The sequence below is a fragment of the Candidatus Ozemobacteraceae bacterium genome (genome assembly GCA_035373905.1).
GTDB lineage: Bacteria > Muiribacteriota > Ozemobacteria > Ozemobacterales > Ozemobacteraceae > MWAR01.
Genome location: DAOSOK010000021.1, coordinates 1 through 91,715 on the forward strand (window position 1 = coordinate 1; position 91,715 = coordinate 91,715).

Here is a 91,715-nt window from a genome sequence, read left to right on the forward strand (position 1 = left end):
CCCGACAGAGGTTCCCCTCAAAACCCGTACCAGAACGCTCACTGAGAATTGCTGCACGCGAGAATGTCCCCTTGACCGAGGGTCCGATCTGGTGTAAAATCGGCAGATCAACTTCCACGACGGAAGCATAAACGAACGGAGGTATTCTCAGTCATGGCCCTTGTTTCAATGAAAGCCCTGCTCGAGGCCGGCGTCCATTTCGGCCACCAGACCCGCCGCTGGAACCCGAAGATGGCGAAGTACATCTTCACCAGCCGCAACGGCATCTACATCATCGATCTCCAGAAGACGACGAAGCTGCTCGATGAGGCGTGCGAGTTCGTCAAGAGCGTCGTGCGCGAAGGCAAGTCGGTTCTCTTCGTCTCCACCAAGCGCCAGGCTCAGGATATCATCAAGGCCGAAGCGGAGCGCTGCGGGATGTTCTTCGTGAATTACCGCTGGCTCGGCGGCATGCTGACCAACCATGTCACGATCCAGAAACGCATCGCCCGCCTCAAGGAGCTCGACGAGCTGATCGACAGCGGCAAGATTGAGTCGTATCCGAAGAAGGAAGCTTCCCAGATGCGCAAGGAGCGCGAGAAGCTCGACCGCTCCCTCGGCGGCATCAAGAACCTGAAGGGCATGCCCGGCGCGATCTTCATCATCGACCCGCACAAGGAAGCCATCGCGGTCGCCGAAGCCCGCACGATGAACATTCCGATCGTTTCCGTCGTCGACACCAACTGCGATCCCGACCAGATCGACTACGTCATCCCGGGCAACGACGACGCCATCCGCGCCGTGAAGCTGGTCACCAGCCTCATCGCCGACGCCGTCATGGAAGCCCTCGAGGGCAAGCCGTTCGAGGAAGTCCAGGGCGTCGCCGCCGACGCGGCCGCCATGGCCGCCGCCGCCGGGGCCCCCGCCGCCGCCGCGACCGTCACCAAAGTCGCCGAGGAAGGCGCCGAGAAACTGGTCATCGAGTAAGTCACATCCGCGGTTCCCAATCACCGCAGTTTTCGTAGAACAAAGGGAGTAGAAGATGGAAATCAATGCCAAGATGGTATCCGAGCTGCGCGAAAAGACCGGCGCCGGCATGATGAAGTGCAAGGAAGCCCTGGTCCAGTGCAAGGGCGACGTCGAAGCCGCCGTCGATTATCTGCGCAAGAAGGGCCTCGCTTCGGCCGACGGCAAGTCCGGCCGCGCCACGTCCCAGGGCCTGGTTCACCCCCATCTCTCGGCGGACCGCCGCACGGCCGTCCTCCTCGAGATCAACTGCGAGACCGACTTCGTCGCCCGCAACGAGCTGTTCAAGGACTTCATCGCCCAGCTCGCCCAGCACGCCCTCAATACCCCCAAGATCTCCACCGTCGAAGAGCTCGACGCCTCGACCCACAACGGCCAGAAGGTCGAAGAGACCCGCAAGGGCCTCATCGCCAAGACCGGCGAGAACATCACCATGGGCCGTCTCGAGCGCATCCAGATCCCGGCCGGCAAATACGGCACGTTCGACACCTACGTGCATGGCGACGGCAACATCGGCGTCGTGGTCCAGCTGAACACCTCGAGCCAGGAAATCGCTTCGAATCCGGAGGTCATCACCCTGGCCCACGAGATCGCCCTCCAGGCCGCCGCGATGAAGCCCCGCTACACCGACCGGACCGAAGTTCCCGCTGCCGACATTCAGCGCGAGAAGGAAGTCATCCTGGGCCAGATCAAGAACGATCCGAAGAACGCCAACAAGCCCGAGAACATTCTCGCCAAGATCGTCGACGGCCGCATCGACAAGTTCTACAAGGAATACTGCCTGGTCGACCAGACCTACGTGAAGGACGACTCCAAGACGATCCAGGACCTGTGCAACGAGCTCGGCAAGAAACTCGGCGGCACGATCACCGTCGGCACCTTCCGCCGCTGGGTTCTCGGCGAGCGCCCCGCCGCCACCGAGACTCCCAAGGCCGAAGCCTGCTGCGCCTGCTGCGGCTGAGCCCGACGTGAGTCCGGATCGGATCGATCCTGACCTGCCCTGACCTTTTCAGAGACGCCCCTTCGGGGCGTCTCTGTGTATATCTGGCGATATTCATTCTCTTCATGGCATGACGAAGGAGAGCAACACGTGACAAGGACCAAACCGACGTTCAGACGCCCCCTCCTCAAGCTGAGCGGGGAAATGCTCGGCGGAAGCGCCGGGACGGGCTTCAACCGTGAGGCGATCGAGACCTACGCGGCCGCCGTCGCAGAACTGATCAAGCACGGCATCACCCCGTCCCTCGTGATCGGCGGCGGAAATTTCTTCCGCGGCGCGCGCGGCCACCTGCCGGCCCTCGAGCGACATCACGCCGACTACGTGGGCATGCTTGCCACGGTGATGAATGCGATCTGTTTCGCCGACCATCTGCGCGCGGCCGGCGTCAGGGCGAAGGTGTTCTCGGCGACGGCAATGGAGCCCCTGGCCGAGCAGTATGGCATCGACAAGGCGAAGGAGACGCTCGACAACGGCATCGTGTGCCTGTTCGGCGGCGGCACCGGGAGTCCGTATTTCAGCACCGATTCCGCGTCGGCGCTTCGCGCGATCGAGACCGGATGCGACGTGCTGATCAAAGCCACCAAGGTCGACGGCGTGTATGACTCGGATCCGATGAAGAACCCTGGCGCAAAGAAGTTCGATACGATACAATACCGTGAAGTCCTCGACCGCCAACTCGGCGTCATGGATCTCGTCGCCATCACGCTGTGCCGTGACAATCGCATGCCGCTGCTGGTGCTCTCGATGGCCGAGCCACACGCCCTGCTGAGGGCCTGCAACGGCGAACCTCTGGGCACGCGGGTCGTCGAGGGATGAACGTCTTCAACTCTATAAATCCAATCAAGGAGAGATCAGGAACATGACCACAGTCGATTCGATCATCAAGGAAAGCACCGACAAGATGGTTCAGTCGATCGAGGTGCTGAAGAAGGAATTCTCGACGATGCGCACGTCGCGCGCGACGCCGTCGCTGCTCGACCGCATCACCGTCAATCATTACGGAACCGAGACGGCCCTGCATCACGTCGCTTCGATCTCCGCCCCTGATCCCAAAACGCTCGTGATCCAGCCCTGGGAGAAAAACCTTCTGGGCGAGATCGAAAAGGCGATTCAGAAGTCGGACCTCGGCCTGAACCCGCAGAACGACGGCCACGTCATCCGCCTGCCGATTCCCGCGCTGACCGAAGAGCGCCGCAACGACCTGGTCAAGACGTGCAAGAAGAAGGCCGAGGAGTTTCGGGTCGCCATCCGAAACGTCCGGCGCGACGCGAACGACGCGGTCAAGGCCCTCGAGAAGAAGAGCACGATCACGCAGGACGAGAGTAAGAAGGCCGTCGACCGCGTGCAGAAGATCACCGACGAGCATATCGAGAAACTGAACAAGGTGCTCGAAACCAAGGAAAAGGAGATCATGGGGAAGTAAGGTCATGTATCGCATCAGCGAAGACTGCGTCGAATGCGGCTCCTGCCTCGCCGTGTGCCCGATGAAAGCCATCAGGGAAGGCGAGCCGTTCGTCATCACCAGCAAATGCAATGACTGCGGCCGCTGCGCCGAAGTCTGCCCCGTTGAAGCCATACGACCCGCCGGGGCCGACGACTGAGACCGTTCCAGCCCTGCCCGGCAACCGCCCTGTCGGCGGCTGCCGGGCGCGACGTTCCCCTCCGATTCAACACATGACACAACCAGCAGCAATCGAGCGGCAGCAACAGCTCGAAGCCCTTCTGAAACAGATCCGGTCGTCCCCCGTCCCGGTTCCGGCCCATATCGGCATCATCATGGACGGCAACGGCAGATGGGCGAAGATGCGCGGCTACAGCCGCATTCGCGGTCACCAGACCGGCGCCAGGAACGTCAAGACGATCGTCCGGTTCGCCGACAAGCGGCTCGGCGTAAGACATATCAGTCTCTATGCGTTCTCGATCGAGAACTGGGCGCGGCCCAGTTTCGAAGTCTCCGCGCTCATGCGGCTGATCCGCGCCTACATCGTGCATGAGCGAAACGAACTCCACGCAGAGAACGTCCAGTTTCGGCTCGTCGGCAGACGCGAGGGACTCGCCCCAGAGATTCTCGAGGAGGCGAGGCAGTCGACCGAACTGATGTCGCGCAACACCGGCCTCACGCTGAATCTCTGCATCAACTACGGCGGCCGGGCCGAAATCGTTGACGCCGTCCGGCGGATCGTCGCGTCCGGCATCTCGCCGGAAAAGATCGACGAGAAGCTGATTTCGGGGAATCTCTACGCCCCCGACGTTCCCGATCCCGACCTGATCGTCCGGACGAGCGGCGAGATGAGACTGAGCAATTTTTTGCTCTGGCAGAGTGCATATAGCGAACTTTATATAACGGACGTCCTCTGGCCGGACTTCGACGAACTCGAGCTCGCGAAGGCCGTCGCCGCCTATCAGGGCCGCGAGCGCCGCTTCGGCAAGACCGGGGAGCAGATCGGCGGCAAGGGTTCGAAATGATCTCGAGGCTCCCGCTCATTTTTCTCGGCATTCCCCTCGTGTACGGCATTCTCGCGGCGGGCCCGTGGCCCCGTTGCGTTCTCTTTTCGATCATCGCGGCCGCCGGCCAGTGGGAGCTGTTCGGCATGTTCGGCCCGAAGACGCCGGAACCAAAATATATTTATGAATATACATCTGGGGCCGTCCTGCTCGCCGCGACCACCCTGTGGGGCGAACGCGGACTCCTGTTCGGCACGGGTCTGATCGCCGCCGGTCACGCGATGGCGACCGTCAGCCGCGGTCTCGACGGCAGAGGGTGGCAGCGATTCGCTCTCGGCCTCGCGGGAATGATGTATCTCCCGTTCTGCCTGGGTTTCTTCCAGTTGATCGCCGGCACTTCCGGGGCGACGGCCGTTTTCGCTCTCCTGATCGTCGTCTGGGCCCTCGACATCGGCGCCTATCTGTTCGGCCTGTCGCTCCGCCGGTTCTGGGACGCCCGCCTGGCCCCCAACATCAGCCCGAACAAGACCGTCGTCGGCGCGGTCGGCGGGACTCTGGCCTGTCTCGCAGCGGTCTGGCTGCTCGACCGGCACGGCTGGTTGCCGGTTCCCGAGGAGCGGCTCTGGGCGTTCGGCCTGACCGCGGCGCTGCTCGGCCAGGCGGCCGACCTGTTCGAGTCGGTCCTGAAGCGGGAGGCGGGCGTCAAGGATTCGAGCACCCTGCTCGGCGCTCACGGCGGCATGCTCGACCGCATCGACAGCGTTCTGTTCCTGGGCCCTCTGGCCTACGTATTTCTGATCGCCTGACCGGCGGTCTCGCAAAGGTTGTCACATGATCATCTCTGCCATTCTCGTCACTCTCAAAACGATCTTTTCCATCTGCTTTGTCCTCGGAAGCATCGCCCTCGTCCATGAACTCGGCCATTACCTGACCGCGAAACTCACCGGCATCTGGGTTCTCGAGTTCGCGATCGGGTTCGGAAACCGGCTTCTGAAAATCAAGTGGGGGGAGACGATCTACTCGATCCGCCCCTTCCCTCTCGGCGGTTTCGTCCGGCTCGCCGGCATGGACACCGAGGAGGAAGAGGAAAAGAAAGAGGAAGAACAGGCCGAAGCCACGGAGGGCGCCGAACCTGCGCCGAAAGCCGATGAACCGCCGGAAGATCCCGATGATAAGCTTCCCCAGCTCGCCCCTGACGACCCGCGCGGGTATCCGAGCAAGCCCCGGTGGGCCAAAGTGCTCGTTCTCTCGGCGGGTTCGATCATGAACATGGTCTGGGCCGTCGTGCTGTTCGTCGTCATCTACGCCGTTTCGGGCGGTCCCCTCACCAACATCATGGTCATGGACGCCCTCAAGGACCAGCCGGCCTACCAGGCTGGGGTGCGGGCCGGCGATACGATCACCGCGATCGACGGCGTCGTGCTCGAGGACTGGAGCGAGGGCGTGAAGATGATCCAGGCGGCGGGCGGACGGCAACTCGTGCTCGACATCGCTCGCGACCACCCCACCCCGCGCGGCGCGTTCGGCGGCGGCGTGCTTTCAGGCGACTACGCCGTGAACCGCGGCTCGTACGAGGTTCATCGCCGCGAACTCCTGAAAGTCACCGTCGTTCCGACGGGCGTTTCGGGAAGCGGTCGCATCGGGATCAGCCTCGCCCCGAACAACTTCGATTTCCGCGTCCTCTCGTTCGGAAAGGCCTGCCAGCGCGGTTTCGACGCCGCCGTCGGCCTGACGATGCAGACGGTGAACGGCCTCTACAAGATGGTCGTTCGCGAGACCCAGGCGGACGTCGCCGGGCCGGTCAAAATCATGCAGATGATCAAAGAGCAGGCGCACAAGGGCATCTTCGAGCTTCTCTACCTGACGGCAATGCTGTCGATCAACATCGGCCTTATCAATCTGTTGCCCCTGCCGGTGCTGGACGGCGGCCGCATCGTGTTCGTTCTGCTCGAAGCCGTCTTCGCCGTGCTCCGGATGCTGACCGGCATCAATCTCGCGATCACCCCGAAGGTCGAGGAGAACATTCATTTCGTCGGACTCCTGTTCCTGCTGACCGTGCTGTTGCTGGTCACCTACCAGGATATCCGCAGCTTCTTCTGAAGCCGCCGGGGGCGCGGCATCCCCAGCCCCATCGAAGCATGAGTGACCAATCGGAAGCCTCTGGAACGATCGGCCCGTCGCCGATGTTCGTCGTCCTGCTCCGGATTCTCGTTTTTTCGTTCCTGGGGTTTGCCGCCGTCATCTCGTGGTTCATCGCGCGACAGCATCAGGACCTGAACATCTTTACCTGGACTCTGCTGTGCGTCCTGACGATCTGGTTCGGCTTCCAGGGATGGCTTCAGGGAGCGATCTCCGCCGTTCTCGGATGGTTCAGGCTCGCTGCCTCGATCGCCGCCGGATATTTCTTTGGAACTATCGCCGGCTCTGCCGCCGGTTTGAGCGGATTTGCCGCCACGGTCGGCGGTTTCTATCTCTGCGCGATCGGCGTCTACGTCGTCATCGGCCTGCTCGGCCGCCTGGCGATCGATCCGAAACGCTCCCCCGGCATGCTCGACGCCGCCGCCGGGCTCTTTCTCGGCGCCGCCGAAGGGTTCGTCCTGTTCGCTCTCGTCTCCTGGCCGCTTTCCCTGTATCAGCCCGTCTGGAACACCTCACCGGTCTCCCTGGCCGGGAACGTATCGCAGAAAGTTTCGGGTGTCGTCTCTCCCTTCGTTCCCGCGCAGGCTTCCGGCGTCGTGGAGCTGGTCGCCCTCGCCCGGGATGCAAAGTCCGGAATCGACCCTGAAAAAGTCGATCAGGAACGTCTCGCCACGCTCTTCGCCCCCGTCCGGTCGCACCCGAAAGTCCAGGCTCTCTCGAACGACGCCGAGCTCCGAACGCTCATTCAACAGAAAAACGCCGCCGCCCTGATGAAACACCCGAAAGTCCTCGATCTGCTGAACGACAAGGATGTCCAGTCACTCGCTGCGGGAATCGACCTCCACGAGGTGGCCTCGGTTCTGCGCGCAGGCCTGCGCGCAGAACCGAGGAAGTATGAAGAGTGAAGTTTGAAAAGAAAACACAACGGAAGACCGGAAGGCAGGAAAGCATGAGGAGTGAAGTGCCGGAGAGGAGTTTTGAGTTTACGCAGCGAATCGTGGCGTTGTGCTGTTCGCTGCAGAAGCGGCATGGGACTTCGAATACTCTTGCAAAGCAACTGCTGTAGGCCGGGACATCGATCGGAGCGAACATCGAAGAGGGACAATCCAGCCAGAGCGAGGTCGATTTCATCAGCACATACGCCATCGCCTGCAAGGAAACCTGAGAAACTCGCTGCTGACTCCGCCTCCTCCACGCCAGCGACCTCGCCGACTCATCAACCTTCGCCCCCCTCCTCGACGAATCAAACCAACTGATATCTATTCTTACCACTATTATCAAAAAACATCGCTCCAACTCCTCATCCTGACTCCCTTTCCTTTCCCTTTTCCCTTCTTTCTTTTCAAACTTCAAACTTCCCCAACAGCAAAAAAGCGCCGCGATCTGGAATGATCGCGGCGCTTTTTTTTGCTGTTGGGGTTAGTCCCAGCGGGTGTTCAATCCAAACGTCACCCCGAAGTCATGTCCGTATCCGAACTCGCTCTGGAGGGACATCGGGAAGCCGAGGCTCGCCTGCCAGCCCTCGTTGAACACAGACATGCCCAGGATGAGATCGATGTTCGGGCCATCGGGGCCGTTGTCCATCTCCCAGGATTCGCCATCGATTTCGCCGATCAGAGAGAAGTGCTGGTTTACGCGGTAATCGACGCCGCCGCGATACATGTATTTCGAGATGCTGTCTTCCGCGTCGTTGGCGATGCCGAGGTTCACGTGGCTCGCCCAGCGGTCGCTGATGCGGCCCGAGTATGCGCCGCCGAACTCCACCCAGCTGCCGCGCGTCGCATTGGCGGGACCGATCTTGACGCCGACGCGTGATTTGCCGGAAAGATTGATCAGAGGCTGGTGATAATTGTCGGAGGAGAACTTGCCGGCGACATGCAGCAGAACCGCATGGTTGCCTTCGTAATTTTTCCAGATCTGGTATCCGAGCTTCAATTCCGGATCATGAATGCCCGAGAGGTCGACGGTGGGGAATCCGCCGCCGGTCCGGGTGACTTCCCAGGACTGGAACGGTACGGTGACGCCGGCCATCAGTTTCCTGCCGGTATACATCAGGCTGACGGGCATGACCCACTGGCGACCGTCGATGATGTTGTCCTTGCCGTTGAGATATTTATATTTGTCGTAGCGGAATCCGAACCCGAAGTGCCAGGTCTTGTAATAGGGAATCAGGGCGCTTTCGGTTTCGATCAGGCCGTGATATCCGCGCAAATTCAGGAAATAGGGGGAGAAGTCGGTGGGCTTGAGCTCGTCCGGAATCCGGTATTTTTCTTCGCGGTAGAGCGTGGTGGCGGTGTCGGGTCCGGCCTGCGGGGCTGCCATGATGGGAGCCGGAGGAATTGCACCGGTGCTCATGTAGGGCGGCGGAGGGGGAGGCTCCATCCCCTGGGGAGTGGCCGCCACGGGGGGGGCCGGAGGCATCATCGCGGTCGGAGGAGCCGAGAACGACGGCGGCGGCGGGGCCATGGGCGGCGGTTCGTAGGCAGGAACGGCGGCCTGGCCACCCGCATCGAACGACTGGGCAGCGGCCATCTGGGCCGGTGGTTCCATTCCGGGGATGCTCAGGCTCATGCCTGCTTCGAGGCGGTTGGGATTGATCTGCGGGTTCGCCCCGGCGATTTCGCGCCAGCGCTTGCTCGAACCAAGCAGTTTCTTCGCGATCTTTCCGAGCGTGTCGCCCTTCTGGACGACGTAGGTTCCGCCGCTCTGGCCGTAATAGCTGGCATCGGCATCGAACCCGGCGGTTCTGCCAGCCGGCTTCGCCTGCGCGACGGCGGGAGCGTTGGCGGCGGCTCTCTTCGGCGTGCTCACGGGCGGTGCGACATCAGGCTCGGGCTCGACGGCTTCATACTCCTGCGCCGCCGCAGAGGCCCGCACAGGGGCGCGCACCACCGGAGCGGCCGCGACGGCGGGCCTGGCAACAGCAACCTGCGTTGGTGCAGCCGCAGCGGGTGCCATCCGGGCCGGAGCGGTACGCGAAACGTTGACGGCGCCGGCGGCGACGGGCAGAAGCAGACGCTGACCGACCACCAGGGAGTTCGGGTCGGCGATCCGGTTGAAGGCCATCAGTTCCTGCCAGCGATTGGCGTTCCCGAGGAGCTTCTGCGCAATTGCGGGAGCGGTGTCGCCCGCCTGGACCACGTATCCGCCAGCTTCATAGCCACGTGCCGTCGCGGGAGCGGCATTCTGGGCCGCACCGGCGGCAGCCGCGACGCGAACCGATGCGGCCGTGTTCTGGACGCGGCTCCTGGCCTTGTTCACCATGGCCGCGGGCGGCTCGATCGGCGCGCGCACGTCGCCGGCCTCCAGCGGCATGGCGACCACCTTCGGCGGCGCCTGGAGCAGCCCGCCCATACCGGGCAAGGCGACGCCGTCGGCCTGTCCGGCCTCGTCGCTCAACGCGACAGGGTATTCCTGCGCGGCGACGGGGACGGGCATGACTGCGGCGCCCACCGATAACAGCAGGGCGAGCAGCGGGTCCCTGGCCCGCATCGGTCTATAGAATCGCATTGATAACCTCCGTGATTCCAGAGATGGAAGGTTCAGACTTTCCAGTATTTTCGAAAGTTCGCTTTGAGCAGTTTTGCGTAGGCATACCAATCGGAATAAGAAATGATTTCTTCCTTCTTCCCCTTATCGACAGGCAGAAGCCGATTATTGATAAGCAATTGTGCGTGATTTGCGAAAGCGGTCGCCTGCGCCCTTCCGGGGGCGCCGCCTTCGAGGACGGTCACGATTTTTCCCTTGCACAGTTGTCTGGCCGTCCCGAACACTTCGCGAAACAACGCCAACAGCCCATGCTGGCTGACCAGAAGGTGTGTCCCGCCCTCCTCGGCCAGGATGTTCGTCCCCCACGGGACAATGAGGAATTCGGGCTCATACTGTTTCAGCATCGGGACGATCATTTCGCGCCAGCAGACGAGGTATTCCCGGTCGCCGTATCCGGAGGGCAGAGGAATGTTCACGTTGTAGCCGCTGGCCGGCTGCTTGCCGGTCTCGGAGTAATGTCCCGTTCCGGTTCTGCCGGGGTATTCGTGCAGGGAAACGGTCAGCACGTCGCGCCGTTCCCAGAAAATTTCCTGCGTTCCGACGCCGTGGTCGGCATCGAGATCGACGATGGCGATGCGCTTGAGGCCGAACTTCTTCGAGAGGTAGTGAGCGCCGGCCGCCGCATAGTTCAGGAGGCTTCCGAAGCCGAATTTTTTGTATCCGGCATGATGGCCTGGCATCGCGGTGAGGCACGCCGCATTCGGGATCTTGCCGTCCATGATCAGATCGATCGCATCGAGAACGCCGCCGGCCCCGAAGCGGGCGACCTCGAAGGATTTTTCCATGACCGGCGTGTCCTGGTCGAGCGAGCCGACGCCGTGGGTGCAGCGCTTGTGCAGCAGCTCGAGATACTCGGGGTCGTGGATTTCGCGAAGCCGTTTCATCGTCGCGATATCGGCTTCATGGATCTGGTCGGGCCACATGCCGGCGTTGACCAACTCCTCGATGATCAGCTGGAGCCTGGTCCCTTCCGGGCCAGTCACAAGCGGATCATGGAGCAGGAGGTCGGGGCTGTACATGATGACCCCACCCTGGCTTTCGGATTCCATCGTCAGGCGCGCGAGATGCGCTCCCCCCTTTCTCGGCGGATGCCTTCCCGCCTATACATCGGCAGAAGGGCGTCGAATATCCACCGAAACGGAGGAACGCCGACTGGGCATGACCGGTCGGCTCAGGGAACCGGGGGAAGAACGTTTCTCAGCAGCCGCGAGGCGTCAGGAACCTCAGCGGTTGCCGCTTTCGGCTTTGCGCACCGCCATCCAGGCGTCGAGGGCGGCGGTGTAGTCGCGGAGGGCATTTTCCTTGGCTGCCGAGGACGCGGCGGGGTCCTGGACGGTGCTCACATACGTTCGGTAGGCCGTTTCGTAGCGCATCCTGGCCTGCTCGGCGGGCGACGCCGCCAGGGAGGCGGCACTCACGCCCGCGGAAACGGAAGCAGGAGTGGCGGATGCCACTGCAGGCGGGGGTTGGGCGGCGAGAGCCGTGTAGGCCATCACGCCGGCTTTTTTCACGAGCCTGCTGCCGATCCATTTTCCGATCTTGCCGCCGATGATGTCGCCGCCGATCGCGCCCACGAGGGGAAGGGCGATGGGGCCGCACCCGGCGAAGAGCGCCGTGCCGACGGCAATCCCGACGGCTTTTCCGATGATGCTGCCGACCGCGTCGGAGGCGCCCTCGACGGCGAGTTTTTTCTTGTCGAGCCCCTTCCATATCTCGGAAAGGGTCGCCGGCCGGTTCGTCAGGCGGGCTTCGATATACCCGGCGGCCAGCGGCTTGACATAGGCCTTCGTCATCGACGAGGCGATTTCGGCGCCGATGAGCCCACCCACGGCTGCTCCGGCCGGCCCGCCGACCGTCAGGCCGATGACGGCCCCGAGGGCCATTCCGGCGAATCCGGTGATCCTGCCCGCGATGCCGCCGGCGGCGCTGGCCCCGATGTTGGTTTTCACCCAGACGGGGTCTTTCACCTGCTCGATCTTCTGTTCGACCTTCTGCGCCGCTTTGGCTTTCAGGCGCGAGAACAGTCCCTCGCCGGCCTCGGCAACGGCCGCGCCGCCGATCAGGGCCCCGATCAGCCACAGGCAGAGGATCGCACGCCAGGCGGTTTTCTTCGTGATATTCATCCTTGGCCACCTTATCAGCACAGAACCGAACCGTCGCATTCCGATAAAGGTATTGATTCCAGAATGCGAAAGGCCGGTTTCGCCTTCCCGTTCGTGCTGAGCCTGTCGAAGCACGAGAGGCTCCCACCTTTCAACAAGTTCAGGGTGAACGGGATGTCAGCTTTCAGCAGGTCCTATTTATTGTACTGATAAATCCCCCACCCCGCCAATCATCCGAGTCGCATCTTTCGGGACCGGGAGATGGGTCCGGGATCGATGTCTTCCCTGGGGGGGCTTGAAGCATGCGTTCAGATGGTCGTCCAGATGGCATCTCACTCGTGATACATTCATACGGACAACAGGTGAAAGGACCGTACCATGAGGAAATTGAGAGAGATTCGGAAAATCGTGAGCGGGAGCAGGCAGGAGGACGGGGCTGGCGTGAAACTCGTTCGCGTCATCGGGCATGCCGACGTGAAGGAGTTCGACCCGTTTCTGATGCTGGATGCCTTCGACTCGCGGAACCCAGACGATTACGTGCGGGGGTTCCCCTGGCATCCGCATCGCGGGATCGAGACGGTGACATATCTTATATCAGGAAATATAGAACACGGCGACAGTCTCGGCAACAAGGGGGTCATCACCGACGGGAGCTGCCAGTGGATGACGGCGGGAAGCGGCATCATCCACCAGGAGATGCCCCAGGCGTCGGAGCGGATGCTCGGGCTTCAGCTCTGGGTGAACCTGCCGCGGAAGGACAAGATGGCGGAGCCGCAGTATCGCGACATCACCGCGACCAGCATTCCGAAACTCCGCGACGGGGACGCCGCCGTCGCCGTCATGTCGGGCCGGTACGGCGACGCCGAGGGACCGACGCAGGGAGATTACGTGAAGGTGCTCGCCCTCGACGTCGATCTGAAGCCTGGCGCGTCCTGGCGCCTCGAGACGGACCCGGAATCCACCGTTTTCGTGTATCTGTTCGAAGGGTCCGGAGCTTTCGGAAACGATCCGACGACGATCGAAAGCCACCGGGCCGTTCTGTTCGGCGAGGGTGAAGAACTGGCCGTCGCCGCGGGACCGGCGGGCCTGCGCTTCATGCTGTTCGCAGGCCGACCTTTGCGCGAGCCGGTGGCCTGGGGCGGCCCGATCGTGATGAACACCCGCGAAGAACTCCGACAGGCCTTCGCCGAGATCGACAACAACACGTTCATCCGCCACCCTCGCTGATCTTGGGGTGATCCGCGTTTCCTGACGTCGAACGAATGTCACTCCCGGAGGGCGCCGGAGGTGATGCCTTCGATGATGTTGCGCTGGAAGACCAGGAACAGGAGGATCAGGGGGATGGAACTGACGGCGGAGCCGGCCATGAGGGTGCCCCAGTCGGTCGAGTAGGGCCCCTGGGTCAGCATCGCGAGACCGACGGGCAGGGTGCGCCGGGCGGCGGAGTCGGTCAGGATCAGGGGATAGAGAAACGAGTTCCAGGTGACGACGGCGGTGTTGATCACGACCACCGCGAGCGCCGGGCGGCAGAGCGGGAAGACGACGTGCCGGAGAATGCCGGCTTCCCCCGCCCCGTCGGCGCGCGCCGCGTCCTCGAGATCGGCCGGCAGGGCCGAAATATACTGGCGAAGCAGGAAGATGTTGAAACTGTCGACGCAGAAGGGCAGGATCAGCGCCCACAGGGTGTCGTGCAGGCCGAGACGGTAGACGAGATCGAGAATCGGTACCATCAGGGTCTGCTTCGGCACCATCAGGGTCACCAGCACGATCCCGAACAGCAGCTTTCTGCCCGGGAACCGATACCGGGCGAAGGCATACCCGGCCAGGACCGACGTGACGACGTTCGCGGCGACGACCGTCCCCAGGACGAAGAAACTGTTCCAGACATACTGGAGAAAACCCGCTCCCCCGAGAACCGTGCGGTAATGCTCGAAGGTGAGCCCGACGCCGGAAGCGGCCATGCCCGGCTCGAACTTCATCACGGACCTGGCAAGCATATATATCAATGGATATAAGTAGCTCAGCAGAAGCGCGCCGAGGAAAACGGTCAGCCAAGGCCCGGCCGGTTTCGGGCGGGAACGGGCCGCACTCGTTTTCGTGATGCCGTCCGGAGCGGTCGTCGCGGGGTTCATCGGTGTTTTTCCCTCAGAAGGCGCATCTGGACCAGCGACATGGCCATGATGACGGCGAACAGCACCCAGGCCATCGCCGAGGCGTATCCCATCTCGTGATACCGGAACGCCGCCTCGTAGACGCGGTGGACGAGCGTGTCGGTCGTTCCGAGGGGACCGCCGCGGGTGAGCGTGAAAATCTCAGGGAAGACCTGCCAGCCTCGTATGATGTTTATGACTATAACGAAAAGAATCATTCCGCGGATCTGCGGCAGCGTGATGTGACGGAACTGGGCCCACTCCCCCGCCCCGTCGACCTCGGCCGCCTCGTAGAGATGCGCGGGAACGGATTTCAGCGCGGCCAGAAACAATACCATATAATATCCAATGGATGACCAGACGTCCATCGCCATGATCGCCGGCATTGCCCATGCCGTCTCGACGAGCCAGGCGTGTTTCTGAAACCCGGCGAAGGCCATGACGGCGTTGAGGAAGCCGTCGGGCGCGTAGAAGGATTTGAAGATGGTCGCGATGACGACCATCGAGATGATCGAGGGCAGAAAGAACGCCGATCGAAACAGGTTCTGCAGGTTCCGGACGCGCTCGACGAGCAGGGCGAGCGCCAACGCGAGAAGCGTCGTGACGGGCGTCGTGCCGACGACGAAGAACAGCGTATTCCCGAACGCCTGTCGGAACCGGTCGTCCGAGAACAGCCTGACGACGTTGTCGAGGCCCGTCCATCGGAACGCGCCGGCGCGGAACACGTCGTAGTCGCAGAAGCTGAGCAGGAAGGAAAACGCCAGCGGATACAGCCAGAAAACGAGGAACGTCATCAGCCAGGGGGACAGGAAGAGCAGCGCGTAGAGAGGCCTGGCGACGGACGGCGAGGAGGCGTCACGCCCCGTCGCACGCATCAGGCGGCGTTTTTTTTTACCTCGCCGTAGATGAAAATCAGAAGGATCGCATTCGCGACGGTTCCCGCTGCGATCAGCACGAGCAGAACCATCGCCCAGACGGGCAGCGCGATGGTGCCGGCGACAGGGATCGAGGAGCCGGCGGACGACGGAACGGGGGCGGACGCTTTCCGGCGGTCGTCGAACTGGAGGCGGACGCGCTCGTATGCCGTCGCGGCGGCTCCCAGGACCTCGTCGACCGGGCTGCCGTACAGGACCTTTTCGACGGCGTCGTTGATGATGCTTTCGAGTTCGATCCAGAGGGGGTGAACCGGCGGATGCACGCCGGTCTCCATCTGCTTCACGAACACGCCCAGCTTCGGGTTTTTCCTGAAAAAATCGTCATCGTACGCGGCCTTGTCGGTCGGGAAGCTGACCAGGGCTTCCTTCGTGATGGGCAGGGTGTTTTCGGCCTTCGTGAGAAAGCGGAGGAACTCCGTCGCCGCCTGCGTGTCCCTGCAGTTCTTGAACAGCACGAGAATCTGGCCGCCCAGGAACGAGCAGGACCGGCCGCGCCCCTCGCCGGGAGGCGGGATCAGCGCCGTTCCGAAATCGAGGTCGGGAGCTTCCTTCGGGTATTTCGCGAAGTTCCAGGAGCCCGAGATTTCGAGGCCCAGGCGGCCCTTCTTGAACGCGTCGTCGAGAATGTCCTGCTTTTCCTTGAGGCCGAACGCCATCAGGCGCCGGTAGAACTCGAGCGCCTCGCGGGTGGCGGGGCTGTCGAAACAGAAGTTCCCCTGCCCGTCGAGGATCGAGCCGCCGTTTCCCCAGACGAAGGGCAGGAACTTTTTGTAGAGGATATGCCCTTCGCCGGCGTTCACACCGAAGCCGTAGATGCCCTTGTCGGGCTGGTGGATGGCCTTGGCGGCGATGAGCAGCTCGTCCCAGGTGCGGGGCGGGATGTCTGGATCGAGGCCGGCGGCCTTGAAGAGCGCGCGGTTGTAGAAGAGCACGCGCGTGCCGACGAGCCAGGGCATGCCGTAGATGCGGCCTTCCCAGGTTGCGGGTTCCCAGAGGTGATACCGGGGACGCAGGTCGGAAACACGCTCGGTAATATCGATGAGAACCCCTTCCGACATGAATTTGCCGGTCCAGGTCGAGCCGAGTTCGCAGATATCGGGGGCCTTGCCGTTGGCGAGAGCGACGACGATCTTGTCGAGGCCGTTCCCCCAGTTGAGCTGTTCGCTCCGGATCTTGACGCCGGGGTGTTCGGCCTCGAAGCGGGCGATCACAGGGGCGATGAACTTCTGGTCCCAGAAGTTCCAGAAGACCAGTTCGGTCTCAGCCGCCGCCGGCGCGCAAAAGATCGCCAGCATGACCATCACGGCCATCAGGCGCCCGGCGGAACCGGCAACACGAAGAACTTCTCTGAGCATGGCGCCTCTTTCTACCAGAAAACCACTCTTCCCGCAAATCAAGACACATGTCAGCCAGAAAACATCCGTGCTGTTATCCGGTATCACGTCCCCCGAATTCTATTCATTCTGGTGGCCTCGATCATCGACATTCATTATTTACGTTGTAGGGGACATCGCCGGGTGACATCGGGACGCGGCAGCGGGCGAACAGGTCGATGTAGCGGTCCATCATGGCGTCCCAGCCGGCGGTCCGGAGGATCCGCTCGCGGGCGGCGCGGCCCATGTTCAGGCGGTCGGCGGCGGGGAGGGAAACGGCCCGCAGCAGCGTCTCTCTGAGAGATGACGTGTCGCGATGCCTGAAGAAAAACCCTTCGGCGCCGTCGGCGAACATCTCGGACATGCCGCCTATAGCAGGAACGATTGCAGGAACGCCGCATGCCATGGCTTCGAGCGCCGTGTAGGCATACGTTTCATGCGAGGTCACGGCGAGAGCGAACAGGTCGAACCCCGGATGGACGGCCTCGATATCGTTTCGGAACGGGAGGATGTGAAACCGGTCGGCCGCGCCCAGCCCGGCCGCACGGTTGCGGAGATGGTCCGCGTACCCGGGCTGGTATTCGCGGCCGACGTAGGCGAGGTGGATGTCGGAGCGGCCGGCGGATGCGCCGCCGGGGCCGAACACGGCGTCGATGAGGATTTCGGAACCCTTCTCGGGGTGGATGCGCCCGGCGTTGCCGATCAGGAGGGCGTTTTCAGGCAGGCCGAGGCTCGCGCGGAGAGCCTCGCGGCGGCCTTCGTCGGGGCGATACCGGTCCGTATCGACCCCGCTTCGGATGCAGACGACCTTGTCATGAGATATGGCCCAGTATTTTATTATCTTGTTCGCGACGTGATCGGCGTTCGGGACGACCGCGGCGACATGCCTGAACAGGACACGGTGGAGCGGATCGCGGCGATGGTAATTGCCCGCCCCGATGCGGTAGAACAGAAACAGGGGGGCGTGCAGGCGCATCATCAGGCGGGCCAGATGGACCGGATACATCGCCTGGGTGCGGAACGCCACCACCGCGCGCGCGGCGGGGCCGGTCCCGCAACCTCCGAGAATATCGCAGAGGCGCTTCACCGCGGCGGGGTCGATCCGGCGCAGTTCGGGCAGGCTCCGGAACGGAAGTTCCCGGATGCGGCACTGTTCGGCGATCAGCCCGCCTTCCGGAGCGGCCACGGCGACGGGAATGCCCCGGTTCTGAAGATCGACGGCAAAACGCAGGCAGAACAATTCAAGCCCCGAAAGACTCGGGTACGGCAGCAGAAAGAGAATCGGCCCGTCGCCGCTCGGCGCCGTCGCGCGGGAGCAGGCGGCGCCGGATGCGGCCGGGGGACATGCCCCGCCGCATCCGCACCCAGCGTGCCCGTTCATGACGGTTCGATCAGGCCTTGTCGGATTTCGCCAGGGTGGTGATGCCCTCGAGGGCGAGTTTCAGCATCCGGGACTTGCCCGTCGTGACTTTTTCGCCGTGCGGATCGTAGTTGCCTTCGTTCCACTTGAGAGGGTTGCCGTCGACGGTCAGGATGCCGCCGGCACGAACGCCGCGCAGGGAGGCGATGACGAACAGGGTCGCGCATTCCATCTCGACGCCGGGCACGCCGGCCTTGCTGTAGAGCTCGAGCGAACTCGGAAGAATGCCGGGATAGAACAGGTCGCTGGCGACGACGATGCCGCGCTTATAGGGCGCCTTCTCCCGCTTGCAGGCCGCTTCGAGGGCGTCCGTGACGCCGCTGTCCGCGACGGCCGGGTAGCCGAGCGGAATGAGCAGGGACGACACGCCGTCCTCGCGCACGGCCGCCGTCGTGACGATATGGTCGCCCTGGCCGAGGCCGTCGATGAGCGCGCCGCAGGTTCCGACGCGGATGATGACCTTCGCGCCGGTCTTGATCAGCTCCTCGAAGCAAATCGCGGCGCCCGCCGAACCGACGCCGTGCGACGTGATGGTGACCTGCTGTCCGTTATACGTGCCGACGAAGGTCCTGTATTCACGGTTGTACGCAAGCTGTTTCGGATTCTCGCAGAGATTCGCGATCAGTTCGGCGCGGGCGGGATCGCCGCACACGAGGACATAGGGGGAGATACTTCCGGTTTCGAGCTTGAGATGGGGCTGCATGCATGACTCCTCGGCTGGGTTATTGGAGGGTGCCTTTCCCGAAAGGAAAGCCTGTTTCCATCGGACTCAACTATACATTCGGACCGGCCTATTGCGCAATCTTTGAGCACAGTCCTGATCTGGAAAGCATGTGCGGCCCGCGGACACCAGGAAAACTGCTTCCAATGCCATTTTTCAATGATGGCACGATAAATGCTCTATTCGAAGTGTGGCGTTCCGTCGCCCAGGTAGACATCCCGTTGTCCGGCGACGGCTCGCATCCCGCCTCAGGCGGGCGGTTCAGAAAGGAGGGAACGTCATGATGGATATCAGCATCATCTTCTGGTTCCAGCAGTGGCTCATTCGCACCCGAACAGATTTCACAGGCCGGCACCCCCGCTGATCCCGCGATCCGATTCTTACCCGCTCTTGACAAGTGGGGTTCACCGCGATAATGTAGGCACGCAACTTGAATCGTTGCGAGATCGTTGAAGAATATCTGGATGGAGGTTCATGTAATGAAGAGATTGCTCCCCGTTCTGTTGGCAGCCGCTCTGCTCGTTCCGGTTTCGTCGGCTTTTGCCGCGAAGGTTGATCCCTGTTCCGGCGACAAGGATGTGAAGAGCGTTTCTCTCGGCAAGGAAGTCGTGTACGTCAGCGCAGACATGAAGTCCGCTTCCTTCACGAAAGACGCGACCCACACCCTGAAGCACGACCTGATGTATTACAGCGCCCAGAGCAATTTCAGCCGCCGCACCCCCGGCACCGACAAGGACGGCAATGCCCTGGCACCGGCTTTCAAGCACGGCGACGTCTGGCACATCCTTTCCCGCGACGAGAACGGCAATCTGATCGTGGACGGCGCCGCCGCCCCCGAAACCGCCGTTGCTCCCTCCGCCGACAAGAAGGAAGAAGTGAAGAAGCCCGCCAAGAAAGCCAAGAAGGGCAAGAAGGCCAAAAAGGCCAAGAAGGCGAAGAAGGTCGAAGAGAAGGCCGCAGAGCCTGTCGCTCCGGCCGCCGGCAAGTAATCCGTTTTCCAAAAAGCCCGGAACTCCGGTTCCGGGCTTTTTTTCTCTGTACCGGCCATCTCAAACGGCCAAGACGAAGACACCCATGAGAACAATCCTGAAACACGCTGCGGCCATTGCCCTGCCGTCTTTGCTCCTCATCCTCGCACCGATGGGCTCCGCCGGGGAAGCGCCTGTTACGCCCGACAGGATCAGGGCCATGACGACTTCGTTCACCCGGGATTCGGTTCCCGAGCTTCTTTCGGTGCTTCATGCAAGCGATCCACGGTGTCGCGAGGAGGCGCTGATCACACTCCAGTCCCTCCCGCTCCTTCCGCCCTGGGAGGAAGCCCCGCTCGTCGAAGCGGCGATCGATTCGCTGGCCGACGCATCCGAGACCGTGCGGTTCCAGGCGGTGAAAACGCTCGCGACCAGGTTTCCCCGGAATCCGCGGGCGCGGGAAGGGATCTCCGCCGTCGCGACGTCGTCCGTGCCCGCCGACCTGCTCGTGTGGGCCAGGGACGCGATGTTCTCGGACAGCCGGGAAAGCATCGAGGCCCGCACGCGCCTGCAACGGATCGCGAGCGAAGCGGACGCACGGCTTCGGGCGTATCTTCGGGAACAGCCGCTCCTCGAGTCGGCGTCGCGCACCCGCGAATGGCTTCTGAAGGAACCGGCCGTGCAAGCTGTCGATCTGACGCGCGACGTTCTCTGGTTCTCGACGCACGACGGCCTCGAATCGGGGCTTCTGCTGGACGCCTATCGAAGCCTGGCGACGCAGAGCGCCTCCGCGTCGGCACCCGTTTTGCCCCGCAGGTCCCCCGCTTCTTCGGATTGACAAGAGCCCCGCCGGTTCCTAGAATGGGGCCGGTTTTCCCAAAAACAACATCGCTCGGCGATACTTCAAGGAGAAACAGGAATGTCAACGGTTCGCCCCTTCAAGGGCCTTCGCGCCCCCAAGGACATCGTCCCCAAGCTGGCCGCCCTGCCCTACGACGTGCTCAACTCGGAAGAGGCCCGCAAGCTTTCGGGCGGGAACCCATATTCGTTTCATCACGTGACCAAGCCCGAGATCGATCTCGACCCCACGATCGACCTGTATGACCCGAAGGTCTACGCCAAGGCGAAGGAGAACTTCGAGCTGTTCCAGAAGAACGGCTGGCTGCGCCACGACCCGACCCCGAATTTCTACATCTACAAGCAGGTCATGGACGGCCGCGCCCAGGTGGGCCTGATGTGTTGCTGCGCCGCCGACGAATACTGGAACGACACGATCAAGAAGCATGAGTTGACCCGGAAGGACAAGGAAGAAGACCGTCTGAAGCACGTCGACGTGACCAACTCGAACGCCGGCCCGGTGTTCCTCACCTACCCCGCCGTCGATTCGATCAACGCGATGATGGATGAAGCCATGAAAGCCGCGCCGGAATACGATTTCACGAGCGAAGACGGGATCCGGCACGTCCTGTGGGTCATCACCGACAAGGCCTGGCACGAGAAGATCATCGCCGAGTTCGCAAAGATCAAGACCCTCTACGTCGCCGACGGACACCATCGTTCGGCCGCCGCGGCCCGCATCGCCAAGGTGCGCCGCGAGCAGAACCCGAAACACACCGGCAACGAGGAATACAATTTTTTCCTGGCCGTTCTCTTTCCACACAACCATCTATACATCATGGATTATAATCGTGCGGTCAAAGATCTGAACGGCATGACGCAGGAGCAGTTCCTGGCCAAGGTCGGCGAGAAGTTCACCGTCGAGAAGACGACCGAGAAGAAGCCCGCGAAGGCCACCTGCTTCGGGATGTATCTGAAGGGTCAGTGGTACAGGCTGACAGCGAAGGCCGGCTCGTTCGACCCGAAGGATCCGATCGGCTGTCTCGACGTCTCGATCCTGCAGAACAATCTGCTGGCGCCGCTTCTGGGAATCGGCGATCCGCGCACCGACAAGCGCGTAGACTTCATCGGCGGCATCCGCGGCGTGAAGGAACTGGAACGAATCGTCGACGAGGGGACGTTCGCGGTCGCCTTCTCGATGTTCCCCACCTCGATCACCCAGTTGATGAACATCGCCGACGCGGGCAAGATCATGCCCCCGAAGTCGACCTGGTTCGAGCCCAAACTTCGCTCAGGCGTGGTGATCCACACCCTCGAATAAAGAACCACGATCAGCCTCCGGCATGCGTCGGGGGCTGATTTTTTTATACGATTCGAGCCTGTGGAAGAGTGAAGAGTGCTTTCGCGTCAGCGCAAGCTGGCGCGAATGTGCTCGAGAAGACGGGCCAAAACGTCGTTGGAGAGTTCGAGAAGTTCGAACGAGGCGGCCAGTTTCGCGGCCTCCTCGGCGGGGCCGAGGGCCTCGCGGGGCATGCTCATGTCGTTGGCGAGCAGCAAGGCCTGCTGTGTCAGGCATTCGGCGATGCGGGTTTTGTTATCGCGGGCGCGCCAGATTTTTTCCTCGTCGCGAAGTTTCTGCAGGGCTTTTTCGGGCTCGCGCCGGAGCCGATGGGCGTAGGCCTGGCCGGCGAGGCTGTGGGCGACCTCCTCCTGCATGCCGAGGTCGCGGCTGACCCGCTCATGCGCTTTGAGGCGATCGAGCAGAATCTGCGGGTCATCGTCGGGGCGTATGAACGAGACGCGTTGAATGAGGCGGTTCTGAATTTTCTTCCAGATGTCGTCGCACTCCGGGCCGCCGGAAGGGGAGGCGACGTTCGACTGCATGGTGTCGAGCACGGTGGCGATCTGGTCGGAAAGCGAAACCAGGCCGTGGGCGCGAGCCATGCCCCAGGCTTCCTTCATGAGGGTCACCGCTTCGCCCGTCCGGTCGAGTTTTCTGCCCATGAGCGACGCCTGCGCGGCGAGGGCTTTCGCAAGTCCTGATTTGAGCCCCATTTCACGGCAGATCGCTTCCTGCTCGCGGAAAAGCTGCATCGCGCCCTCGAGGTCGCCCTCGGCCTGGCGGATCTGCGCCTGGCGTCCGATGCAGGCCTGGAGGCCCGCCTTGATCCCGAGTTCGCGGCAGAGCGCTTCCTGCTCTTTCAGGAGTTTCATCGCCATGCGCAGGTCGCCGCGGGTCTTGTGGATGCCGGCCATGTATTCGAGGGCCCGTTGGAGCCCCGACTTGTAATCGATCAGGCGACAGATGTGCTCGACCTCGCTGAGGAGCGTCATGGCCGTGTCGAGTTCACCGCGCCGCTCGAAAATCGTCGACATGTTGCACAGCACGCGCTGAAGGCCTTCCTTGTGGCCGAGGTCGCGGCAGATCTTCTCGCCTTCCTTCAACCGGTCGAGGGCGCCGTCGACGTCGTCGCGGGCCTGCAGGATCACGGCCTGGCCGCAGAGAGAGACTTGGAGGCCTTCCTTGTAGCCGGATTCCCGGCAGATGCGCTCCTGTTCTTTGAAGAGAGCCATCGCGCCGTCGAGGTCGCCCCGATTGCGATGGATGACGGCCTGGCTTCCGATGGCGGCCTGGAGGCCCTCCCTGTAGCCGGATTCGCGGCAGACGGCTTCCTGCTGTTTGAACAGCGTCATCGCCCCGTCGAGATCGCCGCGGATCAGGAGGATGATGCCCTGGTTATACAGGGACACCTGAAGGCCGCTCCTGAGGCCGAGTTCGCGACAGATGGCCTCCTGTTCTTTCAGCAGTTCCATCGACCGCTGCCAGTCGCCGCGGGCGCGGAAGATCACCGCCTGGCCGCCGAGCGCGATCTGGAGCCGGTCGCGCAGGCCGAGCTCGCGGCAAATGCGCTCCTGTTCGCGGAACATGCTCATCGCGGCATCCACCTCGCCCCGGAAATACAGGATATGCGCCTGATGGCCGAGGGACACCTGGAGGCCGATCTTGATGCCGAGCTGACGGCAGATTTTTTCCTGCTCTTTCAGGAGCGCCAGGGCGCCGTCAAGCTCACCGCGAGCCTTGAGCACCAGGGCAAGCTGCTCGAGCACGCGCTGGAGCCCCGACCTGAGGTTGAGATCCCGGCAGATGCGCTCGCTTTCGCGAAGACGGACGATCGCCCCGTCGAGATCGCCACGGTCACGGCAGATCGACGCGGCGTTCCCGAGGATCCGGGGGAGTCCTTCGCGATACCCGATTTCGCGACAGACGCGTTCCGCCTCTTTCAACATCTCCATGGCGTCGTCGAGCCGGCCGCGGTCGCAGAGGATCACGGCGTGGCCGCAGAGAGCGATCGGCAGGCTTTCCTTGTTGTTGATCAGCCTGCAAAGGCGCTCCTGTTCCTGGAACAGGCGCACGGCCTCGTCGAGATCGCCGCGAATGCGCCTGATCGAGGCCTGGCCGCCGATGGTCACCTGGAGACCGTCGCGGTACGACGTTTCGAGGCAGATCGCTTCGGCTTCCTGATACAACTCGAGCGCGAGATCGATGCGGCCGCGGGTCCGGACGATCGAAGCCCGCTGGCACAGGGCGTCCGCGAGCCGCTCGCGATATCCGAGACGACGGCAGATCTCCTCGGACTCGCGGAGAAGGCGCAAGGCGCTGTCGAGATCGCCCCACGCCCGCAGGATCAGGGATTGCCCATGGAGCGCCCGCACAAGGCCTGACTGGCGGCCGATCGAGCGGCAGGTTTTCTCCTGTTCGGCGTAGAAGTTCATCGCGCCGCCGAGATCGCTCTGGGCGTAGAGATAGCTGGCCAGGTGGCCGAGAGCGACCTCCAGGCTGAAGGGGTCGTTCGATTCGCGGAACAGGCGCCTGCTCTCCCGACAATGCCGCACCGCCGCATCGTATTTGCCGCAGGAACCGGCGATGATCGCGCGGCGCAGGGACACGCGGGCCGCGCCGCCGCGGCCGCCCGGCACGGGGGATTCGGCCAGGGCGGCGAGAATTCCCTCGGCATGGGCGAATTCGCCCAGTGCCATATGCCATGCCGCTAGGGTCTCCCGACTGCTCCAGAGGGCCGATTCATCGTTCGCCGCCTGCAGATGTTCGATATGGCGGACCTGGAGGGCGATGGCCTTGCCCCAGAGTTCCGCCGAGGCGAGAATTGCGGCGAACGTGCCCAGATAGGGTTTCCATGCATCGGGTTCGAGCAGAATGCGGCTCGCCGCTTCGATGAGACGGAACGGAGAACAGGACTCGAGCCGTTGCCAGTATCGCAGGACCACGCCCGGTTGAATGCGTGCGATCGCGTCGAACCCGGCGGGGTTCGAGAGCAGGCGGTACAGAGATTCCCAGGCGCCGGTTTCGGCGAGATGCCAGGCCAGTTCCTCCCAGTCGTTCGCGTCCGGGCCGTGACGGAACGCGTTCTCGATGAGCCGCTGGCGGGCAGCCCGAATATGCGCGTCGCTCAGCAGGTATTTTCTGCGGACGGCTTCGGTCACGATCTCGTTCGAAAGGAGCAGCCGACCGCTCCGCTCGCAGAGGAAGGCCGCGAGCGACCGCCGAAGCGGCTGCCAGAGCGATTGGGGCAGCCGACCGCCGTCTTCGCCGGAGGCGAGCATCTCGAGCAGGCGCTCTTCGGGAATCCCGCGGGGGGACAGCGCAACCAGGGACAGCGCGTCACGAACGAGCAGGCATCGCGTATCGCGGCACTCAAGTTCTATTCTACTAAGTATTATATCAACGACGGCAAGCGGATCGGGCGTCGAAATGCACTCGTTCAGGAACCGGGCCGCCGAGCCGCTTGTCCCGAGACGGCGGGTCTCGTGAAGCAGGGTGACGGCGGTGAAGGGGAACGCGGTGCTTTCCGCCGCAAGGCTCCGTTCGCGCCATACGTGCGGTAATTCGATGCCGAGTGATTCCTCCCAGGCGTGAATCAAAGCGGCGCGGGTCTGCCGGTCAGGCTGAGGCATGGCCAGACTCGGCAGACCCCGGCGCTCGAACAGTTCGACGGGCGGGCGCCCCGGTCTCATCGCAAGCACGAACCGCAGGTCTGCCGGCCACGGGGCCAGCAGCCAGTCGATGCGGAAGACGCCTTCCGCGTCCGCCGCATGATGCAGGCCGTCGAGCACGATGACCGTCCTGCCGCGCGCCGCCGCGAGGTGCAGCCACTCGGGCCCGTCCATCCGCCACCCGGCTTCGGTTTCGGGCAGCGAAAGCGAGACGCCGATTCGGCGTTTGATGTCCCCGATGATTCGTTTCCAGATCCGGATGTCGGGCGGGTCGATGGAGGGGGTCTCGAGATGCACGGCGATGACGAGGGCACCGGGATGGTCGCGCTCGAATTCCTCGGCCCAGGCGGAGAGCAGGGCCGACGTCCCGGAACCGGGCTCGTTCAGGAACAGCAGCAGAGGCTGATCGCCTTCGGCGTGCGCCGTGAGACGGTCCATCGTTTCTCTGTGAGGGACGAAAACCTCGTGCCTCGCCCGTGACCAGGCGCGATCGTCCAAGGCGTCTCTCCCGGCAAAATCGAATGTTTCTGGCAGAAGCGCTGCGAAGGCGTGCTCGAGATCGGCATATATTTTTTCCGTTATTGTTTCCAGCTCGCCCTCGCACGATTCGACCAGGACACCCATCTCGCGGGCGACAGCCGCCAGGTCTTCCCTGCGCCTCGACGGGGCGCCGCCGTCGGCGCCCTGCCTGGCGACAAGAAAGAGACGCGGAGTAAAGACTTCAGAGCGCCGCTCCATGGCGCGGCGCAGTTCCAGTTCGGAGATCGAGGCGCCCTTGAACCTGGTGATCCAGGACTCGAACCGGAACGCCTCGGGCGGGATCTTCCTCGGGGCCGGACCGACGTCGTTTCCGACGATCGAGACGAAAAACGGGGCGCAGCGGTCGACTTCGTGAAGGGCCCATTTCAGGACAGTTTCGTCGGAATCGCCGCCAGGCGCACCGTCGCGAAGTTCGACGACGGTCAGAACGCAGCCCCGCTTTTCGGCCAGGCCGCGAAGCCAGGGCCAGACCGATGCGCGAAGAGCGGAACGCACGTCATCGAGTCCCGGGCCGAGGGCGCAGTACAGCCTGATTGAGCGGATCCCGTCTCGCATCGTCAATCCACCGGACCGAAGACACCCAGCCACGTGAAGAACAAAGCTATCGCAATATACAACGCCGCGGCGCCGGCATCCCCGAGGATGCCGCGCATGAACCGGGCCTTGTGGTGCTCCCAGAAGAAGGCCGGTTTCGTGATCGCGCCCCATGCGGTAAAGGCCGCCATCAGGACACATATCCATCTCATCATGGCAGGTTTCCCATCGATCCTCAGTCTCCGAATCGAATGGATTATACCGTACCACGGTCTGCAGAGTAAAAGCGGTTCCTTCCGCTCAGACCATTTCTTTCATGGCCAGCGAGAAGAGTTTCATGCCCTCGCGCACCGCACCTCGTCGGTATTCGCGCACCCAGGTCATCACCTTCGCCGCCTGGTCGGCGGACACGGCGATCAGGATCATGCTGTTATCACCCGGCCAGGTCTCGTCATTCAGCCGGGTTCCACCCCCTTTTCCCGAGCCCGTGACCGACGGCACGCACGTATACCCGGTCACACCGATGGTTTCGAACAGTTCGTGCAGCTCGTCCTGCACGGTGGAACTGCACACGATGATCAGGAATTCCATCACGTTTTCTCCTTTACGCCGGATGGTCCGCCGGCACGAGCCACCGACTGAACAGCGAGTACAGGATGGGCATCAGGAACAGGGTCATGAGCGTCGAGACGATCAAGCCGCCGATGACGCTCATTCCCATGGGGACCCAGATTTCCGATCCTTCTCCCGTCGAGATGGCCATCGGAATCATGCCCAGCACCGTCGTCGTCGTCGTCGACAGGATCGGCCGCAACCGGCTGATGCCTGATGTGACGAGGGCTTCCCTGAGGCCGATCTTTCGTTTGACGAGGATATTGATGTAGCTGATCAGCACGATGCCGTTGTTGACGACGATACCGATGAGAATCAGGAACGCCAGCAGAGACACGATCGAGATTCTCGACCCGACGATGACCAGGAACAGCACCGCGCCCATGAAGCCGAACGGAATGCTCAGGGCTATGATGAACGGCGCCAGCAGCGATTCGAACTGGGACGCCATGACCATATAGACGAGTATACATCCGAGTATGACCGCCTGCAGGAGCACCGAGAACGACTCGCGGCGCTGCTTTTCGTTCCCGGCGAATTTCCATGAGAATCCCGGCGGAATCGGCATCGATTCGATGATCGCCTTCGCGTCGTCGCTGACATCGCCCGAGCCGCGGCCGTAGACCTGGCCGGTGATCTGGATGTATCGCTCCTGCTCGTTGCGGGAGACGTTGGTTGGCCCGAGTTCGTTCGAGATGCGGGCGACGTTGTCGAGCCGCACCACCTGGCCGGTCGGACTGATCAGCGGAACCCGGTCGAGATCCTCGATCCGGTCGCGGTCTTCCGGCCGCAAGCGCACGACGATGTCGTATTCGTCGCCGCCCTCCTGGTATTTCACCGTGGTGTCGCCGCTGATGTAGGTTTCGACGGCGCTCCCGATGTCCGACACGTTGAATCCGAGCGTTGCGGCCTTTTCCCGGTCGATGTTCACCTGCAATTCCGGCTGGGCGAGGTCCTGGTTGATCTCGAGATCGGCGAGGCCGCGAATGGAAGACAGTCTCTCCTTGAGCCGGTTCGCCCACGCAAGGCCGGTCTTCAGGTCGTATCCATAGAGATTCAGGGTGAAACCGGCGCCGGCCGTTCCCATCATGTTGGCCATGGGATCGCCCGAGTCGAAGTTGACGGTGATGCCCGGAATCTCCTCGATCAGGGGGCGCAGATCCTGGATGACGGTCTTGACGCCGCGCCTACGCTTGTCTTTGGGAACGAGCATCACGCTAACCTGGCCGGCGTACGAAAAGTTCTTTGCGCCCGACATCGCGCCGCCCTGGCCCGCCGATTTTCCGTACCGGACCACGAACGTCTTCAGTTCGGGAACGTTCTTTTTCACGATCTCGGCGATTCGCTGCCCGAACTGGCCCGTCACCTCGAACCGGGTGCCCACCGGACACTCGTATTTGATCGTGATGCGGCCCTGGTCCTGGTCCGGCATGAAATCCACCCCGACCAGCTTCACCAGGCCCAGCGACAGCACGAAGCATGCCATCAGGCAGCCGACGGTTTTCCAGCGATGGTTCAGAAGGGTGTCAAGGGTTTTGCCGTAGATGCTCTCGATTTTCTCGAGGAACTCGAACCGTGTCTTCACGACGGCATTCCCCTGGACTTTCGCCGGCTTCAGGATCTTCGAGCACATCATCGGCGTCAGCATCAGCGCCGAGATCAGAGAGGCCGACAGCGCCATTGTGATGATCATCGCCAGCTGGCCGAACATGATGTTGATCAGGCCGGTCGTGAAGATGATCGGCAGAAAGATGACGATGGTCGTCAGCGTCGAGGCCATGACCGACGTTCCCATCTCGACGGCGCCGGAAATGGCCGCCTCGCGCGATTTGACACCCCGTTCGAGGTAGCGCTTGATATTGTCGAGGATGACGATCGAGTTGTCGACGACCATGCCGATGGCGATCGCGAGACTCGATAGCGATATCTGATTTAATGTATAATCGGCGAGATACATCAACAGAAATGTGATGATCAGCGAGGTCGGAATCGTGGTGCAGATGATCAGGCTTCCGCGGATGTCGCGCAGGAAAAACATGATGACGAAGAACACCGCGATGCCGCCCAGCAGGACCGAGTCGCTCAGGTTGTCGATCGTGTTCTGGATGAACTCGGACGTGTCCATGATCATCTCGAGTTTCACATCGGGAGGCAGTTGGGCCTGGATCTCCGGCAGGGCCTCGCGCACCGCGGCGGCGACGCTGACGGTGTTGGCGCCGGACTGTTTCTGGACCATGATGCCGATGCCGGGTTTCCCGTTGATGTAGAACGCGTTGGACTTTTCGAGGAAATCATCCCTGATCTCGGCGACGTCGCCGAGGCGCACGACGCCGGGTTTCGTCGCGACGACGACCGATTTGAGATCATCGACGCGGGTGAACTTGCCGGGGGTGCGCGCGAGATACTCGAACTGCCCCTGCTTGATGGTGCCGCCGGGGTTGTCGACGTTCTGATTCCGGAGCAGGCCGACGATCTGGCTTCCCGACAGTCCCGTGGCCTGGACGCGCTCCCGATCGAGGTTCACGAGGACGCCGCGCTTGTCGCCGCCGATCTGCAGGGCAGTGGCAACGCCGGGAATGCGTTTGAGGGCATCGACGATTTTCCGGTCGGTGATCTTCTCGAGCTTTTCCCAGCTTTCATTCGCCGAGACGGAGAGCATCACGACGGGAATCATCGAGGTGTTGAACTTAAAGATGAACGGCTTGTCGGCATTGTCGGGAAGGCGGCGCGCGACGAGATCGAGCTTGTCGCGGATGTCGTTCGTCGCCGCATCGAGGTTGATGCCCCAGTTGAACTTCACCGTGACCATGGAAATGCCTTCCATCGACTGCGACGTGATTTCGTCGACGTTCTCGACGGTCGAGACGCTTTCCTCGATCGGCTCGGTGATGCTCGACTCGATTTCCCGCGGGCCGCAGCCCGTATACGTCGTGATGATGGTGACGGCAGGGATCTCGAAATTGGGCATCAGGTCGACGCCCAGCTGGGTCCAGGAAAAGGCCCCGAGGATGATGGTGGCCAGAAACACCATCGTGGTGGTGACAGGCCATTTCACGCCATATATAGAGAGGTTCATTTATCCCCCTCCATCAGGACCGGCTTGACCCGGATGCCGGTCTTCACCAGCTCGGCGCCCTGGGTGATGATCAGGTCGCCCGGCCGCAGCCCTTCGAGGATCTGCGCGCGGGTTTCCTGGACGATGCCGACGCGAACCGGCTTGCGCACCGCCATTCCCTCGCTCGTGACGTGGATGACGGCTGTCTGGCCATTATGCGTGAGAAGCGCATCCTTGGGGACGACGACAGCATTTTTCTCGGTCTGGAGCGACAGGATGATCGTCGCATACATGCCCGAGCGCAGGACGATCTCGGGATTCTCGAGGACGACCTCGAACTGGCCCGTGCGGGTCTTCGAGGTGATGGCCGGGTAGACGCTCGTGACCATTCCCTTGAACTCGCGGTCGGCGAAGGTGTCGACCCTGACCGACGCCTCGGTTTTCCCGGCCTGGAGCTGCATCAGGTCTTTCTCGACCAGGCTGCCGACCACCTTCACGCGGTTCATCTGCTCAAGCCGGAAGATCGGCTGGGCGGGGTTGGCCATGGCACCGGCATCGAGCACGCGCATGGTGATGCGACCGTCGAAGGGGGCTTTCACGAACGCGTTCTCACGCTGCACCTCGGCGGCATGCAGGTTCGATTCGGCCTGGGCGAGCTGCGCCCTTCGGACCTTGAGGGTCACCTGGTTCGAGCGGATGGAGTCTTCCGCCTGGCGGATATTGGTTTCGGCCGAGACGTTCTGGGCATCCGCCGCATCATACTGGGTCCTGACGTCATCGAGCTGCTGCTCGGAAACCGCCCCTTCCCGGAACAGTTCTTCATACCGCTTTTTCGTCGCGGCCATGTTGACCGCCTTCGCCTTCGCGGCCGCCGCCTGGGCCTTGGCTGAGACCAGGGCCGACTCGGATGTCTTGACCAGCACTTCCTGAACCTCGACCGAGGCCCTGGCGACCGTCACGGCAGCCTGAGCCTGTTCGAGCTGGGCGTCCAGGATCCGGTGGTCGATCTCGGCAAGCACGTCGCCTGATTTCACCACCGAGCTTTCACGGACGTTGACCTTGATGACCTCACCGCCGATCTTCGGATGGATGTCGGCGCCCTGGTAGGAAAGGATCTCGCCCGAGGTGCGCAGCTGCTGACTGATGTCGGAGGAGATCACCTTCTCGACGATGACGGGCTGGAGTTTCGAATCGTCGGTCTGCGCCGAAGCGGGCGTGATGCCGGGCGTGCCCGGGAGCAGATAGAAAGGGAGAGGGAAAACGAAAGAAGAAGCCAACAGGGCCGTCGCCAGAAGCGACTTCGAGTATCCGCTCGGCGAGGCTTTCGAGAGCGCAGTCATAAATGACATATTATATATAGCTCCTTCTTATTTATTGGGTGCCCGGGCCAGGAGTTCCCGTCCGAGCTTGCCGGTTGCGAGTCTGTAGGCGGCATAGGCCTGGTGGTAACTGAAGATCGCCTGGAGATACTGGAGGCGGGTGGCGAGGTAGGCATTCTCGGCATCGAACAGCTCAACCTGGGTGAACAGGCCGTTGCGGTACCGCACGCCGGCGAGCCGAAGCGCCTCTTCCGCCTGCTTCAGCGCTTCCCGCTGCGCGCTCACCACTTCCTTCGCCGTCTCGATGTTCAAAGACGCCTGTTTGATCTCGATGTTCGCCTTCACGATGGCTTCCTGGAGGGCGTTCTCGGCGATGGCCAGTTTCGCGTGGGCTTCCTTGATCTTGCCCTTCCTCGAGCCGCCGTCGCTCAGGGTGAAGTTCGCCACGACGCCGGCTTTCCAGTAGCCCTTGCGCTCGTAATTCCCCATCGACGACTTCGACGAGGGGTCCTGCACGCCGCTCTGGCCGAACATGCTGACGATGGGCTGATTCTCGCTTCGGGCCGACGCGATCCCCTGGCTGGCGAGCTGAACCCCCAGCCGCTTCATGCGCACGTCTTCGCGCAGCTCGAGCGCTTCGGAAGCATCTTTGACCGGATCGATCTCCAGATCGACCATGAGAAGACGGTCCTTTGTAGTGAGAACCGTGTTTTCAGGAAGGTCGAGCACGTTCAGCAGGTCGAGGAACGCAAGCTCCCTCGCGTTGGTTTTCTTTCGAAGATCGCTGCATGCCTGCGCCAGGCGGACATCCGCCCGCAGCACCTCGAACTGGGACACCTGCTTCTGGCGGAATCTGGCGTTCACCAGCGCGTGGTGCGCCTCGGCGAGCTCGAGATCCTTCTGGCCCACGCGCTCCGCCTCGCCTGCGAACAGCCAGGAGAGCCACAGCATGGTAGTCTCGAGCAGGACGCTCTGCCGGGTCAGCATGAGACCGGCGCCGGCAACCGATCGGCCAAGGCGTGCCGACCTGAGGGCCGAGCGATCCTTCCCGCTGAGATACAGCGGCTGGGTCACTTCGACATAGGCTGCCTGAGAATCTTTTTTTCCAAGGTCGATCGTTTTTCCGCCCGAAATGGTCTTGGCCACGTCATCGACGTGCGACTGCTGGAAATTTCCGGTGAGCCTGGCTCCGGAGATTGCCCTGGCCTGCAGAACCTGGGCATCAGCGCTCTCGACCTGCTGAGCCGAGCCGATGATCGTGCGATTCCGCTCGAGCGCCAGGAGCAGCACCTGGGCAAGATGGATGTCCTCGATCTTCACGGGGCCGGACGACGTGTCGATGACGGGAAGATTCTTCAGACTTTCATAGAACTCGTTCATCGTCTGCTTCGGAACCACATCCTGGACGTCGCTGGAATCGGCACTTCCAGATTCGGCAGTCTGCGCCGGGGCATCGGCCAGATCGGGTGTTTCACTGGCGATCTCGCGAACATCGCCGGTCGGCGGTTCCCTCCGCTCCGTTTGTGCGATCGTCGGAGCGGTGATGCAGGTCAGCATGAAAAGGCCGCACAGGAGTGTTCGGAAAACCGGGGTTCGAATCGCGGACATGTGTTCTGCCTCCGTCACTTGTTGGGTCGTTTGCCTGACGAGAGCAGACTCAGTAGGACATCGCTGCATCTGTCGGCCGTCAGGGTGGGCACGTCGAACAACTGAAACTTCATGTTCAGGTCGAAAACCTGGTGGAAGATGATGGCCATCTGCATCGGGGAAAGGGTGTCAGAGAACTCCCCGCTTTCGATGCCTTCCTTGAAGAACACCGCAAAAAATTCAAGCCGTTCCCGCATCTTTTTCATCATGCGCTTAGCAAGGGATGAATCATGGCTCGTGGCGCGCTTGCGCAGGATGAACTGCTGGATCATCGGACCGTTGCGGGTGAACACGTCGATCTGGAGTTGGACGAGCTTTCGCAGGCGCTCGCGGATGCCGTCAGGGCCGTCGATGATCTCCCGTGCGCGCAACATCCATTTCTCGGAGCCGTCGAACATGCACTGGATGAACAGATCATCCTTGCTCTTGAAATAGAGGTACAGAGTGCCCTTGGTGATATCCGCCTGCTTCGCGACTTCGTCGAGCGTGGTTTCGATACCCGATATCGTTGAACAGCCTGAGGGCAACCTCGAGAATTTTCGTCTTTTTCTCCTTCACCTGGGAACTGGCCACGATATCTCCTTTTGAAATCCGGCATCGAACGTGAATCCTGGCACTCTACGCGATACCGAACGATATATGACTGAACGGTCAGTCATAATACAGCAACGCCGGACAATATGCAATACCCTCGCGGTCGAAGTGACATTTCCAAGCCACAACCTTGACAAACACAGGAAATTATTATTTCATACGTAAACTTTTTAGAGGCGAACTATTTATGTCGAAAGATTCCGTCGAGCTGTTCCATTCCCTGATCCAGACGACCAAGACCGTCGTGCGAAGCGTGTTCGCGGGCAGCGGTCTCGGCCCCCACACCGGCCTGACCGGGCCCCAGTTCGGATTGCTGGCCACACTCCATCGCAAAGGGCCGCTTTCCCCTTCGGAAATGTGCGAAATCATGATGGTGACCCCCGCCAACATCACGGGCATGATCTCCCGCCTGAAAAAACTCGGGCTCGTCGAGCGGCGGCGCCTGAGCAGCGACAGGCGCTGTCTGAAAATCGATCTCTCCCCGCAGGGCCGGGAAAAGATCGTAAGCCTTATCCCCATCTGGCAGAAATCGGCCGACTCGTGTTTCTCACGGTTCCCGGCCGGCCAGCGGCGCGCGCTCATCGACCTTCTCGAGACGTTCCGCGAATCCGTCATCGCATCATCCCATGCAACCGCCCACTCAGGAGGGGACGAATGACACACTCATCTCACAAACGGTCCATCCATGCGTTTTTCCTGCTTTTTCTCGCCACCGGCGCGCTCGTGCGGGCCGAAGACGCGCCCCCTGGAACTCCGAACCACCAGCATCCCGCATCGATGACCATTCCGATGGAAGCAGTCGAGACGGGGCACGGCGCATTCGTCGCGATTCCGCCCGAACTCACGCTCGAGGACTGCCTGAAGCTCGCCGCCGGGAACAACCGCACCGTTCTCGCCAGTCGCGCACGCACATCGGCGGGACGCGCGAAGGCGAACCAGGTGTTTCGCACCCAGTTGCCGAACGCCAGTGTGTCGGCCCAGGACACGAAATACCGGGAACCCACCTCCCCCACCCTCAGCGACCGACAGGATGCGCAGCGGTTGTCCCTGACCGAGACATTCCAGCCGTTCGGCCGATACCGCTCCCAGAGCAGGGCGGCGAATGCCTCGGTCGACGCGGCCGTCGCCGACGAACGACGCACCCTGGTCGATGTTTCGTTCCAGGTATCGAAGGCCTTTTACGACATGGTTCTCGCCGATGACCTGATCCGGGTCGCCTCGGATTCGGTCGACCAGCGGCAGAAGCATCGCGACCACACGCAGCGGCTCGTCGACGCGGGAACGGCGCCCCGGTTCGACCTCCTTCGGGCGGAGGTCCAGTTGTCGGCGGCCCGCCCCGCCCTGATCAAAGCAGTTCACAGCCGGTCGACGGCTCTCGCCGACCTCCTTCACCTGCTCGGCCTCGATCCGTCGGCGCAGCCCGCCGTCGTCGGTTCGTTCCCGGCCGAGTTCCCGCCGCTCCCGCTCGATGAAGACCGGGCGATCCAGCTCGCCTGTGAACAGCGGCCCGATCTCGCTGCCGCCATGGCCTCTGAAGAAGCCGCCCGCCACCAGGTCAATGTCGCCCGCCAGGCGCTCCAGCCCAGCGTCCAGCTGAACGGCACCTACGAGCGCACCCGCGGGGCGCGAGCTCCGATCGGCAGCTACCGTGACAACTGGCTGACGACCGTCGGACTCATCTACCCGGTGTTCGACTCCGGCCTGTCGCAAGCACAGCGGGATGAAGCGAAAGCAGCCTACGAACAGGCCAGGCTCAGCACCGAGAATATCCTTTCCACCCTCCGTGTCGATATCCGCAAGGCCATCGCCGGTGTGAAGGAGGCCGAAGAGGTGTTCGCCTCCCAGGAGAAGAACGTCGAGCAGGCACAGGAAGCGCTCAGCATTGCGCAGGTTGCCTACGATACCGGTGCCAAAACGGCCCTCGACGTTCTCGACTCGGAAGTCGCCCTCACCCAGGCGCGCACCCTTCGAGCTCAGGCCCTTCACCAGCGCGCCGTCGCGATGGCTCAGCTGACCCGCGCCATCGGCCTCCTGCCGGAACCACTCCGGAACGCCGCTCGTTGACCCAGGTCCACGGCGAGTTACTATATATTTAGGAATATTATGAACAGTCACACTTCCAGCAGAACCTTGATCCCTGCAGTTGCTGCTCTGATCCTGTTTCCCCTTGCATCTCCGGCGTTGCCGCCCACACCCGATCCCGGCAAGGCGGCACCAGTCACGGCGTCCGTCGCATCCGCTTCGGCGCACCATCAGGAAGCCGGTTCCCTGACGACCATGGGCGAGCTGATCGGAGAAGTCGGGCCGATGCGCAAGGTCGCCCTCGCGTTCAAGGTGAGCGGGCGGATCGAGCAGGTTCCCCTGTTCGCCGGAGACGCGGCGACGGCGGCCGCGCCGATCGCCACGCTCGAGCCGCGCGATTTCGAACTGTCGGTAGAACAGGCCGCCGCGGCTCTCGAAGCCGGCCGAGCCCGCCTCCGCCAGCTCGAGACGGGCTCCCGCCCCGAGGAAAAGCGCACGGCAGACGAGAATCTGAAGCAATCCCAGGCCAACTGGGAGAACGCGAAAGCGGACCTGGCGAGAAACGCCGACCTGTTCAAGGCCGGGGCGCTGTCGAAGCAGGCTCTCGACGCCGCCGAGGCGAAGGCCAAGGTGACCGAGGCCCAGTATCTCGCCCTGCGCGCCCAGAAATCGCTCGTCGACCAGGGGCCACGCCTCGAGGAGAAAGACGTCGCCCGCGCCACGATTCGCCAGCAGGAAGCCGCGCTCCAGCTCGCGAAACAGCAACTCGAATACGCAACGCTTCGCGCACCGTTCGCCGGCGTCGTCGCCCAGCGCCACCTCGATGAGGGCTCCTACGTCACCCCCGCCGCGCCGGTCTTCACGTTCATGCAGGTCGATCCCGTCAAACTCAACGTCGAGTGTCCCGAACGCTTCGTCCCGGCCCTGTCGGCCGGACTGCAGGCCGTTGTGACCGTCGACGCCCTTCCCGGGCGCCAGTTCACCGGCACCCTCGAGCGCACGCCCGCCGCGATCGATTCGAAGACCCGGTCCGCAAACGCCGAAATCATCGTTTCCAATCCAGAAGGCATCCTCAAGCCGGGCATGTTCGCCCGCGTGAAATTTCTGAATCCCGCTGAATCCCGGCCAGAACAAGGAGGCCGGAAGTGAACCTCGCCGCCATCTGCATCAGGAGGCCGGTCTTCACGGTCATGATGACCCTGGCGCTCGTCGTCCTGGGCATGTTCTCGTATCAGCAGCTCGGCCTCGACCTCATGCCGAAAATGGATTTCCCGATCGTCCGCGTCTCCGTCACCCTGCCGGGCGCCAGTCCCGAAGAAGTCGAGACGCAGATCGCCAAGCCAATCGAGGAGGCCGTCAACACCGTCGGCGGCATCGACGAGCTCAACACCAAATGCCTGTTCGGCCAGGCCAGCATCATCGTCAAGTTCGTCCTCGAGAAGGACATCGACGTCGCCGCCCAGGAAGTCCGCGACCGCATCGCGCGCATCACGAAGGATCTGCCGGAGGGCACCGAGGCACCGCTGGTCGAGAAGATGGACCCCGACGCGATGCCTGTCGTCACGCTCGTCATCAAGGGGCCAAAGGAGATGCCCCTGCGCGACCTGACCTACTTTGCCCGAAAACGCATCAAGGAGCAGCTCGAAGCCATCGACGGCGTCGGGGCGATCCAGATCGTCGGCGGCCGCGAGCGCGAGATCCGCATCGTCGCCGACGCGAAAAAGATGGGTGCATATAATATCTCCTCGGCGATGATGAAGGACGCGCTCAAGAGCCAGAACGTCGAGATCCCCGGCGGTGATGTGACCGAAGGCTCGAACGAGTTCATCCTGCGCACGCTCGGCCGCATCGACGAGCCGGCGAAATTCGCCGACGTGATCGTCGCGACGCAGAACGGCGTGCCGATCCGCATGAAAGACATCGCCGAGATTCTCGACGACGAAGCCGAGCCCCGCAGTCTGGCCCGTCTCGACGGAGAGCCTGCCCTTTCCCTCGTCATTCAGAAACAGTCGGGCGTCAACACGCTCGACGTGATCGACCGCATCCAGAAGCGACTCGAAGAGCTCAAGAAAAACTTCCCGGCCGGGATTTCCTACATTTCGATCCGCGACTCGTCGAAATTCATCAAGTCGTCGCTCCACGAGCTTCGGACGCATTTGGTCCTCGGCTCGCTGTGCGCCTCGTTCGTCGTCCTGCTGTTCATGGGAAATTTCGTCTCGACGATCATCTCGGCGCTCGCCATTCCCGTCTCGCTGATCTCGACCTTCCTCCTCATGCGCATGATGGGCTTTACCCTGAACAACATGTCGATGCTCGGTCTGACGCTCGCCGTCGGCATCGTCATCGACGACGCCATCGTCGTCCTGGAAAATATATTTAGGCACATTGAAGAGAAGCACTCCGACGCCGAGACCGCGGCAAACGAAGCGACGTCTGAAATCTACCTGGCGGTCATGGCGACCTCGCTGTCGCTCGCGGTCATCTTCCTGCCCGTAGCGTTCATGGAGGGCATCATCGGCCGTTTCCTGAACAACTTCGGTCTGACGATCGCGTTCGCCATCCTGATCTCGGTCCTGGTCTCGTTCACCCTGACGCCGATGCTCTGCTCGCGGCTGTTCCGGTACCGGTTCGCCCGCGGCTCCGGCCACAGCAAGAAGTCGGGCTTCTTCGGCTACGTCGACGCCGCCTACGGGCGCCTGCTGACCTACGCGCTGCGCCACAGGTGGCAGATCGTCATCGCGGCCGTCGTCTGCACCGTATTGGCGCTTCCGATCGGGAAGATGCTGTCGGTCGACTTCATGCCGAACGACGACACGAACGAGTTCAATGTGTATTTCCGCGCCGACGAGGGGAGCTCGCTCGAAGGCACGGAGCGGATCCTCCGGGAAATCGAGGGAAAAATGGCGACCCTGCGCGGCGTCAAACATGTGTTCGCGACGATCGGCGAAGGCTCGGGCGTCGGCGTCAACGAAGGCCAGGTGTTCATCCAGCTCGTCGACATCGCGGAGCGCGACTTTTCCCAGTTCGACGTCATGGATGACGCGCGCCGGATCATGAAAGCATACAAGGACCTGCGCCCCGCCGTCCAGGCGTCGAGCGGGTTCGGCGGCGGCTCTCGCATGTCCGACACGAGCTATTCGATCGCCGGTCCCGATCTGAACAGGATCAGCGAGTATGTCGACGCGATCGTGGATAAGATCCGCACCAGCGAAAAGATCGGCAATGCCGATTCCTCGTATATCAGCCGCAAGCCCGAAGTCCACGTGAAGCTCGACCGGGAACGCGCCTACCGTCTGGGCGTGCGGCTCGACGTGCTGTCGACGTCGCTGCGCACGCTCGTCGGCGGCGCAGATCAGATCACCCGTTTCAAGGAGAACGACGAGTTGTACGAGGTGCGGGTCCGCCTGCGTCCCGAGGACCGCGGCAACCCCGAGGCCATCTCCGGGCTGCTGTTGCCGACGACGCTCGGAACGCTCGTCCGGCTCGACTCGGTCGCTTCGATCACGGCGGGCTTCGGTCCCGCCCAGATCGACCGGCGCAACCGGCAGAGAAGTATAACGGTCAATATCAATCTTGGGAAGGGCGCCGCGCTGGGCGACGTGAACAAGATCGTGGAGAAAGCCGCCGCCGAACTGAAGATGCCCCCGGAATACACCGGGACGCTGATCGGCCGTTCCCGCGAAATGGCCCGGACGATGCGCGGCTTCATGATCGCATTCTTCATGAGCGCCATCTTCATGTATATGATCCTGGCCTCGCAGTTCGAGAGTTTCCTTCACCCGATCACGATCATGCTGTCGCTCCCCCTCTCGATCCCGTTCGCACTGGTTTCCCTGCTCATCGCGGGCAACTCTGTCAACATCTACTCGCTGCTGGGCATCTTCATGCTGTTCGGCATCGTGAAGAAGAACGCGATCCTGCAGATCGACTACACGAACACGCTTCGCGAGCAGGGCAAGGAACGGCGGGAAGCCGTCATCGAGGCCAACCACGCCCGCCTTCGGCCGATCCTGATGACGACGGTGACCCTCATCGCCGGCATGCTGCCCATGGCCCTCGGCAAGGGCGCCGGCGCCGCGACCCGCGCATCAATGGCGATCACGATCATCGGCGGCCAGAGTCTCTGTCTGCTCATCACCCTCCTGCTGACCCCCGTGGCCTATACCCTGTTCGACGACCTGCTGATCTGGCTCGGCAAGAAACTGCCGCATTTCAGGAAATAATTATATCTATTTCTATTTATTTCGGCGGAAGGGCCTTTCCCTTCCGCCTTTTTCGTTGAAATCCACCTCGGTTCCGTCCGCCCTGAGCCTGTCGGTGGGCGAATGGCCGCACGCGTTTCGGCAGGATCAACATGCACGGCCGTATCGGTTGTCTTTCGGCCTGCGATTTGCCAGATAGCGGAATCTCGGCATACAATCGCGCCATTCGAATCCGTGAGGTTTTTCATGCGCGAACGTGCGGTCATCGGTTCACTGCTTGGAACGGCGCTGGGCGACAGCCTGGGGCTGCCGTACGAGAACATCGGGCCGGCTCGCGCGGCGCGGATGTTTCCGCCGCCGCTGCGACACCGGTTTTTCTTCGGCAGGGGCATGGTATCGGACGACACCGAGCACGCGGCGCTGACCGCGCTCGCGCTCGCCCGCTCGCGCGGCGCCGAGGCGGCGTTCACCCGTGACCTCGCCTGGTCGCTAAGGCTCTGGATCCTGTGCGTGCCTGCCGGAATAGGCTTCGCGACCCTGCGGTCGCTGGTGAAGCTCTGGCTCGGCTGGAGTCCGGCGCGCAGCGGGGTTTTCTCAGCCGGGAACGGGCCCGCAATGCGGGCTCCCGTCATCGGGGCCTGTTTCTCGGCAGACTGCGCGAACGATGGCGCGACCCCGGAAGCCGCCGCTTCGGCAGCGCAACGCCGGGCACTGGTGCGAGCATCGACTCTCATCACCCACTCGGATCCCCGGGCCGAGCAGGGCGCCCAGCTCGCGGCCCTCGCCGCCGCCTGCGCCGCCCGGGCCGACCGCCCGGAGGACGCACCGGACCGGTTTCGCGCCCTGCTGCGTTCCTGCATTCCCGATCTCGCTCCAGAATGGATCCCCCTGCTCGAATCGGCCGCCTCCTCCGCGGCTTCGGGCGTGACGACGCAGGCGTTCGCCGCAAGCCAGGGATGGAAATCCGGCGTCTCGGGCTACATGCTTCACACCATTCCCGCGGTTCTTCACGCGTGGTACCGATCTCCGGGCGATCTCCGGTCCGCGCTCGCGGACATCATCGAAGCCGGCGGAGACACGGACACGACGGCGGCAATCCTGGGTGGCATCGTCGGCGCGGGAACCTCGCCGGATGCCTTTCCCCGGGATCTTCTGGATGGCCTCCGTGACTGGCCCTGGTCCGTCGAGTTTCTGCGCGCCTGCGGGGCCGCGGCCGCTTCCCCGGAAAAACCTGCGCCAACGGTTTTCTGGCCGCTCGTGCTGCCGCGCAACGTCGCATTTGCGGCGATCGTCATCACTCATGGCTTCCGGCGGCTGCTGCCGCCGTATTGAGGTCATTCATCTCACGAAACGCGAAAGGGCCGTTATGACATCGACACAGCAGAAGTTCGACATCTCGATCAGCTCCGAGATCGGCGCGCTCGAAGGCGTCATCCTCCACACGCCGGGCCAGGAGATTGAAAACATGACGCCGCAGAACGCCGAGCGCGCGCTATACAGCGACATTCTCAACCTGTCCGTCGCCTCGCTCGAATACGCCCAGCTGCGAGGCGTGCTCGACAAGGTCACGCGGACCTTCCAGGTCAAGTCGCTTTTGGAGCAGATGCTGAAGATTGACGAGGCTCGGCGGCACCTCATCGACAACATCTGTCTCAGCGAAGACGCCGAGGATCTCCGCGACGAACTGCTGGCCATGCCCCCCGGGGAACTCTGCCGCTGTTTCCTCGAGGGCGTGCTGATGAAAAAAGACAACTTGTCGCGCTTTCTCGACCACGAGAAATACTCGCTGCGTCCCCTGCACAACTTCTTTTTCACTCGCGACTCGGCCATCGCAATCAACGACTGGGTGCTTATATCACGCATGGCCAACAAGGTCCGGACGCGCGAATCCCTCATCATGGAAGCGATCTTCCGCTTCCATCCGATGTTCGACGTCCAGATCCTGGACCCGAACACCCCGCTCGAGGGAAAACGGGGCGTTCAGCTCGAGGGCGGCGATATCCTCGTTGCGCGGCACGACATCCTGCTGATCGGGATCGGCGCACGCACGAACCCCCACGGCGTCGACTTCCTCGTCGAGCATTTCCGAAAGCAGAAGCGGCCGCAGCATATCCTGGTGCAGGAACTGCCGTTTCAGCCGGAATCCTTCATCCATCTCGACATGGTGTTCACCTTCCTCGACACCGGTATCTGCATGGTCTACGAGCCCGTCATCATGCAGCCGAACCGGTACCGGACCGTGCGCATCAGCATCGACAACGGCGAGACCGTCCGGATAACGGAAGAAAAGAATCTCCCCGAGGCCCTCAAAGACCTGGGCATGCCGCTGGAGCTGATCAGGTGCGGCGCCAGTACGGACCCCTGGACGCAGGAGCGCGAGCAATGGCATAGCGGGGCCAATTTTTTCGCCATCGGCCCCGGCCGGATCATCGGCTACCGCCGCAACATCAACACGATCGAAGAACTCGACCGCAAAGGTTTTGCCATCATCGACGCCACCGAGGTTGCCCAGGGAAAAGTCGATCTAGGCCGCTACGGCCGGTGCGTGATCACCATCGACGGTTCCGAGCTCGCCCGCGGCGGCGGCGGCTGCCGCTGCATGACCATGCCCCTCCGCCGGCGCTGACCTTGCGCGGGTGGCATGTCCCGTTCGTCCCGAGCCTGTCGAAAGGTGAACGGCCGTTCGTGCTTCGACAGGCTCAGCACGAGCGGAGACGGTGAATCTTCTTTCGAGATACGGGACCCGGTAAAAGAATATCCCCGAATATCTTCGATGATATTCGGGGATATCGTCCGGACGAATCGTCAGCGCTTCGGTTGCGCGACCGGTCAGTCTTTGTCTACCTTGAACCCGGCGCTGATCCAGGCCATCGTGCCGCCGTCGACATTCACCAGGGCCGTCTTGTCTGCAAGACGAGGGGCCAGCTGGGCGCACGCCTGCATCGAGCGGCCGCCGCTCAGGCAGATCACGAACACCCGCTTCCTGCCTTTCAGGCGATCGGCCGAACCGGCGACTATACCAAGCGGTATATTTTCAGCGCCGGGCACATGCCCCGCCGAGAACTCGTCGGGCTCGCGCACGTCCACGACGAGCTCTTCTGCGCTCAGACCGCCGGAAAGATGTTTTTGCAGTTCCTGAACCGTGATATGTTCCACGCCTTCGACACCTCCAAAGAGTGACATGAGCAACGAAACGAGTTTCCCGAGCATCGTCAGAATTCCACCTCCCCGACCGTGAACGTTTCCTTCCGCTCGGTCAGACGCATCGTGATCGAGCGGCGCTTCTCGTTCGGGCGGCCGTAGTTGGTGAACACATCGACCTGGAGGGTGACGGCGCCCGACAGCGTCTGGGCGTTGCTGCCGAAGAAGTTCGTCTGAATCGTGTACATGCCCTTCATCGCCTTTTTCAGCAGGTATTCCTCGGGGCCGTAGCCCTGCGTGAAGTCGCACGAGACGAGGCCGCCGATGCCGGTGCGGTTGTAGCCGTAATACGCCTTCTCGCCCGACGGCTCGTTGACCCACAGATCCATGTCGGTCATGTCGGCGTCCCAGGTCATCACGATGCGCAGGTCGAGCTGCATCGGGTGGATGAACCGCGGGTCGACGCCCTTGAACTCCTTGATGCCGGCGGCTTTCGCCTTCGCAATCAGATTGTTCATCTCCTCGAGCGCCATCAGCTCGATCTCGCGGAACCGTCCGTCCCAGCGCTTCTTCGCGACGACGTCCCACAGCAGGCTCACCGCGCGCTCATACGCTCCCATCCGGCCGAGAACCAGGCCCAGGTCGCGATACGACTGGGGTTCTTCGGGCCGCATCTTCAGCACCTCCTCGAAGATGCCCGCGCTCAGTTCGAGCAGGTCGCGCTGGGCGAGGCGATGGGCCAGAATGCGCATCAGCGCCGGGTTCTCGAGCTTCAGCTCGGCTAGGTTCGACAGCACCTGCAGACCGATGGCATCCTGCTTCAGCCCGTAGAAGAAATCGGAGCAGTCGAGATAGAACGCCGGGGAAGAGCCGAACTCGGCTTTTTCCTTCTGATAGGCCGCGAATTCCGAGCCCTTTCCCGCCGCCTTGATCCGCTTCAGATACGGGGTGTCCGGGGTCCAGGCCTTCATCGCGACCCCGGGCTCGACCGGTCTCGCCGCGTTCCCGTCATCACGGGAGGCATCGGCTTTCTTGGATTCCGCCCCGGCCCCACCCGCGAAGCTGTCACTCTGCGCGGCATCGGGCTCAGCCGAGGGGGCGCTCATGGCCCGGGACGGGGCCGGCGGTGCGCCCGGCATCGGCATCGACAGTCGCTCTTCGGAGGCTTCGGACATCTCCCGACGGACACCGCCGCTTTCGAGGGAGTCGGCCCGGCCGATCGACTGCTTCATGCGAAGCTTGTCCTGGCCCGTCCAGGCGAAATCAGTTTTATACCAGTTGATACGGTTGTTCCAGAGGCTCAGCATCTCCTCGAGTTTGCCGCGCTCGGCCTCCTTCAGTTCGGAAGCGCGTCGTTCCATCACGTCGAAGTATTGCTTCCGCCATTCCGCCATGTTCGCGGGAGGCACTATTTCATGCTCTATATATTGTTCCGGGCGTTCCAGGACGATCAGCGAGGTCTGCGGCGTCACGATGCTGTATCGCTTCCCTAGCGCGATCATAGCCTTCTCGTTTTTCGCGGGAAACGCCTCGAGGTCCTCGAGCTTCTTCTGGGCCCAGAATCTCCGCAGCAGGTCGCCCTCGCCGGCATCGGCGGCCTTCACGTCGAACTCGACGGTCTTCATGACCTTGCCGACGGTGCCGAACTTCAGGATGATCTTCGCTTCGCCCCCGGTCAGGCGCCCGGCGACCTCGAACCGGCCGCGCGCCGACTTCTGGAGCTGCGGCACGAGGTCATCCGCCCCCGCTCCCTCGGCCCCGAGGAACATGTACACCGGGCGGCCGATTCCCTTCACCGCCTCTTCGGGCTTCACGCGCTGGAGGTTCACGTACTCGCCGCCGTTCTGCAGGGCGAGCTGGCCGAGAAACGCGTGGTTCGCGCCCGCATCGCCGCTGAAGACGTAGAGCGGCGCCGCGAACTTCCCAGGCTCTTCCCTGCCGAAGTTCGAGATGCCGTCGGTGAACATCAGGTAGACGTCGGGAAGCTTGTCGCCGGACGGCGGAAGCGCGCCCAGCTGGGTGCCGCCGTCGTATTCGACCGCCTCGATCGCCTTCAGAAGGCCGGCCACGTCGCCGTTCGAGACGGTCATCGTTTCGGGCTTGCCGGGCACGTTGCGGAACGGGACGAGCTCGACCTCGACCGGCGCCGATTTCCAGGCGGCGAACGCGGCGCGCAGGACTTCGAACTCGGCCTTGCGGTCGCCTTTCGCGCGCGAGCCCGAGGCATCCCACAGGATCGTCACGCGCGACGGCAGTTTCATCGCGGGCAGGTCGGCCGGCGGTTCGACGGTCTCGCTGAGGCAGAAGTGCGTGTCGCCCTCGGGGCTCTTCTCGACGAGCACCCGCTGGGCCTTCGCGTCGGGGATCGCGATGCGAAGGGTCTGGCTGAGCGCGGCCTTCTCGAGCGACGTCTCTGCCGCGAAGCCGTTTTTCCATGTTTCGAAACTGAAGTTCGAGAGGCTCCCGGCGCGGATCTCGGGTTTCACACTTCCCCGGGCGACCTCGACGCGGAGGTTGAACTTCTCGACCTGGCCGTCGAACGAGAGAGGCAGGATATAGAGCGATTCGCCGCCCGCCTCGGCGAGCGAGGAGACGTATTTCACCATGACGGTGCGGACGCCGTTCGCCTCGATCGGGTAGACGCGGGTCTGGAAGCTGTTGCCCTTGACCTTCTCGATCAGCCCCGGATCGACGCCGCGCCGCATCTCGGTCTCGAACACCTCGCGGCCCTTCTGCTTCTCGACGACGACGCCGTCGACCAGCACGCCGTTCACGTCGAGGCCGTAGCCGCTGACCGTCGCGCCTTCCGGCAGGGGGAAGGTCAGGTCGCCCGCGAGCCGGCGGCCGTTCGGGTTGAAGAAGGTCATCGTCAGCCGCGTCTCGGCCAGCATGCCCTGCACGACCACCTTCGACTCGACGGCGCGAATCACGATCGGCTTCTCGGCGCCCTCACCGACGACGAGCCGGATGGGCGGCACGTCCTGGGCCACGGTCGGCGCCACCCAGGCCGCGATCAACAACAGGGCGATCAGCAGTTTCTTCATGAGACCTCTCCTTCGTTCTTCGCCGCCTTCGGGGCCGGCGCGATTCACACGCAGTATACCAAACGCATTCTCCCCGCACCGGATTCAGGGGCGCGTCGGATGTTCCGGCCAGAGTTTTATTATACTTTCCAATATTGTCTCAGGATCCGGATGATGTCCACCGGCCCCAGGACGGGAAACGAGTCGCCGGTTCGAATGATTTTTCTGTTCCAGGTCTCCCTGATCTTTTCATGCATTTCGGGGTCATACCCCTGCAACGTCTTCGAAAGATTCTCGGCCGTGAACAATGCATCGGCCTCCCACGGTTCGGGCTCTCCATCGGCGGAAAGCCAAGCGTAATCGTCGTTGTATTTCAGCCTTCTCACCAATGCGCCACGGTTCCAATGCTCGTAATGGATGAAACCGACATTTTCCTGCTCGGCCAGATACACGACCTCGCCATGATCTTTTGAAAATGTGCTCAGATCTTTATCATCGAACTCCGGCGATTCAGGCGACAGATCCACCTCAGCGAACTGCCCCGCAGGCTCTTTTCTGCAATAGAAAACCGAATATGTCGAAGACACACCAATATACCTCCAGATATATTATAATTTCACCGTGTTCCGCATTGTCTGGACTTGGCTTCGTGCCGGTGGTTCGAGCATCACTGAAGCCGGCCTGCGGGAATTCGTCGCGGGGCATTTCGTGCTGTCCGGCGAGCCGGCTGTGATTCGTATCCACGGTGCCACGTCGGTCCGTGAGCACATCAATGCCTTGTGGCCGCACCTCGCCCGCGCGTAAACGTCTGCCAGCGGCAGCAACAAGCCGCACAACACGAACAACACCAGCCATCGACCGACAAAATCCTTCAGCCCGCCGTAATCGAACGGCTCGATCCCTTCCATGAGATCATCATCTTGGTCGCCGTCCGGCCCAATCCTATTGGAAAAGGGTCTGGATGGGCTGGTTCCGGAACTGCCGGGCCAGGTCGCCCCCGAACAGGCTGTTCCCTCTTTCGATCAGCTCCAGTACTCCCGGATGGACCGGAGAGAGGTGGAAGGCCTCCCCCAGGAACCTGACGAAATAGTCGGGAACCCCCGAAAACATGATCCCCTTTTCCTGGTCCCTCGCGAGGGATGCCTCTACAAGGCCCAAAAGGTTGGGTATGCTTCCCGGAGCACATTCCAGGGCCCTGTTGAGCCAGGACAACGCCTCGTCGAAATTGTGATCGTGGGCGAGAATTCCGGCGATCCCCCGCATCGCTTTGTCGGAACCCGCGTTGAGCTGGAGCTCCTTCTTGAAGAATTCCATCGCCTTCAGCTTGCTTGCCGCGTCACCGGGGTTGGCCAGGAACATGAGTTCGTAGGATTTTGCGATGTTGTACAAGACCTCGTGGCGATCGGGGAACCCCTGGTGGATCATCGAGAAGAGGGTCACCGCCTCATGGAACTTCCCTTCCGCCATATGCCTCAGGCCGAGCGCGAAATTCCCCGAAAAGTCCAAATGCCCCGCCTTCTGGAGGGCAAGCACCGCCCCCATGCTGGAATGGTGCATCACCATGAGCGCGAACTTTCCCTTCACCTCCTCGAACCCCTCCATGAAGCTCTGGAGGGAATCCCCGACCAGAATTCCCTGCAAGGGAATCTCGGTCTCGAGTCCGTCGTTGAAGATGCGCAGGAGCGGGCGGTCCTGGATCAGGACGTCCTCCCCCCGATGCCCCTGGACATCCTCGAGGAAGGCGATATCGATCCGGTTTCCCTTGAATTGCGACCTGATGGTGTGGATGTTCGGCGATTCGACGAACAGAACGATCGTGGGATACAGGTAGACCTGGGGTTCGAAAAAAAACGCCCCCACAGCCCATTGGCCAAGAGCCTGGACACCTTTCTCCCCGCCCAGGCTGGCGGCTTTCTGCTTGAGGGCAAAAAGGGCTTTTCCGGCTTTCTGGTAGGTCTTCATTCCCCGATCCGAAACCAGGACCGACCTGACACGTTCCTCCATGGCGATGTGGCGGACCACGTCGTGGAGCCGCTGGGTCTCGAGGTTGTAGCTCCCGGGCGAAACGGCATCCCCGCTCCGAAAGGCTGCCTTCGCCTCATTGAAAACCGCCGCCAGCGTTTCCTGGTTGAGCAGGAGGGCGTTGGCGACCTTTCCGAGGATGTTTCGCTCTTCCTCCGTGATGACCCCATCCTCCAGAGTCTTCATCAAGATTTTCTTCAAAAATTCCCTGGGAGAGAAATCTCGGTCGAGAGCGGGAATCTTGTTCAGCTTCCGTCCCTCCTGGACCTGCTCGAAAATCCGGTGGTATCGCTCGTTGGAGATATCGAGGAAATCGCGGATGTTCTTGATCGCCCATTCTTCGTCGGAAGAGATGTTGCCGTCGCCCAGGATCTCCTCCAGGAGGGAACGGTATACGAAGGGAACGGTCAGCTCGGGAGACTCCTCCGTTTCGCTCGCGCGGGGAACGTCGGGAAGCCCCCCCAGGTTGTAGGTTTGCATCCAGGCGCCGATGGTGTCGTGGAAGTCGAGATGGGAACTCTGCTTCGTCCGCTGGAACACCTTCATTACCGGATCGTCAGCCTGTGAATACAGGAAGTGGAAGGCCTTCTTCGCGCAGGGAAGAACGAGCGCGAGCCCCTGCAGGAGCGGATGGAATTCCACCGCCGTCTTGAATATGAGCATGAGAACGTCAAGAAGGTTCAAAAACGGCTTGTCCCGCCGGTTTTGGGCGAAGTGTGCCAGATGGACCATCCACCGGGAGATGCAGATGCGAATGAACTCGTCGACTCCGTCCTGTGCCCGCCAGCCCTTGAAGCCGGGAGAATTGATGAATTCCCGCAGGTTCTGAAGGTGGAACTCGTAGAAGTTGTCGAAACGGACCTCGGATCCGGTTTTCGAATCGAAGTGGATGAGCAGGAATTGCTCCCCCGCGACGAAAAGGAATTTCGGGAACTCCCGGAGCTCCTGATGTCTCGCCTGCCTGGAAAGGAATTCGGTGAAGACCGGCAGGAGCGAGGTATACATCTCGAACTGCCCGGCTACCGGGGATGCGTATGCCTCCCTGACGCACAGGAAAAGAACCTGGGCGAACCAGAGGGCGTGTTCCTTTTTTTCCGGGCTCGCGAAGGAATCGCTGGAAACGATTTTCTGAAGGCTTATCTCAACCCGCCTTTCGTTGCGGCTTTCGACGGCCCGCGCGAGGTCTTTCCAGGGGGGCTGCAACTCCGGGGGCATCAGGGAAATCTTCTGTTGAATCAGGTCGTTCCAGGCAGGTTGTTTTTCCACGTTCATTCCTTCGCCAGAACGGATGGGACACCCTTTCCGCTTCGAAATCGCGGGGGGGGTGCCTCGTATGCTAGCAGATGCCACCCCGGTATGCAACGGGCGCAACCCCGATGGACCGGCCCACGCGTTCCTGCGATCTGGGTCCGGGCATTGATTAAACCCGGACATGGAGTATAATCGGTTAGTTCACATCGGAGAAATCGACCGTGCCGACAACCCGATTCCTTCCCCCGATCCTTCCATTCGAGCCCCCTTCCGCTTCGGGGGACCCCCTCCCCTGCGGTACACCTGCGGCCGAGTGTTTCGAGGGACCCGCCCTGGGCGAACTCCGGATCGAGACACCCCGGGTGAAGGCCAGAACCGCGACCGCAAGGATCGCAGCCTCCTTTGGCCCGGTGATGATCCTGACCCTGCTTCTCATCGTCTGGGGAACCGCTTCTTGGGGACAACCCGCTTCCCCGGCCGAATCCGTCCCAATGAAGGTGGAGGTGGGGCTTTACATCATCGACATCGCCAAGCTCGATCTGAAGGAAAATCAGTTCTACGCGGATTTCTACATCTGGTACAAGTGGTCCCGGAACCCAGACCTGGATTGGAGCCCCGAAAAGGTGGAGTTCATGAACGGAACCATCGAGACGGCCACAAAACTGGCTTCCGAAACTCTCGCCAGCGGAAAGGAGTATGCCTCACAACGGATCAAGGGAACCTTTCGAGGCCGCTTCAAGCTCCATTCCTACCCTTTCGACACCCAAACCCTTCCCATCATCCTCGAGGATCAGGAATCGGGAATCCATCGCGTGGTCTTCGTTCCCGACCCGGATGTCCCGGATTCCCGGAAGTGGGTCGAAGCGGACGTCCAGGTTCCCGACTGGCAGATCCAGGGCACGAACGCTTTCACCGACGTCCATCACTACGACACGAATTTCGGGGATTCCACGAAAATCAATTCCGAACGGAATTCCCATTACTCCCGTTTCACTTTCCAGGTGAAACTCGGCCGATTTTTCATCCCGCACATGATCAAGTTCATCATCCCATTGCTGGTGATCGCCGGGATGGCCTACATGGTCTTCTTCATCAACGCAAAGGAATTCGAGGCCCAGTGCGGGATCTGCGTGACCTCCCTCCTTTCCGCGGTCGCTCTGCACATGTCCCAGGCTGACGCCCTTCCGGCGGTCGGGTATCTCGTACTCTCCGACAAGATTTTCATCCTCTTCTACGTCACGATTTTTTCGGCGCTTGTTCAGACCGTCGTCGCCAATAACTACGCGAAGACCGGGAAGGTCGATCTTGCGATGAAACTGGACTGGCTTTTCCAGATCATCTACCCCCTTGCGATCCTCGGAGGAACCATCCTCGTCGTCCTGACCACCCCTCCCTGAAGGGCACCCCGAAACGTTCGCCTGCCGGCTTCCGCCAGGATTTTTGAGGAAGTCATCGGGGCGGGGCTGTTCAAATGCCCAAATGCCTGGATGGCGACCACGGCTCCAGGCATTGAACAAGCTATTCCAACGTAGATTTCATTCGGGGGTTTCGCGGAGGAGGTCGTCGTAGATGGCGGTGGAGCCGGGGATCAGGAGGAACATGGCGGTCTTGAAACGCTTTGCGGCGGCGTCGCGGCGACCGGTATGGCAAGACCGGCGAGCCAGGCCAGCAGGAGCGCCGCCCAGGCACTTGCGCGGCAGTCCCGGGGCCGTGAATGTCGAATCGTCTCGTGTCCGTCCATGCCGTCAGTCCTTCGAAGTCAAAACGAGGTTCCGAACGTCTCCTTTTTCCTTTTCGGGGGGCGCCTGACGGCGGGAACCATATCCATATCGAATGCTTTATAAACAGTCTGGAGAGCATCGTCCAGCCGGTCCCGATCGATGACGCAGGAGACCTTGATCTCGGACGTGGAGATCAGACCGATGTTGATTCCGACCCCGGCCAGGGCTTCGAACATCCGGGCGGCAACCCCCGGATGGGAGCGCATTCCCGCCCCGATGATCGAGACCTTGGCGATCTCGGTCTCGGCGATCACCTCTCCGTAGCCTTCCTTCCGGGCGAGATCCTTGAGAATTCGCACGCCCTTTTCGAGATCCGAGCGGGGAAGGGTGAAGCTGAGGTCGGTCAGCCCGCCTCGCGTACGATTGAGCACGATGACGTCGACATTGATCTCGACAGCCGCCAGGGCGGAGAAGATGTTCCCCGCCACTCCCGGCCGGTCGGGAAGATCCAGCACCGAGACCTTGGCTTCCTTCACATCGTAGGTGATCCCGCAAACGGCAGCCTTTTCCATATACCGATCCTCCTCCTGAATCCAGGTTCCCTCTTCTTCCGAAAAACTGGTCCGGACGTGCAGACGGACCCCGTTCTTCATCGCGCACTCGACGGCCCGCGGGTGAAGCAACTTCGTCCCGAGGCTCGCGAGCTCGAGCATCTCTTCGTAGCTCAGGGCATCGAGCCTCCGGGCGGTGGGAATTTTCCGGGGGTCGGCCGTGAACACGCCGCTCTCGTCTGTGAGTTTCTCGCAGACATCTGCCTTCAGGGCGGCAGCCAGCACCACCGCCGTTATGTCGGAGCCCCCGCGGCCGAGGGTGGTGATCTCCAGCGCGTCGGTCATGCCCTGAAATCCCGCCACGATCACGATGTTTCCGGCCTCGAGGGATTTTTGAATCCGCTCCGCGTCCACCTTGAGAATGCGGGCCTTGGTATGGCTGGAATCGGTGATGATGCCCACCTGCTGGCCCGTGAAGGAAACGGCCGAGTGGCCGAGGGACTTGATCGCCATCGCCAACAGCGCGGCACTGGCCTGTTCCCCCGTCGCCACCAGCATGTCGAGCTCGCGATCGGGCGGGCGTGGCGCGATCCGCTCGGCGAGGCTGATGAGCTTGTTGGTGGTCGACCCCATGGCCGAAACGACGGCCACGACCTGGCTTCCCTGTTCCCTGACCGAAACGATCCGCCTGGCGACGCGACGGATGAGGTCCGGGGTCGCGACGGAACTTCCCCCGTATTTCTGAACGACGAGTCTGTTCATGACTGGCTCCGATAGGGGTTGAAGTCGTTGCGGAGGAGGTCGGAAAACGTCTCCCGGCGGACCAGGAGCCGGCTCCGGCCCTCCGCGAGGCCCACGACGGCGGGGCGCGGCAGGCGGTTGTAGTTCGAGCTCATGGAATAATGGTAGGCTCCGGTGCAGAACACGGCGAGCAGATCGCCCGGCTCGGGCTCCGAAAGGGCGGCCTGGTAGATGATCATGTCGCCGCTCTCACAGGCCTTCCCGGCCACGGAGTAGGCCTGAGCGGGGGGGCGGCCGGCCTTGTTGGCGAGCACGGAGGTGTAGATCGAGCCGTAGAGCGCCGTTCGGGGGTGGTCGGCCATCGAACCATCGACGGCGATATAGGTCCGGATGCCGGGAATGGGCTTGACAGCGCCAACGGTGTAGAGGGTCAGCCCGGCGGGGGCCACGATCGACCGGCCGGGCTCGATCCACAGCCGGCGCGGCATCGGCATTCCCAGTTCGCTCGTCTTTTCGCGGACGGCGGCGCAGAGCGTCCCGACGTATTCCTCGATCGAGGGAGGATAATCCTCGCTCGAATACCGGATTCCCAGCCCGCCGCCCAGGTCCAGTTCCCACTCTTCGCCCGGGAAGAGGTCGCGCAGGCGGCCGATGAAATCCAGGGTGATCCAGGCCCCGGCCCGGAAGGCCGCAAGATCGAACAATTGGGACCCGATATGGCAGTGCAACCCGACAAGCCGCACGTTCTCGAGACCCCGGGCGATGCGGATGGCCTCCTCCGCCTGGCCGTTCTCGATCCCGAACCCGAACTTGGTGTCGAGATGCCCCGTCTGGATATGGTGGTGCGTATGAGTGTTGATGCCCGGCGTGGCGCGAAAGAAGATCGGCTGCACCTTCCCCGCCCTTCCGGCGAGCTCGTCGAGAAGGCGGAGCTCGTACAGATTGTCCACCACGAATCGCGAGACCCCCAGTTCCAGGGCCAGTTCTATTTCGCCGGGGGTCTTGTTGTTGCCGTGAAAAAGAACCCGCTCCATCGGGAACCCCGCGGCGGATGCGGTATGCAGCTCCCCTCCCGAACAGACGTCCAGTCCCATGCCCTCACGATCGAGCAGGCCGCAGAAGCCGGTCGTCAGGAAGGCCTTCCCCGCATACGCCACCGTCGCCTCGACGCCGTGCGAGCGAAACGCCTGGACATACCGCCGGCATTTCTCGCGGGCGATGTCCTCGCTGAGCACCCAGAGCGGAGTGCCGTATTCCTTCGCCAGTTCGACCGTATCGACCCCGGAGAAAAAGAGTCGACCATCCCGTATGGAAAAGCCCTCGATATGCGACAGATGTGACATTTCCTCCCACTTCGCTGTACACGGAATCCGCGACTTCCGACGTGTCGCCGGTCGGAGTGGAGTATAAGGGGGAAGCCGGCAGGAAACAAGAACCGATTCGTCAATCCGGTGTTTCCCGCAGAAGGTCGTTCTGGATGGCCCATTGATGCGGGTCGGGGCACCGCGCCGTCACTCCTCAGGGGTCAGGATGCCGTAACAGCGGGCGAACCAGTAGGCCATGAGATACCCGACCGGCGCGACCCGTCCGGGGCCGTCGCTGCCGCTGACGATGCGGCGCGGGCACTCCTGCCAGATGAAGATGTGCGGGGCCCGCTTGTCGATCGGGAACACACGGTCAGCCTGGTTGCCGTAGCGCTCGAACCGGTCCGGCCACGGCAGCACCCGCAGGCCCGGCTCGGCGCCGTTGTCGACGCGCCGCTGGCGCTGATCTTCCGGATACCGTTCGAGCGTCCGTTTCGCGGCCGCCAGCAGGTCGGAGGAAAGCGAGGCCGTGCCGTGAACGTGCCGGATGTAAGTGTACAACGGGTTCGCCTCGTCGGCGATGGGAAGGAACGCACGGTCGACGCAGTCGCGCGCGGCCGGCTCGATGCCGCTCTCCCGGAGGCCTTCCATCAGCCCGAGCAGGGCGAACTGGGTGATGTTCGTGCCGACGTAGCTGCGCAGGGCATCCGACAGCTCGTCGAGATTCGACGATGCCATTTCCCGCCAGACCGCGGCGCGCGCCTCGAGCTTTTCGGCGGGCTTCGTGAAACCGAGATTTCGGGCGGCGGCGGCCCAGGCGTCAGCGTCGTCCGCAAGCCGCCCGAGCCAATCGAACCCGCGCGGGCCGCGAAGGCAGTCGAGAATACCTATGAGCATATTTCCGCGAAGATACCCGACCGCGAAGGCAACCGCACGGGCGACCGGAGATATAAAGCTTATTATATTTGAATAACCGGGCCTGAATCTCCTGCCGGCTTCGAGAGCAAGATCGGCGAGCGAGACGTGGAGCTGCGCGATCAGCCGGACGGCCACGTTTTCGTTGATACCGAGAAACAGGTCGCTCACCAGTTGGGACGTCTCGGACGCAACTCGCGGATAGGCGCGGCGGCCGCACAGCTCGTCGCGAAAAAACCTCTCGAGATCGGGGTCTTTCGTGATGCGTGCGGCGGTGCCGGTCATCAGCAGGGCCCGCAGGGCCTCCCCTCCCCTGATCGGCGGAGGCCTGAACGTCGCCAGCACCTCGGCCATCGTGGCGTTGTAGGGAACGCTCCGGCAGAAGGCGTTCACCGGGAAATCATCGACTCTCGCCCACTCCTCCGGGGTGATCCGGTCCTGGTAGCAGTAATCGGGCGAGACGCTGAACATGCTCTTCGGCGTCCCATCGATCGTGGCGACGAGGGCGAGGTCGTTACGCCGCAGGTTTCGGCCGGCCGCGAGCACGTCGGAGGCCACCCGTTCCCGCAGTCCGGCGTCGCGGATCACCGGCCAGGCCAGCATCCAGGCGAGAAAGATGCCCGTGTACTGGTCGCGGGACGTATCGGTGTTCCAGACGAGGTCCTGGTTTGGCGGCGCGCCCGGAGCGAGGTTGTTCCGCCCGGGGAACCAGCTGCGATGCCCGAAATATCGGCCGAGAAACCCGTCCCCGCCGCACAGGAGGTGAAGCCTGTGGAAGGCCTCCAGCGAGGTTTCGACCGCCGCCAGCGCCTCGGGGTCTTTCGTGGCGCGCCATCGGAACACTTCGGCGGCGATCCAGGCGCCCGTCCAGATCGTCGAATCGCCGCCTCCGGCGGGCATGAGGAAGCCGCCGTCGGGGCCGGGAACAGCATCGAACACCAGGCCGTTCGGGCAGTGCAGTTTCCGGATCGCCTCCTCGAACCGCATCGCCTTGTCGTGCAGTGGTCCCGCAAAAAGGCACGAAACGGAAAAAAACATCGGAAGAACAACCATGTATATTATATAATTTATATTTCTCACACGAAGCCTCTCGCGCTCATCTCATCGTCGCCCCGGCGCGAAGATCGGACGGCCGACGCGGGCCGTCGCGGGAAAAAGCGCCGTCGCGACAGTATACTATGGACAACCGACGGCGGGCCCGATACACTTTCCACGTGTCGAAACGAAAGAAGAACGGAACGCATCCGACAACCCCCGCCAACTCCGGCCTAAAGACCGTGGCCGCTCCTCAGCCGTCTGCTCCCTCCCAGGCCGCGTCGGCGTCGTCCCGGGCGAAGGGCGCTCCGGCACCGGAGGCAGCGCCCGACGAGACCTGTCTGATCGCTCCCTGGTCGTGGTGTTTCACCCGGTTTTCCTCGGCCTTGGCCGCCACGCTGGCCTTCTCACCCGCCCTCTGGCTCGTCCTCGTCGCGGTCCGCTCGGGCCTGTATCCCGGGGATCCCTGCTACTGGAACCACGAGATGACGCTCGTGACAGCCTTTACGGCGGCCGGTGCGATCAGCCTGTTTCTCGCGCGTCTGCTCGGGCGCCTGGTGGCGAACCTGTCGCGCATGCATCCAGACATGGCGGATTTTCTCGGTCGGCTCCGCGACCGGTTCCACGACTGGCGCTGGCTCGTTCCCGGCCCGCTCCTGCTCGGGGCCCTGGCGATCTCGATCCGGTATGTGACCGCCGGGGAGTTCACCCCCTTTGCGTCAACGCACGTCGATATCCTGTTTTCCGTCTGGCTGCTGGTCGGTTTTTTCTTCGTGCTCAACGCGACCGTCCTGTGCGGCCGGTATACCGAACTCGTCAAGCGTATCGCCCATGAAATCGCGTCGGGCAAACTCGGACGGGCCGAAACCATTCTGTTGAGCCGTTTTTACCTGAACGTCGCGGTGCTGGCGACGATCCATTTCAGCTTCTGCGTCATCATCATCTACACCATGCACCTGCTTTACACCTATAACGGCATGATGTGGCCGGCGTATGCCCTCCTGCGCTGGCGGCCGGGCCTTGGACTTGCGGGACAGATCGCCCTGCTCGTGAAAGACCCGCTGTTCATCGAAGTGGTGATCTTTTTCGGTCTGCTGGGTCTCGCATCGCTGGCCCCGTTGCTGTATTTCACCTACCCACAGTGGGAGGTCCACAAGCTGCTGGACGTGCGCCGTCGGCGGCTGCTCGATGAAGCGCAGAAGCGCCTCGACGAGATCGAGACCCGCCTGCGCCCCGACTCTCCCGAGGCCGATTTCGAAACGTTCAGCCGAAGGCGGCTCATCGCGCAGGCGATCGAGGAGATGCCGACATGGCCGTTTTCCGGCTACGGAACGGCGGGCACCCTACTGCTGATCGCCATGCCCGGCTTTCTGGTTCTTCTCAAGGAAGTCTTCCTGCAGGCGTTCGTCCAGCTGCTCTTCTCCTGACCCCGTCCGGGCCGGCTCAGTCCCCGGTTTCGTAGGGCCAGCAGACCGTGATGACGCGAGGAACGTCGCAATCCTTCACGATGATCTTGATGACGTCGCCGTTGAACCGCGCGCCCACGATGGCAAGGCGGTCGCCGCCGCGGTCCGGCCATTTTTTCATGACCCGCCCGTTCACGATCGCCTCGTGCACCTGCTTGATGTAGATGCCCCGGGCAATCATCTGCTCGTAGGCATGTCGCGTGACATGAACTGTACCGGCAGCTATTTTTTCAGCGATCTCTTTCCGTCCCATGTCTCCGTCCCATCACGGAAGATTGCGTTCTCGAACTGTACACGCGCCCCGAACTCCGCGCAAGACGGAACCGGAAAGCGCAGGTCCTTCTCAGCCCTGCTTCTGGAGCTGGGAGATGGCTTTGAACAGCAGGTCGCGCTCTTCGGGATCGGCCACTTCCGGCAGGTATTCCATCAGCCGCTGGGTGTTCCCCGGGTCGCCCTGGACCGCCATCGACCGGATCGCGTTGAAACGCACGAGCGGCGAGCCGTCGCGAAGCAGGTGCTCCAGCAGAACGGCCGCTTCCTGCCCACGGATTCCTTTCAGGACATACGTCGCGGAATCGCGCATCTCCACTCGGGGGTCTTCGATCATGCCCCGCAACTCCTCGAGCATCGTATCGGGGCCGAACGCCGACATCGCCTTGATCGCGTTGGCCTTGACGCGGTTGTCATCGTCACGGAGCAGGGTGACCAGAACCGGAATCGCCTCCCTGCACCCGTTCTCCTCGAGGGCCTCCACGGCGTTCGCACGCACCCGCGGCAACGGCGTCGCGAGAAGGTCCGAGCAGATCGGGACCAGTTCCGGCGCGTGCAACCGTCCAAGAAGCTTCGGAAGAGTTTCGAGAACCTCACGAGAAGGGGGGCGGGATATATATTCTTTCCAATATAAAATATCGCGCGGCGTCGACGCCTCGACAAGCCTCAAAATATCGGCCAACTCGGGGGCATCGGGGAGTCTCCCGATTTCCTCCCCGATCGCTCCAGCCGTTTCATCGACAGGCGCGCCTGGCACCTCCGGCGCCGCACGTTCGGGTTCTCCGACAGCGGCCGCAGCCGGGAAGGGCGGGAGACCGTCGAACAGGTCTTCGGCGCCGCCGACGGCCGTACCGCCCGCCGCCACGGTCTCCGGAGGAGGAACCGGAACACCAGCCACCGCATCGAGATCGTCGAACAATCCACCGCTCTCGATCGCGGAAGGAACGTCGGGAAGCGCGACCTCTTCGGCCTGCGTTCGTTCCGGAAGTTCCGCCGCCACGGACGTCACGGTTTCCCCGTCTCCAAAAGGTTGCTCTGCCGGCACGCCTGAAACCGGCGACTCCGGGACGAAAGCAGGCGATTCTTCTGCAGACACGTCGAATGCCGACGGCTGCGGCTCAGCGACGTCGACATTGCCCAGGGCTGAAACGGGTTCCACAGCTGGAGCGGGCAGTTCTTCAACGGGCGGAGGCTCCACGACGACCGAGGCGGGTTCCGGCACGGGCTGATCGCCTGTATCGGGTGAAGAGGACGGCATCAGGCGCGACATCGCCATGACGAACGCTTCGGTCTTCATCGTCTGGGAGCGGAGATGATCACGGGCTTTCTGCGCGTGGTAGCGAGTTCCGACGTCTTCGGACAGAACGTGGCCGTCCAGGGCTCCGGCAAGCTGACGGAAGTGCTCCTTCGAGACGAAGCGCAGGGCCAGCACCCGCTGCATGGCATCCCCCACACGCTGTCGGTCCATTCCGCCAAGAGAGGTCACGATCGGATGCAGTTCGGTTTCCGTCTGGCGCTCGGCCACGTCGAAGAGGCGCCACCATTCCCCGGCTTTCCCGTCAGCGGCGGCCGCGGCGACCAGCTGTTCGAACCGGTCGAACAGGCCCCGCATCATCAGCGCCCGCAGAAGCACATACCAGACTTCTTCAGACCCATTCTTGTGCCAGGTTTTCTCGAGAAAATCGATCGCCTCCGCCGTCAGCTCCAGAGGATCAGCCGTCCGGTAATACTCGCCGAGCACCCGCCCCATTGCCTCATCCTGGGGGAAGTGCGCCAGGTAGCGGCCCAGGACGGGCAGCACCTCGGGTGTGACCGGTCTTCCCGCCAGGACGGCCTTGCCGATCTTTTCGACCAACTCGCGGTCATCGAGGCGGCCGGCGGCGTATCGCACGATGAAGGAGAATTGATCAGGCGTCTGGGCGGGAAGCTTCAGGTAATGCCGGCCGAGCATCCCGACGGCATCGGGATCGGCCGGCCGGATCTCGAGAACCAGCTCGGCATATCGAATTCCCTTGACCGAATGCCCGGTTGCGAAGGCGCACCGCGCGAGCAGTCTGTATAACTGCAGTTTGTCATCGGTGTCGCGAGCGGCCGAAAACCGTTTTTCGAGAGATCTGAGGGCGAGGCCCGGGAACACCCTGGCGAGGACGGCGATCCACGTCCAGTAGAACCGCTCCCACCAGGCAAAAAACACGTGCATGCTCCGACCGAGCAGGAAGATGGCGGCGAGCATGAGGAGGGGAACGAACTTCCAGCCGTGACGCCACAGCCAGAGGATGCGAGCGGGCCACCTCAGGAAAGGGCTGTTCGGATCGATCGCCTGCGCCGCCGCGAGCTCCTTTTCGGCGTCGGCATACCGGGTCTGGCTCATGGCCACGCGCATCTTCACGTAGGGCGGCCAGAAGCTTTGCGGGGCCTTCTCCGCAAGACGGTCGACTTCGGCAACGAGGGTGTCGGAATCCTTCCAGCCCAGTTCGCAGTCAGCAATCAGGCCCATCTCCCAGACCCGGATGACACGCTCGGTCGAGTTGCCGAGCGCCGGGTTGCGATTCAGCAGCCGGCGCAGTTTTTCCCACTGGCGGGCGTCGAACAGGCTTTTCGCCTCGTCGAATCGTTGCGAAACAAGGAAACGGGACTCGAGCAATTCCTGCTCGAGGGCCTGAAGCCGCGCCGTATGCTCAGGCGTCGCGGCCCCGAGAGCGCCAAGTTCCCTGAGAGCCTGGCGGGCGGCCAGGATGTCGTCACGCCGGTCGGCGGCGGCGAGTTTCTCCAGGAACTCTTCCGCCAGCACGTTCCGGCGGGGGGCTTTTTCTCCGGCGGCCACGGCTGCCGTCGCGACAACGGTATCCGAGAGTTTCGCCAGCATCGATCGGGCCTGCGGATTGTTCGGATCGAGCCGCAGGATCTGGGTGCAGAGATCGCGTGCCAGAGACGGCCGCCCGTCGCGCATCGCCCGTAGCGCCGAGGCCAAGAGGTCGTCTACCCGCCTGGCCGTCTGAAGCCGTTGCCGGAAGGCAGGGAGAGCGCTCAAAGCGGGGTCGAGCCGCTCGAGGCCGTTCAGAAGAATCTGCGCCTGGGCGAGATCTCCTATGCTGAGGGACGCGTCGAGGCGGCTCAGCACATCGGGAATACGGCGGACGGCGGTTTCCCGGGCGATGAGAAGCCGTTTCGAAGCGGATGCGGCATCGGCATCGCCGCCCCGCGCGAGAAGCTCGAGGCACTGGGCTCTGAACAGCGGCATATCGTAGGTTGCGTACAGTTTTTCGAGTTGCTCGAGGACGTTTTTCCAATCGGGAGAGAGGGCGCCGGAGACGCGCGGAATGAGCGCGTCGAGCGCTCCCTGGGCTTCCGCGGCGGCGACGGATGCTTGGTCGGGCCGGGCGAGCAGGAAGTCGAGGTAGGCAAGCCATGCGTCGGGCAGTTCGGGAGCCAGCTGAACCGCGCGGCGGAACTCCGAGAGAAGCTGCATTCGGCGCTCTTTGTCCGGGTTTTCCGTCGCAGCGGCCCTGTTCGACGCGCGCCGCGCGATGGCTCCGGCAAGCTCAGCCCGGATATCCGCGGCATCGCTGGCGACGGCGAGTTTCTTCTCGAGGTCGGCCACGAGAGCATCGAGATCGACGGAAGCAGGGGGCTTCTTTTCGATGAAAACCGCCTCTGAGACCGAAGCGGGGGACACGAGGGGCGGCTGCTTCTTTTTCGACGGAGCCGCCCCCGCGGGCGCATCGCCCCAGAGAGAGACGGATAGCGACAGGAGAGCAAGGAATGCCGGTGACTTCCGTCGGAAACGCATCACGCCATCAGGCATACGATCTTCTCCCAAATCCGTCGACACTGGAAACGCGCGGGCGCGGGTGCATCGCTTTCTTTGTCCATGATACCATGTCAGGCATCCAGTATCGGGAATCGGAAGAGAGGAATCCGGATGAAAATTTCAGCCTTCGACGCGATGGATCCGGCGGCGAAACAGGCCGCCCTGATGCATATCAAAGCCGATCAGACCCGTCGGAAAGAAGACTACCTGCTCGCCCTGCACGCACTGACCGACGGCGACCAGCAGGTCCGCCTGGCCGCAAAGCTTGTCAGCCAGGCGTTCTCCGGTCAGCCTTACTTCGTCGATCTGAAGGGACTTTCCACGGACGAGATCCGGGCGAAGATCGCCGAACGCTTCCCGGAGCTGAAGGAAAGCGGGCCGACGCTGGCCGAACTGCCGCAACAGGAGCGTGACTACCAGAAGCTCGCGTCCGACCTGCAGGCGCGCGGCAGGCAGGCCGAATCGATGAACGGCGTCTGGGAAGGCCGTTTTCCGAAACAGGCGGCGCTTCTGAACACCCTCCGAACCGACACCCAGGAGCTCCTCGCCGGTCTGCTGGAGCCGGGCGAAACCTACGATCGCGCCTTCATCGGCTTCTTCACCGAGCAGCTCGGTCCTTTCCGCGAGTGCAAGCGCTCCCTCGACAGCAACGCCGCCACCACTCTGGTGCATCTCTCCCACGTCCGCGACCCGGAAGCGGTTTCACCGGTGTATGCGACCCTGTTCGGCCTCGTCGAGCGCCCAATCTATCTTCTGGTCCTGCTTACGGGGAAACGGCTGCTCCTGTTCCTGCGCGACCAGCTGAAAGCGTCTTCCGCCGCGGTCCACGCCGTTCCCTGCCAACTGATCACGTCGGTGAAGGGCCGTCGCACGCCGCTCGGATACGACATCGAGCTCGAAACCGCCCAGGACATGCTCAAACTGCCGCAACTCTTCCACCCAGACGGGGAGGAGCTCGAAAAGCTGCTGAGAGAGCGAAGCATCGAGACGATCCAGTCCTCCGAGGAGTTCATCGAACGGGACTTCGAGAAGGAGATCGCACGGCTCGACCGGCTGTTCCAGGCGAAAACCGTCTCGCCGTCGGAATACATGTTTCGCAAGAGCCGGCTCCAGAAGATGGAGCTCGAGAAGTTCTCCGACGCGAACGTCGAACGCCTTCTCGCCAAGCGGTTTTCCGACGCCGGGCTCGGGAAGAAATTCGATGAGCAGCTCCTGAAGAAGTTCACTTGCGAGCGGACCGTCATGTTCACGGATATCGTCGGCTATTCAAAGAAGGCGGCGCAGAAGGAACTGATCGACACGATGACGCTTCTGGCCGTGCATGACAAGACGCTGATGCCGATCATCGCCGAGTTTCAGGGCCGCCTGATCAAGAAGATCGGCGACGCGCTGATGGTCGCATTTGAAGACCCGCTCGCCGCCTGCCGCTGCGCGATCCGCATGCAGGGCGCCCTGATCGAACTGAACCGGTCGAGTTCCGAGAAGATTCTGATCCGCATCGGCCTCAACACCGGAACCGTGTTCGTCAAGAACGAGGACGTGTTCGGCGACGCCGTGAATGTAGCGGCGCGTATGGAATCGATGGCCCAGCCAGGCATGATCTTTCTGACCGAGGCGACGCACGCGAAGGTCGGGGGCGAGATCCCCTGCAGCGACTGCGGCGAGCGGAGCGTCAAGGGGCAGCGGCAGCCGCTGCGCGTCTACATGATCGTCGACGAGAGCCACAGCTCCGCCGAAATGCTCGAGCAGGCGAACGAGTTCCGGCGAGAGATGGGCATCGCAGAGCCACCGGAGGCGGCGTCACCGATTCCCGCGGCGGCCTCTTCCCCATCGCCGCACGGTGCCGGCGGGCCCCGTCCCGCAGCGCCGGAACTGTCCGAAGCGCCGCCCGACACGCCCGACGCGTGCGTCGATGCCGTCAGGTCCTCCGTTCTGGCGGCCGTCGAGTGGTACAAGAAAGGCGTGCATCTCGGCCGGCCGAGGAACGCGGAGGTGGAGGCCTGGTTCACGCGGTTCGTCAGGGAGCTGCAGCACCGCCTTTGAGCGCGGCGTGAGGGGCGACGTCGTTCAGCGCATCAGGAGAATGCTCGCCGCCATGACCATCATGCCGGCGACGACGCCGAAGATCGACAGGTGATGCTCGCCGTATTTCTCGGCCGTGGGCAACAGTTCGTCGAGCGAGATGAACACCATGATTCCCGCGACCGCGCCGAACAGGACGCCGAACACGGCATCGCTGAAAAACCGCAGCAACAGGAAGTATCCCGCGAGGGCGCCGATCGGCTCAGCCAGCCCCGAGAGAAAGGAGAGCTGGAAGGCGCGGCGCCGGCTTCCCGTGGCGTGGTAAATCGGCACCGAGACGGCGATGCCTTCGGGAACGTTATGGATGGCGACGGCGACGGCGATGCCGAGGCCCATCGTCGGGTCTTTCAGGGCCGCGATGAACGTGGCGAGCCCCTCGGGGAAGTTGTGAATGCCGATGGCCAGGGCGGAAAACACGCCCATGCGCAGAAGCTCGTGCTTGCGGACCGGCGCGGCCGCAGCGGCGGGCTTGTCGGAACAGTCTTCGGACGTTTCCGGGCACTCGAAATCCTCGCCAAGTTCCTCGATATTTCTGATTTCGTGCGGATTCTCGAACGACGGCACGAGCTGGTCGATCAGCGCCGAGCCGATCATGCCGGCAAAAAACGCCGCCACGGCATATATTTCCCCGTATTTTTCACCGAACCCGGAGGTCAGAGCGGTCTGGGCCTTGGGCATGATCTCGAGCATCGACACGTAGATCATGACGCCCGCCGAAAAGCCGAGCGTTCCGGAAAGGAAGCCGGTATTGGTGCGCTTCGTGAGAAACGCCAGGAGGCTGCCGATTCCCGTTGCGAGGCCCGCGAAGAGGGTCAGGGCGAAAGCGAACACCAGCGGGCTCGAGCCCATTCCGCATTTCCCTTCCTGGAAATAGTTTTCCATATGTATCGGGTTTCCCGAGAGAATCCCGTCTCGCTGTTCATCGACCGGCCCCAATGATAGTATGTTCCCACGATTTTTCAAGCGCATGCGTACAAACGAGGAAAATCTCACTCCCATGGACGATACGGCCCGGGTAAACCCACCAAGGCAAAGGATCAGCGCGTCGACGCTCGTCGTCGTCGGCCTCCTGCTGATGGGCTGCGCGGTGCGTTTCGCCGTTCACGATGAGCTGGCCAGCAGCTACGGCTTCTACTACTACCCTCCCCCGATCTCCGACATGGCCATCCATATCGGCCTGGCGAAAGAAGTCGCGGCTGGACGCTCTCCCCAGCCGGTCATGTATACGAACCCCGGCTATTACCACCTGCTCGCGCTCGTTTTCAGACTCGGCGGCGGCCAGGAATGGATGCTTCTCCTTCAGATGTTGCTCGGCGCCGGCATCGGGCCGCTTCTCTTCCTTGCCCTCCGCCGGGCCGGCCTAGGATTTGCAGCTTCGGCGGCGGCCGGGTGCCTGCTCGCCCTCAACCAGTCGCTCGTGTTCCACGAGCAGTTCCTCCTCCTCGAGCCGTTGCACACCGTCTGTTTCAGCGCGCTCATCGCCGTTCTTCTGGCCATCCCCCCGAGTCTCTTCCAAGGGGTTCTTACCGTGACGCTCGTCGGATTTCTTCATCTGCTGAGGCCGAATATCGTGGTCTTCTGGCCCGCGGTGCTCTGGTGGCTGCGAAAACGGGGCGCATCCGCAGCGACTCTCGTTCTGATGTCCGGCGGCGCGCTCTTCTTCCTGCTTCCAGTCCCCTTCCTGACATGGTCGTCGACCGGCACCCTCGTTTTCGGAACCCAGAATCTCGGCGACAATTTCTTCATCGGAAATCACTCCGATGCCAACGGCACCTTTCAGATCGGCAAGGCGTTCCAGCGCGTCAAGCAGGAAGCCGCCGCTCTGCCGGCGGAACAACGCACCGCGCACTGGCTGAAGGAAACGATTCGTTCGTGGGAGTCGCCGGCCGGCTGGCTCAGACTGACGATGCGCAAGCTCTGCCTCGTATGGGGAGCTTGGGAGCTTCCCAGCAACGTCAGTCTCAAGGCCATGGAATCCTACTCGCCTGCGCTGGCTTCTCCCCTCTTGATCCGGTTCGGCCTGCTCGGGCCGCTCGGCCTCGTCGGCATCGGCCTTCTCGCGCTTGGTCGCCCCGCCCGCCTCCGCGATCTCGGCCTCTTCCTGGCGATCAGCGCCGTCCTTCTGACGCTCATGATCGCCGCCTTTTTCGTGCTCGGACGGTATCGCCTTCCCCTGGCCGTCATCCTCTCGATTGGAGCGGGCCATGCCCTCACCCTTCTCGTCACCGACAGTCGGGTACGGTGGAGGATCCTGGCCGCCGCGCTCGTTGCCGCCTACCTGGTCAACGGCCCGCTGAACGCGTTTACCTGGCCCGAGATCGCACCGTACGGCTTTCCGCCGTCCCTGCGCTACTGACCGCAGGATACCAGGTCGAAGATTTTTCCCGGGTTCAGGATGCCGGCCGGATCGAGCGCGCGCTTGATGCCCCGCATCATCTCCATGTATGCCGGCGGGCAAACCATCGGCATGTATTCCTTGCGCTTGTGGCCGATGCCGTGCTCGCCCGACAGCGTTCCGCCCAGGCCCGCGGTGATGGTGTAGAGCTGTTTCAGGATGCGCGGCAGCCTCTCGGCCCACTCCGCGTCGGTCCAGGCGGGATTCATCACGGGGGTCGCGTGGAGGTTGCCGTCTCCGGCGTGGCCGTAGCAGGGGATCTCGATGTCCCATTCCCGGGCCAGCTTCTCGACGCCGTCGACCATCGCCGGGATCGCGGCGATCGGAACGACGATGTCTTCGAGGCTCTGGCGCGGACTGCGCACCTTGAACGCCTCGGCGATGTTGCGGCGCACCTTCCAGACGCGCTCGGACGTCGTCGCGTTGTCGGCCACGAACACCTCGATCGCCCCGGCCGCAAGGCAGCGCTCGCCGACGATCTCGTATTCCCGTTCGACCTGGGCGGGATCGGCGCCGTCGACCGTGATCAGCAGCATCGCGCCGCACGCCTCCCAGGGAAGCGACTCGTTCAGATATCGGCACGACGCTTCGATGCTGGTGCGGTCCATGAATTCTATCGCTGTGGGTATAATGCCTCCCTCGGCGACGATCTTCGGGACGACGGCGATCGCTTCCGCGGGCGTTTTGAACAGGACCAGCAGGTCGGTGCTCGCCTTCGGCAGGGGCATCAGTTTCAGCGTGATCTCGGTGAACACGGCCAGCGTCCCTTCCGAGCCGACCATCAGCGGGATCAGGTTGTAGCCGGTCACGTCCTTGACGAGTTTGCCGCCCAGCTTCACGATCTCGCCGGCCGGCGTCACGATCTCCAGGCCAAGCACGTACCGGCCGGTCACCCCGTATTTCACGGCTTTGCCGCCGCCGGCGTTCTCGGCGACGTTGCCGCCGATGCAGCAGGTTTCGAGGCTCATCGGATACCCCGCGTAGAAGAGGCCGGCGTCGCGCACCCGGGCGTTGATCTCGTTGGTGACGACGCCCGGCTGGACCGTGATCGTGAGGTTCGCGGCGTCGAACTCGACGATGCGGTTCATGCGCTCGAACGTCATCACGATCCCGCCGAACAGCGGGACGGCCCCGCCGGAAAGGCCGCTGCCGGCCCCCCTGGGCGTGACGGGAATTCGCTCCCGGCTCGCGAGTTTCATCACGGCCGCCACCTCCGCCGTCGATGCCGGTTTCACCACTGCTTCCGGCAGATGGGGCTTCGCGTCGCCGCACTCGGCCGCCTCATCGCGGGCATACGCCTCGAGCCGCTCGGGATCGCCCCAGATGACGTTCTCCGCCCCAAGCATCGTTCTCAGTTCTTCGACGTGGGCCGGGGCTAACGATATATATCTATGCGTATTCATTTCTTTTCCTCCGCCGACGCCCCCGGCAGGGCCTCGATGATGGCGGGCACGGCCTCGAACAGGTCCCCCACGATGCCGAAATCGGCGAATCGAAAGATCCAGGCATCCGGGTCGGCGTTCACGGCGACGATCGTGCCGGCCGTCTGCATGCCGGCGATATGTTGTATAGCGCCTGATACACCAAGTCCGACGTAAAGTGCGGGAGCGACCGTTTTCCCGGAAAGACCGATCTGATGGGGATACGAGAGCCAGCCTCGGTCCACGGCGTCGCGCGTGCCGCCGATCGCCGCGCCCAGCCGTTCCGCGAGACGCCTGGCGGGGGCGATGCCCTCGGCCTTCCGCACGCCGCGGCCAACGCAGACGATCCGATCGGCCTCCGCGATATCATGCGACTCCTCGCGGGGAATGAAGCCGGTTCTGCGCACCCGGGACGCCAGGGTTTCGGGCTTCGGTGTCCGGCGCTCGATCGTCCCCGTTCTGCCCGGCACCCGGGGCGCCGGCGCCGTGCTGCGCGGCCGGACCGTGGCCATCTGCGGCCGGTGCGACGGGGTTTTAATCGTGGCCATGACGTTTCCGCCGATCGCGGGCCGGGTCTGGAGCAGCAGTCCCGTCTGCGGGTCGATCTCGAGACCGGTGCAGTCGGCCGTGAGACCGGTATTGGCCTTGATCGCCAGATACGGCATGAGGGTCCGGCCCGTCGTCGTTGCGGCCGCGATGAAGATTTCCGGATCGCGCTCCCCGGCCAGTTCCATCAGGCAGGCGGTGTACCGTTCGCAGTCGAAGTGGGCCAATTCGGGCGCCTCGATCGCCACGACGAGGTCAGCCCCCCGCTCTCCAAGCTCGGCCATGTCCCCTTCGCCAACGGCGTCGCCGCACAGGACGACGGACAGCAGGGCTCCGCACGCGTCGGCGAGGGCTCGCCCGCGGGTGAGAAGTTCGTGCGTGACCGGAAGGACCCGTCCGTCGCGCTGCTCTCCGAGAACCCATACTTCACGGTTGTTTCGTGCGTTCATTTCACGTGTTCTCCGATGGTCCGGGCTCAGACGAGGTGTCTGTCGCGCAGGAAAGCGGCCAACCGGGCCGCCGCGACGCGCATCGAGGCTGCATCGGGAGCGGCGATCTTCTCGCACGTGCGCGACACGCGCGGCCTGGCGAGCGAAACCACCCGCGTCGGCGAACCCGCGAGACCGAGGCATTCCGGCGGCAGATCGAGTTCGTCGCGGCCCCAGCAGGGAATTTCGGCCGCCCGCGCGCGCTGTTTTCCCCGCAGCGTCGGAAGTCGGGGCGCGGCAATCTCCTTGACGACGGTGACGACGCCTGGAAGGCGCATCTCGAGCAGCTCGTATCCGTCCTCGGTCAGGCGCCTGAGCCGGCAGCAACCGACGCCGGCGGCGTCTCCGCCTTCGTCGATGGCCGACACGTATGTCACGACGGGCAGATCGAGCCAGGAGGCAAGCGCCGGCCCCGTCTGGCCGGTGTCCCCGTCGACCGCCCGCTCCCCGCAGAGAATCAGGGTTTGCTCGTCGAAACCGAGTCGCCGAAGGGCCGCCGCGAGCACACGGCTCGTCGCCCAGGTGTCGGCGCCGGCAAAGGCCTTGTCGCTGAGCAGAACGGCCCCGTCGGCACCCATGGCGATCGCCTCCCGGAGGGCCGTCACGGCTTTGGGCGGCCCCATGGTGAGGACGACGACCTCGCCGCCGTGCCGTTCCCTGAGCCTGAACGCCGCTTCCAGCGCATAGAGGTCGAGAGGGTTGATGATCGCCTCGACGCCGTCGCGAATCATCGTTCCGGTTTTTTCATCCATCTTCACCGAGTTCGTCTCGGGCACCTGCTTGATCGGGACGATGCAGCGCATCCGTTCCTCCCTGTCTTCGAAAATATCCAGCCATCGGGCAACCATATCATGGGCGACCGCCTCGTACAAGGCACGTGAGTTCGTCTTCGGCCGGGTCCGGCGCGCATGAAGAGGATTTCAGCCGGCGGAGGGCATCACGGTCGGAGACACGCGGGTCGCCCCGCTCGTGGACGGGGCATCACGCCCCGGTCTTCACAGCATGTAATCGTTTTCGATCTCGACCATCAGCTCCGTGCCAGCCGGGATGTCGATGTGGTGCCCCTTGACGAACGCCCCGCCGACCACGCCGATCGGGCCGAGGATGATGTAGCCGGCCGCGGACGCGCCGGCGGCGAGCCCCATCGACTGGTTCGCCTTGATGGAGCGCTCGCCGAGCACGATCGGGATCTGCGTTCCGCGGACGCTCGTGACGAACAGGTAGCGGATCTTGATGCTCCCGTTTCGGCCGAATCTCCCCGGGCCGCGCACCTTCTCGAGCTGGGCCTGGGCCTCGGCGCCCTTTTTGATCACGACTCGCTTCCCGATCTGGATGGCATCGACGACGCTGAGCTTGACCATCTCTCCGGTTTTGTTCGTACGCGTCGACAGGTTTTTTTCGAGCTTGAGCCGCACGAGGGTTCCCTTCGGGATCAGGGTGTCAGCGATGATCCGGGAAGGAAGCAGGAACAGGCACATCATGATCACCAGGCAACATACGTTCTTCATGGCAACTCCAATGTATATTTATTCATATCGTTCAACCGATTCCGTGTATGTTCGGTCCGAACCGGTGGTTCACCCGGAGCTTGCGAGGGTTTCGCGAATCTTGCCCGCGAGATCGCCAATCTCGAAAGGCTTCTGAATGAACATCGTCCCAGGCTCGAGCACGCCATGGTTGCCGATGACATCAGCCGTATATCCAGACATATACAATATCTTCAGGGGCTTTTCCAGCTCTTCACGGATGCGCTCGCCCACCTGTTTTCCGGTCATATCCGGCAATATCACATCCATCAGTACCATGTCGATCTTCCCGCCCTCCCGACGGGCGACCGCGATCGCCTCGGCACCGCTGGAGACGGCAAAGGTCCGGTATCCGAGCTCCTCGAGCATGGTGAGCGTCAGGTTCCTCACCATGTCCTGGTCCTCGACGATCAGGATCGTCTCGTTTCCGCCGACGGTTTTCGGCCTGTCTTCCGCCGCCGGATGCGCCGCTTCGGGAGACACCTGCGCGGCCGGGAAAAAGATCTCGACGACCGTTCCCTTGCCGACCTCGCTGGTAACGGCGATACAGCCGGAATGCTGCTGGACGATCCCGTGGACGATCGCCAGACCGAGACCCGTTCCCTTGCCCGAGCCGTGGCCGTGGGTCGTGAAAAACGGTTCGAACATCCGGCCGATCTCTTCCGGCGTCATCCCCACGCCGGTATCCCGGACCGTGAACACGACGTGCAGTCCGTCGGAAATGTCCGGATGCGCCTCGAGAAACACCTTGTCGGGCTTTTCGAAACGCGTCTCGAAAATGAGGTCGCCGCCGTTCGGCATCGCGTCCTGAGAGTTCAGGGCCAGGTTCAGCACGACCTGTTCGATCTGGCCGGAATCGCCCATGATGCCGGCGGCCTCGGGTGTGAACCGGCATTCGACCCGGATGTCCTCCCGCAGCGTCCGATGGAGCATCGGCATGAAATCCCGGATGACCGAGTTGAGATCGAGGTACCGGAAGCACATCACCTGTTTGCGGGCGAAGGCCAGCAACTGAGAGATCAGCGCCCGGCAGCGATTTCCCGCCGTGCTGATATGGTCGACCATCGGCCGGAGCCGGTCGGAAGCCGGAATCATCTGTTTCATGATCTGCGCGTAGCCCAGGACGGGCGTCAGCATGTTGTTGAAATCGTGAGCGACGCCCCCGGCAAGCCTTCCGACGGATTCGAGCTTCTGTGCCTGGCGGAGCTGCTCCTCGACGTGGCGAAGCTTCTCGTCGGCCTCCTTGCGCGCCGAGATGTCGCGGACCGTGGCGATAACGCAGGGCTCGCCGGACAGCACGACCCGCCGGAGGGCTACTTCCGTCCAGAACACACGACCGGTCAAGTCGCGGCTTCGCCATTCGAACACCGGCGACTCCCCCGCCAGGGCACGCTCGATCCAGCGGCGGCCGTCTTCGAGCGTGTAGGGCGGTTCACCGCTGCTGGTGATCTCGAGACTCATCTCGAGCGCCTGGCTCCTGGTGCATTGAAACATCTCGCACATCCGGTCGTTCACCCGGATGATGGCGCCATGCGAATCATGGACGAAGATGGCGTCGCTCACCCCGTTGAAAAGCACCTCGAGCATCTGCTCGTTCTCAGCGATCTGCCGAACCATCACATTCGCGCTGTCGGCGAGGTTCCGGAGTTCATCATAGCTCCCGCTCTCCACATCCTTCCACGCGTTCCCCTTGCTGATGCTGGAGATCGAGCTGATCAGCTCGTTCACGGGGCCGGCGAAACGCCTGCCACCCCATGCGCCCAGAACGGCGGCAATCAGCGCGGAAATGACGATGAACGAGGTCAGGAACAGGGTGTAATCCGCGCGCGCCGAATCAATGCCAGCCAAAACGGGCTGAAGAGCCGAAAGCGCCTCCTCGATCGGAAGCACAAGTCCGATGCTCCAGCCCGCCTGGCCGATCGGGCAGTAGGCAACGATCTTTTTTCCGCCGGGAAATTCGATCGTTTCGACCCCCGTTTTCTGCGCGACCATCTGCACGTACAGATGTCGCAGCGATACGGGACATCCGTCGGCGATGGTATCCTGGAGAGCCCGTTCGAGGCGGTCGTTCCAGGATTGGGCGCCGTACGGCCTGCAGGATTCCCTGAGAGCCTCCTTCAGCAGAGGGGTGCAGGCCAGCTCGTCGATTCCCGCTTCGGGCAGGGCCAGGGGGGCGCCGGTCGAGGAGATCATGAATGCATACCCATTCCTGCCGATATGCAATTCTCTCAGCCATTCGACAAGATTCTGGATCGTGACGTCGACGCCGAGCGTTCCGAGGAACCTGTCGCCGCAATACAACGGCGTGACGCAGCTGATCATCCAGATTTTCTTGATTTCGTCCAGATACGGCTGCATCCATCGGACTTCCCGGCTCGGATTCCTGCCGGGCGTGAACAGGGTCAGATACTCTTCATTCGTCTCATCCAGATCCGCAAGATCCGGGTTTGATGCAATTCCGGATGTATACTCGTCAGGGCAGGTGCTGACGATGCCCGTAGTCGAAACAACCCACACCAGATCGCAGGAGTCGCGGTGTTTTTCGAGAACGGCGAGCTGCCAGGGCATCAGCCTGGCCATGCAGTTCAGAATTCCCGTGGCCTCGGCCCGAAACGCGGGATCTTCCCGAACCCGCTTGGTCAGGGTTCGTCGTACCCAGAGAACGCCGTCGTATCCCAGTCCGTCCCAGTTTCCGTATGCACCGTTTTCCGGATGAACGTATCCGTAGGCCGGCAGTCCGGCGGTATCGCGTTCCCGATACGCAGACTGAACGAGCGACTCGTAGACGCCTGCGGAGCCACAACAGAATCGTTCATACCGGTTGCGCAGCATGACCACGTCCCGGTGATACTCGGCAAGGAAATCCCGCACGATCTGCGCTTTGTCCTGAACGAGCTGGGCAAGCCGGGTCTTTTCGGACTCGATCGCATTGTCTCTGCTCGAAACGACGGCCCGCTCGCCGAGCCGTTCGATGAGGTACGTGCCGGCATACCCGATCGTCAGCAACGGCAGAAGGGACGCCAGGACGAACAGGAGTGACAGCTTCGGAGCGATCCTCATCCGGTCTTTTTCATCTTCTGGTCAGGAACCTCTCACGGGGAACGTGCGCGCCGATGCATCCGCACTTGTTTCATGGTACACTTTTTCCGACGGTCAGACAAGTTGTCATTCCCTCCTCCTTCCGTGAGGAACGCATGAAAGGTGTCCGATGAACGACCAGAAGCCCCCGGCGCCCCCGCCCGACGACATCTACCGGAAACTCAACGTCTTCCGCCCCGTCAGCGACCCGAACGCCCCGAAAAAGCACCCCTGCCCGGACTGTTTTTCCTGCCAATTCTGCTCGGACGACCGATGCGCGATCTGCCTCGCCGGCCAGAAGAGGCGCTGCTGCGGCGCGTGCCCCTCCGGCGCGGCCGGAGAGCCGGCGCCGCCCGCGAAAGAAGAACCGAAATGACGTATTTCCACGCCCTGTTCGAAACGCCGCTCGGCAGATGCGCCGTCGCCTGGAGCAGTCGGGGCGTCCGGGCGCTCCAACTGCCCGACGAGACGGACGCAAAAACCCTGGCCGGACTCCGGAAGCGAGTTCCTTCGTCGACGGAGCGCCTGCCGTCGAAGGACGCGAAACGGGCCATCGAGTTCGTCTCCGGACTTCTGTCGGGCAGCACACGGTCTGTCCCGTTTCCGAGGCTCGACCTCGAAGGCCTTCCCGAATATAATATCAATGTTTATAATTCACTCCGTTCCGTGCAGGCCGGTTCGACCGTCAGTTACGGGGAACTGGCGTCGCGCACGGGAAAACCCGGTGCCGCCCGCGCGGTCGGCCGGATCGTCGGCCTCAACCCGATCCCGCTGCTGATCCCGTGCCACCGGGTCATCGGCGCCGACGGCCGCCTCCACGGTTTTTCGGCGCCGGGCGGCGTCGCCACGAAGCGACGGATTCTCGACCTCGAGGGCACGCCGCTTCCCACGACCTCCCTCGCATCCGCCAGCCAACCCCGGATCGACACCGTCGCGGCGGTCCGCTTTCTGAAATCCCGCGATCCGATCTTGAAAACGCTGATCGAACGCACCGGACCGTGCGGGCTCGCCGTCGACGGCATGAAGAGCCTCTTCGAGACGCTTCTCGAGGCGATCGTGTATCAGCAACTCACAGGCAAGGCCGCCGCCACGATCTTCGGCAGGGTGACCGAACTGTTCAGGCCGAAGAGAGTTGTCGAGCCCCTCGACATCCTTCGCGCATCCGACGAGGAACTGCGCAGCGCCGGCCTGTCGGGGCCGAAGATCGCCGCTATCCGGGATCTCGCGGACAAGACGGCCGCCGGCGAACTCCCCTCCGTCGCCGAGCTTCGAAGGCTCGACGACGAGGCGATCGTCGAACGGTTGACGCAGGTGCGCGGCATCGGACGATGGACCGTGGAGATGCTCCTCATCTTCGGTCTCGGAAGACCCGACGTTCTCTCGACGGGCGATTACGGGCTCCGCAAGGGTTACGCCGTGCTGTACAACGGAGGAACGCTCCCCTCCCCGCGCGAGCTCGCCGCCGCCGGCGAGCGCTGGAAGCCTTGGCGGAGCGTCGCGAGCTGGTATCTCTGGCGCGCGGCGGAAGGCGTCCGCCTGCCCGGCGACAAAAGCTGTTGATCGAGATCCGCCTCGAAAGCGGCGAAACCGGAATCTTGACCCGATCGATGATTGCGTGTATGTTTTGCGTGGGCACTCCGGGTGACCGGGTTCATGCACCGCATACATCGAACGGAAGAGTCACGACATGGAAAGCACCGCTCACCTCGAATTTCATTCAGAAAAAGCAACATCCGTTTCCGTCGCGGGAGATTTCAACGACTGGTGCGGTTCGTCGCGCGGCGCCTTCGATCCGTCGCTCGGGAAGATGACCCTCGCGGGGGACTACGTCTGGACGTTCCCGCTGAAAGGCGTCAGTGCCGGCTCCCATCAGTTCAAGTTCGTGATCGACGGCGAGTGGGAGTCCGGTCCGAACCGGTCTTTCTTCCTCGACGAGCACGGGCGTCTGGTCGACCCCACCGGCGGCATTCTATCCGTCGTTCTCGAGAGCCAGACGACGATCCGCGTGAGGTTCAACTACCTTACGAAGCTCCCGAAGTTTCTCGAGCAGTTGTCATTCTATATCAAACCGCATGGAACGCTTCTCAGCATCGACCGACATCCGGCACGGCACGGCGAAGGCGAGATCCTCGACCTCCACTGCCGCGACCTGGACATCACATCGAACATGCACCTCGACGTCAAGGGACTCGGCGAAAAGACCGTGACCCGGCCGATCCTTCCCGACGGGATGTTTCTGAAAACCTTCATTTCCCAGAAACCGCTCGGCGCCGTCGTCGAGGGAACCGACACGGTCTTCAGGCTGTTCGCGCCGCGGGCGAAGAGCGTCCGGCTCCACCTCGCAGGCGATCCTGCCATGCACCGGCAGATCGCCTCGCAGAAAGGCGTCAGAGACGCCGACGGCGTCTGGGAAATGCGCGTGCCCGGCACCCATTGGGGCTGTTTTTACGGGTTCCACGTCGATGGGCCGCACGGCGAGGGCGAGGGGTTCGACGCGAAAAAACTCTGGCCCGACCCGTACTGCCACGCTTCCGTCCATCACAATGGGCCGTCGATCCTCATCGAGCCCGGCGCGACCGGCGGCGGGTTCGGAGGGTGGACCGACCAGGAGTTCAAGACCCCGGCCAAATCCGACCTGGTCATCTGGGAAGCGTCGATCCGCGACTTGACGAGCCACGAGACCTCGAACGTCGAAAAGGAACTCCGGGGCAAGTATCTCGGTCTGGCGTCGACGCCAGGGCGCGGCTCCGGCATCGACCACATGAAAAAGCTCGGGGTGAATGCCGTCGAGTTCCTCCCGGTGTATGAATTCGACGACGATCCTCCCGGGAGCTACCACTGGGGATACATGCCCTCCCTGTTTTTCGCGCCCGAAACGAGCTACGCCCGCTCTCCGCACGGCTCGCAGGTTCACGAGTTCAAAGCCCTCGTCGACATGCTGCACCGGCACGGGATCGCCGTCCTGCTCGACGTGGTCTACAACCACACCGGCGCCCCCCAGGTGCTGATGGGAATCGATCGCAAGTATTTCTACCGCCACGACGGCAATCTGACTCTTCTCAATTTCAGCGGTTGCGGCAACGATTTCAAGAGCGAGAACCCCATGGCCCGCCGCATCATTCTCGACAGTCTCGAACACTGGATTCGCGAGTATCACATCGACGGCTTCCGATTTGACCTCGCCGAACTGCTCGACCATGAAACCCTCGTCGAGATCGAAAAGCGCCTCACCTCGATCAAGCCCGACGTCATCCTGATCTCCGAGCCCTGGAGTTTCAGAGGCTCGAACAAGGGCCAGCTGAAAAACACGGGATGGTCCAACTGGAACGACGATTTCCGCAACCGCGTGAAGGAAGCCGCGCACGGCCGGGGAAGCAGCGACGCGCTCTTCCAGGTGCTGCGCGGCTCGATCGACCTGTGGGCGGCATCCCCCTGGGAATCCGTGAACTACGTCGAGTCGCACGATGATTTCACCCTGACGGACCATCTCACGGAACGAAAGGACCGGGACGGCTCGCACCCCTCGGCGAATGATATAAGGCGAAATATATTTTGCGCGGCCGCCGTTCTGCTGTCTCCGGGTATTCCCATGCTGGCCCAGGGCCAGGAGATGCTCCGCAGCAAAAAGGGCAACGGCAACTCCTACAACGCGGGCGACGGCGTGAACGCCGTCGATTACGGCCTGCGCGAACGGCACCGCCAGGTCTTCGATTTCTACCGCGGTCTGATCGAGTTCAGGCGTTCGCCCGAGGGCCGGCTGCTGCGCGAAGCCGATGCAACCTCGTGCCGCGCCGTCGAGAAGGTGTACGGCTCCACGCCGCTCTCCATCGGCTTGATCTGGCGCGATGCGACGAAACCCAGGGAAACCCTTATCGTTCTGTACAACGGCGACCAGCACCTCAAAGCCAAGTTCACGCTGAAGCTCCAGGCCGGATCTTGGGTGCGGCTCGTCGGAGACGGCAAGGTGTTTTCACGCACATCGTTCGATCGCCGCGAGATGGCCGTCTCGCACGCCGACGTCGAAAACGGCGTGACGTTGGAAATCCCTGCGATCGGCGTCGAAGTCTGGTCGTTTGCCGGCCGCAAGCATTGACGGCCTGACGCACGTCCCTGGCGTTGCATTGGGCCTCCGCTCGGCTCAGGAAGTCTTTTCTTTTCTGCCGCTGGAAGAACGCTCCAGTTTTGCGTACCATTGAATCGGTTTTTTCCTCCATTTCGCTTTCCGAGGGGTCTTCGATGAATCTATGCTCCCGAACGACGATCGCCGCCGCCCTCCTCGCCGTCATGCTCGCATCTCATGGAATTGGGGAGGCGGCGCCGAGAACCGATGTCTCCCGTCAGCCGATCAACGTCGCCTTTGGCCCCTCCACGCCCGAGGCGGAAGGCCTCGATGACGCATTCATCTCGTTCGTGGACGCCGCCGAGTCGACGCTCGACATGGCCTTCTACGAAATCCGACTCGACAACATCGTCGATGCGCTGATCCGCGCTCACAAACGCGGGGTCGCCATCCGCCTCGTCGTCGACAATGACAACTACCTGTTCCGCCAGGCTCCGGTCGAGGAGGGTGACGAGGAAGCCGACCCGGCGGGAAACGAAGAACAGATTCTGCATTCCGGGTCGCGCGCGGCTGCCGTTTCCCCGAAACTGAACCCCTTCATCCAGCGCCTCGTCGACGCGGGCATCCAGGTGCATGACGACGAAAACCGCGCCGCCCTCATGCACAACAAATTCGCCGTTCGCGACGGCCGATGGGTCTGGACCGGCAGCTACAACCTGACGGATACCTGCAGCTATAGAAACGTGAACAATGCCGTCTGGATCGACTCGCCCGAATTGGCGGAAGTCTACACGGCCGAGCTCGAGGAAATGTACGAGAAGCACCAGTTCGGCATCTCCTCGCCGAGGCTCGCCTCACGACGCGAGATCAAGGTCGGAACGGCTCGTCTCGAGCCTCTCTTCGCCCCCGAAGACAACCCGAACGCGAGGATCATCGAACTGCTCTCGGCCGCCCGCAAGGAGATCTATTTCATGCAGTTCGCCTTCACGGCGGACGATCTCGGCGACGTCCTCGTCACGAAGCACAAGGAGAAGCTCCGGATCAGCGGCATCTTCGACCGGATTCTCTATCGCAGCACGGGCCCGTTCGGCGAGTTCGCACGTCTGACCGAGGCGGGAATTCCGGTCGTCATCCACGGCGGATCGGGGAAATTCCACAACAAACTGTTCATCATCGACCCGACAGGGGAAGACCCCGTCGTCGTGCTGGGCTCGGAAAACGCGTCATCGAACGGAAACCGCACGAATGACGAAAACGTCCTGATCATCCATTCGGCCGAGATCGCCCGCCTCTACCTCGACGAGTTCCGGAAACAGTTCGGAAAAACCAGCACCGTTTCGGCGGAACTCAGCGTCGGCGAGTTTCCATTCGCCGGAACGACGGTCGGCAACGCGGATCTGCTGGTATTCGCAAACGGGCAGAACGTCAGCGACCTGCGCATCGAGTTCCCTGCGCGATGGAGTCTCGCAAGCCAGAGCTCTTCAGATATCGGCATCTATAGAAACGGCGTCGAGACGACGGCCCGTGAAACGATGAACGTCGATTCGCGGCGCCTCCTCCTCCAACGCGCCGCTCTCGAGGGCAGCGGGCCGAACTCCTGGCTCATGGTCCGGTTTCACAACGTCAACCTGCCGCTCAAGCCGGGCAGTTACGCCATCCCGTGCTCGGTCCGAAGTTCGGGAGGAGAGTTCGTTCCGCTGACGACGCAGCCGACGATTCAAGTCGTCGACGGTCAGAAGCCGTCCGACCTGGCAACCGTCATGGCATACATCAAACGGCTGAATCTGCGACTCGATCAAAGCGGTCCCAAGCTTTCGCCCGACGAGCGCACGCGTCAGCTCGAACGCCTGGCGAACCTGAACGGAAAGCTGTACCAACTGGTCGTCAAAGCCGCTCGAAACGGCGATCTGGACCGGACCGACGCGGGAGTTGCCTTCACGGAAAAGATGAATCCCGAATGGACCAGATACGCCTGTTCGGTCACGGGGGATATGCGAAGCCTGATCGAGGCGCTGAAGTATCAAGCCGTCCACGGGACGGACACGGAGCGGGCAAAAAGCCTCCTGGCCCGCCTGGAAACCTCGCTGAAAAAAGCCCATCCCTGAGGGCCGCCGGGAGACACGATTCCCCTCCGCGTTCGCGAAACGGCGCCCGGCAGTTCCGGGTATCCAGCGTCTGCCGGGCGAGTCGAACGGATCAGCCTTTGTGACAGGTGTCGAACTCGGGGCAGCGTCCCTCGCGGGTCTCGCACTCGAGCATTCCCTCGCTCTTGCCCTTGCAGACGGCTTTCATGCCGGTCATGCGGCGCGCGTGCCGGTTCAGTTCGATTTTCTCTTTCCGAAGTTCCGCAACCTGTTCGTCTGTTAGCTGTCGCTGAGGTGCCATCGTCATACGGCGTATCCTGCCTCCGTGGAATCTGCCCGGCCGTCCGGCCGGGAACGACAGGATACCTGCCCCGCTCCGCTTTGGCAAGCCGCCGGGGAAATTCGGGACGAACGTCTTGACTCGCACCGCGGGGGGATGATAGGTTCATCCGGTTATACAAGAGAAACAACGAAACTCGACGTTTCAAGGAAAGGAACGAAGCCGGCCCTGCCGGGGCACGGCGTATTGAGAGAGATGAACTGCCGCCGCCTCGCGCAATTCCGGGTCATTCCGCGTATCGTCTCGCCGCACGCCGGCCGGCGCCGAGGCCTCTGAACACGTCTCAGAACGGCCCTGCGCCATGCACGGGCCGCTTTTTCCGCGCTCAAGAACCTTTGTTTACATCACCAACAGGGAGATACCATGGACACCGATAAAGATCCGAAGGAAAATCAGATCACGATCACGCTCAAAGACGGTTCGACCCACGTCATCGAGAAAGGGACGCCCCTTCTGGAAATAGCGAAGACGATCACGACCGAGCCGCATCTTCCGCTCCTCTGCGCGAGAGTCGACAACGACATCCGCGGCCTGGATTACGCGCCGACGATGGACTGCAGGGTGGAGTTTCTCGACTACCGCTCGAGCGCCGGCCAGGAGTGTTACAGGCGAAGCATCTCCTTCGTCCTCGCGCGCGCCGTGCTCGAGATGTACCGGAACGCCCGTCTGGTCATCGGCCACTCGATCGGAAACGCGTTCTATTACGACTTCTATACCGACGTCCCCGTCTCCGAGATGATTCTCGGCTTCATCAAGGACCGCATGACGGCGATCATCGGCAAGAACGAAGTGTTCGAAAAACGCACGCTGAGCCGCGCCGAAGCCTCGGCGATGTTCAAGAAGGAAGGATATCCCGAAAAGGCGCGCCTCGTCCAGAACATCAACAACGACGACATCGGCGTCGTATCGTGCTGGAAATATATCGACCTCGATCTCGGCCCGATGGTCCCCTCGACCGGCTACCTGAACGTCTTCGAACTGAAGCAGTATGCGAACGGCTTCGTTCTGCTGTTCCCCGATGCGAAGGACCCGACGAAACCGTCGGGCATCGCCGATCAGCCCAAGATTTTCCAGGTGTATCGCGAGAGCAAGGAGTGGGGCAAGATCCTCGAGGCGAACAACGTCGGCCGCCTCAACCACATGATCCAGACCGGCCAGGTGTCCGACTTCATCAAGGTCGCCGAGGCCCTTCACGAGAAGAAGATCGGCATCATCGGCGACGAGATCATCCGACGCAAGACGGCCCGCATGGTGCTGATCGCCGGCCCCTCCAGCTCAGGCAAGACGACCTTCAGCAAGCGTCTCTGCATCCAGCTGCGCGTCAACGGCCTGCGCCCGATCGCCCTTTCCCTCGACAACTACTTCCTCAACCGCGACCAGACCCCGCGCGACGAGAGCGGCGACTACGACTTCGAAGACATCCACGCCCTCGACCTCGACCTGATCCACGAACACCTCGCCGCCGTCCTCCAGGGCCGCGAGATCCAGATCCCGAAATACGACTTCGCCACGGGAATGCGCCGCAAGGAAACAACGCCCCTGCGCATCAACGAAGACCAGATCCTCATCATCGAGGGGATCCACGGCTTGAACGACGAGCTGACCTCGACGGTCCCGGCTTCCGCGAAGTTCAAGATCTACATCTCCGCCCTGACCCAACTCGTCATCGACGACTACAACCGCATTTCGACGACGGACACCCGCCTGATCAGGCGCACCGTGCGCGACCAGAAATATCGCAGCTATGCCGCGGCCGACACCATCCAGCGCTGGCCGTCCGTCCGGCGCGGCGAGGAGCGCAACATCTTTCCCTTCCAGGAAAAGGCCGACATGGTGTTCAACTCCGCCATCCCCTACGAGCTGTGCGTGCTGAAGACCATCGCCGAACCGCTGTATGCCGACATCCAGCCCGACAACCCGTCATACAGCGAAGCGCGCCGCATTCTGCGCCTCCTCTCCCTGTTCAAGCCTCTCGACCCGAAGGAAGTGCCCCCGACCTCGATTCTGCGCGAGTTCGTCGGCGGCAGCTCGTTCCACTACTGATGACCGGCGCCCCTCACGGGGCTGCCCTTCTGAAGCGGCGGCTGGAAGCGATACTGGCCGGGCACCCCTCAATCGAGCGGGCCGCCCTCGATCCCGTATCGTTTCCCCGCCGCTTCCTCGTCTCCGGCGGATCCCGGCAGGAAATCGAGATCGTCGGCCTTCTCTCCGCAATGCTGGCATACGGGAAACTGGAGGTGTTCACCCGCGTGACGGAAGAGATTCTCCGCCGGGCCGACCAAAGGCTGCTGGAAGTCGCGTGCAAGAAGCGGAAACTGCGCGGCGGATGGCCGGGGTATCGGCTCAGCACGGGAAATGAAATCTCGCGTCTGGTTCACGCCGGGGGCACGGTCATAGCGCTGCGCGGCGGCCTGTTCGAAAGCTTTCTGATCGGGTGGCGGGCGAAACATTCGTTGAAAGACGGTCTGATCGCCCTCCACACCGACCTCGCGAACGCCGCCGCCGACGACGGGAACGGCCCGACGACACGCGGCCTTGCCCACCTCCTCCCCGATCCCGCCAAAGGCGGAGCGGTCAAACGCTGGATGATGTTCACCCGCTGGATGGTTCGCCCGGACGACGGCGTCGATCTGGGATTGTGGCCGCAAATCCCCTCGTCGGCGCTTCTGATGCCTCTCGACCGGCACATCAGCAGGATCGCCAGAAACCTCGGTTTCACGCGCCGAGCCACGGACGACTGGAAGACGGCCGAGGAGGTCACGGCCGCCCTGCGGCGTCTTTCGCCGGAAGACCCGGTCAGATACGATTTCGCCCTCTGCCATCTCGGCATTTCCGGGGACTGCACCCACGGAAGAAACGCCGAAATCTGCGCCGCCTGCGGACTCCGCGACGTCTGCACCGCCGGCAGGGGCTGAACCCTGGCTCCGGGAAAGCGCCTGCCGCCGGCCCTTCGCCGCCGGGCGAAACGGAGTGCGCTTCAGTCTCCGGCCGGCGTTGTCGCAGAGGCAGGCTCGCCCGCTCCGGAAGGAGCATCATATATGTCATTCACTATATATTCAAGCATATCCGCATCGGGATACAGGATGGTTGCGACGCCGAGAAAGGTCCGGCGGATCTCCCCATACCGGGGCCCGTTCCGGGCCAGTGCGACGCCGAAATTGAACGCCCCCTCGTACAGTTCGTATTCCTGCAGAAATCGCGGGTGGAGAAGAATCCGTTTCACGCGCACGGTGTAGTGGGGGTGCGGAAGCCAGATCAGATCTGGCTTCGCGGCCATCACCCGGTCGGCGGAAAACTCCTCGAGGGCGTATTCGGGACTGTTGAGACCGCTCAGGTCGATGATTGGGACGTCGGGACTACCGGCACCGGCATAGCCGTGTTCGGTCGCGGCGATGGTGATGTCGCGGGGAAGGCGCTGCAAAAGAGATGAAAAACCCACGATATTCTGCCAGAAATCCAGTTGCTCGAGGGGCCTGGAAGCGCTCGTGACAACCCTCGCGGGAGGAAGCCCTTCGTCACGAAGATACCGATCGGCGAACGATTCCGGCAAGGCGGGACTCTGAAAGCCCGCAAATATCACACAGGCGGCGGCAAAGCGTGCGGCGTTTCGCCTCCATGGCCGCCATCCGCCTTTTTCCATGAGAAATCGGTCGAGAACGAGCAGCGAACCGATCATCAGGTAAGGAAGAAACGGACACTGATACCGCGCATCGAACCCCATCACGGGAATGAACGTGAAAAAGCAGGCAAACGTCGCCGCCATCGGGGCAAGGAAAGCGACCATCCACGCGAGAGACCGCCGTTCCACGCAGATGACCAGCGTGAAGAAGAACATCATGCCATTGGTGAGAAAATCCTGAAGATACGCGACATGATTCCAGTCACCCTTTCCCGTATATCCCGCGAGCGACGCGAAGGTTTTCGCGTGCGCGCCAAGCGGAAAGAACTGCCCGAAAAGCACGAATTTGAGACCGCCATCCAGGAGGCACAGCAGAGCGAACCCGGCGACGAACGCGGCAATCCAGCGGCGCATGGACTCGGGCCGGCGGGCGACGATGCTCAGCATCGGAAACAGAAGCGCGCAAACGGCATTTTCGGGCCGAACGGCAAGGGCTGCCCCGGCAGCCAAAACCACGACGGAAAGGGCTCCGACGCCGGGCTGCCGGCAGAAGGACAACACGGCACCGATCAGGATCACATGCGAAGCAAACGACAGGGTCGTGTCCATCCCCGTGACGGCGTTCATGGGGAAGATGTTGAGCACGAGAACCAGCGGAAACAGAAACGCTCCGACGAAGACAGGGTTCCGCAGAAGACTGTTTTCGACGTTCCGGACGCCGACGATCCAGAGTCCCAGTAGCGCCGCGAGGCCCACGCTCCACGAAAGCAGCAGCAGGATCGTTCCGGGCGGGAGCGGCAGGATCTTCAAGCCGGCAGCGACCAGGAGCATATACGGAAGGCTGGTTGCGCCGAATACCTGCGCCCCGTCGGGATTCCACGCGATGCCTTTTCCCTCGAGGAGATGAGCGGCATAGCGGACGAACATGTAGGCATCGTCGAACGTCGATTCGGGCATCGCGTCGTACAGTACCACCGCATAGCCGACGAAGGCCGCTGCTACGAGAAGGCTGCATGCCCACCCGGCCCATCGTGCCGGACCGCCATTCATCGTATCGTCGCTCATATCGGGCATCGTATCACGCGGCCGAGGTCAGGGCACGAGCAGGTCGTCGAACCTGGCGACGCCGGCCTGGCGGTACGGCTCGGCGACGTAGCCGTCCGGCGTCCTGCGCACCAGAAGAGGCTCGTGCCCGGGAAGGGCCCGGAGAAGAGCCTCGTTTGCCTCGTCGCCCCGGTCGATCGCGAGAACGACCTCCTGCGTGAGCGGGTCGACGGTGTTGAGCCGGGGAACTTCATACACGTTGATTCCATACCGTTCCGGACGGCGGAACCTGTTCATCTCTTGATATTGTTCGATATATTTCACGCACAGTTCCTTGGTCGGGGGGCTTATGCGGTCCAGAAAGCCTCTCAATCCGGCCGTATCGATGAAATCGGCGGAAAGGAGCGCCATGATCTCCTGCCCGGAAAAACGCCACTCGTTCTGCAGGTGACGCGCGAGATCGAGCCGCTGCCGCGTCGGACTGGAGACGAACAGAATGCGCGGCTTTCCCCGAAACCCGTCGACAAACCGGGAAAACGCCGGGTTGATGTGCCAGAATTCGCTTCCGAGAACCGCCCATGCCTGCGTCACGGTGAGCAAAACCGATGCGGCGACACCAGCCGCGAGGAGACGCCGGGACGCGTGAGCAAGTCCTTCATTCCAGAGCCGGGTCAGGAAGAGAGCGGCCGCAATTGTCGCCAGGGGCAGAAGAGAGAAGAAATATCTCGGACCGAAACAGAAATCCTGGTAATCGTAGACCGAGTATCCGAGAACGATGAACACGGCGTTGATCAGGAAGAATCGTTCGACGACGCCGGCCGCGCCCCGAGCCAAGGGCCGCAGCAGGCCGATTCCGGCGAGTGCGGCGATGATGCCGCCAGAAGCGAAAACACCCAGGCCGCACAGGTTGTCGGTGAGATTCGCGAAATGCCTGCCGAGTTCGAACTGCGCGAGGTCATGCATGACCGTTTGACCATGGCGGATGATATACAACGAATCGCCGGCGACCAGGGAGGTCAGCCGCATGTTCATCACCAGGACGACAGCCGAAAGAGCAAGCGCGACCAGCGCCCAGACCCCCCGCTTCATCCAGGACCCGACGAACAAGAACCAGGCCGCCAGCCACGCGAGATGCATGGCGACGGCGTCGACCCGCCTGGTCATCCATCCCAGGCCAAGCGCAAGGCCGCCCATGACGGCCGCCGTCCGGAGATGCCCGCGTTCAGCCGTATCGAGAGAAAACGCACCCGTGACGATCAGGAACAGCATGAACACATGGTTCATCAGGCCGGCCTGCATGAGCAGGGCAAACGGCGAAACGAGCCCGATGCAGAGAGCCGTCCGCGCCGTCTCCTCGCCGTGCGAACGTCTGAGAATCAGATACAGGAGCCAGAACGCCGCCACCCCGAGAGCCGGATTCAGCAGGCCCCCAGCCCCGATCCGTCGCGCCATGAACAGCAGATACGCGAACGCCGGCTGATACGTCGAAAACAGCGCCTTCCCGTTGTCTCCGATGCCGGCAGTCTGAAACGACGACCGGACGCTCGTCTCGGGGCCCGTCAACCGGCCTTTCTCGAGCAGTCTCGCATGCCATTCCTGAATGATCTCGTCCTGCACGTGAGGAACCCCGCCCATGGCGACGTGCCAGATGAGCATCGGAACGCACAGGCTGAAGAGCGACAGAGCGGCGAGCGTTCGCATGGATGGCCCAAGAGGCGGATGCCCTCCACGATCATCCGCTGTCGTGCCCGTTATAGCCGGCTCGAGGTCGATCAATCGAAACACGAGGTCGAGGGCAAGCAGGGTTCGAGCCCAATCCATCTCCCAGACGAGCCACCAGACGGGGTTGTCCGCGGTCAGGAAAACGTATCCGCTGTTGTCGTCCATGACGCGCTGCGGCAGAAGCGAGAACAGCAGGAACAGCCATACCGCCGGTCTCCCCCATGACGCCGACAGCCTGCCGCAGACCCTTCGAGCGACGGCGTTCAGCGAGTGGACCCACGACCATGCGGCCCAGGCCGCGATCGATGTCCCGACAAGAACCGGAAACCACCACGGATCGGGCAGAATCCCGGCCGGGCCCGTCTCGATCCATTCCCGAACCAGCCACGGATCGCGCTGGATGACCGCCGTGGCCAGATGGGCCAGAACGAGAAGCGCTCCACTCAGGAAGGCCATCCCGAAGCCCCCGGCGGTCGGCGTCATTCGTGTCTCTCCGGCAACGGCGGCACAGGGACGTCCGTCGGAAGTCCGCTTGGCGGAAGAGCCGGCCAGGGGTCGGGAAGCCCGCGGCTCCAGGGCATGCGATAGACGGCTTTCACGTTGCCGCCGCCGGTGATATTTTCCTCGACGGTGCGAATAAATATCGGGCGAAATATTTCAGGCCGGGACGCGATCTCGGGAAACCATCCGGGGAAGATGATGAGAAGATCGGGTTTGACACGTTCGAGAAAGAGATCTATGCGTCCCTGGCGGCGCCAGGAGTTGGTCTCGGGCGAGGCGAGCCCTTCCAGGTCGATGATTCGCTGCCCGCCGAAATACGCCATGCCGCCGATGTCGTTGAGGGCGACGGTCAGGCCTTTCGGCAGTTCGTTCAGCCATTTTCCGAGCGAGACGTGGATTCGTCGGATGATGTCGCACTCCCGGGCATGGTCCTCCGCAAGCTCGACCTGGCGGTCGAGAGCGAACACGAGCGAAAACAGCAGCGGCAGAACGATCCACCGGGACCGGCCGGTCGCGTTCCAAAACCGGTGAAAGCCCGCTATCCCGCAGAACGCCGCCATGAGTATCGTCTGCGGTATATATCTCCCATGATGGACCGTGTAATACATCGAGCCCGTCAGGATGCCGACCGATACGGCCAGCAGGGGAAGGGCAATCCAGGCCATGGCCATGCCGGCGGACAGGGCCGGCGGCGCCGACCGCCCGAATCCGGTTTTCCAGGCAAGGAAGGGCGCCGCGAGATAGAGAAGCCCGACGAACGGGCTTTCAAGCAGCAGGAACTCGACCCCGACCCGGAGATGATCGAGAACGCTTCCGGCGACCGCCCGCATCGCCTCCGCCGCGGGCATTTCGACGATCGCCCGGGGAAGGGCCCGGGGCGTCATCTTGGAGGTGAAGGTGTGCGGGAACGGCTGGCCGGCGATCTCCGCATGGAACAGGACGAACGGCACGACGCAGAGACCGGCGATGAGCAGCAATCGCCCCGCGAGCCGGAGGCGGCTCTCCCGCTCGTGCGCGAGAAAGATGAGCAGCGCGAGGCCGAGCAACAGGACGTTCTCCGGCCGGGCCAGGAAAGCCAGGCTCCAGCAGGCAATGGAGATCTCCCGGTCCCGGGGTCCCGGCGAATCGCCGCACGCCGACACCTGGTAGTCGAGCGCCCAGATCGCACAGGCCGCGCACAGGGCCACCTCCATGCCGGACAGAGCCCCCCATGCCAGGGGATACGAAAAAATCAGAAGCAGGCCGGCCACGGCGCGATCAGTATCATCATCTATGAATCGTTTGAGAAGGCGCATGGCCCCGATGATGGCGACGACCGCAAGCAGGACGCCGCTTCCCTTGACCGCGAAAACGACCGCACGCATGCCGAAACCGGCGACGGCACGATGGAGGACGGCCAGCCAGAGCGCCCAGCTGACGCTCGTCGAGGCGGCCACGGGCTCCCCGGGGTTGACGCCAAACCCCAGGCCGAACGCCAGGTTGCGGGCGAACGTCATGTGGATCCACGCGTCGTCGACGGGGAAGTTCCACGGGTCGCCGGTGACCTGCTGCTCGCGCACCAGCAGCAGCCCGGCGTTCGCCAGGAAGATCAGGATGACGAGGAGAACCGAGCGTCGGGAAGTCATGACGCGACAGGATATCACACCCCCCGCGCCCCTGAAACCGCCGCTTGTCGGCCGGCGGGAGCTCATAGTATGATGACCGCGCTGGACAGTCATTCTTGACCGGAGGATCCGATGCTCACGTTTTCCGACTTTTTCAAGCACCTGGAAGGGTTTCCCTGCCCCGAACTGTTCGAACAACACATCCGCGGGTTCGAAGACCTCACCTACGTCTGGGACATCCTGAAACGCATCCAGCAGGGATTCGTCGGAAAAATGGTCGAGCCGCAGATCCTGGGTATCGTCGAGGACGGTGCCTGGCTGAAGGGCGAGGATATCTTCATCGGCCGGAACACGAAAGTCCAGGCCGGCGCCATGATCATCGGCCCCGCCATCATCGGCAACAACGTCGAGATCCGTCACGGCGCGTATATCCGCGGCCATGTGATCATCGGCGACAATGCCGTCGTCGGCCATGCATCCGAACTGGGGAGGTCGATACTGTTGCCCGACGCCAAGGCGCCGCATTTCAACTACGTCGGCGACTCGATTCTCGGAAGCCACGTGAACCTCGGGGCCGGCACCAAGCTGTCGAATCTCAAGAACGACGGCACCGAGGTGAAGGTCATGGCCGCGGGCACCGGCTACAAGACCGGCATGCGGAAGTTCGGGGCCATCCTCGGCGACGGTTGCATGCTGGGCTGCAACAGCGTCACCAATCCCGGCACCGTCATGGCGCCCGGCTGCCGCGTCTATCCGAACGCGACAGTCTCCGGCTATACGGCGCCCTCCACCATCGTGAAGCTCCGCCAGACTCTGGCCACCTCGAGAGCCTCCTGACCGATGGCCGAGCAGAGCGACCGATGAGCGCGAACACGCCGCACCCCTCCGCCGATCAGCCCTGCGACTTTTTCTCCGAGGAAGAGACGAAACAACTGATCAGGGCGATCCAAGCCGCAGAACTGCGCACCTCCGGCGAGATCCGCATCCATATCGAAAGCGTCTGCGACGACCCCGTCGAGCGGGCGAAGCAGGTGTTCGACGAACTCGGCATGAACGACACCGAAGAACGAAACGGCGTCCTCTTCTATCTTGCGACGGACAGCCGACTCTTCGCCGTCCTCGGCGATGCGGGAATCGACGAGCGCGTCGACGCCGGCTTCTGGGAAGGAGTCCGCGACGCGGCCCTCGACCGCTTCCGCAAAGGCGAGTTTCTTGCGGGGCTGATCGACGGCGTACGCATCGCCGGCGAGTCGCTTGCGAAACACTTTCCGCGAAGATCCGACGACGTGAACGAACTGCCGGACGAGATCAGCTTCGGCAGATAGCCCGGCGGAAACTCAGTATTCGATGCCGGGGCGGGCCTTCGTTCCGCTGTCGAAGTAGTGCCTCACCTTCGTGACGCGAGAGATCAGGTCGACGCCGGCAAGCATCTCCTCGTTCGCGCACCGCCCTGTGAGAACCAGCTCCAGGCTTCCGCCCGACGCCTTCCGATCGGAAATCAGGGCCGTCAACTCCTCGGGCGTGATCAGGCCGAAGCTCGCCGCCGTGATGATCTCGTCGAGCACCAGGAGATCGAATTCTCCCGACGCGATCGCGGACCGGACGATCGCGAGACCCCGCCCGGCTTCCCTCCTGTCTTCCTCGGTGGTTCCGAAACGGAATCGCCCGTCCGGCTGCATCCGCTCGAGCCCGGTCACCCAATGGCGCACGCCGAGCCGTTCCAGCACGTTCAACTCGTGGTGCGAATACGTCTTGTTCCCCTTGTCGAAATAGATGATGCCGACCCGCATCCCCGCGCCGAGCGCTCGTATCAGCAGCCCGAGCGCGGCCGTCGACTTCCCCTTCCCATCACCGATGTATGCCTGAATCATGTCCGGTCTCCGGCAGAATAACGAATATTATACAATACACACAATACTCACAGACAAAAGGCGTCAGAAATCGAGGTTGAAGGCGTCGCCGAAGGGATCCGGCTCGGCGGTCGCCGTGGCCGCCGGAGCCTGTCCGGCGGCAGACGCATCGCCCTTTCCGTCGTCCGGGGCCGCCTTCCCGCCGGCCGTTTCGGCCGGCCGTGCGACAGGCTGAGCCGGGGTTGTCGCACCCGCTTTCGGCGGGTTCACGGGCGCTTTCGTCACGCCACCGGAACCGGAGACGGAAGAAGAGGTCTTCGCCGCACCTCCTCCGGAAGAGACCTTCGTGATGGCGGCCATTCCGGCCTGGCCGCCCCCCATATCGCGGATAGTCGCGAGAGGCATCCGTTCCGCCTCCCCCGCCGTCGCGTCTCCCCTGCGGACGACCTCGATGTCGCCCCGGAATTTCGGCAGCAGCGCCATCAGCCAGGGATTCCGCCAGCTGCCGGCCCCGGCGGCATCGGATCGCCGGAGATCCAGCTCCAGGATGTATCTCTGCCCGTTCCGCACCACGCGCACGGCCTTCACGACGTGAAACCCGCTCAGCGAGGGTCCGGATACCCAAAGAAACAGCATCCGGTTTTCGAAATCCACGTTGGGCATCGGCTCGCCGGAAGCGTGCTTCTCCCAGAAAATCTGCAACTCGGGGAGGCTCCTGACGAGGAAATAGTTCGGCCGCTCCCGGTATCCCGACTGGGTTCCGGTCCACTGGCTGAGAATGTCGATCTCGACCTCGCCCTTGAACGCCCCGGCTCCCGCCGATTCCGCCGCGGCGCATCGAGGCTGCAACGGGCCCCAGCCAGGGGGCGCCAGAAAAAGCCCGGCTACAAGAACGATATTTATATATGTTCCAGAATATGTACCGGCCGGCACCTTACTTCGCTCCGCCGTCGATCACGAGCCCCTGCTGCGTCGGAACGATCCCGAACCCGTTGAAAACGAGGATGTATTCGAGAATTTCGTACCACGGCCTGTCCTTCATCGAGCAGTAGAGGGCCGCCTTGCGCTGTCCACGCCACGAGATCGGAACCTTTGTCGAGCGGCTGATCGACTCGATGGCCCGAGAGATGTCCTTCCCGTCGCTGATGAGCGTTCCCTTCGCGGCCAGCGCCGGGAACCATTTCGTCAGCACTCGGCTGTCGTAGTTCTGGGTGCTCCTGAGAAACCGTTGCCAGCCCGCCCCGAGGATGTTCACCGGCGCCACGAAAATGACCCCGTCCTCCCCCCTGAAGCGGTGATGAGGCGTTACGACATGCTCGAGCATCGAGTTCATGTCGCGGGCGCGGCTCTGCGGAAAAGCGTCCGCCGAAGTCGTGCTGTGGCAGATGTAATCCTTTCCGTAGGCGAGCGCGATCATCCGGACAGCCTTCCACAGAGGAAGTGCGCCGCTCCAGATCACGTCCGAGCGGTCCTTCCGGGGGCGGAGCGGCAGGTTCGGCGAAACAGCGAAATACTGCCGCGCGGCGGGCCGATAGAGGATGACGCTGTCGTTCCGGATCGCGGTGACGCGCAGATCCCGACCGATCATGTAGCCGGGAGTGACAAGGACGTCACGGCCGTCGAACTTCAGCCACGCGGCTCCGTCTTCCCCTCTGCTCACGAGGCCGGTCACTTCGATCCGCGCAGGATCGGCGACCTGAACGGCGCTTCCGGAGGCCGCGCCCCAGACCATCAGGAAGAATACCAGCCCCAGAAGAGCGCTGCGGTGCATCTTTCGATTCATGTTTATCTCCCTCCTCGCCGGCGTTGTTTTCACGGGCGCCCTAGTTTACCATATCTTCGTCCGCCGGCACCCGGCCATTCCCGTCGGATCAGCAATTCTCAGTGAGCGTTCTGGTACGGGTTTTGAGGGGAACCTCTGTCGG

At 62.7% G+C, this 91,715-nt stretch carries 69 protein-coding genes; 32 read left to right on the forward strand and 37 right to left on the reverse strand.

Annotation, left to right across the window (positions count from 1 at the left end; translation table 11 throughout):
- Positions 1-153: 153 nt before the first annotated feature.
- The 10 genes from rpsB to PLU72_11655 all read left to right on the forward strand — a co-directional run bounded on the left by rpsB (position 154) and on the right by PLU72_11655 (position 7,754).
- A complete protein-coding gene (rpsB, locus tag PLU72_11610; GenBank protein HOT28828.1) occupies positions 154-966 on the forward strand; it encodes a 30S ribosomal protein S2 in 813 nt (270 codons plus the stop codon).
- 55 nt (positions 967-1,021) lie between these two features.
- Positions 1,022-1,966, forward strand: a complete 945-nt coding sequence (gene tsf, locus PLU72_11615; GenBank protein ID HOT28829.1) for a translation elongation factor Ts — start codon at positions 1,022-1,024, stop codon at positions 1,964-1,966.
- 129 nt (positions 1,967-2,095) lie between these two features.
- Positions 2,096-2,821 carry a UMP kinase gene (gene pyrH, locus PLU72_11620; protein HOT28830.1) on the forward strand — a complete coding sequence of 242 codons (726 nt, stop codon included), beginning with the start codon at positions 2,096-2,098 and terminating at the stop codon, positions 2,819-2,821.
- 43 nt (positions 2,822-2,864) lie between these two features.
- Complete coding sequence (frr, locus tag PLU72_11625; protein HOT28831.1) at positions 2,865-3,428, forward strand: ribosome recycling factor; 564 nt, start codon at positions 2,865-2,867, stop codon at positions 3,426-3,428.
- Between the two features lie 4 nt (positions 3,429-3,432).
- Positions 3,433-3,606 (forward strand): 4Fe-4S binding protein, encoded by a 174-nt coding sequence (locus PLU72_11630; protein HOT28832.1) that lies wholly within the window; start codon positions 3,433-3,435, stop codon positions 3,604-3,606.
- 73 nt (positions 3,607-3,679) lie between these two features.
- Positions 3,680-4,471: a polyprenyl diphosphate synthase gene (uppS, locus tag PLU72_11635; GenBank protein ID HOT28833.1), complete on the forward strand. Its 792-nt coding sequence runs from the start codon at positions 3,680-3,682 to the stop codon at positions 4,469-4,471.
- Entirely contained in the window at positions 4,468-5,256 is a 789-nt protein-coding gene (locus PLU72_11640) for a phosphatidate cytidylyltransferase (protein HOT28834.1), read from the forward strand. Before uppS ends, PLU72_11640 begins: the two co-directional genes overlap by 4 nt.
- A gap of 25 nt (positions 5,257-5,281) precedes the next feature.
- A complete protein-coding gene (locus PLU72_11645) occupies positions 5,282-6,550 on the forward strand; it encodes a M50 family metallopeptidase (GenBank protein HOT28835.1) in 1,269 nt (422 codons plus the stop codon).
- Between the two features lie 38 nt (positions 6,551-6,588).
- Positions 6,589-7,494 (forward strand): CvpA family protein, encoded by a 906-nt coding sequence (locus tag PLU72_11650; GenBank protein ID HOT28836.1) that lies wholly within the window; start codon positions 6,589-6,591, stop codon positions 7,492-7,494.
- A gap of 173 nt (positions 7,495-7,667) precedes the next feature.
- Positions 7,668-7,754 (forward strand): hypothetical protein, encoded by an 87-nt coding sequence (locus PLU72_11655; protein HOT28837.1) that lies wholly within the window; start codon positions 7,668-7,670, stop codon positions 7,752-7,754.
- 254 nt (positions 7,755-8,008) lie between these two features.
- Here the strand turns inward: PLU72_11655 and PLU72_11660 are convergent, their stop codons facing one another.
- The 3 genes from PLU72_11660 to PLU72_11670 all read right to left on the reverse strand — a co-directional run bounded on the left by PLU72_11660 (position 8,009) and on the right by PLU72_11670 (position 12,261).
- Positions 8,009-10,099, reverse strand: coding sequence for a LysM domain-containing protein (locus PLU72_11660; protein ID HOT28838.1), 2,091 nt, complete (start codon positions 10,097-10,099; stop codon positions 8,009-8,011).
- 32 nt (positions 10,100-10,131) lie between these two features.
- Complete coding sequence (locus PLU72_11665) at positions 10,132-11,157, reverse strand: histone deacetylase (protein HOT28839.1); 1,026 nt, start codon at positions 11,155-11,157, stop codon at positions 10,132-10,134.
- A 204-nt stretch (positions 11,158-11,361) separates the two neighbouring features.
- A complete protein-coding gene (locus PLU72_11670) occupies positions 11,362-12,261 on the reverse strand; it encodes a hypothetical protein (protein HOT28840.1) in 900 nt (299 codons plus the stop codon).
- Positions 12,262-12,618: 357 nt separating this feature from the next.
- Between PLU72_11670 and PLU72_11675 the strand changes: the two genes are divergently transcribed.
- A complete protein-coding gene (locus tag PLU72_11675) occupies positions 12,619-13,467 on the forward strand; it encodes a pirin family protein (GenBank protein HOT28841.1) in 849 nt (282 codons plus the stop codon).
- 38 nt (positions 13,468-13,505) lie between these two features.
- Here PLU72_11675 and PLU72_11680 read toward each other — a convergent pair whose 3' ends face one another.
- The 5 genes from PLU72_11680 to PLU72_11700 all read right to left on the reverse strand — a co-directional run bounded on the left by PLU72_11680 (position 13,506) and on the right by PLU72_11700 (position 18,821).
- The gene (locus PLU72_11680) at positions 13,506-14,372 is read right to left on the reverse strand and encodes a carbohydrate ABC transporter permease (GenBank protein ID HOT28842.1); all 867 of its coding nucleotides are present in this window, start codon (positions 14,370-14,372) and stop codon (positions 13,506-13,508) included.
- On the reverse strand, positions 14,369-15,265 hold the full coding sequence (locus PLU72_11685) for a sugar ABC transporter permease (protein ID HOT28843.1): 897 nt from the start codon (positions 15,263-15,265) through the stop codon (positions 14,369-14,371). The genes PLU72_11680 and PLU72_11685 overlap by 4 nt, the downstream gene beginning before the upstream one ends.
- A complete protein-coding gene (locus PLU72_11690; GenBank protein ID HOT28844.1) occupies positions 15,265-16,680 on the reverse strand; it encodes an extracellular solute-binding protein in 1,416 nt (471 codons plus the stop codon). Before PLU72_11690 ends, PLU72_11685 begins: the two co-directional genes overlap by 1 nt.
- 121 nt (positions 16,681-16,801) lie before the next feature.
- Positions 16,802-18,079 carry a glycosyltransferase family 4 protein gene (locus PLU72_11695; protein ID HOT28845.1) on the reverse strand — a complete coding sequence of 426 codons (1,278 nt, stop codon included), beginning with the start codon at positions 18,077-18,079 and terminating at the stop codon, positions 16,802-16,804.
- A 10-nt stretch (positions 18,080-18,089) separates the two neighbouring features.
- Entirely contained in the window at positions 18,090-18,821 is a 732-nt protein-coding gene (locus PLU72_11700; GenBank protein HOT28846.1) for a nucleoside phosphorylase, read from the reverse strand.
- A gap of 497 nt (positions 18,822-19,318) precedes the next feature.
- Between PLU72_11700 and PLU72_11705 the strand changes: the two genes are divergently transcribed.
- The 3 genes from PLU72_11705 to PLU72_11715 all read left to right on the forward strand — a co-directional run bounded on the left by PLU72_11705 (position 19,319) and on the right by PLU72_11715 (position 21,965).
- Positions 19,319-19,828 (forward strand): hypothetical protein, encoded by a 510-nt coding sequence (locus PLU72_11705; protein ID HOT28847.1) that lies wholly within the window; start codon positions 19,319-19,321, stop codon positions 19,826-19,828.
- Positions 19,829-19,913: 85 nt separating this feature from the next.
- Positions 19,914-20,645, forward strand: a complete 732-nt coding sequence (locus PLU72_11710; GenBank protein ID HOT28848.1) for a hypothetical protein — start codon at positions 19,914-19,916, stop codon at positions 20,643-20,645.
- A gap of 81 nt (positions 20,646-20,726) precedes the next feature.
- Positions 20,727-21,965 carry a DUF1015 family protein gene (locus tag PLU72_11715; GenBank protein HOT28849.1) on the forward strand — a complete coding sequence of 413 codons (1,239 nt, stop codon included), beginning with the start codon at positions 20,727-20,729 and terminating at the stop codon, positions 21,963-21,965.
- An 86-nt stretch (positions 21,966-22,051) separates the two neighbouring features.
- Here PLU72_11715 and PLU72_11720 read toward each other — a convergent pair whose 3' ends face one another.
- From PLU72_11720 to PLU72_11750, 7 genes are all read right to left on the reverse strand, one after another.
- Entirely contained in the window at positions 22,052-26,749 is a 4,698-nt protein-coding gene (locus PLU72_11720; protein ID HOT28850.1) for a tetratricopeptide repeat protein, read from the reverse strand.
- A 2-nt stretch (positions 26,750-26,751) separates the two neighbouring features.
- Positions 26,752-26,943: a hypothetical protein gene (locus PLU72_11725; GenBank protein ID HOT28851.1), complete on the reverse strand. Its 192-nt coding sequence runs from the start codon at positions 26,941-26,943 to the stop codon at positions 26,752-26,754.
- An 85-nt stretch (positions 26,944-27,028) separates the two neighbouring features.
- Positions 27,029-27,319, reverse strand: a complete 291-nt coding sequence (locus tag PLU72_11730; protein ID HOT28852.1) for a hypothetical protein — start codon at positions 27,317-27,319, stop codon at positions 27,029-27,031.
- 13 nt (positions 27,320-27,332) lie between these two features.
- On the reverse strand, positions 27,333-30,416 hold the full coding sequence (locus PLU72_11735) for an efflux RND transporter permease subunit (GenBank protein HOT28853.1): 3,084 nt from the start codon (positions 30,414-30,416) through the stop codon (positions 27,333-27,335).
- On the reverse strand, positions 30,413-31,744 hold the full coding sequence (locus PLU72_11740) for an efflux RND transporter periplasmic adaptor subunit (protein ID HOT28854.1): 1,332 nt from the start codon (positions 31,742-31,744) through the stop codon (positions 30,413-30,415). The genes PLU72_11735 and PLU72_11740 overlap by 4 nt, the downstream gene beginning before the upstream one ends.
- 18 nt (positions 31,745-31,762) lie before the next feature.
- On the reverse strand, positions 31,763-33,322 hold the full coding sequence (locus PLU72_11745; protein HOT28855.1) for a TolC family protein: 1,560 nt from the start codon (positions 33,320-33,322) through the stop codon (positions 31,763-31,765).
- 14 nt (positions 33,323-33,336) lie between these two features.
- Positions 33,337-33,888 carry a TetR/AcrR family transcriptional regulator gene (locus tag PLU72_11750; protein HOT28856.1) on the reverse strand — a complete coding sequence of 184 codons (552 nt, stop codon included), beginning with the start codon at positions 33,886-33,888 and terminating at the stop codon, positions 33,337-33,339.
- Between the two features lie 254 nt (positions 33,889-34,142).
- Here PLU72_11750 and PLU72_11755 point away from each other — a divergent pair, with 254 nt between their 5' ends.
- The 6 genes from PLU72_11755 (at position 34,143) to PLU72_11780 (ending at position 42,805) form a co-directional block, all read left to right on the forward strand.
- Positions 34,143-34,613: a MarR family transcriptional regulator gene (locus PLU72_11755; GenBank protein HOT28857.1), complete on the forward strand. Its 471-nt coding sequence runs from the start codon at positions 34,143-34,145 to the stop codon at positions 34,611-34,613.
- Positions 34,610-36,019 (forward strand): TolC family protein, encoded by a 1,410-nt coding sequence (locus tag PLU72_11760; GenBank protein ID HOT28858.1) that lies wholly within the window; start codon positions 34,610-34,612, stop codon positions 36,017-36,019. The genes PLU72_11755 and PLU72_11760 overlap by 4 nt, the downstream gene beginning before the upstream one ends.
- A 39-nt stretch (positions 36,020-36,058) precedes the next feature.
- Entirely contained in the window at positions 36,059-37,126 is a 1,068-nt protein-coding gene (locus PLU72_11765; protein HOT28859.1) for an efflux RND transporter periplasmic adaptor subunit, read from the forward strand.
- On the forward strand, positions 37,123-40,200 hold the full coding sequence (locus PLU72_11770) for an efflux RND transporter permease subunit (GenBank protein ID HOT28860.1): 3,078 nt from the start codon (positions 37,123-37,125) through the stop codon (positions 40,198-40,200). Before PLU72_11765 ends, PLU72_11770 begins: the two co-directional genes overlap by 4 nt.
- 225 nt (positions 40,201-40,425) lie before the next feature.
- A complete protein-coding gene (locus PLU72_11775) occupies positions 40,426-41,511 on the forward strand; it encodes an ADP-ribosylglycohydrolase family protein (protein HOT28861.1) in 1,086 nt (361 codons plus the stop codon).
- Between the two features lie 34 nt (positions 41,512-41,545).
- The gene (locus PLU72_11780; protein HOT28862.1) at positions 41,546-42,805 is read left to right on the forward strand and encodes an arginine deiminase family protein; all 1,260 of its coding nucleotides are present in this window, start codon (positions 41,546-41,548) and stop codon (positions 42,803-42,805) included.
- Between the two features lie 203 nt (positions 42,806-43,008).
- Here PLU72_11780 and PLU72_11785 read toward each other — a convergent pair whose 3' ends face one another.
- From PLU72_11785 to PLU72_11800, 4 genes are all read right to left on the reverse strand, one after another.
- Entirely contained in the window at positions 43,009-43,326 is a 318-nt protein-coding gene (locus PLU72_11785; protein ID HOT28863.1) for a rhodanese-like domain-containing protein, read from the reverse strand.
- 65 nt (positions 43,327-43,391) lie between these two features.
- On the reverse strand, positions 43,392-46,364 hold the full coding sequence (locus PLU72_11790) for a VIT domain-containing protein (GenBank protein HOT28864.1): 2,973 nt from the start codon (positions 46,362-46,364) through the stop codon (positions 43,392-43,394).
- A 119-nt stretch (positions 46,365-46,483) separates the two neighbouring features.
- Positions 46,484-46,930 carry a hypothetical protein gene (locus PLU72_11795; protein HOT28865.1) on the reverse strand — a complete coding sequence of 149 codons (447 nt, stop codon included), beginning with the start codon at positions 46,928-46,930 and terminating at the stop codon, positions 46,484-46,486.
- Between the two features lie 355 nt (positions 46,931-47,285).
- Complete coding sequence (locus tag PLU72_11800; protein ID HOT28866.1) at positions 47,286-49,631, reverse strand: hypothetical protein; 2,346 nt, start codon at positions 49,629-49,631, stop codon at positions 47,286-47,288.
- 206 nt (positions 49,632-49,837) lie between these two features.
- Between PLU72_11800 and PLU72_11805 the strand changes: the two genes are divergently transcribed.
- Positions 49,838-51,013 carry a hypothetical protein gene (locus tag PLU72_11805; GenBank protein ID HOT28867.1) on the forward strand — a complete coding sequence of 392 codons (1,176 nt, stop codon included), beginning with the start codon at positions 49,838-49,840 and terminating at the stop codon, positions 51,011-51,013.
- 362 nt (positions 51,014-51,375) lie between these two features.
- On the opposite strand, the gene PLU72_11810 is transcribed toward PLU72_11805, so the two are convergent.
- The 3 genes from PLU72_11810 to PLU72_11820 form a co-directional block, all read right to left on the reverse strand.
- A complete protein-coding gene (locus PLU72_11810) occupies positions 51,376-52,650 on the reverse strand; it encodes an aspartate kinase (protein HOT28868.1) in 1,275 nt (424 codons plus the stop codon).
- Positions 52,647-53,972 carry a diaminopimelate decarboxylase gene (lysA, locus tag PLU72_11815; GenBank protein HOT28869.1) on the reverse strand — a complete coding sequence of 442 codons (1,326 nt, stop codon included), beginning with the start codon at positions 53,970-53,972 and terminating at the stop codon, positions 52,647-52,649. Before lysA ends, PLU72_11810 begins: the two co-directional genes overlap by 4 nt.
- 168 nt (positions 53,973-54,140) lie before the next feature.
- Positions 54,141-55,928 carry a hypothetical protein gene (locus PLU72_11820; GenBank protein HOT28870.1) on the reverse strand — a complete coding sequence of 596 codons (1,788 nt, stop codon included), beginning with the start codon at positions 55,926-55,928 and terminating at the stop codon, positions 54,141-54,143.
- A gap of 134 nt (positions 55,929-56,062) precedes the next feature.
- Here PLU72_11820 and PLU72_11825 point away from each other — a divergent pair, with 134 nt between their 5' ends.
- Positions 56,063-57,310, forward strand: coding sequence for a hypothetical protein (locus tag PLU72_11825; protein ID HOT28871.1), 1,248 nt, complete (start codon positions 56,063-56,065; stop codon positions 57,308-57,310).
- Positions 57,311-57,326: 16 nt separating this feature from the next.
- Here PLU72_11825 and PLU72_11830 read toward each other — a convergent pair whose 3' ends face one another.
- Positions 57,327-57,602, reverse strand: coding sequence for a DUF4258 domain-containing protein (locus tag PLU72_11830; GenBank protein ID HOT28872.1), 276 nt, complete (start codon positions 57,600-57,602; stop codon positions 57,327-57,329).
- 90 nt (positions 57,603-57,692) lie between these two features.
- Entirely contained in the window at positions 57,693-61,424 is a 3,732-nt protein-coding gene (locus tag PLU72_11835; protein HOT28873.1) for a HEAT repeat domain-containing protein, read from the reverse strand.
- A 117-nt stretch (positions 61,425-61,541) separates the two neighbouring features.
- On the opposite strand from PLU72_11835, the gene PLU72_11840 reads away from it, so the two are divergent.
- A complete protein-coding gene (locus PLU72_11840) occupies positions 61,542-63,473 on the forward strand; it encodes an adenylate/guanylate cyclase domain-containing protein (GenBank protein HOT28874.1) in 1,932 nt (643 codons plus the stop codon).
- Positions 63,474-63,497: 24 nt separating this feature from the next.
- On the opposite strand, the gene zupT is transcribed toward PLU72_11840, so the two are convergent.
- Positions 63,498-64,394, reverse strand: a complete 897-nt coding sequence (gene zupT, locus PLU72_11845) for a zinc transporter ZupT (protein ID HOT28875.1) — start codon at positions 64,392-64,394, stop codon at positions 63,498-63,500.
- A 115-nt stretch (positions 64,395-64,509) separates the two neighbouring features.
- Here zupT and PLU72_11850 point away from each other — a divergent pair, with 115 nt between their 5' ends.
- Positions 64,510-65,868 carry a hypothetical protein gene (locus tag PLU72_11850; GenBank protein HOT28876.1) on the forward strand — a complete coding sequence of 453 codons (1,359 nt, stop codon included), beginning with the start codon at positions 64,510-64,512 and terminating at the stop codon, positions 65,866-65,868.
- Here the strand turns inward: PLU72_11850 and PLU72_11855 are convergent.
- From PLU72_11855 to PLU72_11875, 5 genes are all read right to left on the reverse strand, one after another.
- Positions 65,862-67,310: an FAD-linked oxidase C-terminal domain-containing protein gene (locus tag PLU72_11855; GenBank protein HOT28877.1), complete on the reverse strand. Its 1,449-nt coding sequence runs from the start codon at positions 67,308-67,310 to the stop codon at positions 65,862-65,864. The two genes, PLU72_11850 and PLU72_11855, sit on opposite strands and share 7 nt — an antisense overlap.
- Positions 67,307-68,323, reverse strand: a complete 1,017-nt coding sequence (locus PLU72_11860; GenBank protein ID HOT28878.1) for an electron transfer flavoprotein subunit alpha/FixB family protein — start codon at positions 68,321-68,323, stop codon at positions 67,307-67,309. The genes PLU72_11855 and PLU72_11860 overlap by 4 nt, the downstream gene beginning before the upstream one ends.
- A 26-nt stretch (positions 68,324-68,349) precedes the next feature.
- Positions 68,350-69,165, reverse strand: coding sequence for an electron transfer flavoprotein subunit beta/FixA family protein (locus tag PLU72_11865; protein HOT28879.1), 816 nt, complete (start codon positions 69,163-69,165; stop codon positions 68,350-68,352).
- 192 nt (positions 69,166-69,357) lie between these two features.
- Complete coding sequence (locus tag PLU72_11870) at positions 69,358-69,870, reverse strand: hypothetical protein (protein HOT28880.1); 513 nt, start codon at positions 69,868-69,870, stop codon at positions 69,358-69,360.
- Positions 69,871-69,939: 69 nt separating this feature from the next.
- Positions 69,940-72,948 (reverse strand): ATP-binding protein, encoded by a 3,009-nt coding sequence (locus PLU72_11875; GenBank protein ID HOT28881.1) that lies wholly within the window; start codon positions 72,946-72,948, stop codon positions 69,940-69,942.
- Positions 72,949-73,096: 148 nt separating this feature from the next.
- Between PLU72_11875 and PLU72_11880 the strand changes: the two genes are divergently transcribed.
- The 4 genes from PLU72_11880 to PLU72_11895 all read left to right on the forward strand — a co-directional run bounded on the left by PLU72_11880 (position 73,097) and on the right by PLU72_11895 (position 79,131).
- Positions 73,097-73,342: a hypothetical protein gene (locus PLU72_11880; GenBank protein ID HOT28882.1), complete on the forward strand. Its 246-nt coding sequence runs from the start codon at positions 73,097-73,099 to the stop codon at positions 73,340-73,342.
- Positions 73,339-74,526 (forward strand): methylated-DNA--[protein]-cysteine S-methyltransferase, encoded by a 1,188-nt coding sequence (locus tag PLU72_11885; GenBank protein ID HOT28883.1) that lies wholly within the window; start codon positions 73,339-73,341, stop codon positions 74,524-74,526. Before PLU72_11880 ends, PLU72_11885 begins: the two co-directional genes overlap by 4 nt.
- Positions 74,527-74,653: 127 nt before the next feature.
- Positions 74,654-77,059 carry an alpha-amylase family glycosyl hydrolase gene (locus PLU72_11890; GenBank protein ID HOT28884.1) on the forward strand — a complete coding sequence of 802 codons (2,406 nt, stop codon included), beginning with the start codon at positions 74,654-74,656 and terminating at the stop codon, positions 77,057-77,059.
- 143 nt (positions 77,060-77,202) lie between these two features.
- Positions 77,203-79,131 (forward strand): phospholipase D-like domain-containing protein, encoded by a 1,929-nt coding sequence (locus tag PLU72_11895; protein HOT28885.1) that lies wholly within the window; start codon positions 77,203-77,205, stop codon positions 79,129-79,131.
- Between the two features lie 91 nt (positions 79,132-79,222).
- On the opposite strand, the gene PLU72_11900 is transcribed toward PLU72_11895, so the two are convergent.
- A complete protein-coding gene (locus tag PLU72_11900; protein ID HOT28886.1) occupies positions 79,223-79,417 on the reverse strand; it encodes a hypothetical protein in 195 nt (64 codons plus the stop codon).
- A 396-nt stretch (positions 79,418-79,813) separates the two neighbouring features.
- On the opposite strand from PLU72_11900, the gene PLU72_11905 reads away from it, so the two are divergent.
- Positions 79,814-81,493, forward strand: coding sequence for a nucleoside kinase (locus PLU72_11905; GenBank protein ID HOT28887.1), 1,680 nt, complete (start codon positions 79,814-79,816; stop codon positions 81,491-81,493).
- Positions 81,493-82,365, forward strand: coding sequence for a TIGR02757 family protein (locus PLU72_11910; GenBank protein HOT28888.1), 873 nt, complete (start codon positions 81,493-81,495; stop codon positions 82,363-82,365). Before PLU72_11905 ends, PLU72_11910 begins: the two co-directional genes overlap by 1 nt.
- A 62-nt stretch (positions 82,366-82,427) precedes the next feature.
- Here the strand turns inward: PLU72_11910 and PLU72_11915 are convergent, their stop codons facing one another.
- From PLU72_11915 to PLU72_11925, 3 genes are read right to left on the reverse strand one after another with little or no spacing between them, the layout of a single operon-like run.
- Positions 82,428-84,134, reverse strand: coding sequence for a hypothetical protein (locus PLU72_11915; protein HOT28889.1), 1,707 nt, complete (start codon positions 84,132-84,134; stop codon positions 82,428-82,430).
- Positions 84,135-84,161: 27 nt separating this feature from the next.
- Positions 84,162-86,318, reverse strand: coding sequence for a glycosyltransferase family 39 protein (locus PLU72_11920; GenBank protein HOT28890.1), 2,157 nt, complete (start codon positions 86,316-86,318; stop codon positions 84,162-84,164).
- The gene (locus PLU72_11925; GenBank protein ID HOT28891.1) at positions 86,315-87,961 is read right to left on the reverse strand and encodes a hypothetical protein; all 1,647 of its coding nucleotides are present in this window, start codon (positions 87,959-87,961) and stop codon (positions 86,315-86,317) included. The genes PLU72_11920 and PLU72_11925 overlap by 4 nt, the downstream gene beginning before the upstream one ends.
- 111 nt (positions 87,962-88,072) lie before the next feature.
- Here PLU72_11925 and PLU72_11930 point away from each other — a divergent pair, with 111 nt between their 5' ends.
- Complete coding sequence (locus tag PLU72_11930) at positions 88,073-88,777, forward strand: glucose-1-phosphate thymidylyltransferase (protein ID HOT28892.1); 705 nt, start codon at positions 88,073-88,075, stop codon at positions 88,775-88,777.
- Between the two features lie 23 nt (positions 88,778-88,800).
- Positions 88,801-89,265 carry a TPM domain-containing protein gene (locus PLU72_11935; GenBank protein HOT28893.1) on the forward strand — a complete coding sequence of 155 codons (465 nt, stop codon included), beginning with the start codon at positions 88,801-88,803 and terminating at the stop codon, positions 89,263-89,265.
- Between the two features lie 12 nt (positions 89,266-89,277).
- Here PLU72_11935 and PLU72_11940 read toward each other — a convergent pair whose 3' ends face one another.
- From PLU72_11940 to PLU72_11950, 3 genes are all read right to left on the reverse strand, one after another.
- Positions 89,278-89,811 carry a cob(I)yrinic acid a,c-diamide adenosyltransferase gene (locus tag PLU72_11940; protein HOT28894.1) on the reverse strand — a complete coding sequence of 178 codons (534 nt, stop codon included), beginning with the start codon at positions 89,809-89,811 and terminating at the stop codon, positions 89,278-89,280.
- Positions 89,812-89,874: 63 nt separating this feature from the next.
- A complete protein-coding gene (locus PLU72_11945; GenBank protein ID HOT28895.1) occupies positions 89,875-90,723 on the reverse strand; it encodes a hypothetical protein in 849 nt (282 codons plus the stop codon).
- Between the two features lies 1 nt (position 90,724).
- On the reverse strand, positions 90,725-91,573 hold the full coding sequence (locus tag PLU72_11950) for a hypothetical protein (protein HOT28896.1): 849 nt from the start codon (positions 91,571-91,573) through the stop codon (positions 90,725-90,727).
- Positions 91,574-91,715: the final 142 nt, after the last annotated feature.

What these genes read in the sequence shown, in the direction of transcription:
- rpsB (HOT28828.1), top strand. Translation starts at nt 154, where the DNA reads ATGGCCCTTGTTTCAATGAAAGCCCTGCTCGAGGCCGGCGTCCATTTC.
- tsf (HOT28829.1), top strand. Translation starts at nt 1,022, where the DNA reads ATGGAAATCAATGCCAAGATGGTATCCGAGCTGCGCGAAAAGACCGGC.
- frr (HOT28831.1), top strand. Translation starts at nt 2,865, where the DNA reads ATGACCACAGTCGATTCGATCATCAAGGAAAGCACCGACAAGATGGTT.
- PLU72_11630 (HOT28832.1), top strand. Translation starts at nt 3,433, where the DNA reads ATGTATCGCATCAGCGAAGACTGCGTCGAATGCGGCTCCTGCCTCGCC.
- uppS (HOT28833.1), top strand. Translation starts at nt 3,680, where the DNA reads ATGACACAACCAGCAGCAATCGAGCGGCAGCAACAGCTCGAAGCCCTT.
- PLU72_11640 (HOT28834.1), top strand. Translation starts at nt 4,468, where the DNA reads ATGATCTCGAGGCTCCCGCTCATTTTTCTCGGCATTCCCCTCGTGTAC.
- PLU72_11645 (HOT28835.1), top strand. Translation starts at nt 5,282, where the DNA reads ATGATCATCTCTGCCATTCTCGTCACTCTCAAAACGATCTTTTCCATC.
- PLU72_11650 (HOT28836.1), top strand. Translation starts at nt 6,589, where the DNA reads ATGAGTGACCAATCGGAAGCCTCTGGAACGATCGGCCCGTCGCCGATG.
- PLU72_11660 (HOT28838.1), bottom strand. Translation starts at nt 10,099, where the DNA reads ATGCGATTCTATAGACCGATGCGGGCCAGGGACCCGCTGCTCGCCCTG.
- PLU72_11665 (HOT28839.1), bottom strand. Translation starts at nt 11,157, where the DNA reads ATGTACAGCCCCGACCTCCTGCTCCATGATCCGCTTGTGACTGGCCCG.
- PLU72_11670 (HOT28840.1), bottom strand. Translation starts at nt 12,261, where the DNA reads ATGAATATCACGAAGAAAACCGCCTGGCGTGCGATCCTCTGCCTGTGG.
- PLU72_11675 (HOT28841.1), top strand. Translation starts at nt 12,619, where the DNA reads ATGAGGAAATTGAGAGAGATTCGGAAAATCGTGAGCGGGAGCAGGCAG.
- PLU72_11680 (HOT28842.1), bottom strand. Translation starts at nt 14,372, where the DNA reads ATGAACCCCGCGACGACCGCTCCGGACGGCATCACGAAAACGAGTGCG.
- PLU72_11685 (HOT28843.1), bottom strand. Translation starts at nt 15,265, where the DNA reads ATGCGTGCGACGGGGCGTGACGCCTCCTCGCCGTCCGTCGCCAGGCCT.
- PLU72_11690 (HOT28844.1), bottom strand. Translation starts at nt 16,680, where the DNA reads ATGCTCAGAGAAGTTCTTCGTGTTGCCGGTTCCGCCGGGCGCCTGATG.
- PLU72_11695 (HOT28845.1), bottom strand. Translation starts at nt 18,079, where the DNA reads ATGAACGGGCACGCTGGGTGCGGATGCGGCGGGGCATGTCCCCCGGCC.
- PLU72_11700 (HOT28846.1), bottom strand. Translation starts at nt 18,821, where the DNA reads ATGCAGCCCCATCTCAAGCTCGAAACCGGAAGTATCTCCCCCTATGTC.
- PLU72_11705 (HOT28847.1), top strand. Translation starts at nt 19,319, where the DNA reads ATGAAGAGATTGCTCCCCGTTCTGTTGGCAGCCGCTCTGCTCGTTCCG.
- PLU72_11710 (HOT28848.1), top strand. Translation starts at nt 19,914, where the DNA reads ATGAGAACAATCCTGAAACACGCTGCGGCCATTGCCCTGCCGTCTTTG.
- PLU72_11715 (HOT28849.1), top strand. Translation starts at nt 20,727, where the DNA reads ATGTCAACGGTTCGCCCCTTCAAGGGCCTTCGCGCCCCCAAGGACATC.
- PLU72_11720 (HOT28850.1), bottom strand. Translation starts at nt 26,749, where the DNA reads ATGCGAGACGGGATCCGCTCAATCAGGCTGTACTGCGCCCTCGGCCCG.
- PLU72_11725 (HOT28851.1), bottom strand. Translation starts at nt 26,943, where the DNA reads ATGATGAGATGGATATGTGTCCTGATGGCGGCCTTTACCGCATGGGGC.
- PLU72_11730 (HOT28852.1), bottom strand. Translation starts at nt 27,319, where the DNA reads ATGGAATTCCTGATCATCGTGTGCAGTTCCACCGTGCAGGACGAGCTG.
- PLU72_11735 (HOT28853.1), bottom strand. Translation starts at nt 30,416, where the DNA reads ATGAACCTCTCTATATATGGCGTGAAATGGCCTGTCACCACCACGATG.
- PLU72_11740 (HOT28854.1), bottom strand. Translation starts at nt 31,744, where the DNA reads ATGTCATTTATGACTGCGCTCTCGAAAGCCTCGCCGAGCGGATACTCG.
- PLU72_11745 (HOT28855.1), bottom strand. Translation starts at nt 33,322, where the DNA reads ATGTCCGCGATTCGAACCCCGGTTTTCCGAACACTCCTGTGCGGCCTT.
- PLU72_11755 (HOT28857.1), top strand. Translation starts at nt 34,143, where the DNA reads ATGTCGAAAGATTCCGTCGAGCTGTTCCATTCCCTGATCCAGACGACC.
- PLU72_11760 (HOT28858.1), top strand. Translation starts at nt 34,610, where the DNA reads ATGACACACTCATCTCACAAACGGTCCATCCATGCGTTTTTCCTGCTT.
- PLU72_11765 (HOT28859.1), top strand. Translation starts at nt 36,059, where the DNA reads ATGAACAGTCACACTTCCAGCAGAACCTTGATCCCTGCAGTTGCTGCT.
- PLU72_11775 (HOT28861.1), top strand. Translation starts at nt 40,426, where the DNA reads ATGCGCGAACGTGCGGTCATCGGTTCACTGCTTGGAACGGCGCTGGGC.
- PLU72_11780 (HOT28862.1), top strand. Translation starts at nt 41,546, where the DNA reads ATGACATCGACACAGCAGAAGTTCGACATCTCGATCAGCTCCGAGATC.
- PLU72_11790 (HOT28864.1), bottom strand. Translation starts at nt 46,364, where the DNA reads ATGAAGAAACTGCTGATCGCCCTGTTGTTGATCGCGGCCTGGGTGGCG.
- PLU72_11810 (HOT28868.1), bottom strand. Translation starts at nt 52,650, where the DNA reads ATGAACAGACTCGTCGTTCAGAAATACGGGGGAAGTTCCGTCGCGACC.
- lysA (HOT28869.1), bottom strand. Translation starts at nt 53,972, where the DNA reads ATGTCACATCTGTCGCATATCGAGGGCTTTTCCATACGGGATGGTCGA.
- PLU72_11830 (HOT28872.1), bottom strand. Translation starts at nt 57,602, where the DNA reads ATGGGACGGAAAGAGATCGCTGAAAAAATAGCTGCCGGTACAGTTCAT.
- PLU72_11835 (HOT28873.1), bottom strand. Translation starts at nt 61,424, where the DNA reads ATGCCTGATGGCGTGATGCGTTTCCGACGGAAGTCACCGGCATTCCTT.
- PLU72_11840 (HOT28874.1), top strand. Translation starts at nt 61,542, where the DNA reads ATGAAAATTTCAGCCTTCGACGCGATGGATCCGGCGGCGAAACAGGCC.
- zupT (HOT28875.1), bottom strand. Translation starts at nt 64,394, where the DNA reads ATGGAAAACTATTTCCAGGAAGGGAAATGCGGAATGGGCTCGAGCCCG.
- PLU72_11850 (HOT28876.1), top strand. Translation starts at nt 64,510, where the DNA reads ATGGACGATACGGCCCGGGTAAACCCACCAAGGCAAAGGATCAGCGCG.
- PLU72_11855 (HOT28877.1), bottom strand. Translation starts at nt 67,310, where the DNA reads ATGAATACGCATAGATATATATCGTTAGCCCCGGCCCACGTCGAAGAA.
- PLU72_11860 (HOT28878.1), bottom strand. Translation starts at nt 68,323, where the DNA reads ATGAACGCACGAAACAACCGTGAAGTATGGGTTCTCGGAGAGCAGCGC.
- PLU72_11865 (HOT28879.1), bottom strand. Translation starts at nt 69,165, where the DNA reads ATGCGCTGCATCGTCCCGATCAAGCAGGTGCCCGAGACGAACTCGGTG.
- PLU72_11870 (HOT28880.1), bottom strand. Translation starts at nt 69,870, where the DNA reads ATGAAGAACGTATGTTGCCTGGTGATCATGATGTGCCTGTTCCTGCTT.
- PLU72_11875 (HOT28881.1), bottom strand. Translation starts at nt 72,948, where the DNA reads ATGAGGATCGCTCCGAAGCTGTCACTCCTGTTCGTCCTGGCGTCCCTT.
- PLU72_11880 (HOT28882.1), top strand. Translation starts at nt 73,097, where the DNA reads ATGAACGACCAGAAGCCCCCGGCGCCCCCGCCCGACGACATCTACCGG.
- PLU72_11885 (HOT28883.1), top strand. Translation starts at nt 73,339, where the DNA reads ATGACGTATTTCCACGCCCTGTTCGAAACGCCGCTCGGCAGATGCGCC.
- PLU72_11890 (HOT28884.1), top strand. Translation starts at nt 74,654, where the DNA reads ATGGAAAGCACCGCTCACCTCGAATTTCATTCAGAAAAAGCAACATCC.
- PLU72_11895 (HOT28885.1), top strand. Translation starts at nt 77,203, where the DNA reads ATGAATCTATGCTCCCGAACGACGATCGCCGCCGCCCTCCTCGCCGTC.
- PLU72_11900 (HOT28886.1), bottom strand. Translation starts at nt 79,417, where the DNA reads ATGACGATGGCACCTCAGCGACAGCTAACAGACGAACAGGTTGCGGAA.
- PLU72_11905 (HOT28887.1), top strand. Translation starts at nt 79,814, where the DNA reads ATGGACACCGATAAAGATCCGAAGGAAAATCAGATCACGATCACGCTC.
- PLU72_11910 (HOT28888.1), top strand. Translation starts at nt 81,493, where the DNA reads ATGACCGGCGCCCCTCACGGGGCTGCCCTTCTGAAGCGGCGGCTGGAA.
- PLU72_11915 (HOT28889.1), bottom strand. Translation starts at nt 84,134, where the DNA reads ATGAGCGACGATACGATGAATGGCGGTCCGGCACGATGGGCCGGGTGG.
- PLU72_11920 (HOT28890.1), bottom strand. Translation starts at nt 86,318, where the DNA reads ATGACGCCGACCGCCGGGGGCTTCGGGATGGCCTTCCTGAGTGGAGCG.
- PLU72_11925 (HOT28891.1), bottom strand. Translation starts at nt 87,961, where the DNA reads ATGACTTCCCGACGCTCGGTTCTCCTCGTCATCCTGATCTTCCTGGCG.
- PLU72_11930 (HOT28892.1), top strand. Translation starts at nt 88,073, where the DNA reads ATGCTCACGTTTTCCGACTTTTTCAAGCACCTGGAAGGGTTTCCCTGC.
- PLU72_11935 (HOT28893.1), top strand. Translation starts at nt 88,801, where the DNA reads ATGAGCGCGAACACGCCGCACCCCTCCGCCGATCAGCCCTGCGACTTT.
- PLU72_11940 (HOT28894.1), bottom strand. Translation starts at nt 89,811, where the DNA reads ATGATTCAGGCATACATCGGTGATGGGAAGGGGAAGTCGACGGCCGCG.
- PLU72_11950 (HOT28896.1), bottom strand. Translation starts at nt 91,573, where the DNA reads ATGAATCGAAAGATGCACCGCAGCGCTCTTCTGGGGCTGGTATTCTTC.